The organism is Amycolatopsis nivea (assembly GCF_004522235.1).
Taxonomy (GTDB): domain Bacteria; phylum Actinomycetota; class Actinomycetes; order Mycobacteriales; family Pseudonocardiaceae; genus Amycolatopsis; species Amycolatopsis nivea.
This window is the reverse complement of sequence record NZ_SDLT01000039.1, coordinates 1-103,360: the sequence shown is the minus strand read 5'-3', so window position 1 is coordinate 103,360 and position 103,360 is coordinate 1. Positions and strand designations below refer to the sequence as shown.

Below are 103,360 nucleotides of genomic sequence, written 5' to 3'. Positions count from 1 at the left end.
AACAGAGACTCGGTGGATCCAGGTCTGATTCCCTCAAGGAGCCCTTCACGGACGTCAGGAGGAGCGGAGAAGCAGCGCGTACCGGATCAGGTCGCGCCGCGGGTCCAGTTCACCGCCGAGCCGAAGGGCCCCTGCATCGGCGGACCGGGTGTCAGGCCGGAAATCCCCTTGCCCACCGCCAAAGTCTCGGCTTCCTGGAACAGCGGGATCACGACGTTTTGGGACCACAGCTGCGGTTCCAGCGTCTTGAGCGAGTCGGCGATCGTCGCCGAACCAGTCAGGGCGGAGTCGATCGTCGCCTGCAGGCTCTGGTCGCACATTCCCGCGGGATTCGCCGGGATCACGGGCTTCGTCTTGTCCACCGGCGCGGGTTCCGGGGCGCAGCCGTAGCTGGAGGCCAGCACCGTCGCCGGGTCGCCGCCGACGGGTTGGCCCACGACGGCGATGTCGACGCCGACGGTGCTGTTCGAGTCCGGGCTCGCCTGCTGTTTCCCGTTCACCACCGGCATTGCCAGCAGGGACGAATACAGATCACGCGGTTGCGGTTTGATCTGGTTGACCTCGATGCCGCCCGCGACCAGCTCCGACGCCAGTTCCTTCGCGATCGACGCGTACGGTTCCTGTTCGCCGGGCGACGCGAGCACGATCGACAGCGTCTTGTTTCCCTTGCGCCACACGCCGGCTTCCTTCTTGTACCCGGCGGCGGTGAAGTACTGCTCGGCCTTGGTCGCGTCCGGTGCGGCGGGCGGGCCGGCCGGAATGGTGGGGGCGTATCCATTCGCTGAAGGCGGGAGTACCTGGGCGTCCGCTTTGAGCGTCGCGGACGGGCCGCCCTTCGCCCCGGTCGTGATCAGCTTTCCGCGGTCCACCAGCGCGGCGATGCCCGCGCGGACTTGGGGGTCGGACAGCGTCGCGCTCACCGGGCGCAGCAGCACCGACGCGGTCAGCGGACGCGGCACCGTGTGCAGTTTGACCGCCGAGCCCAGGTCGTTCAGCAGCTGCAGGCCGGTGGAATCGGTGCGGGTCAAGGAGAACTGGTCGTTGCCGCTGCGCAGCGCGGTCGCGATGCCGGACGCGTCGGAGCGGCGCAGGATCAGGGTGTCGACCGCGGCCGGCTTTTCCCAGTACCGGTCGTTGCGCTGGAGGGTCGCTTCGCCGCGAGCGGTGTCGATCGTTTTGATCGCGAACGGTCCGGCTACCGCGGGGAAGCTCGTCGCGAGGGCGTTCGTCCAGCCGCCGGGCGAGTCCTTGAGCAGGTGCTGCGGCAGCAGGTTGTCGAACAGCGTCTGCCAGGCCGGATACGGCTTGCTGAAGGTGACCTCGACGCCCTTGCCGCCGTCGCGGGATTCGATGTCCGAGATCAGCCGGTACCCGGCCGGGTCGATCACGCCGGGGTTCGTCTTCATCGCGTTGGCGAGATAGATGAAGTCCTCGGTGGCGATCGGGGCGCCGTCGGACCACGAGGCGTCCGGGCGGATCACGTACTTGACCGTGAACGGCACCTGCGAGACGACCTCGGCGGAGACCATCAGCGTCTTGTCGAGCGTGCGCGTGCCGTCGTCGGACTGGCGGAACACCGAGGGCAGCAGCAGCTGCGACAGCGCGGTGGTGATCGTCGACGAGTCCGCGATGCTGTGCGGGTTGTAGCCGCCGACCACGTCGTCCACGCCGACCACGATCTGCGACAACGACGCCGCGCTGGTCGTGCTCGACGGCGGGGCCGACGTGACCACCGGGGGCGGCGGGGTGTTCGAACACGCGGCGAGCAGTACTCCCGCCAGCGCCAAGACCGGCGCAAGCCGGCGTCCGAATCGCACGCTCGTCCTCCTGAAAGTTCCCGCCGCGCTCCGTGGTCCGAGCGGACATGCTGCCACGCCAGGGCGGGGGCCGGCATCGAGATTCCCACATCGGCCGCCTCTCCGTGACACCGGAGTGGATACCGCCATAAGAGTGGACGCACGAACCGCTGCCGGGGTTCACGCGAAAGGGCGCCTCCCGGGAACGGGAGGCGCCCTTTTTCACCTGCGAGAGGTTCAGCTGTTGTTGTCGCGGCTCTTGGCCCGCGAGCGCTCCTTGGCGCGGGTGTTGATGTCGAGCGTGACCTTGCGGACCCGCACGACCTCCGGCGCGACCTCGACGCATTCGTCGCTCGCGCAGAACTCCAGCGCCTCTTCGAGGCTGAGCTTGCGCGGGCGGGCCAGCGTCTCCATCACGTCGGCCGAGGACTGCCGCATGTTGGTGAGCTTCTTTTCCTTGGTGATGTTGATGTCGAGGTCCTCGAACCGCGGGTTCTCGCCCACGACCATGCCCTCGTACACCTCCGCGCCGGGCTCGACGAAGAACGTGCCGCGGTCGGCGAGCTGGATCATCGCGTACGCGGTGATCGGGCCGGACCGGTCGGCGACCAAGGAGCCGCTGTGCCGGGTGCGGATCTCGCCCGCCCACGGGAAGTAGCCCTCGAACACGTGGTTCGCGATGCCGGTGCCGCGGGTTTCGGTGAGGAAGTCGGTGCGGAAGCCGATGAGGCCGCGCGACGGGAGCACGTAGACCAGCTTGATCCGGCCGGTGCCGTTGCCGCTCATGTCCTCCATGCGGCCCTTGCGGGACGCGAGCAGCTGCGTGATCGCGCCGAGGTGCTCCTCGGGCGAGTCGATGTACAGGCGCTCGAACGGCTCGTGCAGCTTGCCGTCGATCGTGCGCAGGACCACCTGCGGCTTGCCGACGGTGAGCTCGAAGCCCTCGCGGCGCATCTGCTCGACCAGGATGGCCAGCGCCAGCTCGCCGCGGCCCTGCACCTCCCAGGTGTCCGGGCGCTCGGTGGGCAGGACGCGGATCGAGACGTTGCCGATCAGTTCCTGGTCGAGGCGGGCCTTGACCAGCCGCGCGGTGACCTTGTCGCCGCCGTTGCGCCCGGCCAGCGGCGAGGTGTTGACGCCGATGGTCATCGAGATGGCGGGCTCGTCGACGGTGATCCGGGGCAGCGCGACGGGGTTCTCCGCGTCGGCGAGGGTGTCGCCGATGGTGATGTCCGGGATGCCCGCGATCGCGACCAGTTCGCCGGCGCTGGCCTCGGACGCCGGGACGCGGGTGAGCGCCTCGGTGACGAGCAGCTCGGAGATCCGGACGTTCTGCACGGTGCCGTCCTCGCGCATCCAGGCCACGGTCTGGCCCTTGCGCAGCTTGCCGGCGTGGATGCGGATCAGCGCGATGCGGCCGAGGAAGTTCGACGCGTCGAGGTTCGTGACCAGCGCCTGAAGCGGGGCATCCAGGTCCGCGGCCGGGGCCGGGACGTGCTGGAGCAGGGTCTCGAACAGCGGGTCGAGGTTCTCGCTGTCGGGAAGGCCGCCGTCCTCGGGCTGCTCGAGCGACGCCTTTCCGGCGCGCGCGGAGGCGTAGACGACCGGGAGGTCGAGGATCGCGTCGAGGTCGGCGTCCTCGATGTCGCCGGCCAGGTCGAGCAGCAGGTCGTGGGTCTCCTCGACGACCTCGGAGATCCGCGCGTCCGGCCGGTCGACCTTGTTGACCAGCAGGATCACCGGCAGCTTCGCCTCGAGCGTCTTGCGCAGCACGAAGCGGGTCTGCGGGAGCGGGCCCTCGCTCGCGTCGACCAGCAGCACGACGCCGTCGACCATGGAGAGGCCGCGCTCGACCTCGCCGCCGAAGTCGGCGTGGCCCGGGGTGTCGATCACGTTGATGGTGACCGTGCCCTCGGGGGTCTGGCGGTGGATCGAGGTGTTCTTCGCGAGAATGGTGATGCCCTTTTCCCGCTCGAGCTCACCGGAGTCCATCACGCGGTCGACCAGCTCGGCGCGTTCGGCGAAGGCGCCGGACTGGCGGAGCATGGCGTCGACCAGGGTCGTCTTGCCGTGGTCGACGTGGGCGACGATCGCGACGTTGCGCAGGTCGGGCCGGGTCTTGCCGGACGCGCGGCCGGTTTCGACCGCGGTGGCGCTGGCTGCGGGCACGCGAAGACTCCTGAACTTCGAAGAATAAAGGCGGGTGGCACCGCGCGGCGGACGGGATGACGGGCACCGGACACAGCGACCGGCTCTCGCTGACCGGCTTTGGCCACACGCGGACTTCAATCAGGATACCTGTTGGGTTGGTGTGAGGAGCGCCACGCCCTATGATCGGTTAGGCTCACCTAACCTGATGGGTGTTCTTGACGGCCGGTTTGAGGAGTGCGCGGTGGGGAAAAAGGGCGCGGACGATCCTCGGGCTGTGGTGCGGAAGTTGATGAAGGCCGGGAAGGTCAAGAAGAAGTGCTGCCGGTCTAAGGATCGGTGTAAGAAGTGTCCGGTTTTGGCGTTGAAGAAGGCTCAGAAGCAGGTGGCTAAGGCTGCTTGATCCCGGTTGGTCTTCGGCTCGTCGCCTGGCGGCGACGTTGCTCTTGGGTNCGTCGCCTGGCGGCGACGTTGCTCTTGGGTAGTGCGGTGGGGCACCCCGAAGCTTGATTGTGCTGACGGTCTGGGGTGGCTTGTCAAGGCGGGAAAGATGCCTTGACAAGCCACCCCAGACCGCAGGAGAGCTTCGTATCGGGGTGCGGGGGAGGGCTGGGTGCACCGACAGTTGAGTGCACCGGCGGCGGCTTCGTCCGCGGCGGGGCTTGCGCCCCAATGTGGCATTGGGTGCATGCGACGCACCCAATGTGGCGTTCGGTGCATGTGACGCAACCAATGTGGCATTGGGGCGCTTCCCGAGCAGGCACCGGACGGGCGCGGGGTCGGCGAGCGGGTCGTGAGGGGAACCCTCACGGAATCAGATTCCCTCAGGGTGGCCCTCACGTACGCCAAACAGCCGTGAAGGGCTCCTTCAGGGAATCTAAGTCCCTCAAGGAGCCCCTCACGGACCAGCCGCGGGGCGCGACGGGAATTAGCGGCTGTGAGGGTGGCCCTCACGGAATTCGCTAGTTCTTGTCCAAGAGTTCGTTCACCAGGTTCAGTTCGGGGGCCGTCCTGGTGGGCTGGAAGTGGATGATTTCGTAGGTGGCCAGCTGGCCGATCGCGAAGGGGTCGGTGGCCAGGATCGCGTCCAGCTGTGCGCGTTCCATGGGGCGGGTGATCAGCACGCCGCCGGTGCGGGGGCGTTGGCCTCCGGAGGCCAGGAAGTGGCCGTCTTCGTACTGCTTCGTGAGCCACTCGTTGTGCGCTGGCAGGGCGCGGTCGATTTCCTCTAGCGGAACGATGTACGTGAGCACGACGACGAACATGGTTCGAACCGTAGTCCGGTGCTAGGCTCGTCGCATGCGTTTCCAGAGCACTCAGTGGTGGCCGCCCGTTGGCGGCCCTGAAGCTCTGCGCTGAAAAACCAGCGAAGGCCGCCCCGGTGGGCGGCTTTTTTTGTGCCTGCTCCCGGGGGCGAACATCCAAGGGAGAGGGAAAATCCAATGGTCCAGTTGTCCGGCATCACTCCGTCCGGTCACGTTCAGCTCGGCAACCACCTCGGCGCGTTGCGGCGGTGGGCTGCGGAAGGCGGGCCGGACGATCTGTATTTCGTGTCTGACCTGCATGCGATGACTACCGCGCACAATCCGGCGAAGTTGCGGTCGTTGGCGACGGAGCAGCTTGCCGTGCTGGTGGCTGCGGGAATCGCGCCGGAGCGGGTGTTCGTGCAGTCCGATCTTGCCCGGGAGCTCGGGGCGCTGACGTGGGTGCTGGAGTGCACTTGCTCGTACGGCGAGGCGGCGCGGATGATCCAGTTCAAGGAGAAATCCAAGGGGCAGGCCGGAGTGCGGCTCAGTTTGCTGACTTATCCGGTGCTGATGGCGGCCGACATCCTGTTGCAGGGGGCGGATGAAGTGCCGGTCGGCGAGGATCAGCGGCAGCATGTCGAGTTGGCTCGCACGCTTGCCCGGCGGTTCAACTCCACCTACGGCGAGGTGTTCGTCATTCCGGAGGCGACGTTGCCGCCTGCCGGGGCTCGGGTGAAGGACCTCGCTGAGCCGACGCGGAAGATGTCGAAGTCCGCGCAGGATTCCGCCGGGGTGGTGTTCGTGCTGGACGAGCCGGATCAGGTGCGGCGCAAGATTCGCAAGGCGCGCACCGACGGTGATTCGGTGCCGGTTTACGACCCGGAGAATCGGCCGGGGATCTCGAACCTGCTCGAGATCCTGGCTGCGTGCGGGGGCGGTGATCCGGCCGAGCTAGCCGAGAAGTATCCGTCGTACGGCGTGCTCAAGGACGCTGTCGCGGACGCGGTGATCGAGGAATTGCGTCCGGTGCGGGAGGGCACGCGCGCGTTGCTGGACGACGTCGCCGAGCTGGAGCGGGTGCGCAAGGCGGGGGCGGAGCGGGCGATCGATCGCAGTTCGCACCGGGTGTCGGCGGCGCTGCGGATGGTCGGGGCTGCTTGAAGGGCCTCGTGAGTGCTGGTTCTACTGAGAGCCAGCACTCACGAGAGCGCTCAGCGCGGGCAGCAGGTCCCGGTCCGCGGGGAGCCAGTCCAGTTCGTTCAGTTCGTCGTGTCCGACCCAGCGCAGTGCGGTGTGTTCGACCGCGCGCGGCTCGTCGCCAGGGGACAGCAGCGCGGCGGAGTACACGCGCAGCACTTTTCCGCCTGGCAGCGGGATTTCCGGGCCGACCCGGTCGCCGACAGTGACCACCACGTCCAGTTCCTCATGGCATTCCCTGGCCAGCGCGAAGGCCTCGGTCTCGCCCTCCTCGACGCGCCCGCCCGGCAGTTCCCACTGGCCGGCGTGATGCGGCGGCCAAGCCCGTTGCTGGGCAAGAAGCTTGCCGTCGCGCACCAGTGCCGCCCCGACGATGACCGCGTCCATGCGCTCAGTCTCCCCCACCGGATTCACCGGTCCGCGCCCGCCCGCCAGGTGACCTCGAACCGCGCGCCGCCGTCCGGCGATTCGCCGACCCGTACGTTGCCGCCGCGACGGCGCACGGTTTCGGCGACCATCGCCAGGCCCAAGCCGGTTCCGCCGGACGAGCGCGCCCGGTCGTCCGACACCCGGTAGAACCGGTCGAACACCTTGCTCCGGTGCTCGGGCGCGATGCCCGGACCGTCGTCGTCCACCACGACCCGCACCTTCGAGCGCGAGGCCAGCACGGACACCACGATCTGCCCGGACGCGTACCGGCAAGCGTTGCGCAGCAGGTTGTCCAGCACCAGCTCGACCTCCTGGTGCGCCGCCGACGCCCAGGCCTGCGCCACCGCGCTGCTCACCCGCGTGTCGGGCGCCCCGGACGGCAACCGGCGCACCGCCGCGCGGACCTCGGACACCACCTCGACCGGTTCCGCGGGCGGCACCTCGCCAGCGTCGGAACGAGCCAGTGCGAGCAGGCCGTCGAGCAGGCCGGACAGCCGTTCCGACTCCTCGAGGATGTCCGAGAGCGTCTCCTGCGACAGTTCCGGATCAGGATTCGTCACCGCCACCTCGGCCTGCACCCGGATCGACGCGACCGGTGACCGCAGCTCGTGCGCCGCGTCGCCGGTGAATCGACGCAGCCGCTGGCTGACCTCCTCCTGGCGTTCGAGCAGCGCGTTGAATTCCTCGGCCAGCGCGCGCATTTCGTCGTGCGACGTCGGCAGCGGCAGCCGCGAACCCGGCGGCAGCGCACGCACCAGACCGCGCATCCGCGCCACCGGCCGCAGCGCGAGCCGCACGACCAGCCAGGTCGCCAGCGCTGCCACCAGCGCACCGACCAGCGCGACCACGACCAGCCACAACCCGCCGTAATGCACCGCGGCGGCGAACCCGACCAGCCCGGCCCCGGCGACGACCAGCCGCTGGCTGCCGTTCGGCGCGCTGACCACCTGGCCGCGCCAGCGCGATCCGTCCGACTGCACCGGCAACCCCGCCTTGAGCTGCGAGACCTCCTGGCCGGTCAGCTTCGGCCGCGCCTGGCCGTCCACCGGATTCCCGGCGATGTCCAGCACCCGCACCGTCACCGGGTCCGCCGCGGCGAGCGGCGTCCCGGCGGAAACCGCACTGGTCGCCGGGACGAGCGCGGCCGACAGCTCCTCGTCGACCGAATCCGTGAGCAGCGGGTCGAGCTTGTTCGCCGCCAGCGCGGCGAGGCCCAGCAGGCAGCCGAGGGTGATCGCCGCGGCCAGCACGGTGATCCGGACCTGCAGCGACCGGCGGCCCCACCACGACGACGGCGAGCCGGTCACCTGACCTCGTCAAGCTGGTCGTCGGAGGCGAGATAGCCGTGCCCGCGCACCGTCCGCAGGATCGAACCCGCGCCGACCGCGTCGAGCTTGCGCCGCACGTAACCCACATACACCTCAACGAGATTCCGCGTGACGGCCTGCTCCTCGCCCCACACCGCGCGCAGCAGCTCGTCCTTCGTCACGACCGTCCCCGCGCGCCCGACGAGCACCTCCAGCAAGCCGAATTCGCGCGGGCTCAACGGCACGTCCTGACCGTTCCAATGCACCTGCCGCAGCGCCCGGTCGACCTCCAGCGCGCCGAGTTTCAGCGCGCCGCGCGACGCGTCCGGCCCGGCACGACGCAGCACTGCCCGCACCTGCGCGACCAGCACGACGAACGAAAACGGCTTCACGAGGTAGCCGTCCGCGCCGAGGTCGAGGCCGTCGGCCTGGTCGATCTCGCCGTCTTTCGCGGACACGAGCAGCACCGGCGTGGTCACGTTCTCCGCGCGCAGCCGTTCCAGCACGCGGTAGCCGGACAAGCCGGGCAGCATGATGTCCAGCAGCACTACGTCGAACGAACCGGTGCGCGCGAGCTGCAGCCCGGTCGGCCCGTCCGCGGCGGTGACCACGTCCATGTCCTCCGCGCGCAGGCCGCGCTGCAGCGCCTTGCGCACACCAGGTTCGTCGTCGACCACCAGCACCCGAGGTTTCACGATCCTCATCATGGCCGGTTTGTGCAGTTGACGCGCGTACTCTCAGTGCCATCTCAGCTGAACGGGCCGAACATTCAGGGGTATCTCAGCCTCGGCAGTGGAACGTCTGCACCGGGAGCCGGGCCCGCCAAAGCCCGGGAACACAGGGAGAGACGAGATGGATCCGAAGAAGAAGGCCATCACCGCGGCCGTCGTCGGCACCGCGCTCGGCGTGGGCGGACTGGTCGTGGTGGCGATGCCTGCCTCGGCGGGGGACGCGCCGAAGCTGCCTCAGGTCAGCGCGGAGGAACTGGTCCAGTCGGTGGTCGCCGCGAAGCCCGCGCCGTTCGACGGCACGGTGACGGTGAGCAACGACCTCGGCCTGCCGAAAATGGCGACCGGCGCGGTCCCGGGGGCGAGCGCGCTCGGCATCGACTCGGCGCAGGTGTTCAGCGACGGCGCGGGCAAGACGAAGGTGTCGCTGACCAAGGGGCAGACGCAGGAGACGATCGTCCACAACGGCAACACCGTGTGGGACTACGACTCCAAGACCAACAGCGCGACCAAGACCACCATCCCGGCGGACGTCGCGACCAAGCACCAGCCGGTCGAGGGCCAGTCCCCCGACCCGGCTACCGCGGCCAAGCAGCTGCTGGCCAAGGTGCGCGAGAGCAGCAACGTCGCGGTCGACGGCACGGCCACGGTCGCCGACCGGCCGGCGTACGAGCTGGTCCTCACGCCGAAGCCGACCGAACGCACGCTGCTGCGCGAGATCCGCGTCGCGGTCGACTCGCAGACCCGGATGCCGCTGCGGCTTTCGGTGCTGAGCAACGGAACCACCGCCCCGGCGCTGGAGCTGGCGTTCAGCAAGATCGAGTTCGCCGGACAGCCGGCCGACCTGTTCGCCTTCACCCCGCCCAAGGGCGCGAAGGTGACCGAGAAGCAGGCCAAGATCGACGAGCGCGACAAGGCGCTGGCGAACGAGGCCAAGCAGGACACCAAGCTCGTCGGCGACGGCTGGGACACCGTCGTCACCGGCAAGGTGCCCGCGGACCTGATGCAGGCGAAGCAGCAGGCGCAGGGCCAGGAAAAGGGTCCTGACGTGCAGAAGATGCTGAGCCGGTTCGCCAAGCGGGTCAACGGCCCGTGGGGCAGCGGCTACCTCTTCACCACGAAGGTGGGCGGCGCGGTCCTGACCGACGACGGCCGGTTCGCCGCCGGCGCGGTCCCGGAGCAGGTCCTCTACGAAGCGCTGGGCGCCAAGTGACCAGCACCGCGGTCGAAACCGGGGCGGGCGTCTCCGAGGAGGCGCCCGCCCCGGCGGTCCCGCTGGCCGCGCGCACCCGAGGGGTGCGCAAGGTCTACCGCGGCACAGTCGCGGTGGACCACGTGGACCTGGACGTTCCCGAGGGCGCCGTGCTCGGCATGCTCGGACCCAACGGTTCGGGCAAGACGACCACGATCCGGATGCTGCTCGGGCTCGTCCGCCCGACCGCCGGCGAGGTCGAACTGCTCGGCCGGAAGATGCCGGAGGAATCCGCGCACGCTCTGCCGGACGTCGGCGCGCTGGTCGAGGGGCCGGGCTTCCACCCGTTCCTGTCCGGACGCGACAACCTGCTGCGGTTCGCCGCGGCCGAACCGCGGCTGGCGTCGTCCGCGATCCCCGGCGCGGTCGACGCCGCGCTGGACCGGGTCGGGCTCTCCGCCGCCGCGCGCCGCCGCTACAAGGGCTATTCGCTCGGCATGAAGCAGCGGCTCGGGTTGGCCAGCGCGTTGCTGGTGCCGCGCCGGATGGTCGTGCTCGACGAACCCACCAACGGGCTGGATCCGGCGGGTACCAGGGAGATCCGCCGTATCATCGCCGATCTGCACGCCGACGGCGTGACCGTGGTGGTGTCCTCGCATCTGCTGGCCGAAGTGGAAGCGACCTGTACGCACGTGGCGGTGCTGCAGTCCGGCACGGTGGTCGCCCAGGGCGAACTGGCCGATCTGCTGGAGTCCGGGAACGCCGCGCTGCTGGTGCGCACCCCGGACGCCGAGCACGCGGTGGAAACGTTGCGGGAGAACCGGATCGGGGCCCGGCTGACCCCGGACGGCGTCCGCGTCGACCTCACCGCGACGGCCGCGCCGCGAGTGCTGCAGGTGCTCGTGCAAGCGGGGGTCGAGGTGCACGAGGCGACCCGGGCGCGGACCGGGCTGGAAGACCTGTTCGCGCGGCTGACCGAAGGGGAATCGGCGGCTGGCGACGAATCCGAGGGGGACGCATGACTACCGCTGCGGTCGCCGTTCCGGTGAGCCGGACCGGGCACGACACGGTGCCGTTGTTCCGGCTGTTCGCCGCGGAACTGCGCTGGATCTTCCGCAGGCCGCGCACGCTCGCCGTGCTGGGGCTGCTGGCGCTGGTGCCGATCGTCGTCGGGATCGGCCTCACGCTGGTCGGCGAGAGCTCCGGGAGCGACGCGCCGGACGACAGCGGCGGCGCGCTGCTGGCGTCCGCGGTGAACAACGCGTTCGTGCTGCCGATCGCCGCGATGGTCCTGACGCTCACGCTGCTGCTGCCGCTCGCCTCCGCGATGGCCGGTGCGGACGCGATCGCCGGCGAGGCCGCGCACGGCACGCTGCGCGGCTGGCTCATCGCGCCGGTGAGCCGGGGACGGCTGCTGGCGGTCAAGGCGTTCGGCGTGGCGACGGTGTCCGTGGTCGCGGTGCTCTCGATGTGCGTGACCGGTGTGATCACCGGGTTGATCATCAACGGCACGGATTCGCTGTTCACGCTGTCGGGCACGACCCTGTCGCTCGGCGAGGCGCTGCTGCGGATCCTGCTCGTCGGCGGCTGGATCGTGCTGCAGCTGTGGGCGGTCGGCGCGGTCGCGCTGGCGGTGTCGAGCTGGACCGAGCACCCGATGCTCGTGGTCGCCTCGGTGCTGGCCATGAACATCGTCTTCACCATCCTCGGCTTCCTCAGCTCGCTGAAGTGGCTGCACCCGTTCCTGCTCACCAAGGACTGGACGATCGCCCCGGCGGCGGTGCTCCAGGATCCGATGATGCTGACGACGTTCGGCGAGGGCGCGGTCCGCGCGGCCTGCTACATCGTGGTCGGCCTGTCGCTGGCCTACGGACGCCTCGTCACCCGAGACGGCTGACCTGGGGGTTCAGCCCACCACGGCGATCCCGTCCGGATCCGGTTCGAGCCGGACGGGATCGCCCGCCCGGAAATCCGCCCCGGCCGGCGCGATCGCGTCCACAGTGGACTCTCCGCACCGGACGACGAGCCGCAGATGCTCGCGTCGGTGCACCGCGGCGGTCACTTCGCCGGGCACCCCTTCGGCGGACACTTTCAAGCCGTGCGGGCGCAGTCCGAGCCTCACCGGGCCGTCGTCCACTCCGGAGAGTTCGACGGCGCCCAGTTCGGTCCGCACCACGCCGTCGGCCGCTTCGCCGTCCAGGAACGTCGTGACGCCGAGGAAGCGCGCCACGTCGTCGTCCACCGGCTTGTTCCACACCGACCGGACCGCGCCCTCCTGCCGGATTTCCCCGGCGTCGAGCACCGCCACACGATCGGCGAGCGTGAACGCTTCCTCCTGATCGTGCGTCACCAGCAGCGCGGTGATCTTGCTGCGCCGCAACAGATCCGCCAGGTCGATCGCCAGTTGCTCGCGGAGGCCAGCGTCCAATCCGGACAGCGGCTCGTCCAGCAGCAGCAAGCGCGGTTCCGGAGCCAGCGCACGAGCCAACGCGACCCGCTGCGCCTGCCCACCGGACAACTCGGTCACCCGTCGCCGTTCGTAACCTTCCAGGCCGACAAGCTTGAGCAGTTCCTCGACGCGTGCCGCGTGCCGTTCACGGGGCACGCCGTGCATCCGCAGGCCGAACGCGATGTTCGCGGCGACGTCTCGGTGCGGAAACAGCTGTCCGTCCTGGAACACCAGACCGAATTCGCGCTTGTGCACCGGCACCGCGGCGAGATCGGTACCGTCCCACGACACCGAACCGGACGACACCGGCTCCAACCCGGTGATCGCGCGCAGCAGCGTCGACTTGCCCGAACCGGACGGTCCGAGCAATGCGAGCACCTCGCCGTCGGCGATGTCCAGCTTCGCGTCGCGGACCGCGGCGAACGATCCATAGTGGACAGTCAGATCCCGTACCGTTAACGCCATCAGAACTCCCCGACTGTGCTGCGGCCGCGGACCGAGCCGAACCGGTCGATCAACGCCACCGCCACCACAGTCACCACCATGAGCAGGGCGCACGAGGCGTACGCCATCTGGTTGTTCAGCTCCCCCGGCCTGCTGATCAGCGTCGCGACGGCCACCGGCAGCGTCGGCGCGTCCGGCCGGGCGAGGAAGCTGGTCGCGCCGAACTCGCCGAGCGCGACGACGTACCCGAAGCCCGCCGCGGCCACCACCGACCGCGCGACCAGCGGAAAGTCGATCTCCCGCCACACCCGGAACGGACTCGCACCGAGCGTCGCGGCGGCCTGGCGCAACCGGACGTCGACCGCGCGCAGCACCGGCAGGATCATTCGCACCACCAGTGGCATGATCACCAGCGCTTGCGCGAACGGCACGAGCAGCGGCGACGTGCGCAGGTCGCCGGGCAGTGCGTCGAGCGTCACGAGGTAGCCGAAGCCGACGGTCACCGCGGACACGCCCAACGGAAGCATCAACGCGACGTCCATGGTCTCGCCCATCCCGCGCGCGAGCCCGCCAGGCGAACGCCGAAGCGCCACCAGCACGACGCTGGCGACCAGTCCGACGGCCATCGCCAGCAGCGTCGCGTCGGTGGCCGCAGCAAGCGAATTCTGCGCCGCGATCCAGCCGGAGACCTGCAAGGCGTCGTTCTGCCCGACGGTGTTCAGCGCCCGGTATCCGGCGAGGCTCCATCCGTCCGAGCCGGACGCTGACTCGACGAGCAGCGAGACGATCGGCGTCAGCAGCAGCCCGAGCACCACGACCGCGGCACCGACCGTCCACCACTCCCCGCCGCGCGGCCGACGTGCGGTGACCTGCGCGGACCGCAGCTTCACCGCGTTCTCCCGCTTCCGGCGCGCCATCGCCCCGAGCACCAGCGCGGCGACCACGGCGGCGAACTGGATCAGTGACAACGCTGCCGCGCCGGAGAGGTCGAGCAGATCGACCGTCCGGAGGTAGATCTCGGTCTCCAGCGTCCGGTAACTCCCGCCGCCGAGGATCAGCACCACGCCGAAACTGGTGGCGCAGAACAGAAACACCACCGCAGCGGCGGACGCGACGGCCGGGCCGAGCGCGGGCAGCGTCACCGACCGGAATGCCCGCCACGGCGAAGCTCCGAGCGCTCGCGCGGCTTCGGTCGCTCGCGGATCGAGGTGCGCCCACAGCCCGGCGACCGTCCGCGCGACGACGGCGACGTTGAAGAAGGCGTTGGCCAGGACGAGCGGCAGCACGCCGCCGTCCGGCCAGATCGCCCGGAAAGCCAGGCCGACGACGACCGTCGGCAGCACGAACGGGACCAGCACGATCGTGCGCGCGAGTCCGACCCCGGGCAGCCGCACCCGCGCCAGGAGGTACGCCACCGGCAGCCCGGCGAGCACCGCGACCACGGTCGACGCGGCCGCGCTGGCCAGCGTGAACCCGGCGAGCCGCCACGTCTGCGGGTCGCCGAGCACCGTGTCGACGCCGCCCGCGGAAAACCCCCGGCCGACGATCGCCACGACCGGCCAGGCGAAGAACACCACCAGGAACGCGACCGGCAGCAGACCGAGCAGCGTGAGCCCGACAGTGCGCGCGGGGATCACGCGCCCATGAGCGAGCGCCATTCCCCGATCCACTTCTCCCGGCCAGCCTGCACCTTGTCCGCGGGCATCGTGGCCGGCGCCTGCGGCAGCGGAGCCGCGGTGGCCCAGCCCGCCGGCAGTTCGACGCCCTGGCGCGCCGGGTAGACGTACATGTTCGCCGCGACCGTCGTCTGGAACTGCTGCGACAAGAGGAAGTCGACGACCTTCTGCGCCTGCGGGATCTGCTTGCCGTTGGTGAGCACGCCCGCGTACTCGACCTGGCGGAAGCACGTGTCGAGCAGCGCCTTGGTGCGCGGCTTGCCGTCCTCGCCGAACTCAGCGGCGGGCGAAGAGGCATAGGACACGACGATCGGCCGCGGGCCCTTGCCCGACGAGCCGGAGAAGTCCTTGGTGTAGGCCTCCTCCCAACCGCTGACGGTCTTGAGGCCGTTGTCCTTCAGCTTCTGCCAGTAGCCCTGCCAGCCGTTCTCGCCGTACTTCGCGACCGTGCCGAGCAGGAAGGCCAGCCCCGGCGACGCGGTGGCCGGGCTCTCCGCGACGGTCAGGTCCTTGTACTTGGGGTCGGCGAGGTCGTCGTAGCTCTTCGGCTCCGGGAGGCCCTTGCTCGCGAAGTACGCCGGGTCGATGTTCACGCAGACGTCGCCGAGGTCGACCGCCGCCAGCCGGTGCTGCGGGTCGACGGAGTAGCGCTGCGGGCCGCGGTCGGCCTCCGGGCTGGTGTAGGGCTGGAAGACGCCCTCGCTGAGCGCGCGGGAGGCGAAGGTGTTGTCGACGCCGTACGCGACGTCGCCGATCGGGTTGCCCTTGGTGAGCACGAGCTTGTTGGTGAGCGCGCCGGCGTCGCCGGACTTGAGGATCTTGAGCTTGATCCCGGACTGGCGCTGGAAGGCGTCGAGCACGTCCTGCGGGGCGGCGAACGAATCGTGCGTGACCAGCGTGACGGTCGGCGTCTGCTGGTCCTGGCTCGCGGACGACCCGCCCGAGTCGCCGCTGGACAGCGAGCAGGCGCTGGCGAGCATCGAGACCCCGGCGAGGCCTGCCACCGTGCGGACGGTCCGCGACATCATTCTTCCCCTCCTGCACTGCGCCGGATGAGGGAGAGCGATACGGCCTCCCTACGCCGGCATGATCCGGATCCAGGTGCGAACGGTCGCGGGTTGACGGCCCGCCTCTCAGCCCGGCGTACCGGACTCCCGTGGCAATGCCGCAGCGTAGCCGACACCATGGAGTGATGACGCAGCTATTGAACGACTCAGCGGTGGAAGAGGCCCTCGGCACCGTCCCGGAGTGGCAACGCGAGGACGCCGTCATCGTGCGGACGGTCGAACTCCCGTCCTTCCCGGCGGCGATCGAGGTGGTGGACCGAGTGGCCGAACTCGCCGAGGAAGCCGACCACCATCCGGACATCGACATCCGCTGGCGCACCCTGACCTTCCGCCTCAGCACCCACTACCTCGGCGGCCTGACCGAACGCGATTTCGCGCTGGCCCGCCAGATCGACGAGGTACTGGCGGCCCGCTGACCAGGTGTGATGTCGGCAACCCTGGCAACATGAACGGCCCCTTCGCGCGTCTTCCGGACAGACGCGACGGAAGGAGGCCTCATGGTCCAGGCACTCGTAGTGGGAATGGGTTCGTTCGGCCTGATGGTGGCCGCCGCGGGAGGCGTGCTGTGGCACACCGCGCGCAACCGACGTGACCTTGATCACAAGCGGTAACAGTGAGCTAGATCAAGGCGCTATCCCAGCGGAATCATCGGCACTCGCCCCGCTAGGACTCGCCATGAACAGCACATCCGCCCAGCTCACCGCCGCACAGCGCACGTGGGTCGCGGTGTTCTCGACCGCTGTCGTCCTCCTGTCGATGGTGGTGCTCGGCCTGCTCGGCTGAGCCCCGTCCGGTTCACGGCAGCGGGAACATCCGGATGAACCAGAACCTGGCGATTCCGATGCGCCCGACCACGACCGAAGCGCAGACGGCGTAGAGAACGATCCGCACCGGGGCATCTTTGCCGGGTGACCGGGGCGAGTAGGACGTTCGCCGAAATCGCCCCGGCGAGGGTCAGGCGGTCGAGACGATCCGGAACCGCTCCCGGTACTCGCTGGGCGTCGTGTTCAGCGTCCGCCGGAAAGACCGGTTCAACGTCGACACCGTGCCGAACCCGCACGTCCCGGCGATCCGCGACAACGTCTCGTCGGTCGTCTCCAGGCGATGCCGCGCGGCCTCGACCCTGGCGTGCTCGACGTAGGCGGCAGGGGTCATCCCCAGCTCCGCCTTGAACACGCGCGTGATCTGGCGGTCCGTCACATGCGCGTGCGCGGCGAGGTCGGACACCGTCAGCGGATCGGCGAGGTGGGCCGCGATGTACTGCCGCAGCTCGTCGACCCGCCGGGTCGCGGACGCGGGTTCCAGCGACACGCTGAACTGGCTCTGCCCGCCGGGCCGGCGCAGGAACATCACCAGCTGACGAGCCACCCGCGAGGCTGATTCCGGCCCGAAATCGTCGGCTACCAGCGCCAGCGCGAGATCGAGGCAGGCGCTCAGCCCGGCACCCGTCCACACGGACCCGTCGCGGATGAAGATCGGGTCCGCGTCGACCGTCACCTCGGGATGCTCCGCGGCCAGCTGCCGGGCCGTCGACCAGTGCGTAGTGGCGCGTTTGCCGTCGAGCAGCCCCGCCGCCGCCAGGATGTGCGCGCCGACGCAGACGGACGCCACCCGGCGCGTCCGCCCAGCCAGTCTGCGCACCTGCTCGACCACGGCCGGGTCGCATTGAGCGACGACCTCGCCTTTGCCGCCCGTCGTCACGGCACCGGGCACGATCAACGTGTCGATCGCCTTTCTCCCCAGCTCAGCGAACGTCACGTCGGGCAAGACGCGCACTCCCGCCGAGGTAGTCACCGGGTCCAGCGTCTCGGCGGCGAGCACCACCTCGTAGCCCGTCGGACGGTCCATTTCCCGCTGCAGCAAGGAAAACACCTCAGCGGGACCGGTCACGTCGAGCAGGTCGATCCGGTCGAACAGAACGACGACCACCAGTCTCTTCATTCGCGCCCCCATGTCGGTTTCTGCGCTTTGCATGTCATTGCCGACATCCGAAGCCGAGTCTAGCGTCGGTCGTGCGGAACGGAAACGAGAGGAAACCCCACCATGGCAAGGAAAACGCTGCGGGAGCTGAACGGTCTCGACCAGACCCCGGCAACGCTGGCCGACGCGACGCTGATCCTGGTCGACTACCAGAACACCTACACCCGCGGCGTGATGGAGCTGGAAGGCTGGCGTCCGGCGCTGACCGCGGCTCGGCAGTTGCTCGCCAAAGCCCGCGCCGCCCGCGCGAAGGTGATCCACGTCGTCCACGACAGCGGCGAGGGCACGCCGTACGACGTCCGAGCCGAGATCGGCAGCATCCACTCGGACGTCGCCCCGGTCGAAGGCGAACCGGTCGTCGTCAAGGGCGCGCCGAACTCCTTCGTGAACACCGACCTGGGTTCGCTGGTTGACGAAGCCGGGCACAAGAACGTGGTGATCGCCGGGTTCATGACCAACATGTGCGTCACGTTCACCACCGAAGGCGCGTTCCTGCGCGGCAACCATCCGACCGTCGTCGCCGACGCCTGCGCCACCCGTCCGTTGCCGACTCCTGCTGGGGAAGTCAGCGCGGATCAGCTGCACAACAGCGCTTTGGCGACCATCGGGGATCTTTACGGCGTTGTCGTGCCGAGTGTTGCCGAGCTGAACTGAACCTCGGCCTGGTTTCGGTCTCGGTCTCGGCGGGTCTTCTCCTGCCGAGACCGGTTCGTCAGAAGTCGATGAACCCCGCGACCACCTCCCGCACGATCCCATCGGATCCCCGAGTGCCGTAGAAGTAGACCGACCCGTAGCCCCAGAGATACTCCTCGACGACGTCCTTGAGCTCACCCTCGACCGGCCAGCCTTCTTCGTTGACCTGGAAGAGAAACTGATGCCCGTCGGCACGTACGGCGTCGGCGTAGCTCGGCTCGTCTTGAATCAGCACCGGCTCGTCCCCGAACTGGACGAGCGCGATCGAGTCTTCCTCATCAGGCATCTCGGAGAGCGCCGCCGAGCGAAGCCCGGGCCACCCCAGCTCGGCCCGCTCCCCGCGCGGCGAGGGCGGGTGCACCAGCGCACGCATCGCCATGTCCGGGTACTGGATGTCGCCGATGTCGAATCCGTTGCGCAGCACCACGGAAACCTCGTAGCCGAGCGCCCAGGGAGCCGCGGGAACAGTCAGCAGATAGCGGTGGGTCGCTAAGAGCGGATGCGCCTCGATCGCAACGGGCGGCGCACCACCAAGACGGCCTCCGTCTGCGCGATCCGGCAAGGACGGGGTGAAGAGCACGGGCATAGGCCGATCCTACGAACCAGGACCGACAATTTCGCGCCCGTGCTCAGCCGCGAACCAGGTCAGACGTTGAAGCGGAACTCCACGACGTCGCCGTCCGCCATCACGTAATCCTTGCCCTCCATGCGGACCTTGCCCGCCGAACGCGCGGCCGCCATCGAGCCCGCTTCGACGAGGTCCTCGAACGACACGACCTCCGCCTTGATGAAGCCGCGCTCGAAGTCCGTGTGGATGACGCCGGCGGCCTGCGGGGCGGTCGCGCCCTGCGGGATCGTCCAGGCGCGGGATTCCTTCGGACCGGCCGTGAGGTACGTCTGCAGGCCGAGCGTGTGGAAGCCCGCGCGAGCGAGCGCGTTCAGGCCTGGCTCCAGCTGGCCGACGGACTCCAGCAGCTCGCGCACGGACTCCTCGTCGTCCAGCTCCAGCAGCTCGGCCTCGACCTTCGCGTCCAGGAACACCGCGTCCGCCGGGGCGACGAGCTTCGCCAGCTCCTCGCGGCGCGCCTCGTCGGTGAGCACGGCTTCGTCGGCGTTGAAGACGTACAGGAATGGCTTCGTGGTGAGCAGGCTCAGCTCGCGCAGCGCCTCGCCGTCGACGTCCTTCTGCGCCTGGAACAGCGTGCGCCCGGAATCGAGGATTTCCTTGGCCTTCTGGGCGTTTTCGAGCGCCGGCCGCGCTTCCTTCTTGGTGCGCGCTTCCTTCTCCAGCCGCGGCAGCGCCTTCTCGAGCGTCTGCAGGTCGGCGAGGATCAGCTCGGTGTTGATCGTCTCGATGTCGGACATCGGGTCGATCCGGCCGTCGACGTGCACCACGTCCGGGTCGTCGAACACGCGGATGACCTGGCAGATCGCGTTGGCCTCGCGGATGTTCGCGAGGAACTTGTTGCCGAGCCCCGCGCCCTCGGACGCGCCCTTCACGATGCCCGCGATGTCCACAAAGGACACCACGGCGGGCACGATCTTCTCCGACGAGAAGATCCCGGCCAGCTTGTCCAGCCGCGGGTCCGGCAGCGGCACGACGCCGACGTTGGGCTCGATCGTGGCGAACGGGTAGTTCGCGGCGAGCACGTCGTTGCGCGTCAGCGCGTTGAACAGGGTGGACTTGCCGACGTTGGGCAGGCCGACGATACCGAGGGTGAGACTCACGGCCGGTAAGTCTACGTGCTGCGCGCGGACCGTCGCCGACCCGGTAACGTCGTGTCGGTTTTCCGCCAGTCAGGGCTCTCACCTGCTGGCATCATCGACCGCATGGCTACCTCGACCATTCCGATCTGGCGCGACACCGAGCGCTGCTACCGCGCGGTGACCGCCCGCGACCAGCGGTTCGATGGCCAGTTCATCATGGCGGTGCGCACCACGGGCATCTACTGCCGCCCGTCCTGCCCGGCGCTCACGCCGAAGGCGCAAAACGTCCGCTTTTACCCGACTTCGGCCGCCGCACAAGCCGGTGGTTTCCGCGCTTGCCGCCGCTGCCTGCCGGACGCGGTCCCCGGTTCGCCGGACTGGAACGTACGCGCCGACCTGGCCGCCCGCGCGATGCGGCTGATCTCGGACGGCCTGGTCGAGCGCGAAGGCGTGCCCGGCTTGGCCCGTCAACTCGGCTACTCGGAACGCCAGCTCGGACGGGTGCTGACCGCCGAACTGGGCGCGGGCCCGATCCGCCTAGCCCGAGCTCATCGAGCCCACTCGGCGCGCTTGTTGATCGAGATGTCGCAGCTGCCGCTCACCGACGTCGCGTTCGCGGCCGGGTTCTCCAGCATCCGGCAGTTCAACGAAACAATCCGCGAGGTGTTCGCGACAACCCCGTCGCAGCTGCGCGCGGCTTCGCTCCGCCGCGGAAACCGCAACGAACCCAGCGGCGCGACGCGGCTCAGCCTTCGCCTGCCGTTCCGCGCCCCGTTCGACGCCGCGGGCGTGCTGGGCTACCACGCCTCGCGGGCGCTGCCAGGCATCGAAGCCGTCTCCGAGGACGGTTACGGCCGCACCTTGCGCCTCCCGCACGGCCCGGCGTCAGTGTGGGTCAGCCCGCGCGCTGGCTATGTGCAGTGCGACCTAGCGCTCTCGGACCTGCGCGACCTGAGCAGCGCCGTCAGCCGCGTACGACGCCTGCTGGACCTGGACGCCGACCCGGAAGCCGTCTCGCGCGTGCTCTCCGCCGACGAGGCCTTGGCCCCGCTGGTCGCCGCCGTTCCAGGCATCCGCGTGCCAGGCGCCGTCGACGGCCCGGAAGTCCTGCTCCGCACCCTGCTCGGCGAAGACGTGACCGACGTTGTCGCCCTCGGCGAGCCCGTCCCGCCCGCCGACCCGCCCATGGACACCCTGACGACCCTTTTCCCGACCCCGTCCGCCATCGCCGAGGCCGATGTGAAACCGCTGGTCAAGAAGGTCGCCGCGACAATCGTCGCCGGTGAACTGGACCTGCACGTAGGCCGGGACGCCGACGAACTCCGCGCCGAAATGCTCGCGACCGGCGTCGATCCCGCCACCGCCGACTACGTCGTGATGCGCCTGCTCGGCGCCCCCGACGTCCTGTTGACCGCCGACCCAGCCGTCCGCCACGGCGCGGCCGAGCTGGGCATCGACCTGGCGACGTCCGCACGCGGCTGGCAGCCGTGGAGCTCGTACGCCAGCCGGTATCTCAGTTCCGTGACCGTTTAAGGAGACTTTCCTCGTGCCCACCGCCTTCTGGTCCACTTTGGACACCCGCATCGGCCCGTTCACCGCAGTAGTGACCGGCGACGGCGCCGTCCTGGCCTCCGGCTGGACCGCCGACGTCGCCGAGTTGACGCCCCTCATCTCGCCGTCCCTGACCCCGGCGACCCTGACCGAACGCCGCGACCTTGGCCCGGTGACGACCGCAATCCGCCGCTACCACGGCGGCGACCTCGACGCCGTCGCCGACATCGAGGTACGCCAACGCTCCGGCCCGTTCCGCGAGCACGCGTGGGAGATGCTGCGCAAGGTCCCAGCAGGCAGCCCAGTGAGCTACGCGGAGTACGCCGCCCTATCCGGCAACCCCTCCGCGGTCCGCGCCGCAGCAACCGCCTGCGCCCGCAACGCGGCGGCCCTGTTCGTACCTTGCCACCGCGTCGTGCGGACCGGCGGAGCGATCGGCAACTTCCGCTGGGGCGTGCCGGCTAAGCGGTGGCTGTTGCACCACGAAGAGGCCGCCTGACGGCCCGCGCGGGTTGGCTCGGTCGGGTCGAGTTCGCTGAGCCGCGTTCGCTGGTCGGCTGAGCCCAGTTCGCCGGGCCGAGTTCGGTGGCCAGCTGAGCCGGGTTGGCTGGGTCGGCCGCTCGGCTGGGTTCGCTGCTCAGCCGGACTGGATTGGCGCGGTTGGATCGAGTTCTCCGGTCAACTGGGCCGGGTGCGCGCCGGGCCAGGCCCGCTGGTCGGCCGGGCCGGGTTCGCCGGGCCAGGTTCGCCGGTCGACCGGGCCGCGCTCGCTCGTCGGCTGGGCTGGAGTGGCTCGGTCGGATCGAGTTCGCCGATCAGCTGCGCCGGGTTCGCCGGGCCAGGCCGCTCGGCCGGGTTAGCCGACGCGGCGAGCGTGGTCGAGGCACCGGGCCTGCTCTCGTCAAGCCATCTGCAACTCCACCCTCGACCCGGCGCGGGACTTCCGCACCCGCAGCCGCGTGGGGATGCGCTGGCGGAGTTCCTCGACGTGCGACACCAGGCCCACCACGCGTCCGCCGGCGCGGAGTTCGTCGAGGATGTTCATCACCACGTCCAGGGTTTCGGCGTCCAGGGTGCCGAAACCCTCGTCCACGAAGAGAGTGTCGAGCAGCGCACCGCCGGTTTCGCCTGCCACCACATCGGCCAGCCCCAGCGCGAGCGACAACGACGCGAGGAACGACTCGCCGCCCGACAGGGTTTTCGCTGGGCGCACGGCACCGGAGTAGTCGTCCAGCACGTCGAGGCCGAGGCCGCCCCTCGTGCCGCGCGCGCCGGCCGCGTCCGAGTGCACGAACGAGTAGCGGCCCTGGCTCATGGTCCGCAACCGCGCGGTCGCCGCGAGCGCGACCTCTTCCAGCCGAGCAGCCAGGACATACGAGCGCAGCGACATCTTCCGCGCGTTCTGCCCTCGTCCGTTGACCACTTCGGACAGTGCGCGGAGTTCGGCGTATTCCTCCTCCAACGGCTCCAGCTCCGACAGCGCCTTGCTCAACCTTCCGGCCAGCTTCACCAGTTCGCGATGCTGCGCCGAAACCGCTTGTTGCGCGGCAAAAGCGGTATCCGCCCGAGCCCGCGTCTCCTTCGCCCGCTCCGCCAGCAGCGCAACTTCTACCGCGTCGTCCGGTGAGATCCCGAACAGTTCCGGCTGCGCGAGCATCTCCCGCGCACCGGCGGCAGTCGCTTCCGCCTCGGCGAGACCCTGTTCGAGCTTCGTGATCTGCTCGTCGGTCCGGACGGCGGCGCGCATTTCCTCCAGGGTTGCGAACCCCTTGGCATGCAACGAGATCTCCACCAAATCCCGTTGCTCCGCGAGCCGAGCCTCCGCCCCCGACACCGCGGTGTGCGCCTCCGCCGCCAAGTCGAGCGCGCCGGCGAACGTGAGCAGGTGCTGCCGCCGGGCGGGAACGTCCGGGAACTCTCCCCGGCCCGCGACCAGCCGCTGCTCGCGTTCAGCCATCCGTTCGTCCAACGCCCGGATCTCGCCGTTCGCCTCGGTGACCGTCTGTTCGGCGAGGTGCCGCTGTTCGGCCAACTGCTCGGCACCGCGCTCGAGTTCAGCGACCTTCGCGTTCAACTGAGCCTTGCGCTGCGCCTTTCCGGAGAGTTCCGCGACGACCGTCCTGGCTTCGGTCAGCGCGGTCGCGACCTCCTCCGCAGTGCGTCCGTCCAGACGTTCTCGCAGGAAGACAACTCGTGCCTTGGCCTCTTCCAACGCGGACACCACTCGCTGGCGCAACGCCGACGCCTTCTGCTCGGCTTCTTCCGCGGCACGTTCTTCGGCCGCGTCCACCAATGGCGCGTCGTGGTTCGCCGGTGCCGGATGGTCGGCCGACCCGCACACCGGGCACGCCGTTCCCTCGGCCAAGCCCGCAGCCAACTCTGCTGCCATGCCGTCGAGACGGCGTTCGCGGAGATCCAGCCGACGTTGCCGAGCCGCCTGGTGCTCGTCGACCACTTCGCGCAGTTTCGCTTCGCCGCGCTCGACTCTGGCTTCAGCTGGCGGCAACTCCTCGGCCGCGCGAGTGAGTACCGTCAGCTCTTCGACGCGGGATTTCGCGCCGTCCAGCTTCGCCGCCGCTTCCCCGGCTACCGTCGCTTCAGTGCGCGCAGCAGCGATCCGACCGGGCAGCTCGGCCAACCGCTCCGCAAGCCCTGCAACTTGCTCGGCGGCTTTCTCCGCGGCTTTCTGTCGTTCCGCACGACGTTGCTCGTCGCTCTTCTGCTGGTTGGCTTCCGCGGCCAACTCGGCGAGAGCGCCCGCCTCCTCGCGAACCGAGCCCGCGCGCTCGCGCAGGTCCGCGACCGCGAGCCCGACCACATCGAAACCGAGGTCGGCGAGATCTCGGATCCGATCGGCCACCAGTACCTGTGCGTCGCCGAGCTCGGCCGTGCGCCGGTCCATCAGCTCGGCCTCGGGAACCACCGCGGCAGCGCGCCGGGCCGCTGCGATTTCTTCCGTCCACTCAGCACGTTCGGTCGCCTGCTCGGCGATCTGAGTCAGCCGGGTGTGTGCGGTGCGCACCCGGCGGATCTTTTCCGCGTCCTCTTCGGCCTCGCGCAGCGCGACCTCAGCGGACTTCGCTGCCGAACGTGCTTGCGCTGCCTCGGTTTCCGCCGCCTCGGCCCGGGCGGCGATCTCGGTCAGCACCGCCTCGACCCACTCCGGCTGCTTTTCCTCCGGCGGCTCCTGCTGCGCTTCCTGGGCGTAACGGGCGAGCAGCTCGCGGACCTCCTGCTGCCGCTTTTCCAGCGCACGGCCGCGTTCCGCGCGAAGGTCCGCGAACCAGCGTTCGACGTCGGAGAACCGCTCGGTGCCGAAAAGCCGCTCCAGCAGCTTCTCGCGCTCCGTGGTGTCACTGCGGAGGAACTTCGCGAATTCTCCTTGCGGCAGCAGCACAACCTGGAAGAACTGCGGTGCAGTCATGCCCAGCAGCCGCTCGACGGTGCGCGCCACCTCGTCGATGCGGATGCTCCCGTCCGGCGGCAGCCCGGCGGGCGGTTCGCCGACCCAGGTCAGCGAAACCCGGGCCTGCTGCGTGGTGAATCCGTCGCCGCGTTTCTTCGGCCGCTGGTACTCCGGGCTGCGCACGATCCGCAACCGCTGACCCTGCACGGTCAGCTCCAGCACGACCTCGGTCTGCCGATCCGGTTCGGCGAGATCGCATCGCAACCGCTTGACGTCGCCGCGCGCGCCCGGCACCACGCCGAACAACGCGAACGCGATCGCGTCGAGCAGCGTGGTCTTGCCCGCTCCGGTGTCGCCGTGGAGAAGGAAGAGACCGTCGGCGCCAAGGGCATCGAAGTCCACCACCTCCCGCCCCGAGTAGGGGCCGAAAGCTTCCACCTCCAGCAGATGCAGTCTCACAGCTTCTCCACCGCCGCCCGGTTCGCTGCTTCGAGCGCCAGGTGCACGAGCCGCTCCTCGCGTTCGGTCGGCGGAGCACCCCGGCAATCGTCGAGGAAGCTGCGCGCGATCTCGATGTCGCTGCGCCCGCGCACCGCCTCGGCGTACTTCAGTTCGGTGCCGGCGACCCCGCCGTCGGGCCGCCAATCCATGTGCACTGCATACGGAAAACGGTCCTGCAGCAACCGCATCGCATCGATCGGGCGCACTCGGTCGGTGACCGTGATCGAGAGGAAATGCTCGCGCCATTGCTCGTGTTCCGGGTCATCGAGCAAAGCGGCGAGTTCACCGGAGAGCGTCGCGAGCGGGCGCGGCACCGGCAGCTCGTGCCTGCGGACCTCGGCCAGGCCGGTGGCGTCGAGATCCACGAACCATACCGATTTCCGTTGCCGCGCTTCGGAAAACGAGTACGCCAGCGGACTTCCGGAGTACCGGAGGTGTTCCGCGAGCGTCTGCGGTCCGTGCAGGTGCCCTAGCGCGACGTAGTCCACGCCGTCGAACACCGAGCCGGGAACCTGCTCGACTCCGCCCACCGCGATGGTTCGTTCCGATTCACTGGCCTCGCCGCCGGTGACGAAAGCGTGTGCCAGCACTACGGACCGAGTCTCCGGACGACTGGCCAGGTCGTCCCGCACACGCCGCATCGCCTCGCCGAGCACGCCGGTGTGGCCGCGCGCCTCCGGCACGCCCAAGGCGTGCCGCGACGGCTCGGGTTCGAGATACGGGATGCCGTAGAACGCGACAGCGCCGTGTTCGTCGTGCAGCACAACGGGTTCCGCGATGCCTTCGACGGTCGCGCGGACGTGCAGCCCGCCCGCCGCCGCGAATTCGGCGAACGCGCCCAGCCGCGCGGCCGAATCGTGGTTGCCAGGCGTGACCACGAGTTCCGCGCCGGCCCGGCGAATACGGGTCATCGCGGCCGTGGCGACGCGGACAGCTTCGGCGGACGGCACCGCTCGGTCGTAGATGTCACCGGCCACCACCACGACGTCGACCGACTCGCGGTCGACGAGTTCGGCGATGTGCGTGAGGGCGGCCTCCTGTTCGGTAAGCAGATCGGCACCGTGGAACGTGCGGCCGACGTGCCAATCAGAGGTATGGAGGACTCTCACGGCGACCACGTTAGGAGCAGACCCCGACGAAATCGGGGAGGCACGCCGGTACCCCACTCGAACGTGTGTACGAAGCCGATCAGGTCCGCCGCGGACACGCCCAGCCTCGAATCTGGAAAGTCGCAGGTCAGCTACGCAGCGCGACCGCGGGTGCCGGTTTTTGTCGGTGGGGTCCGCCATGATGTCTCGCGTCCGGACACCCGCCGGACCCGACGGAGAGGAGGACCGGGTGGAGACGGTGATCACCACCGCGGCCGTCGTGCTCGCGCTGCTCCTGTGCGTCGCGGTAGTCGCGCTGTGGCGGCTGTACAACGACGGAATGCGCCGCGCCGACGCGGCCGCGCGGCTAGTGGCGGCCGAGCGTGCGAAAGGCGACCAGCAGCAGCTCGCGCTGCGCCGGTACGAGGTGGCGTTCGCGTCGATCCACGGCCGCGGCGAACTCGGCGAACAGGTGCTCGTGGAAACCGCGCGCGCACTCGGACTGCGGGAGGGACTGCACTTCACCCTGCAGACCGATTTGGGCGGCGGCGGAAGCGCGAAGCCCGACCTGGTGCTGAATGTCGGCGGCGGCCGAGCGGTACCGGTCGACGCGAAAGCGAGCATGGCCATCTGGGCGGAGGCAGTCGAGACCGACGACCCGGAAGAACGGCTCGACGCGCTGCGCGTCCACGTCCGGCAGCTGCGCTCCCGCGCGGCGGAGCTGGCGGGCAAGGGCTACCAGCGCTGGGCGGACGCGATTTACGGCACCATCATGTTCGTCCCGTCCGACGCGGCCGTCGTCGCCGCCCTCGACACCGATCCCGAACTGCTGCGCTGGCTGATCGACCGCCGCGTCTTCCTGTGCGGCCCCACGGGATTCGGGGTGCTCGCGTCGGCAGCGCTGTTCGCCGCCAGCGACCGAGCGCTCGTCGAGGACGTCGAGCAAGTGCGCGCGGGCGCCGCCGCCGCACACCGAGCCGCGGGCAATGCGGTGGAGGCGCTGAATCTGTCCTCTACGCATCTGCAGCGCTTCGTCTCGGCCCGCCGCCGGGAACTCGAGGCACTGGAGTCGTTCCGCGCGACCGTCGCGCCGCTCACCGACGCGTCGGGCAGTCCGTCGCCGGTGCCGCAGCTTCGGAAGGGAGACGAGGTGGCAGCTGGTTGAGGTCACGGCGCGATGGCCGCGGGCTCGACAGTCGCGATCGGATGATCGAGGGTGTGCTCCTACGGGGCGGGCTCCGCAACGGGGCTTCCTGACGTCAGATGACGGCCGTGGGCTGATGCTCTCGCACGTGGAGCGTGGTTAACGTTGGGCAGGGCGAGGTTGCGGTTGCCTGGTCTGGCGCGACGATCTGCGCGGGCTTGGCAGGCGCGACCGTGGCGACACGGTTCGGCGGCATGCGTCCGGGACACGGATCCGGTGGCACGTCCCGACGAGCCGAGCCCATGCAGCGCGATCTGGCGGCATGGCCGCTGGCGGCGCGATCTGGCCGAGTAAGCCACGGCAGTGCACTTTGGCGGGCGTGGGTCAGGTGGCGCGATCCGGCAGAGCGTGCCTCGGCGGGCGATTTGGCTCGGCATCGTCCAGCGGGAGTGCGCCTCGTCGAGGGAGCAACTGCGCGGCCTGGCGTGGTGCGGCTCGGCCCCTGGCGCTCTTCGCAGGAGGAGCGTGGTCTCGCTCGGGCGGTGGCGCGGCAGGCGTCCGAGGAGAGCCCAGCGACGTCCCGGTGAGCGGTAGGCCGGAGGTCACGCGTCGGCGGCCAACACGGTGACGCGGCCCAAGCGGTCATCGTCCGCAGCGCCGACCGTCGACCGCTTGCGGCTGAGTGCAGCGAGCGGACACCAAGGTCCGGATTGCCCGGAACGAACGGCGAAGTCCAGGTTGGACACTGCCGCCGGGGCGAGCGAAAGGGCACGGTTCCGACGTCGCGCGGGCAGGATCCGGACGCTCAGGCGGCTCACGGGAACGTCAATTCCCGGTCAAGTTCCAGAACGGCGAATGTTCCGGAACAGGACCGGTGGCGCCGCCGTCGCGGTCGTCGGCTGGTGGCATAGCCTGGGGTCAGCGCAGGGCCGGGAAACGGGCAGCCGGACCATACCGTCGGTATCACCGCTGGTCAGAGGTCTGGTCCACTGGTTCCTCGTTCGGCGGAGCGGTGCGGGAAGGCCGTACCGCGGGTACCGCTCGACCGTACGAAATGTCATGCGGTCGAGTGGCTGCTTCGTGCTGTCCTCGGCAGTGCCAACAAGATCGTGACAAGTACGGGCTACGGTGTGCCTCGTGACCGCGATACGCGATCGCCAGAGCGATCCCGATGCCGATGACGCCCCCGTGCCGTGGGACGAGCGTCTCGTCGTCGGCACGAGGCGCGGCCTGCCCTGGTGGGCGGCTGTGCTCGTGGGCTTCGGCTTGGCAGTGCTCGGCGCCATCATCGACGAGAAGTCCACCGGCAGCCTCGGTTTTGTTTTCAAGGCGGGCTACTTCCTCGGGGCCGTGATCGCGGTCGGCGCGGTGCAAAGACGCGGACTGTTCGGTCCGATGGTGCAGCCGCCGCTGGTGCTCGCCGTCACCGTGCCGGGTGTGGTGCTGCTGACCGGCGGGGGTCCGGAAGCCAGCGACACCCTGTCGAAGCTGCTCAACATCGGGACGCCGCTGATCAAGGGCTTCCCGACGATGGCGGTCACCACCGGTGTCACGCTGCTGTTCGGCTTCTTCCGCATCTACCGCGAACGCGACCCGGACGCACCGGTCAAGATCAAGGACGGCAAAGTCCCGCGCGGTCGGGACGAGGACGACGACAAATCCGCCAGCCGTCCGCGCTCGCGGCCGCCTGCCGGCCGCGCTGGGCAGTCCGGTCAGACGCCGCCTCCGGGCAACCGTCGCCGTCCGCCGCGGGATCTCGACGCTCCCCCGCCGCGACGGCCGCGTCCGCCTGGCGAGCCGGGTGCCCGACCGCGTCGTGAGCCGATGGACCCGAACGCTCCGCGCGGTAGTCGCAAGCCGCCGCCGGAAGGGCGTCGGCCCCGGCCGCCGGAGGGCGATCCGCGCCGTCGTGATCCGCGGGGTGACGCTCCGCCGCCGCGCCGTCGGCCGCGCGGGGACGAGCCGCCTCCCGGGCGTCCGCGTCCGCCGCGCAGGGAACCACCGCGCCGCCAACGTCCTTGGGAAGACGAGGGCTGACCGAGCGCGCAGGCCACGCCGGAACCGGGCGAACCGACGAAGGCTGACCGAGCACGCAAGTCACGCCGAAACTGGGCGACCCTACGAAAGCTGGCTGAGCACGCACGTCACGCTGGGACTAGACCACCCGACAAGAGCCGACCGGGCACGCAAGTCACGCTGGAGCCGGGCCACCCACAGAGGACTGACCGGGCGCAGGGCAGGTCGAAACCAGACCCCCCGACAAACCTGACCGAGCACGCAAGTCAGGCCGGAGCTGGACCACCCGACGCGGGCCGACCGGGCGCGCAAGCCACACAGGAACCGGACCATCCGCCGAAGGCTGGGCACCCAACTCACGTCGGAAGCTGGCAGCACAAGGCAAACGAGAAAGGCCGCCGATCCCCACACCGGGATCGGCGGCCTTTTCGTTGCGGCTAAAGGAATTCTCTCGCCCCGGGTCGTGACTCAGCACGAACTACTGCACGGCTCAGCGGCCAAATCGACCGGAGCCGGCTCGCACGACTTCGCGGCGAAAGCTTCAGCGGCGCGCCAAACGCTCCGCCCACCGCAGCACCGAACGGAAACCTCAGGACTCCGACTTAACAGCCTTCCGAAGCTCCTTAGGCAACGCAAAAGCGATCTTCTCGTTCGCCGTAGTCACCTCGTCAACCTGCCCGTACCCGCGCTCGGCCAGCCACTTCAGCAGGTCCATCACCAGCACGTCCGGCACCGAGGCCCCGGACGTGACCCCGACCGTCGAGACGCCCTCGAGCCACGCCTCGTCGACCTCCGAAGCGAAGTCGATCAGGTGCGAGGCCGACGCGCCAGCCTTCAAAGCGACCTCGACCAGCCGCTTCGAGTTGGAGGAGTTCTTCGAGCCCACGACCAGCACCAGGTCGCATTCCGGGGCCATCGCCTTGACCGCGACCTGGCGGTTGGTGGTGGCGTAACAGATGTCGTCGCTGGGCGGGTCGGCCAAGGTCGGGAAGCGGTCGCGGAGCTGGTCGACGCGTTCCATCGTCTCGTCCACCGACAGGGTGGTCTGCGACAGCCAGATCACCTTCGACGGATCGCGCACATCAACCTTGTCGACGTCCTCGGGCTTGTCGACCAGCTGCACCTTGTCCGGTGCCTCGCCGGCCGTGCCTTCGACCTCCTCGTGGCCCTCGTGGCCGATAAGAAGAATGTCGTAGTCGTCCTTGGCGAAGCGGTTGACCTCTTTGTGCACCTTGGTGACCAGCGGGCAGGTCGCGTCGATGGTGCGCAGGTTCCGTTCCTCGGCCTCGGCGTGCACCGCGGGCGAGACGCCGTGTGCGGAGAACACCACGAGCGCGCCCTCGGGCACCTCGGACGTCTCGTCGACGAAAATCACGCCGCGTTCGCGCAGAGTTTCGACGACGTGCCGGTTGTGCACGATTTCCTTGCGCACGTACACCGGCGGCCCGTACAGCTCGAGCGCCTTCTCGACGGCGACGACCGCGCGGTCAACACCGGCGCAGTACCCGCGCGGCTTCGCGAGCAGCACGCGTTTGGCGGCGCCGGACCGGGAGATCGTCGGGGTACCGGCGGGTTCGGTTCCGGGACTCGCAGAAGTCATGCCTCCAGGGTACGGGCAGTGCCGATCCGGGGTTGAAGTCCTCGTTCGGATGATGGCGGCGGCCATTCAGGCTGTGCCGGGCGTCACGTCCGGTGCCCCTGGCCACCCGTTCGGTTGGGCAGAACAGCCCTGATGCGGCACGCTGGACCCATGAAGCCACTCCCGCTCCCCCTCCGGGTCGCCGCGGGCCTCGCCGTCACCACCGCCGAGCGGGTTCGTGAGCTCCCGAAGCAGCTCACCGGCCTGCCGGTCACCGTCGTGAGCCAGGTGCTGCAGCTGTCCATGCGCGTCCAGCAGCAGGTCACCGAGCTGGCCATCAAGGGCGACGACGCGCTGTCGATGCTGCGTCCGGTCGAGGACACGCCCAGCTGGGCCACGTTCGACGAGGACGCCGAGCCCGAGTTCGCCCCGTCCCGGCCCACGCTCGTGCCGGTCGACGACCTGCCCGAGCCGCGTACCAACGGCCATCGCGCGCAGCCGCCGGATCTCGCCGCGGAAACCATCGACGATCCGTGGGTGGAGGAGACCCGCGCGCTCGCCGAGGAACACTCCGAGGGCGAGAACGACAGCTCCTCCGGCCCGGCCGGGCTGGGCAATTACGACGAGCTGACCCTCCCGCAGCTGCGCGCTCGGCTGCGCCGGTTGACCGTGCCCCAGCTGGAAGAGCTGCTGGAGTACGAGAAGTCCCACGCCGACCGGGCGTCGTTCGTCGGCATGCTCGCGCGGCGGATCGGCAACGCACGCAAGGCCGAGGAACAGCCGGGCGACCCCGCGGAAGGCCAGTGAGCAACGACCCCGCCACCAGCGCGGAGAATCCGTGGCCGGTCCGCACTGTCGCGCGCAAGATCGGCGACTGGGTCCACCGGCTCGGCGACGTCTGGGTCGAAGGCCAGGTCACGCAGATGAACGCGCGGCCCGGCACGCAGACCGCGTTCCTGACCCTGCGCGACCCGTCCGCGGACGTCTCGATGTCCGTCACCTGTCCGATGTGGCTGGTGCGCGAACTGCCGACGCCGCTGCGCGAAGGCGACCGCGTGGTCATCCACGCCAAGCCGTCGTTCTTTTTCGGCCGAGGCACGCTGAGCCTGCGCGCGGACCAGATCCGCGCGGTCGGCATCGGCGAACTGCTCGCGCGGATCGAACGGCTGCGCAAGCTGCTGGCCGCCGAGGGCATGTTCGCCCGCGAACGGAAGCGGCCGATTCCCTTTCTGCCCAAGGGAATCGGGCTGATCACCGGACGCGCGTCGGCGGCTGAGCGGGACGTGCTGGCGAACGCGCAGGCACGCTGGCCGCACGTGTTGTTCAAGGTGCTGAACACCGCCGTCCAGGGTTCGCAGGCGGTGCCGCAGATCCTCCGCGCACTGTCCATATTGGACAAAGACCCGGACGTCGACGTGATCGTCATCGCCCGCGGCGGCGGCAGCGTCGAGGATCTGCTGCCGTTCTCCGACGAGGCGCTGTGCCGGGCGGTCGCGGCCGCGGGCACGCCGATCGTCAGCGCGATCGGGCACGAGCCGGACACTCCCCTGCTCGACTATGTCGCCGACCTGCGCTGTTCCACTCCGACCGACGCGAGCAAGCGCATCGTGCCGGACGTCCGCGAGGAAACCGCGCGGGTCCGGCAGATGCGCGACCGCGGCCGGCGCGCGCTGCACGGCTGGGTCGACCGGGAGACGCGGCTGCTGACCCAGCTGCGCAGCCGTCCGTCGCTGGCCGATCCGCTGGGTCCGATCGAACGCCGCCTCAGCGACCTCGAGATGCACCGCGAACGCGGCCGGCGCGCGATGCTCAGCCTGCTCGCCAAGGACCAGGCGGAGGTCGCGAACGCACGGGGCAAGCTGGCCGCGCTCGGCCCGGCGGCCACGATGGAACGCGGGTACGCCGTCGTCCAGTTCACGGATTCCGCAGGCAACCTCCACGTGCTCCGCTCCGTCTCCCAGATCGAGGACGGAGCGCAGCTGCGCGTACGGGTCGCCGACGGGGCGGTCCACGCGGTGGCCGAGTCCGTCGAGCCGACGACACCCGCACCGGAAGGAGACCGGCCGTGATGCACCGGGCCCCGGCGTTCCTCCCGCTCACGGTGGACGCCGCCGCCCGGCTCGACGCCGGTCTCCTGCTGCGGCAGGCCCTGGTCACCGACCGGGCCGCCGACGAATGCTGGACCGCCCTGCTCGCCGGCTGCGGCACCGCGGCTCGGCGCGGGCTGGCCCCGCAGCTCAGGCGGCTGTCCGAGGCAACGTCCGAGCACGTCGGCGTCCGGTGGTGGTTCGCCGAAGGGACCGGCCATCGGCGACGCGTGGCGAGCGCGCAGGAGAACCTCGAGGACGCCATCGCGGACGGTGACGGGCAGGAGTTCGCGCTGGCCTTCGTCGGATACGACCACGCGATGGCCAGCGCGGTGGTCGCGGGCCCGCAGCGGGCGCATTTCCCGCGATAGCGGCATACAGCAGGCTCAAATCGTAGATCACCCGCTGTAACGACCGGGATGATCAACACGTCTATTCGCTCATTCACGACGAAGAGAGCGAGACAGGACGATGACAGCCGACCCGGACCCAAACGCACAGCTGATCGCGAACCCGCCAAGACCGAGCCGCACCAAACTCTTCCTCTGGGTCGGCGGAGTGGTCGTCTTCGCTGGCGCACTCGCCGCTGCCTTGATCGCCGTCTTCGGATCGAGTGCTGGGCCGCTCACCGGCTCGCTGTCCCTCCGCTGCGATATGCAATGCACCAAATCGGCCGCCGACGGATACGACGGTTACCGCGACATCAGCGAGGGCGCACAAGTCACGCTCGTAGACGAGACTGGCCGGGTAGTCGCTACCACAACCTTGCACCGCAGCGGCGGCGCGACCGACATCGTCGACGGCGTCTGGGTACGGACCTTCACTTTCGAATTCACCGACGTTCCCAGCGCCGAGCGCTACGGCGTGCATATCGGCAACGACCATCGCGGCACTATGTGGAAGGACGCGGACGACGCCGAGCGTAACGGCTGGCAGCTGGACCTGGGAGACTGACCGAGCCTCCCCGGCAGCAGCGCCGAGCGCGGTAGTCTGCGCCGACAGCCCCGTGCACCACAAGGTCGGAGAACGTGAGCGAAGCAGACACCGCCGGACTCGGTTACGAGCAGGCCCGCGATCAGCTCGTCGAAGTGGTGAAGGAACTCGAGGCAGGCGGGCTTTCGCTGGAGCAGTCGCTCGAGCTCTGGGAGAAGGGCGAGCGGCTCGCCAAAGTGTGCGAACGGCATCTGGAAGGCGCCCGCGAGCGGATCGAGGCCGCGCTGGCCTCGGTGGAGACCGACGACGACACAGAGTGACGTGCACCATGCGTTGCTGAATCGGTCAGGTGGTCTAGGGATCTGACAGACTGGGCACCCGCTGACGAACCGTGTTCCGGGAGGCCACCATGACCACCGCCAGTGACCGCAGCCGACGCGAAGCGCCTGATCGCAACCTCGCCATGGAACTGGTGAGGGTGACCGAGGCAGCCGCGATGGCGGCCGGCCGCTGGGTCGGCCGAGGCGACAAGATCGGCGGCGACGGGGCTGCCGTCGACGCGATGCGCCAGCTCGTCTCCACCGTCTCGATGCGCGGCGTCGTCGTCATCGGCGAGGGCGAGAAGGACGAAGCGCCGATGCTGTTCAACGGCGAAGAAGTCGGCAACGGCGACGGCCCGGACTGCGACGTTGCGGTCGACCCGGTCGACGGCACCACGCTCATGGCGAAGGGCATGCCGAACGCGCTGGCCGTGCTCGCCGTCGCCGAACGCGGGGCGATGTTCGACCCGTCCGCGGTGTTCTACATGGAGAAGCTGGCCGTCGGCCCGGACGCGGCGGGCAAGGTGGACATTTCCGCCCCGGTCGCGGAGAACATCCGGCGCGTGGCGAAGGCGAAGAACTCCAGCGTCAGCGACGTGACGGTCTGCATCCTCGACCGGCCGCGGCACGAACAGCTGGTCAAAGAGGTCCGCGAGGCGGGTGCCCGGATCCGGTTCATCTCGGACGGCGACGTCGCGGGCGCCATCGCCGCGGCCCGGCCGACCACCGGCGTCGACATGCTGCTCGGCATCGGCGGCACTCCCGAGGGCATCATCGCCGCGTGCGCGATGAAGTGCCTCGGCGGAGAACTGCAGGGCCGGCTGTGGCCGAAGGACGACGCGGAGCGCGAGAAGGCGCTCGCCGCCGGTCACGACCTTGACCGGATCCTGCTCAACGACGACCTGGTCACCGGCGACAACGTGTTCTTCTGCGCGACCGGCGTCACCGACGGCGACCTGCTGCGCGGCGTCCACTACCGGGCGGGCGGCGCGACGACGCAGTCGATCGTCATGCGGTCCAAGTCCGGGACGGTCAGAATGATCGACGGCTACCACCGGCTCGAGAAGCTGCGGGCGTACTCGTCCGTCAACTTCGACGGCAACCTCGAACTCGACGAGGGCGCGGTGCCTCCGCTTCCCTGATCTGCCAAGGAGTTTCCCGGTGTCGAAACGGCTGTTCGCGCTGGTGCTGACTGTCCTCACCGGAGTCGTGCTCAGCGCGGGCAGCGCGTTCGCCGGGCCCTCGATCGTCGGCGGAACCGACGCGGACCAGCCTTACCCGTTCGCGGTGTCCCTGCACACCTCGGGCGGCGCGCTGTTCTGCGGCGGCGCGCTGATCACGCCGACCTGGGTGGTCACCGCGGCGCACTGCCTGTCCGCGAAAGACCCGGCGACGATCGGATTGCGCGTCGGCAGCAACGACGCGGACGAGGGCGGGGAAGCTCCGAAAGCGGCGGAATTCGTGCTGCACCCGCATTTCAACGCCGAAACGCAAACCGGCGACGTCGGCCTGATCCGGCTGGCCGCCCCGGTGAAGGCCGCGCCGATCGCGATCGGCGGTTCGGCTTCGCCCGGCACGGCGGTCCGGGTGATCGGCTGGGGCCAGACGTGCGCGACGCCGAATTGCGGCCCGGTGTCGAAGACACTGCGCCAGCTGGACACGCACCTGGTGGAGGGCGCGAAATGCACGGCGGCGTTCGACGGAACCTCCGAACTGTGCACGGAAAGCCCCGGCGGATCCGGCTCGTGCTACGGCGATTCCGGCGGCCCGGAACTGATCCGCGACGGCGACCGGTGGACGCTGGCCGGGATGGTCAGCCGCCCGGGAAACCGCTCGTCGACGTGCGGATCGGCACCGTCGATCGCGACCTCGGCGGTGGCGTATCAGCCGTGGATCGCGGAGAAAACCGGCTGAGTCACTCGACGTTGCTCGAATGCCCCGGGAACAAATGCGCCTCGGGATTCAGTGCCACCGCGATGTTGTTCACCGCCGTCGCCGCCTCGCCGAATCCGGTCGCGATCAGCTTCACCTTCCCCGGATACGCCGCCACATCTCCCGCGGCATAAACGCGCGGCCGGGCCGTCGCCATCGTTGAATCCACCGAAATCGCGCGGTGATCGATTTCCAAGCCCCAGCTTTCGATCGGCCCCAAATCCGCGGTAAAGCCCAACGCCGCAACCACCGCGTCCGCGCGCAGCTGCTCGTCCGCGCCGCCCTTCACCGTCACGTCGACCGCCGTCAGCGAACCGTCCGGGGCTTCGACAAACCGGGCCACCTCGGCGTCCGTGACCAGCCGCACGCCCAGCTCCTGCACTTGCCGCACGATCGACTCCGCGGCCCGGAACTTCGCGCGGCGGTGCACGAGGGTCACGCTCGCCGCGACCGGGTGCAGCGCCAGGCACCAGTCGAACGCCGAATCCCCGCCGCCGACCACGACGACGTGCTGGCCCGCGTGAGCCGCCAGCGATGGGACGAAATGGACCATCCCGCGGCCGAGCCAGCCGTCTCCGGCGGGCAGCGGACGGGGCGTGAACTCGCCGATGCCCGCGGTGATCAGGACCGCGCCCGCGCGCAGCACATCGCCGCCGTCGAGGGTCAGTTCGAGACCGCCGTCGACGCTCTCCAGCTTCTCCGCCTTGCGGCCGAGCAGGTAATCCGGCTTCCACGGCGCGGCCTGGTCCACCAGGCCCTGCACGAGATCACGGCCGCGGATCGCGGGGAACCCGCCGACGTCGTAGATCATCTTCTCCGGATACATCGCGGTGACCTGCCCGCCCGGTTCGGGCAGCGAATCGACGACGGCCATCGACAGGCCGCGGAATCCCGCGTAGTAGGCGGCGAAGAGGCCGGTGGGTCCGGCTCCGATGACGACGAGGTCGTAATCCATGAGGCTCGCTCCATGCCAGTGGTGGGTGGCGGTGATCGAGAACACATCGAGAGTAGCCAGTGTGGCAATGCCACTCCGTTGAGGGCGGAGGTGGGGCGGGTGCGGGTTACCGAGGTGGGCGACAACACCCGGCCGGTTGCGCGAAACGGGGCCAGAATCGGGGGTATGGCTGAACAGGAATACCGGATCGAACACGACACGATGGGTGAGGTCCGCGTCCCGGTCGACGCGCTTTACCGCGCGCAGACGCAGCGTGCCGTCGAGAACTTCCCCATCTCCGGCCGCGGTCTCGAGCGCGCCCAGATCCGCGCGCTGGGCCTGTTGAAGGCCGCCGCCGCCCGCGTGAACGCGCGGCTCGGCGTCCTGGACGCCGACGTCGCCGACGCGATCGCGAAGGCCGCCGACGAGGTCGCCGAGGGCCGCCACGACGAGCACTTCCCCATCGACGTCTTCCAGACCGGCTCGGGCACCTCGTCCAACATGAACGCGAACGAGGTCATCGCGACGCTGGCCAGTCGCGCGCTCGGCCGCGACGTGCACCCGAACGACCACGTCAACGCCTCGCAGTCGTCCAACGACACCTTCCCGACGACGATCCACGTCGCCGCCACCGAGGCCGTCCTCACCGACGTCGTCCCGGCGCTGGAGCACCTCGCCGGCGCGATCGAGGCGCGCGCCGAGGAGTGGCAGGACGTCGTCAAGTCCGGGCGCACGCACCTGATGGACGCCGTGCCGATCACGCTCGGCCAGGAGGCGGGCGCGTGGGCCGCGCAGATCCGCTTCGGCATCGAACGGCTGCAGTCCGGTCTGCCGAGGCTGGGCGAACTGCCGATCGGCGGCACCGCGGTCGGTTCCGGCCTGAACGCGCCCGACGGCTTCGGCGCGGCGGTGTCGGCTGAGCTGGCGCAGATCACCGGGTTGCCGCTCACCGAGGCACGCAACCACTTCGAGGCGCAGGCGACGCAGGACAGCGTGGTCGAGACTTCCGGGCACCTGCGCACGGTCGCGGTGTCGCTGAACAAGATCGCGAACGACCTGCGCTGGCTGGGTTCCGGCCCGCGCACCGGCTTGGCCGAACTGGCGTTGCCCGACCTGCAGCCGGGTTCGTCGATCATGCCGGGCAAGGTCAACCCGGTCATCCCGGAGGCGACGCTGCAGGTCGTCGCGCAGGTCGTCGGCAACGACGCGGCGGTCGCGTTCGCCGGCGCGGCGGGCAACTTCCAGCTCAACGTGAACCTGCCGGTCATCGCGCGCAACGTGCTCGAATCGGCGCGGCTGCTCGCGGCCGTTTCGCGGCTGCTGGCGGACAAGGTGTTCGCCGGGGTCACCGCGAACGTCGAGCGCGCGCGGCAGTACGCCGAGGGGTCGCCGTCGATCGTCACGCCGCTCAACAAGTACATCGGCTACGAGGAAGCGGCCGCGGTGGCGAAGCAGGCGCTCAAGGAACTCAAGACGATCCGCGAGGTCGTGCTGGAGCGCGGGTACGTCCGCGACGGCAAGCTCACTGAGGCACAGCTGGACGAGGCACTCGATGTGCTGCGGATGGCGCGTGGCGGCAAGTAGCGGTCAGCCGATCGTAGCGGCTCGCTCGGACAATTCCGGGCGAGCCGCTTCGCGTTTCCGCAGTCCACATGCGACTCCCGCGGCGACCAGGATGACCCCGGCCAGGTCCTTGAGCTCGAACTGTTGCGCCCCGGTCAGCACCGCCACGGCCAGCCCGGACACCGGCATCAGCCCGATCAGCACGCCCGCCCGGTCCGCGCCCAATTCGACGACGCAGCTGTACCAGAGCACGAAAGCCACCGCGGTCACCACGACGGCCAGCAGCAGCAACGCGACGAGTTCACGCCCGTTCGGCCACCGCCAGGCTCCGGCCGGATCGACCACCGTACCGACCACGGAACCGCTTGCCGCAGCGGTGAAACAGCCCCACGTCGAGGTCGCCAACGGCCCGAGCCGACGCAGCAATCCCACCGCGAGCAGGGTGAACGACGCTTCGCACAGCATCGCCAGCGCGGCCAGCAACAGCCCTGGCGCGGAAGCGGATCCGCCACCGGACAGCACCACGATGCCGAGCCCGGCCAGTACCGACCCGACGACCGGCGCGGCGGACGGACGGCGACCGTCCAGCATCGGCGCGATCAACGCGAGCACGAGCGGGCTGGCCCCGAGAAACGCCGCCACCGCGCTGGGTTCCGCGTAGCGCTGCGCCAGCAGCAGACAGGCCTGGAACCCGATCATCCCGGTCGCGGCGAGGCCGAGCAGAGTCGGCAGATCGCCCAGTTTCGGCCGCGGCAGCGGACTGCGCGTGACCTTCGCCCAGCCCAGCAGCAGAAGCCCGCCCAGCGCGTACCGCAACGCCTGCCCGGTGATCACCGGATACCCGTCCAGCATGCCGGTGACCGGCACCGATCCGCCGACCAGCACCGCGCCGGCCACCCCTGAAAGCACCATCGACCGTTTCACGCCGCTCAGTCTTCAGCGGAGAGTGGTCTATTCAGAAGGACCACTCAATACTGGCCTAACTGGACCACTTGGCCGTACTGTCGTGGCCGTGGAGACCATCCGGGAGTTGCTCCTGCCCGCCGCCACCGGAGGACGCCGGGGCCGCGCCGTCGAGGCCGCGTTGCGCGACGCGATCCGCACCGGGCGGCTGGCGGTCGGCACCCGGCTGCCGTCGAGCCGCGATCTCGCGCGCCAGCTCGGGGTCGCGCGCGGCACCGTCACCGCGTTGTACGAGCAGCTCACCGCCGAGGGTTATCTGCTGAGCAAGCACGGGTCGGGCACTCGCGTCGCACCGATCGACGATCCCGCGCCGAATCCTCGGGTCAGCGCAGCGAAAACGCCGACCTGGGAGTTCGACCTGCGTCCGGGCCTGCCCGCCTTGTCGGCGTTCCCGCGGGCGGAATGGCTTGCCGCCGAACGAGAAGCCCTGAACGCGACGCCAGATCTCGGTCTCGGCTACCCCGATCCGACCGGACACCCCGCGTTGCGCGCGGAACTGGCCGCCTACCTCGGCCGCGTCCGGGCGTTGCCGACGAATCCGGATGACATCGTGATCACCAGCGGAGCCGCGGAAGCGTTGTCGTTGCTGGCCGACGCCTTGCCAGACCAGCGCATCGCCGTCGAAGACCCGAGCCACCACGGCCAAGCGAATCTCCTGCGCGACCACGGGCTGGCCCCGGTCGGAATCCCGGTCGACGACAAGGGCATCGACGTCGACGCACTGTCCACTTCAGACTGCTCCGTCGTGTTGCTCACCGCCGCACACCAGTTCCCGCTCGGCGTCGCGTTGCATCCGGAACGCCGTCGGCAACTGCTTGCCTGGGCAGCGGAAACCGGCGGGCTCATCCTCGAGGACGACTACGACGCCGAACATCGCTACGACCGTCCCGCGCTGGGCGCGATGCGCGCGCTCGCACCGGATCACGTCGCGTACATCGGCAGCGTCAGCAAAGTTCTTGCGCCAGCGTTGCGGATCGGCTGGCTCATTCCGCCGCGACGGCTGCGCGACGCCGTAGCGCGGGTCAAGGAAATGCACGACCTCGGCTGCCCGCCGCTCCCGCAAGCCGCGCTCGCGCATCTGATCGCCACCGGCGGTTACGACCGGCATCTGCGCCGCACTCGACGGCTGTACCGCGCTCGTCGCGACGCGCTGATCGAAGCCCTGACCCAGCGCCTTCCGCAGTGGCAGCCGGTCGGAATCGCCGCCGGACTGCACCTCGTCGTCCGGCTGCCCGACGGTACCGATGACGTGCGGCTGCAGGAAAAACTCGCCGCGGCAGGCGTGCACGCCCCGGCTTTGTCGACTTATTCCCATACCTCAGCCGGATATCCGGGCCTCGTGCTCGGGTACGCCGCGCTCCCGCCGGACCGGCTCCGCGCCGCTGTCGAGCGGATCGCGTCGGCCGGTTGAACCGCTGGTGAACACCTGGTGCACCGGGGAGGGGTCCCGTTGCTGACGCTTAGGGTTGACCTTCTCGGGAGCAGGCAAGGGGGAGGCGACCGTGGGCTTCGGGGAAATAGTGCGAACACTCGCCGACGTGCTCACGTCCAGCCGCGGCATCGTGCCCATCGCCGTCGTCGCGGGCGCGACCATCCTCGCCCCGGTCATCGACCGCTACGTGATCCGCCGCAGGCGCGTGATCTACCGGGAGCTCTACAACTCCAAGATCGGCCTCAACCCGGTGACGCTCAGCGACTCGGACAACGGTGCGGTGCAAGCGGATCCGGAACTTGTGCGCACCGTGCAGCTGCTGGAACCGCTCAGCGTGGTCGTGATCCGCATCCGCAACACCGGCAGCTTCGACATCGCTCCGGACGACTGGGAACACCCACTGCAGTTCACCTTCGGCAGGCGGGTGGTGTGGGACGCGCGCGTATCCGATGCCAAAGACGGGTTGCGTGAGGTGGTACGGAACGGGCTTGAATTCTTCACTCATGATCAGCCTACGCCGGAAAACGGAACCGCGCGACTGTCCGGCGTGCGAGCGTTGCTGCCGCAGCGGCTGACCGCGCTGCTGCGGCAAGCCGACGCACCGGCAGCGGCGGCACCGCAATGGCACGGTGTCCGTCTCGAACAACTTTCCTTGAAGCGGCGGGAAAAGTTCAAACTCGTCGTCGTGCTGCGCGAGCCGGACGACTGGCGCGGCGGGCCGTTGTCCAAGGAACTGGACGTCACCGGAAGGCTCAGCGGCGGGCGGATCAAAGACGAACGCAAACAGCGCTGGCTGTCGTGGCCGGTGGTCACGGGAGCGATCGGGGTGCTGCTGACCGGGGCGTTGCTGAGCATGCTCCTCGTCGCCGTGTCGCGTGGGTCCGAACCCGGCTGCGGCAACGGATCCCTCGCGGTGCACGGATCCAGCGCGTTCGCGCCCATCATGAACAGCGTCGCGACCGAGTACCAGAAGCTGTGTCCTGGCGCGACGATCACGACGCAAGCGGACGGAAGCGTGTCCGCGGTGCGCGAACTGGGACCGTTGCCCGCGGAACAAAAGGACAGCATGGCAGTGCTTTCCGACGGCAAGGCTTCCGACGCCGGGCCGGATCTGGTTACACAACCGGTCGCAGTGCTCGTGTACAGCCTGGTGGTGAACAGCGCCGTCGGCGTCGACCGGCTGAGCAATGAGCAGGTGCGCGGCATCTTCAACGGGAAGTACACCAACTGGGCGCAACTGCGCGAGGGTCCAGCGGTCCCGATCCGGGTTGTCGGACGCGGGCAGGAATCGGGTACGCGCAAGACTTTCGAGCAGAAAGTGCTGGGCGCGGCCGAGCCGGGGCTGTCGTCGGACGACTGCCGGACGCCGACCCGCGACCCGCACGCCACCGTGGTGCGCTGCGAACGCGGCAAGACCGACGAGCTGCTGCGCGCGGTCGGCGACACCCCCGGTGCCATCGGCTACGCGGACGTGCCCGCGGCCAAGATCGCCGCGGCGGGCGGCCGCGTCGCGATGGCGAAACTCGACGACCGCTACCCCGACGTGACCAGCATCGACGCCGGCTATCGCTTCTGGACGGTCGAGTATCTCTACACCAAGGGCGTGCCGGAGAACGATTCGCTGCTGAAGCAGTTCCTCGACTACCTGCGCAGCAGCACGGCGCGGGCGGAACTGCAGGACGCAGGGTACACGCCATGTGTGACAAAACGGGGGCTGCTGGACCAGTACTGCACTCGTCCGGATGCCTGACCAGCTCTTTTTCACCCGGCCGAGGCTGGAGCGGGAGTTTTTGTCGGTGGCGGGGGCGATGATGGCCGGGTGTTGTTCACCGACCTCGTCACCGCCTCCGCCGAACTGGCGGCCACGCGGTCACGGAAAACGAAAATCGCCGTGCTGGCCGCCGTGCTGCGCGCGGCCGAACCCGGCGAACTGCCCGCGGTAATCGCGTATCTCACCGGGCAGACCGCCCAGGACCGGCTCGGCGCCGGCTGGCGCACGCTCGCCGACCTCGCCGTCGAACCCGCGGCCGCGCCTGCCGTCTCGGTGGCGGAGGTCGACGTCGCGCTCACCGAGGTTGCGGCCGCGGCGGGCGCGGGTTCGGTGAAGCGCCGGGCGGAGGTGCTCGCCGCGCTGTTCTCCCGGCTGACCAGGGCCGAGCAGGAGTTCGTGTTCCGGCTCGTCACCGGGGAGCTACGGCAGGGCGCGCTGGAAGGCGTGATGGTCGACGCGGTCGCGGCGGCGGCCGAGGTGGAGGTCGACCAGGTGCGGCGCGCGTTCATGCTGTCCGGGCGGCTGCCGGTCACCGGACAGGCGGCGCTCACCGGGGGCGCGGCGGCGCTCGCGGAATTCGGGCTGGAGCTGGGCCGTCCGGTGCGGCCGATGCTCGCGTCGCCGGCGGAATCGCTGGAGGAAGCCGTGACGGAGCACGGGAACGCGATCGTCGAGTACAAAATGGACGGTGCGCGGATCCAAGTGCACCGGCGCGGCGCGGAAGTGCACGTGTACACGCGCACGCTGCGGGAAATCACCGGCAGCGTAGCCGAATTGGTCGAGCTGGTGCGGGCGCTCCCGTGCGAATCGGTGGTGCTGGACGGCGAGACCCTCGCGCTCACCGACGACGGGCGGCCGCGGCCGTTCCAGGAAACGATGAGCCGGTTCGGCAGCACGCGGGACGAACAGGTGCGGGCGTTGCTGCTGCGGCCGTACTTCTTCGACTGCTTGCATCTGGACGGGGTCGATCTGCTCGACGCGCCGTTGTCCGAACGGAACGAGGCACTGCGCCGGGTGGCGGGTGAGCACGTGATCCCCGGCTCGGTCCGGCCGGATTCGCCGGCGGCGGTGCTCGACGCGGCGATGGACGCCGGGCACGAGGGCGTGATGGTGAAGGACCTCGATTCGATCTACGCGGCCGGACGGCGCGGGCGCGCGTGGCTGAAAGTGAAACCGGTGCACACCATCGACCTGGTGGTGCTGGCGGCGGAATGGGGCCACGGGCGGCGCACCGGCAAACTGTCGAACCTGCACCTCGGCGCGCGCGATCCGGACGGCGGGCCGCCGATCATGGTGGGCAAGACGTTCAAGGGCCTTACCGACGAGCTGCTGGCCTGGCAGACCGAGCGGTTCCAGGAGATCGAGACGCACCGGGACCGGTGGACCGTCCACGTGCGGCCGGAGACGGTGGTCGAGATCGAGCTGGACGGGGCGCAGGTCAGCACGCGGTATCCGGGCGGGCTGGCGCTGCGGTTCGCGCGGGTGGTGCGGTACCGGCCGGACAAGGATCCCGGCGAGGCCGACACCATCGACACCGTCCGCGGGCTGCTGCGCGGCAGCCGTCCGGCGACGGACGCCAGCCAGGCGGAGCAGTCCGGTTCCGAGGAGGCATCCGGATGATGATCGCCGCGCCTGCCCTCCGGATGAGAGGGCACATTACGGACATCGGGCAGCTTTCCCCGCTGTGCTCAGGAAAACGCCCGACGAAAGTCGATGTCGCACCCGTGGCCGCGTACCCGAGAGTGGGAGCACTGGCCTGCGTCGATAGGAGAAAAGCATGACGTTCCGGGTGAAATCAGCCGTCCGGGGACTCGGGCGGCCGATGACCCTGCTGGCGGGCGTGGCGCTCGCCGCCACCGTGGTGGCGGCACCGGCCAGTGCCGCGCCGGCGCCGCCGCAGCAGCCGCCGCGACACCACTTCTCGGCTGCCGCGCAGTCGTTCGTCGGCGCGACCACGGTGCGCGAGCGGGTGGCACGGCTCAACGCGGCGATGGCCAAGCTGCCGAAGGAAAGCGGCGCGTACAACGCCACGAAGCTGTGGAACCAGGGCATCACCGGCGCCGGGTCCACCGTAGCCACGCTCGTGTCGTTCGGCGACGACAAGGTCAAGCAGGTGCTGGACGAGTACTCCCGGCAGCACGGTCTGCCGCCGGCGAACGTCGAGGTGCTGCAGCCGTCCGGTGCGGTGCCCGCGTGCACCGATCCCGGGGTGGACACCGCCACCTGCCAGTCGTGGGGCGGGGAAACCGATCTCGACGTCACGATGATGCACGCGATGGCTCCGGGCGCGAAGATCGTCGTCGCCGCCACCCCGGTCGCCGAGACGCAGGGCTTCGCCGGCCTGCCGGAAATGATGCACGCGGTCGACTACATGACCGAGCACCGCATCGCCGACGTGGTTTCGATGAGCTTCGGCACCACCGAGGAGAACTTCCCGTCGTTCGAGTCGATCAAGACCCTCGACCCGGCGCTGGAACGGGCGAGCAAGGCGGGCGTCACGCTGGTGGCGTCGTCGGGCGACGACGGCCCGACCGGGGCGTACCTGCAAGGTCCCGGCCGGTATCCGTACCGCGTGGCGAGCTGGCCAGCCAGCGACCCGAACGTCACCGCGCTCGGCGGCACCCAGCTGCACCTCGACGCGAACGGCGTCCGCACCCAGCCCGACGACCTGGTCAACGCCGCGGACAACGGGTTCAGCGAGGGCGCGGGCCTGTCGAAGGCGTACGCGCGGCCGTCCTGGCAGAACCGCGTCAAGAAGGTCACCGGCAGCACGATGCGGTCGTACCCGGACATCAGCATGGAAGGCGTCCAGGGCACGTCGCAGTCGGCGCCGCTGTTCGCCGGCGTGCTGGCGTTGGCCGTGCAGGCCAACCACGGGCGGCTGGGCCAGATCAACCCGGCGCTGTACTCGAAGCTGGGCCCGAAGGGCACCGCGGCCGGGATCGTCGACGTCACCAAGGGCGACAACAGCCAGTGGGACGTCGAAGGCTTCAAGGCCGGTCCGGGCTACGACATCGCGAGCGGCTGGGGCACGATCGACGCGTCGGTCTTCGTGCCCGCTTTGGTGAAGGCGGTGCGGTGATGCGGTAGTCCCCGCGCCGCGGGCGGGCATCCGGGCAGGTTCACCCGGCCCCGGCTCGACCGAACATGGTCGGGCCGGGCCGGGCGGACCCGCTCCGGAGCCGTACTGTCAGCGGTATGTCGTCGAAAGCGTTGGCCCGGCTGTGGTTCGGGGTGACCGCGGTCGTCGTGGTGGCCGCGCTCGTGATCCAGATCGTCGCGCTGGTGCCGCCGCAGGGACGGTACGTCAGCTTCGGCGGACGAGTCGCGAACCTGTTCACCTATTTCACGATCATCTCGAACGTCCTCGTCCTCGTCACCAGCGCGGCTTTCGCCCGCGGACGCGGCACCTCGCCGCTGATGCGCGTGCTGTGGCTCGACGCGCTGGTCGGGATCGTGGTCACCGGGGTCGTGTACCAGGTCGCGCTCGCCGGGCTGTACCAGCTGCACGGGCTCGGCCTGGCCGCGGACATCCTGCTGCACCGCGTCAGCCCGGTGCTGTGCGTACTCGGCTGGCTGCTCTTCGCTCCGCGGGTGCTGGCATGGCGCACCGTCTGGTGGTCGCTCGCCTATCCCTTGGTGTGGCTGGCTTTCACGCTCGTCCGCGGTGCGATCGACGGCTACTACCCGTACCCGTTCGTCAACGCTGACAACCTCGGCTACGGGCAGGTCGCGCTGAACTGCCTGCTCATCGGCGTCTTCTTCATCGCACTCGCCAGCGGTGCCCGGGCCGCCGACCCGCGGCTCAGGCGCGGACCCGCCGAAACGCGTTCAGCGGATCGCTGAGCCCGGCCTGGGCGAACGCGCGCAACGCGCCGCGCTTCAGGTCCACCGGTTTGCCCGCGGCGACGCGGTGCATCTGCTGGGTGTGCCACTGGATCTCGAGCAGGCTGTCGGCGAGCCGGATTCCCGTGCGCGGGCAACGGCGTTCGGCCCGCACGTCCTCGCCCGCGAGCAACCGGCCCGGCAACCCGGGGTCCACAGTGAACGGACGGCCGATCCCGATCACGTCCAGCGCACCGGATTCCAGCGCCTCCGCCATGCCCGCCGCCGTGGTGAACCCGCCGGTGACCATCAGCGCGACGTCGCTGATCTGACGGGCTTTCGCCGCGTAGTCCAGGAAATACGCTTCCCGCCGCTGCGTGCTCGCCCGGCCGGACCCCATCATCACGGCCCGCTCGTAGGTGCCGCCGGAAATCTCCAACAGATCGATCCCGGCCTCGCCCAGCGCCCGGACCACCTGCAACGACTCGTCCTCGTCGAAGCCGCCGCGCTGGAAGTCAGCGCTGTTGAGCTTCACCGAAACCGGCACGCGATCCCCCACCGCGTCCCGGACCGCGCGCACCACCTCAAGCAGGAACCGGCTGCGGTCGCGCCCCCATTCGTCGTCACGACGGTTCACCAACGGCGACAGGAACTGCGAAATCAGGTACCCGTGCGCGCCGTGGATCTGGATCCCGGCGAACCCGGCGTCGACGAACGTCCGCGCCGACACCGCGAACCTCGCCACCACCGCTTCGATCTCGTCCCCGGTCAACGCCCGCGGCGCGGCGAACGCCGTCCGCACTCCTCGGTCGCCGAACGGCACCGCCGACGGCGCGACCGGCTGGCGAGACAAATACCGCGGACTCTGCCGTCCGGGATGGTTGAGCTGCACCCACAACTGTGCGTCCGTGCCGTCGACGGCCCGCGCCCACGACCGGTACGCCGCCGGGTCGGGCTCGGCGGGCACCGCGACGTTGCGCGGTTCGCCGAGCGCGGTGGGATCGACCATCACATTGCCGGTCACCAGCAGACCCGCGCCCCCACGCGCCCAGGTCCGGTACAGCTGCGCGAGCTCGGCAGAAGGCGCGTTGCGACGGTCGCCAAGCTGCTCGCTGAGCGCCGACTTCGCGATCCGATGCGGCAGCACGGCCCCGCAGTGCAGTTTGAGCGGTTCGGCGAGCAGATCCCGGGGGTCGGTCATGAGCAGTCCCGTCGTCGCGGCTAACTTACCGCGAGTAAGGATACTCGAAAGTAGGTACCGGCGGTATGCCTCGCGGGCCACTAGGGTCTGCGGCATGACGGCCATAGTGCAGAACCTGGTCACGTCGGGCGTGTTCGAGCTCGACGGCGGCAGCTGGGACGTGGACAACAACGTCTGGATAGTCGGCGACGGCTCCGAGGTGATCGTGATCGACGCCGCGCACGACGCGGACGCCATCGCGGACGTAGTCGGAGAACGCACAGTCCGCGCGATTGTCTGCACCCACGCGCACAACGACCACGTCAACGCCGCCCCCGCGCTGGCCGACCGCACCGGCGCCCCGATCCTGCTGCACCCGGCCGACCGCGTCGTCTGGGACCTGACCCACCCGGACCGCGCCCCCGACGATGACCTGGCCGACGGACAGGTCATCACCGTCGCGGGCACCGACCTCACCGTGCTGCACACGCCGGGCCACGCCCCCGGCGCGATCTGCCTGCACAGCCCCGACCTGGAAGTCCTCTTCACCGGAGACACCCTGTTCAACGGCGGCCCCGGCGCGACCGGCCGCTCGTACTCCGACTACCCGACCATCGTGAAGTCCATCCGAGACCGCCTCTTCCCCCTCCCCGACGCGACGATCGTCCGCACCGGCCACGGCGAAGCGACGACCATCGGCAAGGAAAAAGCGGGATCGGCCGACTGGCCCGCCGCCTGACCACCCTTTCTCGCCGGGCGGGGCGGCATGTCTGTCGCCCTGCCCGGCGAGTTACGAGATCGGCTGGCGGAAGCGTTTGCGTTCAGCCTGAACGCCAGCCTGCCTGTCCTCGATCTGAGCGCAGTTGCCGCCTCACAGACCGCATCCGCCGAACTGCCCGGCTCACGACCGGCCGCTGCCTGCTACTTGATCAGCCCGCATCGCCGCTCGATCCGCGCCACGTAGCCGCCCGACCTCGACCGGCAGCCGCGCTGAGCCGCACAGAAGTCCGCGCGACCGCCCGACCTGCAGTCGCGCGGAACCGCACCAAAGCCCGCCGCACAATCCGAGCGCCCAGGCAACGCAGCGAGACCCCCAGCGCAGGCAAAACCCAACCCGCTCAGCCCCGAAGCAACCCCGTCTACGGAGCCAGCCGAGGAACCTCCGGCTCCACCCGAGCCCGCTCCCGCGCCTCCGCCGCAAGCGCTTGCGCCCACCTCTGCAGCCCAGCCACGTCGATCCCGTGCGGCGGTACCTCGGCAAACGGCGCGATGTTCTCCGCACCCCGCTCCAGCAGCGCGACCGCCCCGTTCCCGTTCCCCCGCAACGCGTGTGTCAGCCCCACCGCCAGCTGGGCCAGGCCGCGCCACAGTTCGCGTTCCGGGCCGTCCGTCGTCTTCCACGCGTCCTCGAAGACCTCGTGGGCGTGGAACGGGCGGCCGGCGTCCAGCAGGTCCTGTGCCTCCGCCAGGGTCTCCTCCGGGGTTCGCTGCACGCCTTCCGGCTGGCGCGGCACGCCGTCGGAGCCGTACGGCAACGGGCGGCCGAGGCCATCACGAGGGCGGGCGTTGCGGGCGCGCCCCTGGTCGTCGCGATCACGGCTGTCCACCTCTCCATTGTCCCACGGGCCACGCCGGGTTAGCGTCCCGCGCGCAAGCCACGTAGCCTGGTGACTCGTGCGCTTTCTGGATGGGCACGTGCCCGCTCACGACCTGACCTACGACGACGTGTTCCTGCTGCCGAACCGTTCGGACGTGGAATCCCGCTTCGGCGTCGACTTGTCCACTGTGGACGGCACTGGCGCGACGATCCCCTTGGTGGTGGCCAACATGACGGCCGTCGCCGGGCGGCGGATGGCCGAGACCGTCGCTCGCCGCGGCGGGCTCGTCGTGCTTCCGCAGGACGTCGACACGGCCGCGGTGGCCGAAATCGTCTCCTGGGTGAAGTCCCGACACGCCGTCTGGGACACGCCGCTGGTCCTCACCGGCGGCGACGCGGTGGCCGATGCCCTCAACCTCGTGCACAAACGAGCACACGGCGCGGTCGTCATCGTCGACGGCGACGGCAAGCCGGTCGGAGTCGTGGACGAGGCCGCCTGCGCCGGTGTCGACCGCTTCGCGCGGCTGGCCGACGTCGCCGAGCCCGCTGTCGTCGCCGTGCCGCTGGACACGCCGCCGCGCGAGGTTTTCGAACTCCTCCACAGCCACGGCGGACGGCTCGCCCTCGGTCTCGACGCCGAGGGTCGCCTCGCCGGTGTCCTGACCGCGGTGGGCGCGCTGCGTTCGGAGATCTACACCCCGGCCGCCGACGCTGACGGGAAGCTGCGCGTCGCCGCCGCGGTCGGCGTGAACGGCGACGTCGCGGCGAAGGCCGAAGCGGTGCTGGCCGCGGGCGTCGACACGCTGGTCGTCGACACCGCGCACGGGCACCAGGAAAAGATGATCGCCGCGCTCAAGGCGGTTCGTTCGGTGTCGCCGAAGGTGCCGGTCGTGGCGGGCAACGTCGTGACCGCCGAAGGCACCCGCGACCTCATCCACGCGGGCGCGGACGTCATCAAGGTCGGCGTCGGCCCCGGCGCGATGTGCACCACGCGGATGATGACCGGCGTCGGCCGCCCGCAGTTCTCGGCGGTCGCGGAATGCGCCGCCGCCGCGCGTGAGCTGGGCAAACACGTCTGGGCCGACGGCGGCGTGCGACACCCGCGCGACGTCGCGCTGGCACTGGCCGCGGGCGCGTCGGCGGCGATGGTCGGCTCGTGGTTCGCCGGCACCCACGAATCCCCCGGCGACCTCCGCTACGACGAGCAGGGCCGTCCGTACAAGGAGTCGTTCGGGATGGCGTCGAAGCGTGCCGTCGGAGCCCGGACGCGCACGGACAACGTCTTCGACCGCGCGCGCAAGGCGCTGTTCGAGGAGGGCATCTCCACGTCGCGGATGGCGCTGGACCCGAACCGGCCCGGCGTCGAAGACCTGATCGACTCGATCTGCTCGGGCGTCCGCTCGTCCTGCACGTACGCTGGCGCGCGCACGATCGAGGAGTTCCACGAGCGCGCGGTGCTGGGCGTGCAGTCGGCGGCCGGTTTCGCCGAGGGACGCCCGCTGCCTTCCGGCTGGTAAGCAGTCCTGGAAAAGGCCCCTCGAGGAACGTCCTCGAGGGGCCTTTTCCGGTCCTAGGTCAGCCGTGGTCCTCCAGCATCTCGGTCACCAGCGCCGCGATCGGCGAGCGTTCCGAGCGGGTCAGGGTCACGTGCGCGAACAGCGGGTGCCCCTTCAGCTTCTCAATCACCGCCGAGACGCCGTCGTGCCTGCCGACGCGCAGGTTGTCCCGCTGGGCGACGTCGTGCGTGAGCACCACCCGCGACGCCGAACCGAGCCGAGACAGTACGGTCAGCAGCACGTTGCGCTCCAGCGACTGCGCCTCGTCCACGATCACGAACGTGTCGTGCAGCGAGCGGCCCCGGATGTGCGTCAGCGGCAGCACCTCGAGCATGCCGCGGTCGAAGACCTCGTCCAGCACGTCCTGGCTGACCAGCGCGCCGAGCGTGTCGAACACCGCCTGCGCCCACGGCTGCATTTTTTCGCTCTCGGACCCGGGCAGATAGCCGAGATCCTGGCCGCCGACCGCGTAGACCGGGCGGAACACCACGACCTTGCGGTGCTGCTGGCGTTCCATCACCGCTTCCAGGCCCGCGCACAGCGCCAGCGCCGACTTGCCGGTGCCCGCGCGCCCGCCGAGCGAGACGATGCCGACGTCGGAGTCCAGCAGCAGGTCGAGCGCCACGCGCTGCTCAGCCGAGCGGCCGTGCAGGCCGAACGCCTCGCGGTCGCCGCGCACCAGCCGCACCCGCTTGTCCGCCGTGACCCGGCCGAGCGCGCTCGAACTGCCCGCGAGCAGCCGCAACCCGGTGTGGCACGGCAGTTCGCCCACCTCGCCGAGACCGAACTCCGCCGGATCCGCCGAACCGCCCGAGAAGAGCGCGTCGATCAGCTCCTGCGGCGCGTCCACGTCCGCCATGCCCGTCCAGCCCGACGGCGTGACCTCCTGCGCCCGGTACTCGTCCGCGGTGAGCCCGACCGCGCCCGCTTTGACCCGCAGCGGGATGTCCTTCGTCACCAGGACGACCGCCGGCTGCTCCGTCGCGAGGTTGAGCGCGCACGCGAGGATGCGGTGGTCGTTCGAATCGGTGCGGAAGCCCACCGGGAGGACGGACGGATCGGTGTGGTTCAGCTCCACCTGCAGGGTGCCGCCCTGGTCGCCGATCGGGATCGGGGCGTCGAGCCTGCCGTGCTTGAGCCGGAGGTCGTCCAGCAGCCGGAGGGATTCCCTGGCGAACCAGCCGAGCTCGGAGTGGTGGCGCTTGGCCTCCAGTTCGCTGATGACGACCAGCGGGAGCACCACCGCGTGTTCGGCGAACCGGGTGACCGCCCACGGGTCGGAGAGCAGCACCGACGTGTCGAGCACATAAGTGATGCGTGGGGATTCGGGCGAGATCGAGGCTTTCTCCGGCGCTTGAGCACCGGTCGAAGAACGGCCTGAGGCCTTGCGGGGTGAACGCTGCGCAGTCACGACGGCATCTCCCTCGAGGGCGTGTGCACCCCACGCCCGCACTCGCTGGGCCGGGCACCTCCCTGGCTGGGTCCGCACTCCCTGACGCTGGCTGCGTCAGGCGGCACGGCCACGAGGGCCGGGTGCCGGCCCCCTCGTGCATCTCGTGGGCGGCTGAGCCGCCCCCTCGATCAACGCCACGACCAGGGCCTCCCGCGAGAATCCGCACGGAACGCGAACTCTCTATTCCGGAAGGTACCTACGTCCGCCCCGTCGTGCAGGCAGCCACACAGGTGATTCGCCGATTCGTCATCCCACCGTCGGTCGCCCGAAACAGAGTGTCCACAGTGCTCACTCAGCGTCACGGGGTCCGGCGATCAGGCGGTCGCACAGATGGATGATCATGGAAAATTAATCACCGAGTGCAGGCAATTCCCAGGTAAAGGGCCTTGTACCACGGGGAAGACCGGAATGCATTTCGCGTCCTGGACACTGAACCGTACCGAGTGAACTGGGCCTTCCAGCGCTCACACAATGGGCGTACGCACCATTCGCTAGAGGCCATTCGGGGGTAATTTCCTTACTGCGGGACACACCACCGGAACACTCCGGTGCCCCGAATCCCAGTATCTCTACCTAGGAGTGTGCGAAGTGCTGAAGAAGGCTGGAATTGTCGCCGGTGCGGCCGCGGGCCTGATGATGATCGGCGGGACGGCGTTCGCCTCCCCGGCCGCCACCCAGGGCGCTCCGGACCCGACGTTCGGCGACGCCTACGCCACCTTCATCGAGGGCGGCGGCGCGCTGGGCTACGGTGCCGCTTCGCTGGTCGCGGGTGCCTACACCGGCATCGCGCTGACCCCGGCGCTGGTGGCCCACTCGATGGAGCACCACCACGGCTGAGCCGTCTTGCGCGAAGGCCCCGGAGCCCGGCTCCGGGGCCTTCGCGGCGTTAGCGGCCGGGTCGACCGGCCCGGCTGGGTGGGTCCGCCGGGCCGGTTCGCCGCGTCAGGCCCCGAACCGGCGGTGCCGCCAGGCGTAGTCGCGCATCGCGCGGAGAAAGTCGACCCGCCGGAATGCCGGCCAGTAAGCCTCGGTGAACCAGAATTCCGAATGCGCGGACTGCCAGAGCAGAAATCCGGAAAGCCGCTGTTCACCGGATGTTCGGATAATCAGATCCGGATCCGGTTGGCCTGACGTGTACAGATGTTCCGAGATGTGGTCGACGTCGAGGATTTTCGCGAGTTCGCGAATCGAAGTACCCTCGTCGGCGTGCTGCAGGAGAAGCTTGCGGACCGCGTCGGCGATCTCCTGCCGCCCCCCGTAGCCGACCGCGATGTTCACCTCCATGCCCGAGTGGTTCTCGGTCCGCGCCACGGCTGCGGTGAGCTTCTGCGCCACCTCGAGCGGCAGCAGATCCAGCGCGCCGACGATGCGCAGCCGCCACGGCGCCTCGGCCCCGGCGAGCTCGTCGGTGACGTCGGTGATGATTTTCAGCAGCGGCGTGAGCTCGTCCGGATCGCGGTTGAGGTTGTCGGTGGAGAGCAGCCACATCGTCACGACCTCGACCTCGGCCTCCTGGCACCAGCTGAGGAAGTCGGCGATCTTCTTGGCCCCGGCGCGGTGCCCGTCGGCCACGTCGGTGAACCCGGCCTCGCGAGCCCAGCGGCGATTGCCGTCGAGCATGATCGCGATATGCCGCGGATGACGGCCCGCCGACTGCTGGATCAGACGGCGGCTGTAGATGCTGTAGACAACGTCGGACATGAAGGACCGGAGGCTCACGTCGCCCGAGCGTACGCACCCCTGGAGCAAGGGTGTGACGCGCCACGGGGGCTGGCGAAAAACCTACGGTCCCGTAGCCTTGGCGAGGTGAGCGTGACGATCGAGCCCCCGCCCGTGCCCGAGGACACCCGGCCTCGGCTGCGCGGCCACATCCACTTCTGGTCGTTCTTCGGCGCCGTCGCCGCGGCCGCCACGCTGATCAGCCTCGCCGCGTCGACGGTCTCGCCGGTCGCCGCACTGGCGACGTCCGTGTACGGCCTCACCGTGCTGGGCGTTTTCGGCGTGAGCGCGCTGTATCACCGCAGGCTGTGGAGCCCGCGCGCGTACAAGTGGATGAAGCGCGCCGACCACTCGATGATCTTCCTGTTCATCGCCGGCACGTACACGCCGTTCACCCTGCTGGCCATGTCGAAGCCAACGGGATACATCGTCCTGGGCATCGTCTGGGGCGGCGCGATCCTGGGTGTGGCGATGAAGATGCTGTGGCCGCACGCACCGCGCTGGCTCGGGGTGCCGATCTACATCGCGCTCGGGTGGGTCGCGGTGTTCGTGCTGCCGGAGCTGCTGAGCCATGCCGGAGTTGCGGCTTTGGTGCTGCTTTGCGTGGGTGGGCTATTTTACACCGTGGGGGCGGTTTTTTACGCGGTGAAGTGGCCGAATCATTGGCCGGAGACGTTCGGGTACCACGAGTTCTTCCACGCGTGCACGGTGTTGGCTGCGGTGTCTCATTACATCGCGATCTGGTTGGCGATGTACTCGTAGCTCGGCTCCGGGCGAGTCCGGCGATTGCCCTTCCCAGCCCCGACAAGCTTCTCGCCGCATGGTGGACAGATCGGGCAACGGCAGCGACAGTGGAACTCAGTTCACCACTGCCGGGAGGACTGAGAGCCGATGACCAGCGACATCCCCTTGTTGCAGTTCAAGAGCCATATCGCGGGCAAGAACGCCACGGTGCAGATCTTCTCCGACCGCGTCGAATGGGAGCGTCCCCGCGGCGTCAGCGGCGGCAAGCTCACCGCCGGCCTTCTCACCTCAGGCGTGTCCCTGCTCGCGACCGGTGTCCGCTCTGGCCGGGCCGGCACCGAGATGATCCCGATCAAGAACATCTCGAGTGTCACGACGAAACGCGATGGCTTGCGTTTCACCGCAGTCCAAGTAGTCACCAGCGGGAACACGATCGATTTCCGGGTCGGCCACAACGAGGCCAGGCCGATCAAGGACCTTCTCACCGAATTGGTCCTCGGCAGCCATCCCAGTCAGCAGGCGTCAGCGGCAAGCGAATCAGCTCTCGCGAGCCCGGCACCGGAACCGCCTCCCGCGCCGGCATCCGCGACCAGCAGCCTCGCTGCTGATCTTGAAAAGCTCGCGGAGCTCCGCGAGCGCGGAATCCTTACCGACGAGGAATTCGCCACGCAGAAGGCCCGCTTGCTCGGCATGTAGGCCCTCCGCGTTCGAATCGACGACGGGCTCAGCCCTTCAGCATCGGGGCCGCCAAGAACTGTTCCGGAACCGCGAACCCGTCCACCAACGTCCGCGCATGCGGCCGCAAAGACCCGCACAGTGCGTTAACCGCCGCAGTCACCGCCTTGGACCGGGTTGCCGAGATCCGGCCGTGCTCCAGGAACCAAGCGCGGTCCGCTTCGATCGTCGACAGGGCGTACAGGTCGCACACTCGATCCAACAGCGCCGCAGCGTCCGGGTCGCTACAGCTCGCCACTGCGCGCGCGAAGGCGTCGAGGATCAAGCGGTCCACGTGTACGCGGCCAGCGAGCAGCACATGGTCCTGTACGGAGTTGAAGACGCCGAAGGGATCCGAAGCAGCTCCACGGAGACGGTTGGCCACACCGCTCAGCACATGCTCTTCACGGTCCTCGAAGAGACGCTGTTGCCACTCGCGGTCGAAGAGCACCGAAGCGTCGTCTGACTCGGTCAGGCGTTCCAGGAACTTCCACGCGGCCGAGCGTTCCTTCACGGTATCCACCAGCTGTTCAGCGACAAAGCGAGCAGTCGCGAGCGGGCTGAGGTCCTCGAAGTGTTCCTTGTACTGCGTCAGCAAGCCCTTCGCCACCAGCTGCAACAACACAGTGTTGTCGCCTTCGAAGGTGGTGAAGACGTCCGTGTCGGCTTTCAGACCGGCAAGCAGGTTCTCGGACAGGTATCCGCTGCCGCCGCAGGCTTCGCGGGCGGTTTGGATCGCTGCGGTTGCATGCCAGGTGTTGAGAGCCTTCAAACCGGCTGCGCGGGATTCCAGTTCGCGCTGTTCTTCTTCCGGCGCGTCGGACGCGATGTCGTGCAGGGCGGCGACCAGTTCCTCTTGTGCGAAGTGCAGAGCGTAGGTCTTCGCCAAGGCTGGCAGGAGTTTTCGTTGGTGCCCCAGGTAATCGAGGATGACCACCTCGTCACCTTCCGGACGCTGGAACTGCCGCCGCTGGTCGCCGTAGCGCACTGCCAGCGTCAGGGCTCGTTGGGTGGCGCATCCTGCGCTGCCGCCGACGCTCACGCGGCCGCGGATGAGCGTGCCCAGCATCGTGAAGAAGCGGCGGCCGTCGCTTTCGATCGGGCTCGTGTAGGTGCCGTCCTCGGCTACGTCGCCGAAGCGGTTCAGCAGCGCTTCCCGCGGCACGCGGACGTGGTCGAAGGTCAACCGTCCGTTGTCGACGCCGTTCAGACCGGCTTTTATGCCGCAGTCCGCGATGGTGACGCCAGAAGCCGGAGCACCGGAATCATCGCGGATCGGGACCAGGAAGGCATGTACGCCACGGGATTCGCCGCCGGTGATCAGTTGGGCGAAGACCACCGCGAGTTGGCCGTCACGGGCGGCATTGCCGATGTATTCCTTGGTGGCGCCGGGATCTGGGCTGTGCACGACGAATTCCTGCGTCGCAGGGTCGTAGGTCGCGGTGGTGTGCAGGTGCTGAACGTCCGAACCGTGCCCATGCTCAGTCATCGCGAAGCAGCCAAGCAGGTCCAGGTTCATGATGCGGCGCAGGTACTTCTCGTGGTGCCTCGCGGTGCCGAGCAACTGCACCGCACCGCCGAACAGGCCCCATTGGACCCCGGCCTTGACCATCAGCGACAGGTCGCCGTAGCCGAGCATCTCGAACGACATCACCGACCCGCCGACGTCGCTCAGCCCGCCGTACGCGGCGTCGAAGCCGAGCGCGGGACGGTCGGTTTCGGCGAGTTTCCGCAGCTGGTCCAGCACCTGGACGCGGTGCGCCTCGACGTCGAGACCGATCGTGTCCCGGAACTTCTCCGTGCTCATCTGCGCGCGCACGTCGCGCTTCAACCCGGCCCAGCGTCCGTCGAGGACTGCGGTCAGCGCGTCCGGGTCCACTTTCTCGGGCACAGCAGGGACGTCCACGGTTCCTCCGATGCAGCAGGGTGCCACCAGCCTGCCGCAGCGGAGGATCTTCCGCAGCTCAGCCCAAATCGGGCCCCTTCGACCGCAGGTCGTCGACCTTGGTCATCGCCTCGCGCAGTTCGGTCAGCCACGTGTCCGCGTGCTCGCCGACCAGCCGCACCGCCCAGGCCAGCGCCTCGGACCGCGACCGCGCGACGCCGGCGTCCACGAGCGTGTCGAGGACCAGCCGTTCGGGCTGCCGCAGCCGGGTCATCACCGGCACCGACAGCGTCGTGAAGTGCACCGTCGTGCCGCCCAGCTTCGCGCCCCACGCCACTTTGCGCTGGTAGCGGTGCTCAGCCTGCCGCGCGATCTCGATCCGCTCGTCGCGGGTTTCCTCGCGGAACCGGCTGATCCGCCCGTCCTCGGCGGCCGCGCGGGCCGCGTCGTCGGCGTATTCGCCGGTCAGCGCGGGCAGCTCGCCGACGATCAGGATCTCTTCCCGGTCCACGGTGATTTCCGGGTCGCCGGTGAACCAGCCGTCCGGGAGCCGTCCGCCGAACCACGCCGCCGCGTCGTCCGCCGACGGCGCCTCGGCCTGCTGCCAGCCCCGGCCTTTCCAACCTCGCCCCATGACGTCCACCATCCTTGATTACATGATTACGTCACTACTGAAGCTACGCTGATTCCACCGTGGCAGGTAGCGCGTTCACCAGGGGCGGAATTCGTCAGAGCTGGGCGATGAGCTGGTCCGCCGCGGTCACCGGGCGCTCGCAGACGTAGCCGCGGCAGACGTACGCCGCCGCCTCGCCGTCGACCAGCGGCCGGTCGGCCAGCAGCGGGACACCGGACGCGTCCGGCTCGCCGCCGAGCACGATGCCGCCGCCGTGGATGTGCTGCGCGGCGGCGGTCACCAGCTCCGCGCGGTCCGCGCCGACGACCGCGACCTGCACCGGTCCGGACTGCGCCGCCTCCGCCACGGACAGCCAGTGCCCAGCGAACCGCGGCACCCGCGCGGCGAGCAGACCGACGCGACGCAACGCGAGTTCAGCAGCGTCGCGGTAGCGCGCAGCCTGGTCGGCCCCGGCCAGCGCGGACGCGGTGAGCAGTGCGCCAGCCAGCGCCGAAGCGCCGGACGGGCTCGCGTTGTCCGTCGGATCAGACGGGCGCTGCACCAGGATTTCGGCGTCGTCGGCGGTGTCGTGATACGCACCGGGCGCGGAATCCGACGCGAAGTGCGCCAGTGCGACGTCCAGCAGCCGGGTCGCTTCGGTGAGCCAGCGCGGTTCGCCAGTGGCCTGGTGGAGGGCGAGAAGACCGTCAGCGAGGCAGGCGTAGTCCTCCAGCACGCCGACCGGCGTCCCGACCGCGCCGTCCCGCGAGCTGCGGCGGAGTCGTCCGTCCACGACGTGCAGGTCCAGCAGCAGAGACGCCGCGCCACGAGCGAGTTCGATCCACTGTGGACGCTCCAGTGCGACGCCCGCTTCGGCCAGCGCGGAAATCGCGAGGCCGTTCCAGGCCGCGACGACCTTGTCGTCCCGCCCCGGTTGTGGACGCTCCGCGCGCGCTTCGAGCAATGCCTGCCGGACGCGCTCGAAGCGGTCGAAATCATCCGGATCTGTCCGCAGCTGAAGGGTCGACGCACCTTCTTCAAAGGTGCCCTCTTCGGTGACGCTGAACAGTTCGGCCGCCCACGGGCCGTCCTCGCCGAGGACGTCGTTGAGCTGCGCGGGCGTCCACACGTACGTCAATCCCTCGACGCCTTCAGTGTCCGCGTCGAGCGAAGCCGCGAAACCTCCTTGCGGCGTAAGCAGATCGTGCTCGAGGAACCGGACGATCCCTTCCGTCACCCGCAGCGCCGACGCCGACCCACGACGCGCGAGATGCGCGTACACTCGGAGCAGCAACGCGTTGTCATACAACATTTTCTCGAAGTGGGGAACGATCCACTCCGCGTCCACGGAGTAGCGCGCGAACCCGCCGCCCAGCTGGTCGTGAATGCCGCCGCGAGCCATCGCGTCCGCAGCGGACTCGGCGAGCGCGTGCGCCTGCACCGAACCCGTGCGTTCGTGGTGGCGCACCAGGAACTCCAGCACCATGGACGGCGGAAACTTCGGCGCACCACCGAAACCGCCGTGCACGGGGTCTGCCTCCTGCGCGAGTTTCGTCACGGCTTCCGCCAAAGCGTCGGCGTCGACGGCGGCCTCCTTCAGCGGACCGCTCTGCTCGGCAAGGTGCCCGACGATCTGTTTCGCACCCTCGCGCAGGTCGTCCGGCCGCTCCTCCCACGCCTCCGCGACCGCCACGAGCAGCTGCGTGAACGACGGAATCCCGGGGCGCGGCGCTGGCGGATAGTAAGTGCCGCAATGGAATGGCTCGCCCTCGGGCGTGAGGAAGCAGGTCATCGGCCAGCCGCCCTGCCCGGTCATGGCCTGCGTGGCGGCCATGTAGACGGCGTCGATGTCCGGCCGCTCCTCGCGGTCGACCTTGATGTTCACGAAATGCGCGTTCATCAGGGTCGCGGTGCCCTCGTGCTCGAAGGACTCGTGCGCCATGACGTGACACCAATGGCAGGCGGCGTACCCGACGGACAACAGAATCGGCACCCCGCGCCGGCGCGCCTCGGCCAGCGCTTCCGGCCCCCATTCCCACCAATCGACCGGGTTGTCGGCGTGCTGGCGCAAGTACGGGCTCGTGGAAGCGGCGAGACGATTCACGATTCCCATCATCCCTCAGACCCCCGGAAGGAGTTTACAGCACCCAGGTTATGCGGCCCTGATTCGCTAGATCGGATTTCATGTTGCAGCTAAAGCTCGAAGTCGCCGGGACAGACGTCGCCAACTCTAGATGGTTGGCGACGACCGGTCCGCGCATCCACTCGCCGACGGCTAAAAATTGGCATTTCGGATGGCACTCCCTACATGTTGATCCACCGATTGTGTGGCGAGATCGTGCGACGCTTCGGGTTTCGATGGTAGGCCGACGATGGGTCCTCGCGCACGCTGTCGATGCCGGGCATCCTCGACACGGGGCCCCAGGCGGTCCACAGACCCCTCAGACTGATGAGCGCAGGAAGCTCGTCGACCAGAGCGGCGCGGGTGAACGGCAGAAGCATGGCCAGGTCGTCCCGAACGTGGTCGAGGATGCTCAAAACAATTTCGAGAGGGCGTCGCCGCTGGTGAATCGATATGGTGTGCCGTAGCGCAAGGCACGTGTGCTCTAAACGCAAGCGGACGAGCAATAGGTGCTCCGCCTGCCAGATCGGCGGCAGACCGTCGATAGCGCCGAGAGCGCAGTCAGCAGCAATCCACGCGACGGCCTGGATGGCGGTGTCCTCCGGCTCGTGTCGCAGTCGCGCGTTCAGGTTCGCTGGGAGGAACGTCGACAGCGGCATGGAGTCGAAGTGCTCGCGCGCGTGGAGCCAGACAGGATGGGTGGCGTCCAGGGCCGAGGCGTCAACCTCGATGACGGCCTCGGACGATCCTGAGATGAGGTAGGCGAACGACTTCACATGGACGAGTAACTGTCGAGCGTGCACGAGCGCCTGCAGGGCCGGGTTTATGTCCTCGATGTCGAGGCGTTCGATCCGAGCCTCGAGACGCAGCGCGTTGAACGTGAAGGTATCGATGAGCAGGCCGTTGGTGCCGAACATAGCTTCGACACGACGCCACTCGGCCATCCGTCCCGGTTGCCCTGCAGCCGGGAACATGGCACCGGGCACGGCAGCGAGCGCGCGCCAGTGGACGAACGCCGCCTCGCACCCGAGCGTGAAGGACATGCAGTCCGTAGTCGCGATATTCACGCGCTCGAAGGTGACCTCGACGCCTTCAACAACGAAGATGCCGCGGAGTCCGTCCCACTCAAGCGCCTCGTGCGCCTGGCCGTTGCGCACCTCCGGAAGGAGCTTGGGAATCAGCGCAGCGCTCAGCCATCGGTCCGTTGCGAACCCGTCTTTGAGCGATCCAACCATCGGCGGCGGGCTCCATGAACCCGCAGCGAGACAGCGCATCGCCCACCCGTACTGACGCACGGGGCCTTCGACGAGCCTGCGGTAGACGTCAGCGAGAGCGTGGGCGGCCAACTCGGTGTCCGTCGTCGATCGGAGCACGCGTGTGGAGGACTGGATAATTCGTCGGCTCTGGCGCAAGGCCTCCTCACGGTCCGCCAGATGAGCGAGCACAGCGCTCAAGACGTCTCTGCGGGGGTCACCGGATGCAGCGTCTGAGCCCTCGCTGGCTACAGCGTGTGTTTCTGCGTCTGACTCCTCGCTGCTGGTCGAGTCGTGCTCGGTCACGGCACCGGCGACACGCTCGGCGTTCTCGAGTCGGAGGACCGTCGATCTGAGCGTCTGCCATGCGAGTACAGCATCCGGTGCCTGCACGATCCAGCCAGTGACGAGGATCATGGCGAGCATGTCGTCGGTGGGCGCGAGACCGAACGCCTGCATGTGGGTCAGCAAGTAGGCAAGGAGGAACGAGTTTGCATACTTGTGCGCCTCAAGGACGCGGGAGGCACTGAAGGTCCCGTCCCCGTCGACCGGGACCGTCCTCATGCCAAACGCGACTGCTAGGGCAGTGCCGCGATCAGGGACTGCGATCGTGGGAACGGGCGGGACCAGTGCGGCCAGATCCACGGTGACGCAAGGCGGCTTGTTGCCGGCCTCGATAGCGTCGAGGGCGGCGTCGATGACGCGGTCGACCGCAGCGAGAAGACCTGACCGGAGGATGTCGGCCTTCGTCGCGGTCGCCGAGTCGCCCTCGGAAGAATCAGGCGCGAGAGTCAGCGACCCGGCAGGCTGATCCACTGCGCTCTGGTTTCGGTCGACCGACTCCCTGTCTCCAGGCCCGGGAAGATCGCGCAGATCGAACGGTGCCAGTGCTATGAGCATGGCGACGATGTCGCGGCGGGCTGCCTCCAGACGGGCGAGGCTGGTTTTTAGCCCTAGGTAGGTCCAGGTCTCATACGAGTCGGGAGAAGCGGCCGTTTCGACGCGCTTCAACATGGCGGGTAGCGCAGCCAGGCGCGCGGCCCACGACTCACGGATCAGCGGCACCGACCGAGTGGAATCGGCGATCTCCGGGAAGGCGAGGGAGCGTGCTCTGAGATCGGCGGTCAGCCGATGGCGTGCGTCAGCCGGTAGTCCCACCGGACGCTGGTTCATTACCCGAATCTACCAACATGGCCGCGCCAGCGTCTGCCGTTTCCTCCAATCTGCTCCTTTCTCCACGTCGATGCGTGTCGCGAAAGAGGCGGCCAGGGTGGATTGCAAAGTCGAACTGCGCGACACGGAAAAATGATCGGACGAAACCCGCTTAATCGCAGTAGGCGAACTCCGCACACTGGTCACTGATAGCGGCGATCGGTCGGCAGCGCGCTCGCCCGTCGCAGTCACCAACAGCCACGTGCCAGTCGGCCAGCTGCATGCCGGTCGGCGCGGACAGGCTCGACGTCAAGGACGTTTTTGTCCTTCCACGTGGGTGACGAGGTGTTTGTGCACCGCCTGCGGGAGCAGCCGCGGATTCACGCGGTCAGCATGGGCAAGATCGAGCCGAGACTGGACGACACGCGTAGCAAACAGTGGACGCCTAACGCCCGCCTGCAGTTCGACCGGGCGATGACCTCCGGCAAAGGGAAGACCGTCCAGTTCGACGTTCCGCCGACAAATGCGTTAGAAAGCCAGCACACGCATGCCGCTGTCGCGCATTACTTTATCCCGGTCGTCTCAGCGGATCCAGTCGCGCACACCTCTCCCCGGACGAGCCGAGCCCGAGCAGGACCCGGCCAGGTACGGCGGCGGCTTCTTCAAGCCCCAGCTGATGCCTGTGGACACCGAGCAGGACAGCGGGGCAACGACTTGATGGCCGACCACTTCTGCTCCGCATTCGGTATCGGGCAGAACGCCATCCGGATCAACCTGCTGAACACCCGTCCTCCGACGAATCCGTCGCACAGGACATCCGCGACCAGCCCGCCGCGTACACCATCAGCAGCCAGGAAAGGCCTGCTCCCGCAATGCACCGCGACCGGCAGCAACGTGCGCGCCTAGTCACGGATGCCAGGATGCCGCCCGAACACGGCCAGCCACTGCACCGTGATCCACCCCTGTTCCTCTCGCTTGCAGAGCGTGCCGGATTCTCGACGTAGGCCCGCACTGGCGCAGTACACCCTCTACGACGACATCACCATGTGCCCGCCGTCCGGGCACTTCCAGCTGCCTGGCCGGCAGTGGATGAACTCCGGCCGGGAAAACATCTGCCGCCGGAGAGTCTTTACGACGAGCAACTGACTGAACGGCATCAGGTCCGTCTCAGTATCAAGGGAGTGAAGCGCCCCTGTCGACAGGGTGCGACATTTGGGTGACTCTGATAGCTGGCAGCAGGACAATCCCCCTGCTCAGACCAACATTCCTCCAACTCCGCCGCGGTTTGGTGTTCACAAAGGCAGACAGGCTTAATCGGGAACGCTAAAGTAGTTACCCGGTGTCAGAGCGTGACCTCACGACTGGGCCCAGCGGACCCGGGACGATCTACGCAGGGGAGGCGTACATCGTGACCGACAATCAGCAGGCCGCCCTGCCTTCAGTTCGAAGGTACGGCGGAGCTTCGATCGAGACGCTAGCCGTCGCCCCGTTGCTCGGCGACGGCTACTCGTATGACAAAGCGACGCTTCACGAAATCGCCACCGAGTTCGAAAATCTCGCCGACGCATACAAGATGGATCAGCTTTCCATTGACATAATATCTCGCACTCAGCCGCCGGGACTGGATCGCTCCAGCGATGAGAACGCGACCACTTTCGGCAGATCCGGAATTGCGCTGCTGAATTCGCTGCGCCAGTGTGAAAAGTACTGCCGCGACCAGGCGGCGAAGTACCGTGCGGCACTCGACCGGTACGGAGTCACCGAAGATGCGCATTCAACAGATCTTCATCGCACCGGCGGCAGCCTGTGAAACGGGGCGTACTGGTTGGCTGCATAGCCATGCTCGTTCTCGTAAGCTGTTCCGATACCATCGACGGACGGCCTGCACAGCCGACATCGCAATCGCCAAGAGGGGACACCACGACAGGTCAGGTGCCCGGCCCTGGCGTTCCGAAAGTGCTGACGCCCGTCGATGTCAGCCGGTTTAAGCAAAACCCCTGCAATGCACTGACTTCCACCCAGATTTCGGATCTTCTCGGCCCTCATGCCCGGGTTAAGCCCGACCTGAAGTCGCCCGCTGGACCCTCCTGCGGCTGGCTTTCCCTCGCCACGATTCAAGTGGCCGTCCCGAACGTAGACGACCTTGGTCTGACCTCGATCTATCGATCGCGAGGGGGCATCTACCCCTTCTTTCTTCCGCTCGCCCCAGTCAATGGCCTCCCAGCAGTCGCCTATGGCCAGGACGATTCACGTGCCAGCAGGGGCGAATGCGACGTCGCGGTTGGTGTCAGCGATCGCGAAACCATCGAAGTTTCCGTTAGGCAATCCCCAGAAAACAAAGGCAAGGAAGACCCCTGTGAATCCGCACGAAAAGTCGCGGAAAAGATACTTGGCAATCTTCCGGGAGCACGGTGATGACGAGCGAGTCTTTGAGTCCTGCGGAGATCTTTAACAAGGTTACTGGCGGGCAAGGAGCGGAATCACTCGGAGAGACCGATCGGGTCGCACTTCAGCTCAGCGAGCGATTGCTGGACCGGATCGACCGCATCGCCCAGCTCTCAGCAAAGGTGCGCGCCGGCTGGCAGGGAGCATCCGCCGAAGAAGCGGCCAATTCCACGACCCCGCTCATGGCCGCAACTGCGGATCACAGTACGAGCCTGGTGTCGCTCCACGCCGCGGCGAACGATCAGATATCAGCCTTCCAACTGGTTAAGAACACAGTAAAACCAATTGGGGATCGGCCGAAACTCACACCGCAGGACGTATACGACTTGATCCACGGGAACAGCAGCTACTTCCGTAAGCTGGACCAGTGGCAAGCCGATGCCCAGCACAACGTCGATGCCTACGCTGGCTATAACTCGGCCACCGAAACGAACACTGCCGCGATTCCCGCACTGTACGCGGAGCTGGCCGGCACGGATTTCCCTCCTATCAGCGTCGCCGGAGCCACCGGATCGCAGAAGCACCCGGCCCCGGGTCCCGTCAGTGGCAAGCCACCCACTGGTCACGGGCCCGAAGCGCCCGTGACAGAAGCGGGAAAACCCGTTCCTGGATCAACTGCGCCAGTTCAGGAGGAACGGGAAGCCTGGCCCGGGAACGGCAGCCACACCCCGTGGGTCCGCCACGGCAACGGCGAAACTCGGTCGACGGAGCCCCAGCCGTCGCCAGCCTCAGGCGCCTCGCCACCGAACCCGACTCGCATCAGTTCGCACGAGCCGAGCTTGGCACCGCTGCCGACACCACCCGGTTATCGATTCGGGCCATCGGGTCAGCCGGTCGCTGCCAACGGTCCCAGCGGGTTCGTTCCGCTCGGATACTCGCCCGGAGGTCCTCCGGAAGGCAACAGCGGTTCCCGAAGCAATACCGGCAGTGAGCCTGGCCCACGCGGCCGCTTCGGCGCTGGCAATGGTGCCGGCGCAGCCGTCGAACCGGTCCCCGGCCGCAGCGCCGCTGGAACACCCGGTGCCACAGGCAAAGCCAGCAGCGTGCTCAGCGGTGGAATACCCGGTAAGGCTGGCGAGAAGGAGGAAGACAAGGCGAAAAGAGCCCCCGCCTACCTCCACGAGACCGATCCCAACGAGCTGTTCGGCGGGAGCGACCTGAAGCCGGTGCCGCCGGTGATCGGCGCAGATCAGCCGCCTCACTAGCAGCTCGGGGGGAAGGGAGCCAGCGGTGCGCACGACCGATCTGTCTCTGGACGCCCTCCTTAGCGCGCTCAAGGAAGCTGGGTTCGCGGAGCCGCATCCGGTGTTCTCGGACCGGATCCGATTCGTCCCGGACGACAAGCCTCTCGACGGTGCCGTCCATGCCGAGCTGAGCCACTTGGGCCTGCTCGACCACGAACGGTTCACTGACGAGTTCGAGGACGTGCTCTATGCGTTGGCCCGCGCCGATACGGAGTACGTGGCCCACGTCGACAACCAGGGCACCCGTTACGGGGTCCTGGTCGCGGTCCGGGGACGAACCGGCGTGAAGGTGCTGTGCTCCGGCGATCGGGTGCGGCTGAAGGTGCTGGACGGAACCCGTACTCCGGCCGGTGCGCTGGTCGCGAGCCTGCCGCGGTACCGGCCGGCCCGGCTGAGCGCGTTCTCCCTGCCCCAGGAGGACTTCCAGGCGGACCTCACCGACGATCGCAGCCCGGCCGCCCGCGCAGTCGACGCCCTGTTCCAGCAGACCTGGTTCGGCGTCGGCGAGATAACCGTGGTCGTGCGCGAACCAGGGCGCGCGGAAGCCGGGCCGCTGAGCTACCTCGACCTCACCGACGGGCGCGTCGCGTTCGAGGTGTCCGGGCCCGAAGGAAACCGGTACATCACGGTGCTGCCCGGCGAGGACAGCCTGCTCACGGACAAGATCGCAGCCCTCCGCGACGGGCTGACCAGCTAGTTCAACCCGTCACGGGAGGTCAGTCGCTCTTCTTGGCCGCCGCCGCGTCCGGCTTCTTCTCCGCAGCCGCAGCCGCGGCCGGTGCCTCATCTGCCTCGGCGGAAGGCTCGGCCTCAGCCGAACCATCCTCGGAAGCGGTCTCCGAACCGGCCTCTTCCTTGTCGAAGCTCTGCGGCACCTTCTTCAGGTGCTTGCTCATCGAGCGGACCAGGAAGACGACCGCGACCAGGAACAGGATCAGCACCAGCAGGCCGACCGGCGAGGACTTGCCGAAGTCCTCGCCCTGGCCGCCGTTGTCCCCGCTGTCCGGCTGCTGGGCCAGCACCAGCGCCGACGCGGTGAGCGGGACGACCGCGACGGCCGGCACACCGAAACTCATGGGCTCACCTTCTCCTTGATGCCTGCGAACAGATCGTCCTCCGGCAGCGTGCTGTCCACCAGGGAGCGGTTCAGCTCGTACTCCTCAGTGGGCCACACCTCGCGCTGGATCTCCAGCGGAACGGCGAACCAGCGGCTGGTCGGGTCGATCTGCGTGGCGTGCGCCTTCAGCGCCTCGTCGCGCACCTCGAAGTATTCCCCGCACTCGATCCGGGTCGTCACCCGCTCCATGATGTCGGCACGGTTCGGGTCCCAGGACTTGAGCCACTCCTCGTACGGCGACTCCAGCCCGGCCTCCTTGAGCGCGGTGTCGAACGCCACCATCCTGGCCTTGGAGAACCCGTGCATGTAGTACAGCTTGAGCGGCTGCCACGGCTCGCCCGCCTCCGGGAACCGCTCCGGGTCGCCCGCCGCGTCGAAGGCCGCCATCGACACCTCGTGCGTGCGGATGTGGTCCGGGTGCGGGTACCCGCCGTTCTCGTCGTAGGTCGTGATGACGTGCGGGCGGAACTCGCGGATCACGCGCACCAGGGCCTCGGTGGACTCCTCCAGCGGGATCACCGCGAACGAGCCCTCCGGCACCGGCGGAAGCGGGTCGCCCTCGGGCAGCCCGGAGTCAATGAATCCCAGCCAGCGGTGGCTCACGCCGAGGATCTTCGCCGCGCGCGCCATCTCTTCGCGGCGGATCTCGGTCATGTTCGCGAGCACGTCCGGCCGGTCCATGGCCGGGTTGAGAATGCTGCCCGCCTCGCCTCCGGTGCAGGTCACGACCATGACCTCGTGCCCGTCGGCGACGTATTTGGCCATCGTGGCGGCGCCCTTGCTCGACTCGTCGTCGGGATGGGCGTGCACCGCCATCAGGCGCAGTCGCTGCTTGCGGTCTTCTGTTGTCAGCTCGTCGGCTCCCACCATGGTCCGAACGGCCCTTTCCTGTCCTGTTATTCCGTGACACCTGGTTGCGCCGCGGTAAACCGCCCCGGCTCCGCGCCGCCGGAACGGGTCGCGGATAATCGACCAGGGTGGTGCCCCGGACCGGCCGCACTGCCTATTGTCCCCAGGGGTACGACAAGTTTGACCGGAGGCCCGGATTTGCAGAGCGGGGAGACCGTGACCGCCGAGGGTGGTGCCGTGCCGGCGCGGCCCGCGGACCGGTACGGCACCGCGGGCAAGGGCATGCCGTCGAAACGCTGGCGGAGGTGGCTTTACGTGGCCATCGCGCTGGTCGTGAGCGGCGCGATCGGCTTCGTCTACTACCTCAACCTCGGCACGACTCCGATCGAAGCGGAGCGCATCGGCTTCGAGGAGCGGCCGGGCGACGCGATGCAGGTCACCATCAACGTCACTCGGGACGACGACAGCAAGCCCGGCGTGTGTGTCGTCCGGGTGCGCGACAAGTCCGGCGCCGAAAGCGGCCGCCGGGAGGTGCTGGTTCCCGCCGGGGCCGGCCACAGCAGGGTGAACACAGTGGTGAAGAGCATCGGGACCCCGGTGACCGCCGACGTGTTCGGCTGCTCGTATTCCATACCACGCTATCTGTCAACCCCGTAGCGGCCAACGGAGTGAAATGCGCGGCGAGCGTCCGCGCGGCGTGAAATGGACCGGCGTCGACCTGTCCTGCCGTGATACGCTCGTACACCAGCACGGCCCCCGACGGGCCGTGTTTTTCCTTTATCTCAGCCGCGTGCGTACGCGGTGGCCGGCTTGTACACCCAAGCCTGGCAGGCCCTACGAGGAGATGGTGACCGTGAGCGACACCAAGGTGACCTGGCTGACCCAGGATGCCTACGACAGGCTCAAGCACGAGCTCGACGAAATGATCGAGAATCGTCCGGTCATCGCCGCCCGCATCAACGACAGCCGCGAAGAGGGCGACCTCAAGGAGAACGGCGGCTACCACGCGGCCCGCGAAGAGCAGGGCCAGGCCGAAGCCCGGATCCGGCACCTCCAGGAGCTGCTGCGCAACGCGAAGGTCGGCGAGGCTCCGGACGACGACGGCACGGCGGGCCCCGGCAAGGTGCTCACCGTCAAGTACGACGGGGACGACGAGGAGGAGAAGTTCCTGCTCGCCACCCGGGAAGAGGGCGCGGAGGGCGCGCTCGACGTGTACTCCCCCGAGTCGCCGCTCGGCAAGGCGCTGCTCGGCGCCAAGGAGGGCGAGTCCCGCGAGTACGAGCTGCCCAACGGCAAGACCATGAAGGTCACCCTGGTCAAGGCGGTGCCCTACAGCGAGTCCTGACTCGTTTCCGCCGAACGCGCGCCCGCCCGGTTTTCCGTGGCCCGGCGCGCGTTCGGCGGTCTAGCGTGTCTTCCAGCACAACCACTGGAGGACACCGATGAGCACCCGACCGCTCTGCCTGACCTGCGGGATGCAGTACGCCGCCCCGCGCGCGGACTGCCCGATCTGCGAGGACGAGCGCCAATACGTGCCGCCGGGCGGGCAGAAGTGGACCGACCTGGCCACGCTCCGCGCAGACGGCAGCCTCAAGCCACGAGTCGAGGAGCAAGGACCGGGACTCATCGGCGTCGGTTCGGATCCGAAGTTCGCGATCGGCCAGCGCGCGCTGCTGGTCCGCGCGGACAACGGCAACCTCCTCTGGGACTGCTCCGCCTACCTCGACGACGCACTGATCGGCAAGATCACCGAACTCGGCGGCATCACCGGCATCGCGATCAGCCATCCGCACTACTACACGACGATGGTCGAATGGGCGCACGCCTTCGACGTCCCGGTCTACCTGCACGAGAACGACCAGCAGTGGATCGGCCGTCCGGACCCGTCGATCCAGCTGTGGACCGGCACGACGCTCGATGTCTCTCCAGATCTCCAGCTGATCAACCTCGGCGTGCATTTCGCCGGCGGCACGGTGCTGCACTGGCCGGACGGCGAGGAAGGCCGCGGCGCGCTGCTGACCGGCGACATCGTGCAGGTCATCCCGGACCGTACGCACGTCGGTTTCATGTACAGCTACCCGAACCTCATCCCGGAGCGGCCGAGCGTCGTACGGCACGCCGCGGAACTGTTGGAGCCGTACGCGTTCGACGCCATCTACGGCGCTTGGTGGGACGCAATCGTGCGTACGGACGGCCATAACGTCGTACAGCGCTCCGCGAAGCGCTACCTCACGTACGTGTCCTAGCCGTTCGTTCGAGCAACGGCCGCACTCGCGGCGGCACTGGTGTCGACAACGCGATCGAAGTCGACGTACGCAGAACATCGGGCACGCCAACCACTTCGTCGATGACGCGTTGCAGATCGTCGTTGTCGCGCGCGACAAGGCGTACGAAGAGGTCGCCTTGTCCGGTGGTGGCGTGCACTTCGCACACTTCGTCGATCGCAGCCAGTGCCTCCGCGACACCGGCGCGTTTGCCCTGCGCGATTTCCAGCACGGCGAACGCGGTGAGGCTGTACCCCATCGCGGCCAGATCGAGTTCGGGCGGGAAGCCGCCGAGGATGCCGCGTTCGGTGAGCCGGTCCAGCCGGGCCTGCACGGTGCCGCGCGCGACGCCGAGCCGGCGCGCGCATTCGAGCACGCCGAGCCGCGGCGAGTCGGTGAGCAACAGCAGCAGTCGCGCGTCGAGCGAGTCAAGCACCGGTTTTCTCCCTGCGCAGGTTGTCCAAGATGACCGAGCTGCTCCAGGATAAGCTGAGCACATTGTCCAGCTGAAACGGAAACCGTTGCGCAGCTTGCCGGGCGCGACTCATGCTCAGTGCATGACCTCCACGATGGATCCGCACGGCGCACTCGACGACGTCAGCTATGACCAGCTCCGCCAGCTCGTCGGACTGGTGGACCACGACGCCTCGACCGACCCGTTCCCGGTCAAGGCCCTCGACGCGGTGGTGTTCATCGCGGGCAACGCGACCCAGACCGCGTGGTTCTACCAGGTCGCGTTCGGCATGCAGCTGGTCGCGTACTCGGGCCCCGAAACGGGACAGCTCGACCACAAGGCCTTCGTGCTCAAGTCCGGCTCCGGGCGCTTCGTGATCACCGGCGGCGTGAAGCCGGACTCCCCGCTGCTCGACCACCACCGCCGCCACGGCGACGGCGTGATCGACCTCGCGCTGGAGACCACCGACGTCGACAAGTGCATCGAGCACGCCCGCAAGGAGGGCGCGACGATCCTCGAGGAGCCGCACGACGTCTCCGACGAGCACGGCACGATCCGCCGCGCGGCCATCGCGACCTACGGCGAGACCCGGCACACGCTCATCGACCGGTCCCGCTACAACGGCGTCTACCTGCCCGGCTACGAGCCGCGCGAGGGCACCGTGAAGCGGCCCGAGGGCGCGCCGAAGCGGCTGTTCCAGGCGGTCGACCACTGCGTCGGCAACGTCGAACTCGGCAAGATGGACTACTGGGTCGACTGGTACCACCGCGTCATGGGCTTCGTGAACATGGCGGAGTTCGTCGGCGACGACATCGCCACCGACTACTCGGCGCTGATGAGCAAGGTGGTGTCGAACGGCAACCACCGGGTCAAGTTCCCGCTCAACGAGCCCGCGATCGCGAAGAAGAAGTCGCAGATCGACGAGTACCTCGAGTTCTACGAGGGCGCGGGCTGCCAGCACATCGCGTTGGCCACCAACGACATCATCGCCACCATCACCGCGATGCGCGAGGCGGGCGTCGAATTCCTCGACACCCCGGACTCGTACTACGACGACCCCGAGCTGCGCGCCCGGATCGGCAAGGTGCGCGTGCCGATCGAAACGCTGAAGGAGCACCGGATCCTGGTCGACCGCGACGAGGACGGCTACCTGCTGCAGGTCTTCACCAAGCCGATCGGCGACCGGCCCACCGTGTTCTACGAGCTCATCGAGCGGCACGGTTCGCTCGGCTTCGGCAAGGGCAACTTCAAGGCCCTGTTCGAGGCCATCGAGCGGGAGCAGGAGCGCCGCGGCAACCTCTGATCCGCTCGCTCCCCTTCCCCGGCCCGTCCGCGAACCTCGCGGGCGGGCCGTTTTATTTAACAGCGCGCAACCGGAAGTTCGCGTACAGTAGTCGACATCACATACTAAACCGCGCCGCGCGGACAATTCGGAACCGCGCGGAACCGACGGGGCCGCGCGACCGTCATTCTGGAGAAGTCACCGTGGAGAGAGGGGCCCGATGCCGGACAGCGTCGACGCCAGCGAGCAGATGATCGAGGGCTGGACCAAGCAACTCCAGCAGACTGCTGCCCGCTACCAGGCGATGGCCGAGCGCATGCAGGGCCAAACCGTCACCGAACGGTCGAAGGATGGTGCGGTCGAGGTCACCGTGGATGCCAAGGGGCTGCTGAAGAACCTGGTGCTCGCGGACTCCGCGGCGGGCAAGAAGATGGCCGACGTCTCCGCCGAGGTGATGCGGCTCGTGCAGCGCGCGCAGGCCCGGATTCCCGAACTGCTGCAGCAGGCCGCGGCCGAGACCGTCGGCGGCGACGAGACCGCGGAAACCCTGGTGGCCGACGCGCAGCGGACGTTCCCCGCGCCGCCGGTCGAGGAGCAGGCCGAGTCCGCGTCCGACCGCGTGCGCCGGTTCCTGCCCGAGGACGCCGAAGAAACCGGTGCCCCCGCACCGCCGCCGGCGCGTCCGGCAGGCCCGCCGACACCACCGCCACCGCCTCAGCAGCAACGTCGCCGCCGGAGCTCGTCGGACGATGACGACGACTTCGGCGGATCGATCCTGTCCTGACTTCAAGCCGTTCCAGGGGGAAGAAAAACCATGGCACCCAGGGGTTATGAGATCGGCGGCGATCTCGAGGCGCACGCCCGTCAGCTCGACGGGATCGCCGACGGGCTGAAGCAGGCTGTCGACGCCGCGAACCAGGTCAGCATGCCGACCGACGCGTACGGCATTCTCTGCCAGCCGTTCCGGATGATGCTCGACCCGGTCGAGAACTACGGGATCAACGCGCTGGAGAACACCGTCACGGCGATGGACGCCCAGGCGCAGAAGGTGCGCGACGCGGCGAAGGCGTACGACAGCTACGAAAGCGAAGCCGCCGGTTCGATGAAGGCGAGCGACTGATGCCCGAAGGAAATCCGCTGGTCGCAGAGTCCAAAAAGGACGGCGACGGGCCGGGGCCGTTCACCGAGGGCAACGGCGACTACGGCTACGCCACCGGCATCAACATCGCCGAATCGGCCACCGACGCGTTCAAGGGGATCGCGGACGGCGACTGGGTTTCCGGCGGCCTCGGCGTCGCGAGCCTCGCCGGCGAGATCGCGGGCGCGGCGATCGACCCGTTCGGCTACCTGATGTCGTCGGTGGCGTCGTTCCTGATGGAGCACGTGCAGCCGCTGAAGGACATGCTGGACTCGGTCGCGGGCAACCCGCCGGTGATCCAGTCCTATGCCGACACCTGGGGCAACGTCGCGAAGGCGTTGCAGGAACGGCAGAAAGACCTCGAGAACGCGGTCAAGACCGGCACCGCGGAGTGGAAGGGCGACGGCGCGGACGCGTACCGGAAGTCCGCGGCGGAAGCGGCCGAGGCGATCGGCGGCGCGGCGACGGTCGCGAGCGCGATCGGCACCGTCACGATGATCATGGGCCAGGTCGTCGCTTTCGTGCGCGGCCTGGTGCGCCAGCTCATCGCGGACCTGGTGGGCAAGCTGATCTCCTGGGTCATGGAGGAGGTGTTCTCGCTCGGGTTCGGGACGCCGCTGGTGGTCGCGCAGGCGGTCACGGCGATCTCCAAGTGGGGCGAGAAGATCAGCGAGCTGCTGACGAAGCTGTGCGAGACGATGCGCCGGGTCTCGCCGCTGCTCGGCAAGCTCGCCGAGGTTTTCACGAAGATCATCAAGGTGCTGGGCAAGCTGGCCGGCAAGGTCACCGGCCTCGACGTGATCAGCACGAAGAACATCAAGGCGGGCGGCTTCTTCCACCGCGGCGGCTCCGGCGGCGGTACGGGCGGTTCCGGCGGCGGGCCCCACACCGGATCCGGCGACGGGGACGCGGATCCCGGTTCGCCGTCCGGTTCGCGTCGCTCCAACGGGTCGGACGGTGCGGACGGCGACAGTCCGAACAGCGGCCACAACAGTTCAGATGATGCTGACGGCTCCGATGCGCCCGGCGATCGCTCGGGGGATTCCGGCAGCCCCAACGGGTCCGACAGTCCCAGCAGCGACAGCCCGTCGGCTGACAGTTCGCCTTCGTCGTCACCGGATGGCACTGGACCGTCCACAATCGACACTGTGACGTCGTCGCCCCGGCGCGGTTCCGACAGCCCGGTCGGGAGCCACACCGACTCCAGCCCGTCGACGTTCGCCGGTGATTCGAGCCCGACGTCCGGGGTCGGAAACAGTGCCCCGGACAGTTCTTACTCGCCGCAAAGCTCTTCGCACAGCGACGGCCCGTCCTCGGTCAGCGCTCCGCCCAGCCATTCCAGCGGGGCACCGCATTCCGGCGGTTCCTCGTCGTCGGGCGGCGGCACGCATTCCGGCGGCAGCGAGCCGAGCCCGCATCATTCGAGCAGCAACGATTCGACGTCGGCGAGCGGGTACGCCCCGCCTCGCGCGGACGCTCCTTCCCCGCAAGCCGCTCCCCCGCAGCACATCCGCTCGAACGACGGCGGCGGTTCGGCACCGAACCAGAGCCCGGCGGGCGGCGGAATCCCGCAGCAGGGTGGCGGCGGCAGCCCGACCAGCGCCCCGGCCAGTGGCGGCAGTCCGTCGCCTCGGCCCACCGGCAGCGGCTGGACTGGGACGCCGGGGTCGCGGGCTCCTGACGTCGCGCCGAACCGGGTTCCGGACAGCGGTCCTTCCGGCCGGCGGCCGAGCGGCGGCCCGAGCCCGGCGGACAGCGGCGGGCCGAGCCGCACTCCGGATCGTTCCGGGCCCGCGCCGCAGCGGCCTAGCGACGGCGGTTCCTCGGCCCCGGCGCAGCGAACCGGCGATGGCGGGTCCGGTCGCCCGTCGGACGGTGGCTCCACGCCGCGCACCGGCGACGGCGGCTCCAGTCGGCCTTCAGATGGCGGCTCCACGCCGCGCTCTGGCGACTCCTCCGGCGGTGGCGGATCTTCGCCGCAGCGTCCGGCGGATTCGTCGAGCGGTCCGCAGCGTCCCGGCGACGGCGGCGACGTCGGACAGCCCAAACGGCCTGGTACGGATCCGGGTCTCGGCCGTTCGGAGCCCGCTCCGACGTCCGGCGGCGGATCGCCCTCGTCGGCGAACCGCGGGTCCGGCGACGGTTCCGCACCCCCGGCTGCGGCGGCTGTCGCGACCGGTCCCGGCGGTGCCCAGCGCGGCACGGAGGCAGGCGGCACACGGCGTCCCGACGGCTCCCCCGAACCCGTCGCACGCAGCGGCGCTCGCACTGACGCGCCGCCCGCCAAGCCCGGCGAAGCCAACAGTCCACAACGGACTGGGAAACCGAACGCCGACGAGCCAGGAAAGCCGAAGGACGGCGGCAAACCCGAGAACACCGCCCCGGACAAGAAGCACGACGACGGGAAAGGCAAGCCGGGCAACGACAAGTCCGACCACAAACCGGATCACGACGCGCCCGAGCGCAAGCCGGACCACGCCGGCCCGGAGCCCAAGCACCAGGACCCGAAGCACCACGACGGGGACGGGTCGAACCACCACGACAACCCCGACCACGACGGCACCCCGCCGCACCACGACGAGCCGCTGTCGCCGGACGAGGTCAACCACCGGCACGCCGAAGACACCCCGGCGGGCAGCTCGTACCACCGCGGCGACCCGGAACTCGGCGACCTGCCGCACCGCGTCCAGCCGGACCCGGACGGGCGCTACACGGTGGACGTGCACGTCACAGCGGACGGCCACGCCCGCATCGGCGACCGGCTGTACACGCCGGAAGAGTTCGCGGACATCCTGCGGCGCAACGGGAACTACGACGGCAGGCCGATCCGGCTGATCGGCTGCGACGCGGGGTCGAACGACTTCGCGCACCGGCTGTCGCGCGACCTCGACACCGAAGTGATGGCCCCGAGCAAGCCTGCGTGGACCGATTCGAACGGCCGGGTCTTCTCGTCCAACTACGAAATCGGGCCGGACGGACGGATGCGGCCGCGGATCCCGCCGGACGGCGAATGGTCGGTGCACCGTCCGGACGGCACGTCGCACCACGTCGGCGACGACGGTTTCGCCCCGGACGGCAAACACCACGACCCGCACGACATCGACGCCGACAGCGCCGTCGACCGCGGACAGCCGCCGTTCAACCAGGAACAGCGGGACCAGGACGTGCGCGACCTCCGCCAGGAGAACCGCGACCGCCGCGCCGAGGGTCTCGACGACGTGCGAGAGCTGAACGGGAACCGCAACCCGCTCACCGACGACGTGCGCCGCCCGCACGAACGGGCCCTCACCACGGCGAGGTACCGCGACGCGAACGGCGACACGGTCGATCTCTACAGCTTCAGCGGGAAGTCCCACGACTGGGCGCCGGCGAAGGATGGTCCCGAGTGGCCGAAGTCCGAGCGGCTGTTCGGCACCAAGGACGCCGGTCCGTACCGGCCCGAACTCGGCATGCCCGACCCCGACGGCAAGTTCGGCCGCACCCACGACTCGGAACCGAAGCTGCTCGAAGAAATGGTGCGGCACAATTTCGCCGCCCGTTCCGGACTCGACCGCGACGAAATCGACGACATCGTCAAGAAGCAAATCGAGAAATCCCGGCGCGAGGAAGCGGCGTACCTCAAAGCCAACAACGAAAACATGTACCGCGAAGGGCTTCGCGGCGACACCGCGCGGGCCCGGGACCGAATGGACGGCGCACTCGAGGAAATCAACCGCCGCGGTGCGGAACGCGCGCACCAGAACGGGCAGACCTACACGCCGGTGACGCGCGAAGACATGAGCGGCGACCTGCGGATGGTGGTGGACCTGCCGTCGACCAAGCGGGACATGATTCCGAACGAGTACCAGATCTGCGACTCCTGTACCGATGTTATCCTGCAGTACAAGCAGCTTTTCCCGAATGTCCGGGTCGAGGTCGTCAACCTCGCCGGTGAAAGGTTGATGTGATGACGGCGTCTCCGGGCGACGGCGCGGAACTGGTTCGCGCGATCTTCGCCGGTGCGGTCGAAGCCGGTTTGCGCGCGGAATCGGTGCGCGGAGCATCCGATGCCGAGATCGACGCGATGGCGCAAGACCAGCGCGCCCGGGCCGTGCCCGCCGCGGCGAGGGAAGTGCTGCGCCTCATCGGCACGACGCACGGACTGTGGCTGCCGGGCAGTTCGCTGGGCGTGGCCGCGGTGCGCGGCGAGGCCAAGAACCACGCCGTCGCCACCGCGAACGCGCAGAACGCCGAACTGTCCGATGTGGACGGCGCGCTGGTGCTGGCCGCGCACGGCGGGTACACCTACCACGTGGTCGACGGCGCCGACGCCGATCAGGACGACCCGCGGGTCTGGCTGCTCACCGAAGACGAGCCCGCGCGCGTCGCTTGGACTTCGGTCAGCGCGTGGTTCAAGGCCATCACTCCGGACGTCGAGCGGTATCGCGAGCGCCTGGAGGTCATGCGCGAGACCGGGTCCGATTTCCTGCCGCCGTGGGCGCAGGACATCGTCGTCGGCGGATGACCGTGCCGCTCGCGGACCAGGGCGGGACTGCCGTTGCCCGGCATTCCGTCGGCGTCGACGTCGCGTGGAAGCAGGTCGAGAAGCTGTCGCCGCAGGTGGCTTTCTACTTCGACTACCTCGCGCAGGACACCGGCGTGCTGGCGAACATCGTGCGCCGGGAACTGATGCTCGGGCAGTACCGGAGCGTCGTCGACCCGGACACCGAGGACCCGGACACCTGGGGCGATCTCGAGCTCGCCGCTCAGGCCGCAGCCGCTGCGTTCACCGCGGCGTGCGCGCCAGAGGGGCAAGAGGTCGAGGCAGTAATCGGCAGGCCGCGGCGCTTCGCCGCCACCGGCCCCACGTCGCACACCGGCCCGGCGGCTTGGCTCACCGCGGCTTGGCTCGCCGTGATTCAGCGCGATGACGTGCTGATCCAGCAGCTGGCCGCGGTACCGCTGGACGTGCTGCGCGCGTCGGGCATCGAGTACGACGCATACCTGTACCCGTGGGTCGAGACGCTGCAGACGTTCCTCGCGCACCGCGAGGTCACTCCGGAGATGTTCCTGCCCGCGATGGACGGCACCGACCCGGACACCGCGCGGTTCACGCCTGCCGAGGTAATGCTGCAGCTCGTGTACCCGCCGATCCGGATGTTCTACTACGTGCTGCGCCGGGACTCGAAGAAGTTCGCCGAGGCGTTCGTCTCCGCGCTGGAGCGGCATCGCGAGTACTGGACCGCCGAGGACCGCGCCACCGATCCGGACGGCTTCCTTGCCCTGGCCCCGCTGGCGGTCGCGGTGCTCGCCCGTTCGGTCGGGATGACCTTCGACGTGCAGTCCGGTTACACGCCGGCCACCCTGCTCGCGGGCCTTCGCCCGTCGCGGAACGGTTGATCGAAATGAAGCGTTCGCCCGGTGAGGAGCCGCTGAACCCATGACCCGGCCACCGGTGCCGCTCACTGCTGCCCAGCAGCAGGAGCTCGTCCAGCAAATCGGCCAGGCGGCCGCGTCCGCGTTGCCCGCGGGCTGGCAACAGTTGCAGGTCGTCTGCCGCGCCGCGGGACGGCATGTCGAAGTCGACGTCGCCGCGCTCGCCCCGGACAACCGGACCTACCCGGTCCAGCCGCATCCGGAGCTGCCGCGCCTGTTCGGCGTGCTGCGCACCGGGATGTACCAGCCGGCCCGCGGCACGTGGCTGACCGCGACCTTGGTGTTTTCGCCGCAGCAGCCGCCCTTCACGGACTACCAGCCGGACGTCGAACCGCGCTGGCGGCAGCTGCCTCCGCCGATCGGCTTCCAGGACGAGCTGCGGTTTTTCCCGCGCGAGGACCGCTTCGTGCCGCCGTGGTTGCGACAGCGAGCTGGCGCGACTCCGCCCGCTGCTGCTCCCGGACAGCCGGTTCCGCCGCCCGTCCCTGGCGCGGGTCCCGCGGTGCCGCCGCCGTTGCCGGGTGCCGAGAATCCGCCTGCTGCTCCCCCCGCACAGGCCACTGAGCAACCGATTCCCGCGCTCCCCGTGGACGCGCCCGCCTCGCCTCCGCCGTTGCCGGGCACCGAAAATCCGCCTGCTGCTCCTCCCGCACAGGCCGCCGAGCAACCGATTCCCGCACTTCCCGTGGACGCGCCCACCTCGCCTCCGCCGCTGCCGGACACCGAAAACCCACCCGCCACTCCTCCCGCACAGACCACTGAACAACCGATTCCCGCGCTCCCCGTGGACGAGCCCAGCTCACCTCCGCCGGTGCCCGCCACTCCGCCGCCGCTGCCCGACCTGGAGCAGGCCGCGTCGGCGTCGGCTGGTGATGAGGCGCAGTCCGAGCCAAGCGAGGTCGCGGCGGCGACTACTGCTTCCGCAGAAGCACAACAGACCGAGGCGGAAACCGTTGCGCCCGAAGAGGATTCAGCGAGTCCGGCAGTCGAGCTGCGTACGCCGCGGGTCTACGACGGGCTCGACGAGGCGGGGAATCCGGTCGTCGAGAGGGAAGCGCTGTCGGTGGAGGAGCGCGAGCGAGTTCTCACTTATCTCGACAGCGCGCCGGTCATCCTGGCGTCGCGCAGCAAGGACACCGATGCCTTCGATCGGACGCGCACGGACGCTGTTCCGCTGAACTTCCGGACCGACGGCAGCTGGGTGTGGCCCGGCGCGGTCGCCTATTACCTGCGCGAGCACGGGATTTCGCCGGATCCGGAACTGCTCGGGCACATCCGGGCCGCCGGATACGCCGCACCGGAGGTGGACGAAGCGACGCAGGAACGGATGCTCGCGGCGCTGACCACCATGCCCGCCGAGGAAAGCCGCCCCAGCGAACCGGCTCCGAGGGATCCAGAGCAGTTGCTGGGCGAGATCTCGACGGCCCTCGTCACCGCCGCTCCGCAGGGATGGCAGCAGATCGTCTTCGACTTCATGACGCTGGGCAGGCACGCGAACCTCGCCTGCGGCGCCCGGATGGCGGACGGGAGCACGCAACAGGTGCCCGTCGCGCGAGAGCTGTCGAAGCCGTTGGCTGAACTGCGGCGCGCGAAGTACGTCCAAGGACGGGGCACCTGGTACACGCTCTCGCTAGTCATCGACTCGCCGTCGAACTACCAGGCCAGCTTCGACGAGGACGACGAACCGGCCTTCCACACGCCGCCCCGGCCCGAGGATTACGCGCTGGACCAGGAACTTTACCCACGCGAAGAGGACTATCTCCCGCTGTGGTTCAGCGCCCGGCTGCCGGAAAGTCCACAGTAGACTCGTCAGCTGACGATCGTGAACCCCGCGTCGGCGAGGGCGGCCTCGACGTCCTTGCAGTGTTCCGGGCCGCGGGTTTCGAGGGCGAGGGCGACGTCGACCTCGCCGAGGGCAAGGCTGCCGGAGATGCGGGAGTGCTCGACGTCGAGGACGTTCGCGCCGAGGTCCTTCACGCAGGACAGCACCGAAACCAGTGAGCCCGGCCGGTCCGGCACGCGCAGGTGCAGCTTCAGGTAGCGCCCGCCCGCGGTCATGCCGTGCTGGATGATCTGCTGCAGCAGCACGGGATCCACGTTGCCGCCGGAGAGAATCGCCACCACCGGCGTCTCGAAAGCGCCGGGATGCTGCAAAAGCGCGGCCATGGAAGCGGCGCCGGCCGGTTCCACGACGAGTTTCCGCCGCTCCAGGCACAGCAGTACCGCGCGGGACAAGGATTCCTCGCTGACCGTCACGACGTCGTCGACCAATGACTCGACGTGCGCGTAGCTGACCTTGCCCGGCTCGCCGACCGCGATCCCGTCCGCCATCGTGTGCACCTCGCGCAGCCGGACCGGCGCGCCCGCCGTCAGCGAGGACGGATACGCCGCGGCGTCCTCGGCCTGCACGCCGATCACCCGGATCTCCGGATGCAGCGCCTTGACCGCCGCCGCGACCCCGCCGACCAGCCCGCCGCCGCCGGTCGGGACGAGGATCGTTTTCGCGCCCGGGACCTGCTCGAGGATCTCCAGTCCAACGGTGCCTTGGCCGGCGATGACGTCGGCGTGGTCGAACGGGTGGATGAAGACCGCACCGGTGCGTTCCGAGAACGCGATGGCCTCGGCGAGGGTTTCGTCGACGACCGCGCCGTGAAGGTGGACCTCCGCACCGTAACCGCGGGTCGCGGCGAGTTTCGGCAGCGGAGCGCGCAGCGGCATGAAGACGGTCGAGGAAATGCCGAGCAGCGAAGAGGCCAGCGCGACCCCCTGCGCGTGGTTGCCGGCACTGGCCGCGACGACGCCGCGCGCGCGTTCCTCGGCGGTCAGGCCGTGAATGCGGGTGTAGGCGCCGCGGATCTTGAAGGAACCGGTGCGCTGCAGGTTCTCGCACTTGAGATACACCGGGCCGCCGTGCAGCCGGCGCAGGTCGCGGGCGTGCTCCATCGGCGTGACGCGGGTGATGCCCTCGAGAAGCTTGCGAGCTTCCTGGATGCGCTCGACGCTGACCAGTTCCATGGCGCCGATGATGCCACCGACGGACGGCCGGGGTGCGCCGCCCGCCGGACCGGTACCCTGATTACGGCAGCCACACATGATCAGGGAGTGCGACCATGGCACGCGCGCAGCACGGGACCACCTCCCGGGCCAAGTCCCGCACCGGTCTGCTGCCGCTCGCCGCGGGCATCCTGTCCGCCGTGGCCCTCACCGGAGCCGCCTTCGCGACCGTCGAAGCGGCCGGCTGCGGAGGCCCCGCCCAGTACATCCGGCACGACAACCACGTCGAACTGGTCGGCGGCTGCGTCAACGGCACCGACCTCCCGGCCACGACCGGGACCCGGCAGGCCAATGCGCTGCCGGAGAACAGCAAGCCCTGATCGACTGACTGGGTTGCGGCTGGGCTGCGGCAGGGCCTGAGCTTGGGCGGCATGGGTTTCGCCGGGTTCGCTGCGCGAGGCTGGCGAGGCTGGCGAGGCTGGCGAGGCTGGCGAGGCTGGGAAATGGTCCGCCGGAGTGGCGGATTATGCGTGATTCGACGCGGCTTGACCAAGCCAAGCGAGGCAGCCCAGGGCCACGCAGCAGGCGACTTCGACGAAGGCGGCCACGCGTTGGCTCTGAAAGGGGCTCGCACCCCGGCAGTGATGGCAGAAGTCAGATCTGTGCCGCCGGGCAAGCCCTGACCACCTGGCTCGGCCGAACTCCGGCTGAGTTGAGCCGCTCGGGTTGGGGTGGCACGGGTTTCTCTGGGTTCGCCAGGCGAGACGGGGAAATGGCTCGCCGAACGGCAATGGTTTCCCCCGGGTTCGCCAGCCGGGGGCAGGTGTTCGCTGGGGGCGATAGTGCCCCCGGTTCGCCAACCGTGACGGGGACGCAGCCTGCCAGACGGCGACAGTTCCCCGAGTCCGCCAGCCGAGACGGGGACGCGGCTCGCCAGACGGCGACAGTTCCCCGAGTCCGCCAGCCGAGACGGGGACGCGGCTCGCCAGACGGCGACAGTTCCCCGAGTCCGCCAGCCGAGACGGGGACGCGGCTCGCCAGACGGCGACAGTTCCCCGAGTCCGCCAGCCGAGACGGGGACACAGTTCGCCGAGCGGTGATAGTTTCGCCGGGTTCGTCAGCCGAGGCGCGGAAGCGCTCGCCAGGCGGCGATAGCTCCCCCGGGCTCGTCAGCCGAGGCGGGTGTTCGTCGGGTGGCAGATTATGCGGGATTAGATGCACCGGCCAGCTTGCGAGCAAGCGAAACGCAGCGGCTTCAGCGCCCGTCGCACCACACGTTCGCGCCCCGAGGCAAGGCGGTCGCGACGACCCGCCGATTCAGCCCAGAGGCCGGACTCGGCAACCACGCAGCGACCGGCCGAGACACAAACCCATGGGACACAGGGCAAGAACGGGGCACCGGAAACCAGTGCCCCGTCAAGCCGAGATCAGCCCAGCGCCTGCGTAAGGTCCGCCACCAGGTCGCGTCCGTCCTCGATGCCCACCGACAACCGGATCAGGTCTTCCGGGACTTCCAGCGTCGAGCCTGCCGTCGAGGCGTGTGTCATCTTGCCCGGGTGTTCGATCAGGCTCTCGATGCCGCCGAGTGACTCCGCGAGCACGAACAGCTTCGTGCGCGACGCGACTTCCAGCGCCGCTGCCTCGCCGCCCGCTACGCGGAACGACACCATTCCTCCGAAGCGGCGCATCTGCTTCGCGGCTACCTCGTGGCCGGGGTGTTCCGGCAGGCCGGGGTAGTAGACCTTGGTGACCTTCGGGTGCTTCGCCAGGGTGCGGGCGACCAGATCGGCGTTGTCGCTGTGCCGTTCCATCCGCAGGGCCAGCGTCTTGAGACCGCGCAGGGTCAGCCACGCGTCGAACGGGCCGGGGACGGCGCCCGCGGCGTTGCGCAGGTAGAAGAGTTGCTCGCGCAGTTCGTCCTCGTTCGTGACGACCGCGCCGCCGACTACGTCGGAGTGGCCGCCGAGGTACTTCGTGGTGGAGTGCACCACGATGTCCGCGCCTAGGGCCAGCGGGGTTTGCAGGTACGGCGTGGCGAAGGTGTTGTCCACGACCAGGCGCGCGCCCGCGTCGTGCGCCGCGCCGGCCAGTGCGGCGATGTCGGCGACGCCCAGCAGCGGGTTGGTCGGCGACTCGCACCAGATCAGCTTGGTTTCCGGGCGCATCGCGGCCCGTACGTCGTCGATGCGGCTCAGGTCGGCGACCGTGTGCTCGACGCCCCACAGGCTGAGCACCTTGTCGATCAGCCGGAACGTGCCGCCGTACGCGTCGTTGCCCAGGACCAGGTGGTCGCCGGGGCGCAGGACCGTGCGCAGCACCGCGTCGGACGCGGCCATTCCGGACGCGAACGCCAGCGTGTGCCGGGCACCCTCGAGCGAGGCGAGGGCTTCCTCCAGCGCGGTCCGCGTGGGGTTCGCGGTGCGCGAGTACTCGTAGCCGCCCTCGCGGGTGCCGCCCACGCCGTCCTGCGCGTACGTGGACGTTTGGTAAATCGGCACGATGACGGCACCCGTGCGGGGATCGGGCTGCTGCCCGGCGTGGATCGCGCGTGTTTCAAAACCCAGGACGGAGTAGTCGTCGGCCATGGTTCCCAGGGTACGGGGCACCCCCGACAATCCCATCAGCTGGGAGGCAACTCACCATGCGGGAGAGGCTGCCGGTACAAACCCGCACCGGCAGCCCCGCGGTCACCAGCCCTGCGGAGCCGGGTAGCCGCCCTGGGCCGGTGCGTCCGGGCGGTAGTTGACCCATTCCGCGGTCGGCTTCACGATCGCCAGCACCAGGGTCGCGACCGGCGGGATCAGCCCGATCAGGGCGCCGCCGATGCCCGCGCCCAGCACCTGGGCGCTGCCCTTGTATCCAGCGGTCGCGACGCCGGCGAGAACGACGCTCAAGATCGTGTACGCGATCACCAGCCCGCAGCCGATGATCGTGCACAGCCGGGCGGCCGGCTTGTGCAGGAACAGGCCGATGCCGCCGAAGAACAGCAGGCCGACGAGCACCGCGTTCACCACGATCGACGCGTACAGCTGCCACAGCGTGATGTGGATGGCAGACAGCGCCACCACGGCGAGGATGATCGAGATGATCGCGAAAATGCCGCCGATGATCGCGAGGATCCCGGCGATGATCGCGGTCGCGCCGTTCGGCTTCTGCTGGTAGACGCCAGGTCCGCCCGGGTACCCCGGATACGGCTGACCCGCGGCGGGCGGGGCGAACGGCTGCTGCGGGGCGCCCGGGTACGGCTGGGCCGGCGTCGGCTGGCTCGCCGGGTACGGCTGCCCGGGGAACGGGCCGCTCTGCGGGTTCTGCGGCTGGCCCTGCGGGTTCTGGGGGTAGGTCACGGGGAGTCCTCGGTGCATCTGGTCCCGCCGGGCGGCGGGCGGAGTGCTTGTATCGTGCCAGCTCCGTCCCGTTTTCGGGGAGGATTTACCACTGTCGCGAGGGTGACGAAGCAGGCACCACGGGTGCGCGGTAGCGCAGGTAGCCGAAGGTCCGCGGCAGTCCGGCCAGCACGAGCACCAGCAGCACCGCCGCCGCCAGCGTGACGCGGTCCAGCGCGGCGAAATTCTCGAACCGCAGCAGGGTCCGGAAGTACTGGGCGTACCCCGGGGAACCGCTCAGCGCGGGTTCCAGCAGCAGCGCGCCGAGTGCGAGCAACGCGCCCGCGATCAGCAGCACCGCACCGGCTGTCGCGCGGAAAAAGGTCGCGATCGCGCCGATCAGCAAGACCAGCGAAGCGGCGAGGTACGCGCCGAGATCGGCGAGGGTCAGCGGCGAGAGATCGCCGAGGCTGAATCCGGACGGAATGTCGAGGAACAGTCTTGCCGGGAGGTAGCCTGCCGTCGCGGCGGCGACGAGACCGAACAGCCCGGCCGCGATCGCGGTGCTCCCCTTCGGGCGGCGCGGAACCGGTTCCGCGAGGGAGGATTCCCGTTCCCGCTGCCGTGCCGGAAGTGCGTGCAGGCCGCTCACGGCAGGTCCCCCTCGGGCTGGGAAGGCGATTCGGACGGCGCCCACCCTAGCCCGGAAACGCACCGTTGGGGACCGGCGCGAGCGCATGTGCGCCGCAATTCCCCCGGCTGCCGGAATCGTCGGGAAAAGGCCACCAGCTCCGCGCGAACCCCGCGAAAAACGGACTGGAAACGACGAAGGGCGCCGCCGTCAGGAGACGGAGGCGCCCTTCGCGGAGATTCAGCGAGTCACCACTGCTGCGGCGGCTGCTGGCCCGGCTGGCCGTAGCCCGGAGGGGGCTGCTGCCCGCCCGGCGGCGGGTACTGGCCCGGCTGTCCGAAACCGCCCGGCTGCTGCGGCGGCTGGCCGTAGCCCGGCTGCTGGCCCGGCTGGCCGTAACCGGGAGGCGGCTGCTGCCCGAAGCCCGGCTGCGGGTTCGCGCCGCTGCCCGGGTTCGGACCGCCCGGCTGCGGGAAGCCCCCGCTGTTCGGGTTCGGACCACCAGGCGGCGGGAAACCGCCGGACTGCGGCTGGCCGAAGCCCTGCGGAGCGCCGCCGCCGAAACCGCCCGGCTGCTGCGGTCCGCCAGGACCGCCCTGGCCGCCTGAGGACGAACCGAGGCCGACGTACTGCGAGGTCGCCGGGATGATCGCGACCACGCCGATGATCAGGATGATGATGCCCAGGATCAGCGTCAGCATGCCGCCGCCGCTCGTGGCGCTGGAGCTCGCGCCGCCGTACTTGTCGGCGAAGGAGCTGCTGACCGAGGTCCCGGACTTCGCCAGGATCGAGAACAGCAGCAACAGCACGCCGCCGACGAGCACCCCGATCGGGGCGAGCTTGCGCATCACGGCCGCACGCGAGGCGAGAGCCAGCGCGACGCCGCCAGCCAGCGCGATCACCGCGCCGACCAGGATCATGATCACGTAGAACAGCAGCGTGCCCGGCGAGGCGAGACCGGCCTCGTCGAACAGCTTCTGGTACCGGCTCGAGCTCTCGTACAGCTTCGAGTAGTCGCTGGTGTCGCTCATGTAGCTGAACGACACGATCAGCGCGATCAGGCCGAGCACCGCGGTGACGCCGCCGGCGATGTAGCCGTACAGCGCGTTCCCGCCGCCCGCCGACGGCGCGGCGGACGCGCCGAACGGGGCGGGCTGGCCGAAGCCCGGCTGACCCGGCTGCCCGGGCTGGCCGAACGCACCCTGCGGCGGGGCGCCGAAGCCGCCCTGGTCGAACCCGCCCGGCTGGCCGAAGCCCTGCGGCGGCTGACCAGGCTGACCAGGCTGGCCCGGCTGCCCGGGCTGACCCGGCTGGCCGAAGCCCTGCGGGGCGCCGAACCCGGCGACCGCGGCCGGGTTGTCCGCCGCGCTCGGCGGCGGGGCGTACGGGATGTTCTGCGGCTGCTGGCTCGGCGGCACCAGCTGCGTCGACTCGGCGTTGCCTTCGGCGCTCACGGGGTTGACCACCTGCGTGGCGTTCGAGTCAGCCGGCTGTCCCGGCTGCACGACCTGCGTCGGTTCCGGGGTGTCGCCGAAGGTGCCGCCGCCCTGAGCGGGCTGCTGCGGCTGGCCCGGCTGGACCACCTGGGTCGGCTCCGACGCGCCGAAGGGACTGTCCTGCTGCGGTGTAGGACCACTCGACGGGCCCTGCGGCGGCTGCTGGCCGCCGTCCCAGGGCTGGTTCGGTGGCTGCGGAGCACTCATGTGGGTCTTGAACCCCCTTGACGAGGACGCGAAAAAGTTCTATTCGGCCGTAACGCTATCGGATGCCCGGCCAGGACGCGCGCAGACGCCCCGGCCGGCGTCGGTGAGCTTGTGCCTATCTGCCCGCGAGGAACGCGAGCAGATCGTGCCTGGTGACGACGCCCGCCGGCTTGCCGTCGATCAGCACCAGCGCGCCGTCGGCCCCTTCGAGCGCCTTCATCGCGGCGCTCACCTGCTCGCCCGCCCCGATCGTGGGCAGCGGCGGCGACATGTGCGTCTCCAGCCGGTCGGCCATGTGGGCCTTGCCGGTGAACAGCGCGTCGAGCAGGTCTCGCTCGTTGACCGCGCCGACCACCTCGGCGGCCATCACCGGCGGTTCGGCGCTGACCACGGGCATCTGGCTCACGCCGAATTCCGCCAGGATGGCGACCGCTTCGGCGACCGTCTCGTTCGGGTGCGAGTGCACGAGGCTGGGCAGCGCGCCGGACTTGCGGGTGAGCACGTCGCCGACGGTCGCGCCGGAGGAATCCGGCGGGAGGAAGCCGTAGGAGGACATCCAGGCGTCGTTGAACACCTTGGTGAGGTAGCCGCGGCCGCCGTCGGGCAGCAGCACGACCACGACGTCGTCCTCGGTCAGCCCCTCGGCCAGCTTCAGCGCGGCGGCAACGGCCATCCCGCACGAACCGCCGACGAGCAGGCCTTCCTCGGTCGCGAGCCGGCGCGTGATCTCGAACGAGTGCGCGTCGCTGATCGGGATGATCTGGTCGGCGACGTTCCGGTCGTAGGTCTCCGGCCAGAAGTCCTCGCCGACGCCCTCGACCAGGTACGGCCGTCCGGTGCCGCCGGAGTACACCGAGCCCTCGGGATCAGCCCCGACGACCTGGACGCGGCCGTCGCTGACCTCCTTCAGGTACTTGCCGGTGCCGGAGATCGTGCCGCCGGTGCCGACGCCCGCGACGAAGTGGGTGATCTTGCCGTCGGTCTGCCGCCAGAGCTCCGGGCCGGTGGAGTGGTAGTGGCTGGCCGGGTTCTCCGGGTTGGCGTACTGGTTGGGCTTCCAGGCGCCCTCGATCTCGCGCACGAGCCGGTCGGACACGTTGTAGTACGAGTCGGGGTGCTCGGGCGCGACCGCGGTGGGGCACACGACGACGCGCGCGCCGTACGCGCGCAGCACGTTGCGCTTGTCCTCGCTCACCTTGTCCGGGCAGACGAACACGCACTGGTAGCCCTTGCGCTGGGCGACCATGGCCAGCCCGACCCCGGTGTTGCCCGAGGTGGGCTCCACGATCGTGCCGCCTGGGCGCAGTTCTCCGGAGGCCTCGGCGGCCTCGATCATCCGCAGCGCGATCCGGTCCTTCACGCTGCCGCCCGGGTTGACGTACTCGACCTTGGCGAGCACGAGCGGCTTGAGCCCCCGCGTAAGCGAATTCAGCTTGACCAGCGGGGTGTTGCCCACGAGGTCCACGATGTGTTCTGCGTACTCCACGGCGACCAGCCTAAACAGCCGGGCCCCGGACCGGCCAGCGCGGGATCGGCGGGCGGTCTCCGGGTGCGCGTCGGGGCCACGGGCGGCGCCAGGCGAGGTCGGGCCTCCCCGGCGCGGACCTCAGGCAGCCACCAAGCCGCGCGTCGACACCGGGGCGGGCCCGAGGGCCGCCGCACGCCGATCCGTGATCCCGTCCCGGAGATCCGTCCCGGCCCGCAATGCCGCGCAGTAACGCTTGAGGGCCATCATGACCGGTTCACCTCCTAATCAGGGATCCTCTTCTCCTTGTTGACTCTTCACGAATCCTAGTGGTTCCGCGGTTATTTCGAAACACCCGATGGAACCAGCCGGAGCCAGCCGTCGTCGCCGGGTTCTTCGGTCCAGCCGGGCGGCCAGGTCCGTTTGTGGCCGGGCTTCGCGAGCGCGCCGGCCAGCCCGGCTTCCGAGTGCGTCCCGAATTCCGCGTGCTTCTCGAACTTCGCGCCGCGGAATACGTCGTCTCCGCCGCCGAGGACGGTGCCGCGGAAGTCCGCGCGTTCGCGGAACACCGCTTCGTGGAAATCGGCTTTGCTGCGGAATTCGGTGCCGCGGAAGGTCGCGAATTCCTCGAATTTGGTCTGGTAGCACACGATGGAACGGATTCTGCAGTGTGTGAGCGTCAGCGCGACGAGCCTGGCCCCGGAGAAGTCGAGGTCGATGTCCGGCCAGTACGACCCGTTCGGCTCCTCGCCGCCGCCCGGACGCAGGTGCAGCATCAGGATCCGCTGCGCGGCCTTGCGGACCTGCACCTCTTCGTCCGTGCCGTCCAGCGGCATCCGCAGGTACGCGCAGAGCACGTTGACGATGGTCTGCCGCTGGTCAGCGTGGCTTTGCGCGAGGCGTTCGAGCGCGTACAGCCCGGCCAGCCGGACCGGGGCCTTGTCGCTGCCGAGCTGGTCGGCGGCCTTGCCGTACATGTCGGTGATCCGGCGCTCGGTCGCGTCGTGGTCCTTCTGTTCCAGGTCCAGTTCGGCGGACCGCTGCCGCCGCGCGGCGAGCAGGAGCGCGGCCGCGCCGCCGGTCCCGACGACGATGCTCGAGGCCGTGCGCAGCGCGTCGAGCCGCGACGAATCGGCCGGGGTGCCGCCGCCGAGCAGCCACAGCAGCAACGCCGCCGCGACGGCCGCGAGCAGCACGATGCCCGTCCCCCACCACGCGATCGTGCGGGTGGACAACACCCGGTTGCGCTCGGTCACGGCGGAAATCCTCCCACGGGAGCAAGGTGGTGCATGTCGCCTTCGGCTTTCGGACGGACGCCGGACGCGGCAAGATGGTGAGCAACCGCTTAGTGCCGCCGACCCGAGGATGTGTCAGTCATGCCCGAAGCCGTCATCGTCTCCACCGCCCGTTCCCCGATCGGCCGCGCCGGGAAGGGCTCGCTGGTGGGGATGCGCCCCGACGACCTTGCCGTGCAGATGGTGCGCGCGGCGCTGGACAAGGTGCCCCAGCTCGACCCCGCCGACATCGACGACCTGATGCTCGGCTGCGGCCTGCCCGGCGGCGAGTCCGGCTTCAACATGGGCCGCGCGGTGGCCGTCGAGCTCGGCTACGACCACCTGCCTGGCTGCACGATCACCCGGTACTGCTCCTCGAGCTTGCAGACCACCCGGATGGCGCTGCACGCGATCAAGGCGGGCGAGGGCGACGTCTTCATCTCGGCGGGCGTCGAGGCCGTGTCCCGGTTCGCGAAGGGCAGCTCCGACTCCTGGCCGGACACGCACAACCCGCTGTTCGCCGACGCCGAGGCGCGCACCCAGGCCACCGCCGAGTCCGGCGCGGACAGCTGGCAGGACCCGCGCGAGAACGGGCAACTCCCCGACGTCTACATCGCGATGGGCCAGACCGCGGAGAACCTCGCGCGGCTCAAGGGCGTCACCCGCGAGGAGATGGACGAGTTCGGCGTGCGGTCGCAGAACCTCGCCGAGAAGGCCATCGCGGACGGCTTCTGGGCCAAGGACATCACGCCGGTCACGCTGCCGGACGGCACGGTCGTGTCGAAGGACGACGGGCCGCGCGCGGGCGTCACGCTCGAGGGCGTGTCCGGGCTGAAGCCGGTCTTCCGCCCCGACGGCCGGATCACCGCGGGCAACTGCTGCCCGCTCAACGACGGCGCGGCTGCTGTCGTGATCATGTCCGACACGAAGGCGCGCGAACTGGGCCTGACGCCGCTGGCGCGCGTCGTGTCCACCGGCGTCACCGGCCTGTCGCCGGAGATCATGGGCTACGGCCCGGTCGAGGCGTCGAAGCAGGCGCTGTCCCGCGCCGGTCTGTCCATTTCGGACATCGACCTGGTCGAGATCAACGAGGCGTTCGCCGCGCAGGTCATCCCGTCCTACCGCGACCTTGGCATCGACCTCGACCGGCTGAACGTCAACGGCGGCGCGATCGCGGTCGGCCACCCGTTCGGCATGACCGGCGCGCGGATCACCTCGACGCTGATCAACTCCCTGCAGCACCACGACAAGCAGTTCGGCCTCGAGACGATGTGCGTCGGTGGCGGGCAGGGCATGGCGATGGTGCTGGAGCGGCTTTCCTGAGCCCAGCAACGCAAAAAAGGGCCGTCCGCGGAGGTTCGCGGACGGCCCTTTTCGATGTGCGGGTCAGTGCATCAGCACCGGCGGAGCGACGTCGTCGGAGCCCGTCGCCTCGGGCACCACGCGCTTCTTCGGCAGGAAGAACGCGGGCACCAGGCACAGCGCCAGCAGGATCGTGCCCCACAGGAACGTCGTCGCGAACGACTCGCCCGCGAGACCGGCCGCGGCGTCGTGCGTGGCCGGGTTCATCGTCGCCGCGGTGGCGACCAGCTGGCCCTGGCTCGTCGGCACGCCGAACTTCCCGGCGAGCAGCGCCGCCAGGATGATCGACATCACCGCGGACCCGATCGCGCCCGCGGTCTGCTGAAGGATGTTCGTCGCGGTCGAGGCCTTCGCCATGTCCTTGGACTGCAACGTCTGCAGCGCGGCCGAGGTGATCGGCATCATCGTGCAGCCCATGCCGATGCCCATCACGAACAGCGCGGCCAGCAGCTGCCAGTACGGGGTGGTCGCGGTGACCTGCGTGAACACCACCATGCCCAGTGCGATGAAGACCAGGCCGGGCACCACGATCCGGCGCGGGGCGATCTTGTCCGCCAGCCGTCCGGTGATCGGCATCGCCAGCATCGCGCCAAGGCCCTGCGGGGCCAGCAGAAGACCCGCGTGCAGCGCGCTCTCCCCGCGCACCAGCACGAAATACGTGGGCAGCAACAGCATCGCGCCGAAGAACCCGACGCAGAACACCGCCATCGTGATCATCGCGACCGAGAACGACCGGTTGCGGAACAGCTTCAGGTCGATCAGCGGATGCTCCATGGTCCGCGCCCGCAGCACGAACGCGACCAGCAGCACGATCCCGGCCAGCGCGGGCAGCCACACCTCGAGCGCGCCGACGGTGCCGGTGGACGGAATCCGCGAAACACCGAAGATCAGCGCGGCCAGGCCCGGCGACACCATCAGCATGCCGAGGAAGTCGAACCGGTTGCCCGGCTCCGGGTTGTCCTTCGGGAGCAGCCGGAGCGCGAGCACGAAGGCGATCAGTCCGATCGGGACGTTGATGTAGAAGATCCAGCGCCAGCTCACCGAGTCGACCAGCCAGCCGCCGAGAATCGGGCCGCAGATCGGGCCGAGGAGCATCGGCACGCCCAGCACGGCCATGACCCGGCCGATCCGCTGCGGACCGGCCGCGCGGGTCAGGATCGTCATGCCCGCGGGCATCAGCATGCCGCCGCCGAGGCCCTGCACGACTCGGAACGCGATCAGCGATTCGACGTTCCAGGCGAGCCCGGCCAGCATCGAGCCGATCAGGAAGGTGCCGATCGCGAGCAGGTACAGCCGCTTCGTGCCGAACCGGTCGGACGCCCATCCGGTGACCGGGATGACCGTCGCCAGCGCCAGCATGTAGCCGGTGGCGACCCACTGGATGGTGTCGAAGGACGTGGCGAACTGGATGGTGAGCTTCTGGAGCGCGACGTTGACCACGGTGGTGTCGAGGATCGCCATGATGGCGCCGAGCACCACCACGGAAGCGACCTTCAGCACTCCCCGGTCGAGTTTGTCACCGGCATCCGGCGCGGCCGGAGTCGCGGGTGCGGACATGCGGAACCCCATCTGTTAGTGGTGATGCGCAAGCCCGCGACGCGACAATACGACGGCGGTTCCCCCTTGCGCGCGCTCCAGACTAGCCGAGCGGCAAGCGGACACGCAGTCTTTTTCGCTGCCGGGCGAAATGCGTGGGGACTTTTCGCGCAGTCGCGATGACCTGCGAAAAGTCCCCGATCGGCTCAGCAGATACTGTCCGTGCGCACAGGGTTGCCCAAACCGAACAACGGCCGCAGTTTCAGCCCGATCCAGGTGCCGAAAAGCGCGAACGCGCCCCACAGCCAGCCGTGCAGACTGCCGACGGAGATTCCGCCGAGGTACGCGCCGATATTGCAGCCGTTCGCCAGTCGCGCGCCGATGCCCATGAGGATTCCGCCGAGGATCGCGGCGACCGCGGTGCGCCACGGGATCGAGCTGTGGATCTTCCACGCGCCCGCGGCCGCGGCGGCGACGAACGCGCCGATCATGATGCCGATGTCGGTGAGGCTTGTCTTGTCCTGCCAGATCGGCTTGGACAGGGACGTCGCGTTCGCCTTCAGCTGCCAGAACTCCCACTGCTCCGGGTGCAGTCCGAACACCTGGAGAATTTTCGCGCCCCACAGGCTGAACGCGCTCGTGACGCCCCAGATGCCGCCGGAAACCAGGTACACCGCGCCGGCCAGCACGCCGAGCACGACCGCGCCGGCGAGGATCGGCCAGGAGCCGCGGAAGATCCGGGCGAACCCGCGCGCGGTCGGCACAGTGTCGACCGGCGGCGGCACGCGACGCTTCTGCACCACCCGGGTCGCGAGGACGATCGCGGCGAGCACCGCGATCGTGATCGCCCACGAACCGAACCAGCCGACGTGGTCCGACAGCAGGAACCCGGACACCTGCGGCCAGCCGGTGAACAGCGGATAGCCCCAGGTGTAGAGGACCGAACCGGTGATGAAACCGCCGAGGGTCAGCACGATCGTCGACTGCCCGGCGCCGACCGCGAACAGCGTCCCGGACGCGCACGCGCCGCCGAGTTGCATGCCGATCGCGAACAACGTGGCCCCGACGAACAACGCGAGCCCGATCGGCCCGACGTTCGTCACCGGCACCGGTTTGCTGCCGAAGAGGCCCGCGCCGGTGCCGCAGATGAGTGCGATGAGCGTCGCGGCGGTGCCGAGCAGGAGGGTGTGCGCACGGAGGCCCTGGCCGTTGCCGACGGCGATCAGCTGCCGCCACGCGGACGTGAACCCGAAGCGGGAGTGGAAAAGCGCGAGGCCGAGCGCCAGCCCCAGCACGAGCAGGACCCCGAACTTCGCGCCGTGCGCGGCCCAGACGTAGGCGGTCAGCCCGACCGCGAGCACCGCGGCGACGGCCAGCGGGACGACCTTGACCGGCTCCTCCGGTTTAGGCGCCGGAGCCGCGCACGAAGTGGGGAAGTCGAGAAGTTTTCGCTCGTCGACAGGGGAATCGGTGGTCGCCACCACGTCTCCTGAGGGGGTCGGGGATGAACGGGGCCCGCCCGGCGGCGGGCGGCGATCCACGTTAGGTCCCGGTGAGCCCCGGACGCAGCCTGTCTCACGGAGTGCGACGAACGGCCGAAACCGGGCGTCCGGACGGCCCCTTTGTACCGCCCGTCAGCTCTTGATGCAGATGGCTTCCTCCGGGTCGGAGTACCAGCGGACAGTGGTCGAACCACTGCCCTCGCACGCCGAACGATCCTTCGCGCCGGGCACGAGCTTGACGATCTCCGCGTTCTTCTGCGGATCGGTGCACGGCACCTTCTGGTACGTCGTGCTGGCGGTCTGGAGCCCGGCGAGGCAATCCCCTTGCTGCACGTTGGGGATGAGGCAGAGCACGCGGTGGTTCTTGCCGCCGGTGGTGTAGCGGTAATAGTCGCCGCGCGGGCAGGTGCCGCTCCGGTTGGCGCGCGCGACCGCGACCTTGACGTTCGCTCCCGGATCGGCGCAGTCGACGGTTTTCGTCGTCGTGGTCGAGCCGGACTTCTCGATGTGCATGCAGTCGCTGGCGTGGGTGTTGCTGGTCGAGTTGCCGAACTTGAGGAAGCCGATGACGACCCCCGCCGCCACGATCACCACCGCTACGGCGACCAGCACCACGGTCCTGGTCGGGAAGTTTCGCTTCGGGCTCTGCTGGGGCGGCATCCCGCCCGGACCGTAGTGCTGCTGGAACGGCGACTGGCCCTGCTGTCCGTAGCCCTGCTGTCCGTAGCCCTGCTGTCCGTAGCCCTGCTGTCCGTAGCCCTGTTGTCCGTAGCCCTGCTGCGGTCCGTGCCCGTGCGGGGGAACGCTCACGTGATGCCTCGCAAACCCGAAAGAAAGATTCCGACCGGGCACATCCAACACGACGGCCTCGGGAGCGCGCAGAACTTCCCGGCAGAAAAACAGAAAAGGCGCTCCGCGTAACGCGGAGCGCCCCTTCCCGGGAAACCTGTGCGACGGCTAGTCGCGCAGGTAAGACAGCAAACGCAGGATCTCGAGGTACAGCCACACCAGCGTGGTCATCAGGCCGAACGCGGCGTACCAGGCCCACTTCGACGGCATGCCGGCGCGGATCATCTTGTCGGCCTGGTCGAAGTCGAGCAGGAAGCTGAACGCGGCGATGCCGATGACCACCAGGCTGAAGACGATGGCGAGCGGGCTGCCGTCGCGCAGCGGGTTGAAGCCGAAGAACAGCGCGGTGACCAGGTTGACCAGCATCAGGATGGCGACGCCGGCGACCGCGCCGACGATCCACTTGGTCAGCTTCGGCGTGACCTTCACCGCGCCGGTCTTGTAGACGACCAGCATCGCGACGAACACGCCCGCGGTGCCGATGAGCGCCTGCAGGGCGATGCCCGGCAGGAACACCTCGAACAACCCGCTGAGCGCACCGAGGAACAGGCCCTCGGCGCCGGAGTAGACGAGCGTGAGCGGACCGCTCGGCTTCTGCTTGAAGATGATCACCAGCGACACGACGAGGCCCACCACGAGCCCGCCGATCAGCGCGCCGAGGAGCGGGCCGCTCGGCGAAAGCCTGCCGAGGGAGTCGCGCACGAGCTGGGACTGCGCCCAGATCGCCGTGAGCACGCCGACGACGAGCGCGACGCCGAGCGACATGCCGGTCTTGATGACGACGTCGTCGACCGTCATCGGACGGTCGGCGGAGGCGGTGCCCATCTGGCCAGGGCCGTAACCCGGGACGCCGCCTTGGCCCTGCGGCTGGCCGTAGGGCTGGTCGAAGCCGACGTTCGGCCCGTACTGCCCGGTCGCGGCCGCGCCGCGCGGGAGATTGCGGAACGCCGGGTTGCTGCTGGAACGCACCTGTCCTCCTGGACTTTATGGCACCTTGCATCGGGTTCAACGACCGCGGCGGCTCGCTGGTTCCCGTTCGGGTAAAGCAGATTTTACTCATCACCCGCACGGGTGGGGCCACCCCCGTTACGGCCACCGTAGGCGATGAAGGTCACGACCGTTCACCGCAGGTCACCCGATGGTCTCTAGACAACTCCCCCGCTGACCCGCGAACCTTCACATCGCGTGTCCGGGAAGTGACCGAACGCGTGTCGGGGAGTTGTTCGATCAGGTGAACTGCGAGGACGCCGTTCAGGCGTCGGCAGGCACGTCGAAGGAGCCAACACACCATGGGGTGGATCTCACGCCCGCGCGCTCGCTGGCGCGCGGCCACCGGGCTGGTCGCGACCGCACTGCTCGGCGCACTCTCCGTAACCGCGCTGGGGGCGACCCCGGCCTCGGCAGCCGCCGTCACCGGCCACGGCCGAAACATCGAGCACAAAGAGTCAGACGGCGTCACATACAAGGACTGGCTCGGCTCCTACAAGGTGGGCGGCAAGGACGTGTTCTGCGTCAGCTTCCACCTGAAGGCTCCGGACAGCGACGAGGAGTACCAACCAGGTCAAGATCTGCTGACGAAGTGGGGCAAGCCGCTGGCACCCGACATCGCAGGCAACATCTCCTACCTGCTGTTGCGTTACGGCAACACCTCCGATGACGACGAGGCAGCCGCGCTCGCCCATCTGCTGCACTCGTGGACCGCCAAAACGCAGACGCCCGGCGACACGGACTTCGGCACGCCCCCGAACAAGGCGGCCTATCCCGAGGACAAATACTTCAAGCTCCTCACCCCGGAAGCCGCCAAGGACGTGGCCAAGATGAAGGCCGAGGCCGAGGCGAACCGCGGCCCGTGGACCGCGTCGGTCACCGCGCCGAAGGGCGATCAGCACCTCGGCCAGCCCGCGACCTGGACGGTCACGGTGAAGAATTCCAAGGGCAAGGGCATCCCGGACGTTCCGGTGAAGCTGACCGCCACCGACGGAACCATCGGCCAAGCGGACAAGCAGGCAGACACGGAGAAGGCGTCCGATTCTTCGGCGGGCAACTCCGCTCCGCAGGCCGCGCAGAAAGACACGACGCTGAAGACCGATGCGAACGGCACGGTCACGGTGAAGGTCACGCCGGCCGGCGACCAGCCGAAGCTCGTCGCCTCGTTGTCCGCGCCCGCGGACAAGCCGACTGTGCAGAACCCGGTCAACACCAAGGACGGGATCCAGAGCGTCGTCGGCACCGGCGGAGAAAAGCAACTGACCGCCCAAGGCGTCGTCGCGGTAGCGAAGCCGGGCAAGGTGCAGGTCACCAAGACCGACGCCAAGACCGGCAAGGGCATCGGCGGCGCGACGCTGCGGGTCACCGGCAAGGACCGCAAGACCGCGGCCACCAGTCAGGACGGCAAGCCGCTGACCGGGCCCGACGGACAGCCCGCCGTGGTCACCACCAGTGGCGAGAACGGCACCGCGACTGTCGAGAATCTGCTGGCCCCGCAGGAGGTCTGCGTGGTCGAGGTGAACGCGCCGCCTGGCTACACCAACGCGTTCGACCCGAACAATCCGCCCGCCGCGTGCGGATCGCTGACGCCGGGCGGCACACTCGCGCTGACTGTGGCCAACACGCCGAACGAAGTGCCGCACGCGATTCCCGCCGGCGACCTGCCGGTGACGATGGCCAAGGGCACCGTCGAGACGAGCTTCTCCACCGCTGGCATCGCGGGTCTCGCCGCGCTGGTGCTCGTCGGTTCGGGTCTGGTCGGGTTCGCCGCTCGGCGGTCGGCGCGGCGGTAAGCGAAAGCAGCAAAGGCAGATGAGCGGAAAAGGACGGCTGGTCGGCGGGTTCGTGCTCGGCGCGGCAAGCGTGCTGGCAGTGGAACTCGCGACGGTCGTGATCAGTTCGCCGCCGACGACGGTGGTGGCCGGGAGCGCGTCCCCGGTCGCCGCCGCCGTTCCGGCCGCTTCGCCGCAGCAGCTGGCTCCCGCGCCGCCGCCGTCGAGCAGTTCAGCGGCGCCGCCGCCCAGCAGTTCGGCGGCCGCTCCGCCCGCGGCGCCCGCGGAGCATCGGCAAGCTCCGGAACCGGGGCCGCAGGCGCCGGGCACGATCCGGCTGCCCGGCGGCGGGACCGCGGCGATGGTGCGGCAGGACCTCGGGCCGGGCAACACGCTTCCGGTGCCGTCGGACATCGGCCAGGCGGCCTGGTGGGGCGCGGACCTGGAAGCGGTCAGCGGCGCGAGCGTGTTCGCGGGCCACGTGAACTGGCGCGGCGCGACCGGGCCGTTCTCGGAACTGTGGAGCGAGCGCATCGGCGGCGTGGTGACGATCGTGGACCGCGCGGGCAAGACGAGCCGGTACCGGATTTCGCAGCTGGTCACCGTGCACAAGAACGATCTGCCGAGCCGCGCCGACGATCTTTTCGGGCAGGCCGGTCCGCATCGGGTCGTCCTGGTGACCTGCGGCGGGCGCTGGATCGGCGGGAGCGACGGGTACGAGGAGAACCGCGTCGTGATCGCGGACCCGGAGTGAGGGGTCCCCTCGCGACCCGCTGAACCCGCGCGAGGGGTCCATTCGCGCAGCTTCTGCACGGCCTCTCGTTCGCGGAAATCCGCTGCCACCTGCGGGACCCCGTGCCGACGCTAAGTTACTTGCGAGTAACCTCACCCTGCCGCGTTGTGGTCAGGGCGGCGTCCATGCAGCAGAATGCCCATGGGTCCAGGCGGCGGCACGGCGGAGGGTGATGGAGATGGCGACGTTCTTGGTGACAGGCGCGACCGGGTTGATCGGGCGCCAGGTCACCCGGCAGCTGCTCACCCGGCCGGACGTGGAACGGGTCGCGCTGGTGGTGCGCGCGTCGTCGCGGGGGAAGCTGGCCGCGCTCGTCGACGCGTGGCCGCATCCGGACCGCGTCACGCTCGTGACCGGCGACCTCGGCGAACCGCTGATGGGAGTGTCCGAGGCGGACCGGGAGACGCTGCGCGGCGTCGACCACGTCATCCACCTCGCCGCGCTCTACGACATCACCGCCGACGACGAAACCAGCATCCGGGCCAATGTGGACGGTACGCAGAACGTCATCGACCTCGCCGCGGACCTGAACGCCGGGTGCCTGCACCACGTCTCGTCGGTCGCCGTCGCGGGCGACCACGAAGGACTGTTCACCGAGGACATGTTCGACGTGGGACAGCGGCTGATCACGCCGTACCACCGCACCAAATTCGAAGCCGAGAAGCTCGTCCGGGACCAGCACGAGGTGCCGTGGCGGGTGTACCGGCCCGCGGTCGTGGTCGGCGATTCGCAGACCGGCGAGATGGACAAGATCGACGGCCCGTACTACCTCTTCCCCGCGATCAGCAGGCTCGCCGGGCTGCCCGACGTCCCGTCCGCCGGACCGGATCTGGGCGACACCAACGTGGTTCCGGTCGACTACGTCGCGAAGGCCCTGCTGGAGCTGGTCACCACACCGGGTCTCGACGGCCGCGCCTTCCATCTCGTGAACCCCGAACCGCAGCCGGTGGTGTCGGTCTACAACGCGTTCGCCCGCGCCGCCGGGGCACCGACCATCACCGTGCAGCTCGGCGACAGGGTGTCGAAGGGAATCGTCGGGCTGGTCAAGCTCAGCGAGCACATTCCCGGGTTCACCATCGCCCGCGACGCGGTGCTGGAGCGGCTCGGCATTCCGCCGGTGCTGCTGGAAACGATGGCTTTCCCGTCGGTGTTCGCGTCCGCGGAGACGCGGAAGGCGCTGGCCGGAAGCGGCGTCGAGGTGCCCCGGCTCGAGGAATACGCCCCCACGCTGTGGCGCTACTGGCGCGAACACCTCGACCCGTTCCGCGCACGCAAGCACGGTCCGCGCGGCGAACTGGACGGCCGCCGGGTGATCATCACCGGCGCGTCGTCGGGCATCGGCCGGGCGACCGCGCTGAAGGTCGCCGCGGCGGGCGGGGTGCCGCTGCTGGTCGCGCGGCGGCAGCACGAACTGGAAGAAGTGCGCGACGAGATCATCGCGGCGGGCGGCACCGCGTCGGTGTACCCGGCCGACCTCACCGACGAGGATTCGGTGCGCAAGGCCGTGGACGCGATGCTGTCCGAACACGGCCGGATCGACATGCTCGTGAACAACGCCGGCCGCTCGATCCGGCGCTCGATCAAGCTGTCGTACGACCGGATGCACGACTACGAGCGCGCGATGGCGATCAACTACTTCGGCGCGGTGCGGCTGATCCTGGCGGTCCTCCCGCACATGTCGGAGCGGAAATTCGGGCACATCGTGAACGTGTCCTCGATCGGCGTGCAGGGAATCGCGCCGCGGTTTTCCGCCTATGCCGCGTCGAAGGCCGCGCTGGACTACTTCTCCCGGATCGCGGCGACCGAAACGCACGGCGACGGGATCACCTTCACCACCATCCACATGCCGCTCGTGCGCACGCCCATGATCCGGCCGACGAAGATCTACGACGCGTTCCCCACGAAATCGCCGGAGCAGGCGGCGGACATGGTGCTGAAGGCGCTGATCCAGCGGCCGAAGCACATCGGCACCCCGGCGGGCCAGGCGATCGGGCTGACCTACACGCTCGCGCCGGGGCTGACCGACGCGATCGCGTACCAGGGTTTCCGGATCTTCCCGGACTCCGCGGCGGCGGGCGGCAGCGGGAAACTGAAGATCGGGCGGGGCGAGAAACACCTGTCCCGTGCGGCGATGGCGCTGGCCCGGCTGTCCCGCGGCTTCCACTGGTAGTGACGGCTTCGCGCGGCGGGTGAGGCCGTTCAGGCGAGATCGACACGAAGAATCGACCCGGGGCGGTGATTCGCCACTCCTGGCGGCACGCACGCCAGGTGCGCGGGTACGGTCGTGGGCATGGTTCCCGAGCGAGACAACGGCCTCCTCCCGCTGCGGCGCGAGTACACCGAAGCCTGGCGCGGCTTCGACCGCACCGAGGTGCGGCAGTACCTCGACCACCTCGAAAGCCAGCTGCACCGGCTGATCACCGACCGCGACGCGGCGGCCGCCCAGGTCGCCACGCTGTCGCGCGAACTCGAGACGACGCGCGGCGAGGTGTCGAAGCTGCAGTCGCGGGTCGAGGAACTGATGAAGCCGCCGGAGCGGCTCGAGGACCTGGACGAGCGGATGCAGCGCACCGTCACGCTCGCGAACGCGCGAGCCGAGGAGATCACCAAGCGCGCGCAGGTGGCGGCGGAGAAGCACTGGGCGTCGTCCACCGAGGCGTCCACGAAGCTGCGCGAGCGGTACCACCGCCTGGTCGAGGAGCTGGACAAGCAGGCCGAAGCGCTGCACTCGGAGCACGAGGCCGCGCTGAAGGAAACCCGCGCCGAAGTGCAGCGGCTGACGGTCGAGGCGGCGCAGCGCCGGGAACTCCTCGACAACGAAGCCGAGCGCAAGCGCCGCAAGATCGAGCGTGATTTCGACGCGAAGATCACCGCCGAGCGCACGGCGCACGAAAAGATGATCGCCGACCAGCGCACGGCCAGCAAGAACCAGGCCGAGCGCCGCATCGCGGAAGCCACCGCGGAGGCGACCCGCCGCGTCGAGGAGGCGACGGCGGAGGCCAAGCGCCGTCTCGACGAGGCGACCACGCAGGCGGCCCAGCGCACCACCGCGGCGACGCGCAAGGTCGAGCGGCTCGCCGAGATCCGCGAACAGGCCCGCAAGAACCTGGCGCTGGCGGACGAGGTCCTCGGCCGCAGCGAAGGCTTGCTGACGGCACTCCCGTCGGAATCGGTCCTGCCCGCCGCGTCAAAACTGGTCGGCGGCGACGACCCGGCGAAGCCAGACCCCTCGCCGGCCCCGGTCGAGCCGAAGCCCGCACCGTCGCCGAAGCCGAAGGGCGAGAACGGTTCTGCTGCCAAGAGCGCGACCGGGAACGGCTCGTCCGCGAAGGGCGGGGCGACGGAAAGCTCCGCGGGGAACGGCGCGAAGAACGGCAACGGTTCGACGGCGAACGGCGCGAAGTCCCAGCCGCAGACGGCGGGCAAGCCCAGCAGCTGACCCACGGCATCCAGCGAGCCCGTCGGACCGGCCATGGTTCGGCGGGCTCACTGCGCTAAGCCCCAGCCACGAACGGCGGGTAAGCCAGCAACTCAGCCGCTGCACGCGGTGAGCCGTCGGACCGGACACGGTTCGACGGGAACCAACGCCAAGTCCCAGCCCTGGACGGCAGGCAAGCCCAGCAGCTAAGCCACGGCACGCAGCGAGCCCGCCGACCCCGCCCCCCGGTTCGGCGGGCTCCCTCGTTTCTGTGGCCAAGTCCGTGAAGGGCTCCTTGAGGGAATCTGATTCCCGCAAGGAGCCCTTCACGACATCCGGGCATCATGCCGCGACCGCTGGAGGTCCGCCCAGGTCGCGGATGCGGCCGGGTCAGCCGTCCGTGAGGGCCACCCTGAGAGGGTGTTGTGAAACCTGGTTTTGGTGCGGTGT

The 103,360-nt window shown here is 69.2% G+C and carries 90 protein-coding genes and 1 riboswitch; of the genes, 51 read left to right on the top strand and 39 right to left on the bottom strand.

Annotated features, from left to right (window positions below):
- Nucleotides 1-86 precede the first annotated feature (86 nt).
- Nucleotides 87-1,817 carry an ABC transporter family substrate-binding protein gene (locus EIZ44_RS35025; RefSeq protein ID WP_134733455.1) on the bottom strand — a complete coding sequence of 577 codons (1,731 nt, stop codon included), beginning with the start codon at nt 1,815-1,817 and terminating at the stop codon, nt 87-89.
- 216 nt (nt 1,818-2,033) lie between these two features.
- A complete protein-coding gene (gene typA / locus EIZ44_RS35020; protein ID WP_037816632.1) occupies nt 2,034-3,965 on the bottom strand; it encodes a translational GTPase TypA in 1,932 nt (643 codons plus the stop codon).
- Between the two features lie 187 nt (nt 3,966-4,152).
- Here typA and EIZ44_RS35015 point away from each other — a divergent pair, with 187 nt between their 5' ends.
- Nucleotides 4,153-4,347, top strand: a complete 195-nt coding sequence (locus EIZ44_RS35015; protein ID WP_134733453.1) for a hypothetical protein — start codon at nt 4,153-4,155, stop codon at nt 4,345-4,347.
- Between the two features lie 559 nt (nt 4,348-4,906).
- Here EIZ44_RS35015 and EIZ44_RS35010 read toward each other — a convergent pair.
- Nucleotides 4,907-5,209: a YciI family protein gene (locus tag EIZ44_RS35010; RefSeq protein WP_043828161.1), complete on the bottom strand. Its 303-nt coding sequence runs from the start codon at nt 5,207-5,209 to the stop codon at nt 4,907-4,909.
- Between the two features lie 177 nt (nt 5,210-5,386).
- Here EIZ44_RS35010 and trpS point away from each other — a divergent pair, with 177 nt between their 5' ends.
- On the top strand, nt 5,387-6,352 hold the full coding sequence (trpS, locus tag EIZ44_RS35005; RefSeq protein WP_037816636.1) for a tryptophan--tRNA ligase: 966 nt from the start codon (nt 5,387-5,389) through the stop codon (nt 6,350-6,352).
- Nucleotides 6,353-6,373: 21 nt separating this feature from the next.
- Here the strand turns inward: trpS and EIZ44_RS35000 are convergent, their stop codons facing one another.
- The 3 genes from EIZ44_RS35000 to EIZ44_RS34990 are packed head-to-tail and all read right to left on the bottom strand — an operon-like array spanning nt 6,374 to nt 8,831.
- A complete protein-coding gene (locus tag EIZ44_RS35000; RefSeq protein WP_037816638.1) occupies nt 6,374-6,775 on the bottom strand; it encodes a (deoxy)nucleoside triphosphate pyrophosphohydrolase in 402 nt (133 codons plus the stop codon).
- Nucleotides 6,776-6,798: 23 nt separating this feature from the next.
- Nucleotides 6,799-8,124 carry a sensor histidine kinase gene (locus EIZ44_RS34995; protein ID WP_037816639.1) on the bottom strand — a complete coding sequence of 442 codons (1,326 nt, stop codon included), beginning with the start codon at nt 8,122-8,124 and terminating at the stop codon, nt 6,799-6,801.
- Nucleotides 8,121-8,831 carry a response regulator transcription factor gene (locus EIZ44_RS34990; protein ID WP_037816645.1) on the bottom strand — a complete coding sequence of 237 codons (711 nt, stop codon included), beginning with the start codon at nt 8,829-8,831 and terminating at the stop codon, nt 8,121-8,123. Before EIZ44_RS34990 ends, EIZ44_RS34995 begins: the two co-directional genes overlap by 4 nt.
- 145 nt (nt 8,832-8,976) lie before the next feature.
- Between EIZ44_RS34990 and EIZ44_RS34985 the strand changes: the two genes are divergently transcribed.
- Genes EIZ44_RS34985 through EIZ44_RS34975 form a run of 3 tightly spaced genes read left to right on the top strand, consistent with a single transcriptional unit; the run spans nt 8,977 to nt 11,941 of the window.
- The gene (locus EIZ44_RS34985) at nt 8,977-10,065 is read left to right on the top strand and encodes a LolA family protein (RefSeq protein ID WP_134733451.1); all 1,089 of its coding nucleotides are present in this window, start codon (nt 8,977-8,979) and stop codon (nt 10,063-10,065) included.
- A complete protein-coding gene (locus EIZ44_RS34980; RefSeq protein ID WP_134733450.1) occupies nt 10,062-11,066 on the top strand; it encodes an ABC transporter ATP-binding protein in 1,005 nt (334 codons plus the stop codon). Before EIZ44_RS34985 ends, EIZ44_RS34980 begins: the two co-directional genes overlap by 4 nt.
- Nucleotides 11,063-11,941, top strand: coding sequence for an ABC transporter permease (locus tag EIZ44_RS34975; protein WP_134667009.1), 879 nt, complete (start codon nt 11,063-11,065; stop codon nt 11,939-11,941). Before EIZ44_RS34980 ends, EIZ44_RS34975 begins: the two co-directional genes overlap by 4 nt.
- Nucleotides 11,942-11,950: 9 nt before the next feature.
- On the opposite strand, the gene EIZ44_RS34970 is transcribed toward EIZ44_RS34975, so the two are convergent.
- The 3 genes from EIZ44_RS34970 to EIZ44_RS34960 are packed head-to-tail and all read right to left on the bottom strand — an operon-like array spanning nt 11,951 to nt 15,638.
- Nucleotides 11,951-12,958 carry an ABC transporter ATP-binding protein gene (locus tag EIZ44_RS34970; protein WP_134733448.1) on the bottom strand — a complete coding sequence of 336 codons (1,008 nt, stop codon included), beginning with the start codon at nt 12,956-12,958 and terminating at the stop codon, nt 11,951-11,953.
- A complete protein-coding gene (locus tag EIZ44_RS34965) occupies nt 12,958-14,595 on the bottom strand; it encodes an ABC transporter permease (protein WP_240691503.1) in 1,638 nt (545 codons plus the stop codon). Before EIZ44_RS34965 ends, EIZ44_RS34970 begins: the two co-directional genes overlap by 1 nt.
- The gene (locus tag EIZ44_RS34960; protein WP_134733464.1) at nt 14,571-15,638 is read right to left on the bottom strand and encodes a thiamine ABC transporter substrate-binding protein; all 1,068 of its coding nucleotides are present in this window, start codon (nt 15,636-15,638) and stop codon (nt 14,571-14,573) included. Before EIZ44_RS34960 ends, EIZ44_RS34965 begins: the two co-directional genes overlap by 25 nt.
- A 31-nt stretch (nt 15,639-15,669) precedes the next feature.
- Nucleotides 15,670-15,781: riboswitch (TPP riboswitch) on the bottom strand.
- A gap of 24 nt (nt 15,782-15,805) precedes the next feature.
- On the opposite strand from EIZ44_RS34960, the gene EIZ44_RS34955 reads away from it, so the two are divergent.
- Entirely contained in the window at nt 15,806-16,096 is a 291-nt protein-coding gene (locus EIZ44_RS34955) for a 4a-hydroxytetrahydrobiopterin dehydratase (RefSeq protein WP_037816653.1), read from the top strand.
- A gap of 538 nt (nt 16,097-16,634) precedes the next feature.
- Here the strand turns inward: EIZ44_RS34955 and EIZ44_RS34950 are convergent.
- Entirely contained in the window at nt 16,635-17,621 is a 987-nt protein-coding gene (locus EIZ44_RS34950) for a GlxA family transcriptional regulator (protein ID WP_205673403.1), read from the bottom strand.
- A 102-nt stretch (nt 17,622-17,723) separates the two neighbouring features.
- Between EIZ44_RS34950 and EIZ44_RS34945 the strand changes: the two genes are divergently transcribed.
- Entirely contained in the window at nt 17,724-18,314 is a 591-nt protein-coding gene (locus EIZ44_RS34945; protein ID WP_134733444.1) for an isochorismatase family protein, read from the top strand.
- 58 nt (nt 18,315-18,372) lie between these two features.
- Here EIZ44_RS34945 and EIZ44_RS34940 read toward each other — a convergent pair whose 3' ends face one another.
- Both EIZ44_RS34940 and ychF read right to left on the bottom strand, forming a co-directional pair.
- Nucleotides 18,373-18,939 carry a hypothetical protein gene (locus tag EIZ44_RS34940; RefSeq protein WP_134733442.1) on the bottom strand — a complete coding sequence of 189 codons (567 nt, stop codon included), beginning with the start codon at nt 18,937-18,939 and terminating at the stop codon, nt 18,373-18,375.
- 59 nt (nt 18,940-18,998) lie between these two features.
- The gene (gene ychF, locus EIZ44_RS34935; protein ID WP_134733440.1) at nt 18,999-20,081 is read right to left on the bottom strand and encodes a redox-regulated ATPase YchF; all 1,083 of its coding nucleotides are present in this window, start codon (nt 20,079-20,081) and stop codon (nt 18,999-19,001) included.
- Nucleotides 20,082-20,183: 102 nt separating this feature from the next.
- On the opposite strand from ychF, the gene EIZ44_RS34930 reads away from it, so the two are divergent.
- Together EIZ44_RS34930 and EIZ44_RS34925 are read left to right on the top strand one after the other, a co-directional pair.
- Nucleotides 20,184-21,593: a DNA-3-methyladenine glycosylase 2 family protein gene (locus EIZ44_RS34930; RefSeq protein WP_134733438.1), complete on the top strand. Its 1,410-nt coding sequence runs from the start codon at nt 20,184-20,186 to the stop codon at nt 21,591-21,593.
- Between the two features lie 13 nt (nt 21,594-21,606).
- Nucleotides 21,607-22,110 carry a methylated-DNA--[protein]-cysteine S-methyltransferase gene (locus EIZ44_RS34925; protein ID WP_134667025.1) on the top strand — a complete coding sequence of 168 codons (504 nt, stop codon included), beginning with the start codon at nt 21,607-21,609 and terminating at the stop codon, nt 22,108-22,110.
- A gap of 402 nt (nt 22,111-22,512) precedes the next feature.
- On the opposite strand, the gene EIZ44_RS34920 is transcribed toward EIZ44_RS34925, so the two are convergent.
- Both EIZ44_RS34920 and EIZ44_RS34915 read right to left on the bottom strand, forming a co-directional pair.
- Entirely contained in the window at nt 22,513-25,476 is a 2,964-nt protein-coding gene (locus EIZ44_RS34920) for an AAA family ATPase (protein WP_134733436.1), read from the bottom strand.
- Entirely contained in the window at nt 25,473-26,627 is a 1,155-nt protein-coding gene (locus tag EIZ44_RS34915) for an exonuclease SbcCD subunit D (protein WP_037816865.1), read from the bottom strand. The genes EIZ44_RS34920 and EIZ44_RS34915 overlap by 4 nt, the downstream gene beginning before the upstream one ends.
- A 229-nt stretch (nt 26,628-26,856) precedes the next feature.
- Between EIZ44_RS34915 and rmuC the strand changes: the two genes are divergently transcribed.
- Together rmuC and EIZ44_RS34905 are read left to right on the top strand one after the other, a co-directional pair.
- Nucleotides 26,857-27,771, top strand: a complete 915-nt coding sequence (gene rmuC, locus EIZ44_RS34910; protein ID WP_134733434.1) for a DNA recombination protein RmuC — start codon at nt 26,857-26,859, stop codon at nt 27,769-27,771.
- 1,116 nt (nt 27,772-28,887) lie between these two features.
- Nucleotides 28,888-29,787, top strand: a complete 900-nt coding sequence (locus EIZ44_RS34905) for a DUF6542 domain-containing protein (protein ID WP_167754367.1) — start codon at nt 28,888-28,890, stop codon at nt 29,785-29,787.
- A 568-nt stretch (nt 29,788-30,355) separates the two neighbouring features.
- Here EIZ44_RS34905 and EIZ44_RS34900 read toward each other — a convergent pair.
- Nucleotides 30,356-31,366: a 4-hydroxy-3-methylbut-2-enyl diphosphate reductase gene (locus EIZ44_RS34900; RefSeq protein WP_043828136.1), complete on the bottom strand. Its 1,011-nt coding sequence runs from the start codon at nt 31,364-31,366 to the stop codon at nt 30,356-30,358.
- A gap of 150 nt (nt 31,367-31,516) precedes the next feature.
- Between EIZ44_RS34900 and EIZ44_RS34895 the strand changes: the two genes are divergently transcribed.
- From EIZ44_RS34895 to EIZ44_RS34865, 7 genes are all read left to right on the top strand, one after another.
- Entirely contained in the window at nt 31,517-32,152 is a 636-nt protein-coding gene (locus EIZ44_RS34895) for a lipid droplet-associated protein (protein WP_037816679.1), read from the top strand.
- The gene (gene xseA / locus EIZ44_RS34890; RefSeq protein ID WP_134667033.1) at nt 32,149-33,414 is read left to right on the top strand and encodes an exodeoxyribonuclease VII large subunit; all 1,266 of its coding nucleotides are present in this window, start codon (nt 32,149-32,151) and stop codon (nt 33,412-33,414) included. The genes EIZ44_RS34895 and xseA overlap by 4 nt, the downstream gene beginning before the upstream one ends.
- Nucleotides 33,414-33,803 carry a hypothetical protein gene (locus EIZ44_RS34885; RefSeq protein WP_134733462.1) on the top strand — a complete coding sequence of 130 codons (390 nt, stop codon included), beginning with the start codon at nt 33,414-33,416 and terminating at the stop codon, nt 33,801-33,803. The genes xseA and EIZ44_RS34885 overlap by 1 nt, the downstream gene beginning before the upstream one ends.
- Before the next feature lie 100 nt (nt 33,804-33,903).
- Nucleotides 33,904-34,386 (top strand): hypothetical protein, encoded by a 483-nt coding sequence (locus EIZ44_RS34880; RefSeq protein WP_134733430.1) that lies wholly within the window; start codon nt 33,904-33,906, stop codon nt 34,384-34,386.
- 74 nt (nt 34,387-34,460) lie between these two features.
- Nucleotides 34,461-34,685 carry an exodeoxyribonuclease VII small subunit gene (locus EIZ44_RS34875; protein WP_037367840.1) on the top strand — a complete coding sequence of 75 codons (225 nt, stop codon included), beginning with the start codon at nt 34,461-34,463 and terminating at the stop codon, nt 34,683-34,685.
- 89 nt (nt 34,686-34,774) lie between these two features.
- Nucleotides 34,775-35,827, top strand: a complete 1,053-nt coding sequence (glpX, locus tag EIZ44_RS34870; protein WP_037816866.1) for a class II fructose-bisphosphatase — start codon at nt 34,775-34,777, stop codon at nt 35,825-35,827.
- Between the two features lie 19 nt (nt 35,828-35,846).
- Entirely contained in the window at nt 35,847-36,599 is a 753-nt protein-coding gene (locus tag EIZ44_RS34865) for a S1 family peptidase (protein ID WP_134733428.1), read from the top strand.
- Nucleotide 36,600: 1 nt separating this feature from the next.
- Here the strand turns inward: EIZ44_RS34865 and EIZ44_RS34860 are convergent, their stop codons facing one another.
- Nucleotides 36,601-37,572, bottom strand: coding sequence for an NAD(P)/FAD-dependent oxidoreductase (locus tag EIZ44_RS34860; protein WP_134733426.1), 972 nt, complete (start codon nt 37,570-37,572; stop codon nt 36,601-36,603).
- 165 nt (nt 37,573-37,737) lie between these two features.
- Between EIZ44_RS34860 and EIZ44_RS34855 the strand changes: the two genes are divergently transcribed.
- Nucleotides 37,738-39,135 carry a class II fumarate hydratase gene (locus tag EIZ44_RS34855; RefSeq protein ID WP_134667039.1) on the top strand — a complete coding sequence of 466 codons (1,398 nt, stop codon included), beginning with the start codon at nt 37,738-37,740 and terminating at the stop codon, nt 39,133-39,135.
- Between the two features lie 3 nt (nt 39,136-39,138).
- Here EIZ44_RS34855 and EIZ44_RS34850 read toward each other — a convergent pair whose 3' ends face one another.
- Nucleotides 39,139-40,038: a DMT family transporter gene (locus tag EIZ44_RS34850; RefSeq protein WP_240691502.1), complete on the bottom strand. Its 900-nt coding sequence runs from the start codon at nt 40,036-40,038 to the stop codon at nt 39,139-39,141.
- A gap of 88 nt (nt 40,039-40,126) precedes the next feature.
- Between EIZ44_RS34850 and pdxR the strand changes: the two genes are divergently transcribed.
- From pdxR to EIZ44_RS34825, 5 genes are all read left to right on the top strand, one after another.
- Nucleotides 40,127-41,488 carry a MocR-like pyridoxine biosynthesis transcription factor PdxR gene (pdxR, locus tag EIZ44_RS34845; protein ID WP_134733424.1) on the top strand — a complete coding sequence of 454 codons (1,362 nt, stop codon included), beginning with the start codon at nt 40,127-40,129 and terminating at the stop codon, nt 41,486-41,488.
- Nucleotides 41,489-41,615: 127 nt separating this feature from the next.
- Nucleotides 41,616-43,259, top strand: a complete 1,644-nt coding sequence (locus EIZ44_RS34840) for a PstS family phosphate ABC transporter substrate-binding protein (protein ID WP_240691501.1) — start codon at nt 41,616-41,618, stop codon at nt 43,257-43,259.
- A gap of 69 nt (nt 43,260-43,328) precedes the next feature.
- On the top strand, nt 43,329-44,900 hold the full coding sequence (locus EIZ44_RS34835) for an ATP-dependent DNA ligase (protein WP_134733420.1): 1,572 nt from the start codon (nt 43,329-43,331) through the stop codon (nt 44,898-44,900).
- A gap of 157 nt (nt 44,901-45,057) precedes the next feature.
- Complete coding sequence (locus tag EIZ44_RS34830; protein ID WP_240691500.1) at nt 45,058-46,362, top strand: S53 family peptidase; 1,305 nt, start codon at nt 45,058-45,060, stop codon at nt 46,360-46,362.
- A gap of 116 nt (nt 46,363-46,478) precedes the next feature.
- Complete coding sequence (locus EIZ44_RS34825) at nt 46,479-47,126, top strand: Pr6Pr family membrane protein (protein WP_134667047.1); 648 nt, start codon at nt 46,479-46,481, stop codon at nt 47,124-47,126.
- Here the strand turns inward: EIZ44_RS34825 and EIZ44_RS34820 are convergent.
- The gene (locus EIZ44_RS34820) at nt 47,086-48,306 is read right to left on the bottom strand and encodes an NADH:flavin oxidoreductase/NADH oxidase family protein (protein WP_134667049.1); all 1,221 of its coding nucleotides are present in this window, start codon (nt 48,304-48,306) and stop codon (nt 47,086-47,088) included. The two genes, EIZ44_RS34825 and EIZ44_RS34820, sit on opposite strands and share 41 nt — an antisense overlap.
- A gap of 94 nt (nt 48,307-48,400) precedes the next feature.
- On the opposite strand from EIZ44_RS34820, the gene EIZ44_RS34815 reads away from it, so the two are divergent.
- Together EIZ44_RS34815 and EIZ44_RS34810 are read left to right on the top strand one after the other, a co-directional pair.
- Nucleotides 48,401-49,024 carry an MBL fold metallo-hydrolase gene (locus EIZ44_RS34815; RefSeq protein ID WP_134667051.1) on the top strand — a complete coding sequence of 208 codons (624 nt, stop codon included), beginning with the start codon at nt 48,401-48,403 and terminating at the stop codon, nt 49,022-49,024.
- 27 nt (nt 49,025-49,051) lie between these two features.
- A complete protein-coding gene (locus EIZ44_RS34810) occupies nt 49,052-49,249 on the top strand; it encodes a hypothetical protein (RefSeq protein ID WP_134733418.1) in 198 nt (65 codons plus the stop codon).
- Between the two features lie 175 nt (nt 49,250-49,424).
- On the opposite strand, the gene EIZ44_RS34805 is transcribed toward EIZ44_RS34810, so the two are convergent.
- Complete coding sequence (locus tag EIZ44_RS34805; protein ID WP_043828116.1) at nt 49,425-49,892, bottom strand: DUF309 domain-containing protein; 468 nt, start codon at nt 49,890-49,892, stop codon at nt 49,425-49,427.
- Nucleotides 49,893-49,959: 67 nt separating this feature from the next.
- On the opposite strand from EIZ44_RS34805, the gene guaB1 reads away from it, so the two are divergent.
- Nucleotides 49,960-51,399 carry a GMP reductase gene (gene guaB1, locus EIZ44_RS34800; RefSeq protein WP_037816703.1) on the top strand — a complete coding sequence of 480 codons (1,440 nt, stop codon included), beginning with the start codon at nt 49,960-49,962 and terminating at the stop codon, nt 51,397-51,399.
- A 58-nt stretch (nt 51,400-51,457) separates the two neighbouring features.
- Here the strand turns inward: guaB1 and phoH2 are convergent, their stop codons facing one another.
- Nucleotides 51,458-52,744, bottom strand: coding sequence for an RNA 5'-3' helicase PhoH2 (gene phoH2, locus EIZ44_RS34795; protein ID WP_107051135.1), 1,287 nt, complete (start codon nt 52,742-52,744; stop codon nt 51,458-51,460).
- A 735-nt stretch (nt 52,745-53,479) separates the two neighbouring features.
- Between phoH2 and EIZ44_RS34790 the strand changes: the two genes are divergently transcribed.
- The gene (locus EIZ44_RS34790) at nt 53,480-53,728 is read left to right on the top strand and encodes a hypothetical protein (protein WP_037367894.1); all 249 of its coding nucleotides are present in this window, start codon (nt 53,480-53,482) and stop codon (nt 53,726-53,728) included.
- A 105-nt stretch (nt 53,729-53,833) separates the two neighbouring features.
- Here the strand turns inward: EIZ44_RS34790 and EIZ44_RS34785 are convergent, their stop codons facing one another.
- Nucleotides 53,834-54,592 (bottom strand): isoprenyl transferase, encoded by a 759-nt coding sequence (locus EIZ44_RS34785; RefSeq protein WP_037816707.1) that lies wholly within the window; start codon nt 54,590-54,592, stop codon nt 53,834-53,836.
- Between the two features lie 105 nt (nt 54,593-54,697).
- Here EIZ44_RS34785 and trhA point away from each other — a divergent pair, with 105 nt between their 5' ends.
- On the top strand, nt 54,698-55,372 hold the full coding sequence (gene trhA, locus EIZ44_RS34780; protein WP_199817900.1) for a PAQR family membrane homeostasis protein TrhA: 675 nt from the start codon (nt 54,698-54,700) through the stop codon (nt 55,370-55,372).
- Nucleotides 55,373-55,501: 129 nt separating this feature from the next.
- Nucleotides 55,502-56,050 (top strand): SHOCT domain-containing protein, encoded by a 549-nt coding sequence (locus tag EIZ44_RS34775; RefSeq protein ID WP_134733416.1) that lies wholly within the window; start codon nt 55,502-55,504, stop codon nt 56,048-56,050.
- A gap of 28 nt (nt 56,051-56,078) precedes the next feature.
- On the opposite strand, the gene EIZ44_RS34770 is transcribed toward EIZ44_RS34775, so the two are convergent.
- The 4 genes from EIZ44_RS34770 to EIZ44_RS34755 all read right to left on the bottom strand — a co-directional run bounded on the left by EIZ44_RS34770 (nt 56,079) and on the right by EIZ44_RS34755 (nt 63,114).
- On the bottom strand, nt 56,079-57,974 hold the full coding sequence (locus EIZ44_RS34770) for an acyl-CoA dehydrogenase family protein (protein WP_134733414.1): 1,896 nt from the start codon (nt 57,972-57,974) through the stop codon (nt 56,079-56,081).
- A 58-nt stretch (nt 57,975-58,032) separates the two neighbouring features.
- Complete coding sequence (gene abmR, locus EIZ44_RS34765) at nt 58,033-58,587, bottom strand: ATP-binding transcription factor AbmR (RefSeq protein WP_037816711.1); 555 nt, start codon at nt 58,585-58,587, stop codon at nt 58,033-58,035.
- A gap of 94 nt (nt 58,588-58,681) precedes the next feature.
- Nucleotides 58,682-60,670, bottom strand: coding sequence for a thioredoxin domain-containing protein (locus EIZ44_RS34760; protein WP_167754366.1), 1,989 nt, complete (start codon nt 60,668-60,670; stop codon nt 58,682-58,684).
- A gap of 200 nt (nt 60,671-60,870) precedes the next feature.
- Nucleotides 60,871-63,114, bottom strand: coding sequence for a hypothetical protein (locus EIZ44_RS34755; protein WP_134667061.1), 2,244 nt, complete (start codon nt 63,112-63,114; stop codon nt 60,871-60,873).
- 312 nt (nt 63,115-63,426) lie between these two features.
- Between EIZ44_RS34755 and EIZ44_RS34750 the strand changes: the two genes are divergently transcribed.
- From EIZ44_RS34750 to EIZ44_RS34730, 5 genes are all read left to right on the top strand, one after another.
- Nucleotides 63,427-63,999 (top strand): hypothetical protein, encoded by a 573-nt coding sequence (locus EIZ44_RS34750; RefSeq protein ID WP_134667063.1) that lies wholly within the window; start codon nt 63,427-63,429, stop codon nt 63,997-63,999.
- A 502-nt stretch (nt 64,000-64,501) separates the two neighbouring features.
- Nucleotides 64,502-64,903, top strand: a complete 402-nt coding sequence (locus tag EIZ44_RS34745; RefSeq protein WP_134667065.1) for a hypothetical protein — start codon at nt 64,502-64,504, stop codon at nt 64,901-64,903.
- A gap of 29 nt (nt 64,904-64,932) precedes the next feature.
- Nucleotides 64,933-65,508 carry a DUF3558 domain-containing protein gene (locus tag EIZ44_RS34740; protein WP_205670147.1) on the top strand — a complete coding sequence of 192 codons (576 nt, stop codon included), beginning with the start codon at nt 64,933-64,935 and terminating at the stop codon, nt 65,506-65,508.
- Entirely contained in the window at nt 65,508-66,743 is a 1,236-nt protein-coding gene (locus EIZ44_RS34735) for a hypothetical protein (protein ID WP_134667067.1), read from the top strand. The genes EIZ44_RS34740 and EIZ44_RS34735 overlap by 1 nt, the downstream gene beginning before the upstream one ends.
- Before the next feature lie 25 nt (nt 66,744-66,768).
- Nucleotides 66,769-67,479 carry an ESX secretion-associated protein EspG gene (locus EIZ44_RS34730; RefSeq protein ID WP_134733413.1) on the top strand — a complete coding sequence of 237 codons (711 nt, stop codon included), beginning with the start codon at nt 66,769-66,771 and terminating at the stop codon, nt 67,477-67,479.
- A 19-nt stretch (nt 67,480-67,498) separates the two neighbouring features.
- Here EIZ44_RS34730 and EIZ44_RS34725 read toward each other — a convergent pair whose 3' ends face one another.
- Together EIZ44_RS34725 and mca are read right to left on the bottom strand one after the other, a co-directional pair.
- Entirely contained in the window at nt 67,499-67,858 is a 360-nt protein-coding gene (locus EIZ44_RS34725; RefSeq protein WP_134667071.1) for a hypothetical protein, read from the bottom strand.
- Nucleotides 67,855-68,769, bottom strand: a complete 915-nt coding sequence (gene mca / locus EIZ44_RS34720) for a mycothiol conjugate amidase Mca (protein ID WP_037816719.1) — start codon at nt 68,767-68,769, stop codon at nt 67,855-67,857. The genes EIZ44_RS34725 and mca overlap by 4 nt, the downstream gene beginning before the upstream one ends.
- A gap of 261 nt (nt 68,770-69,030) precedes the next feature.
- Between mca and EIZ44_RS34715 the strand changes: the two genes are divergently transcribed.
- The 3 genes from EIZ44_RS34715 (at nt 69,031) to EIZ44_RS34705 (ending at nt 70,994) form a co-directional block, all read left to right on the top strand.
- Nucleotides 69,031-69,405: a DUF4307 domain-containing protein gene (locus EIZ44_RS34715; protein WP_205670152.1), complete on the top strand. Its 375-nt coding sequence runs from the start codon at nt 69,031-69,033 to the stop codon at nt 69,403-69,405.
- 187 nt (nt 69,406-69,592) lie between these two features.
- Complete coding sequence (gene greA, locus EIZ44_RS34710) at nt 69,593-70,093, top strand: transcription elongation factor GreA (protein WP_037816721.1); 501 nt, start codon at nt 69,593-69,595, stop codon at nt 70,091-70,093.
- Nucleotides 70,094-70,190: 97 nt separating this feature from the next.
- The gene (locus EIZ44_RS34705) at nt 70,191-70,994 is read left to right on the top strand and encodes an MBL fold metallo-hydrolase (protein ID WP_134733411.1); all 804 of its coding nucleotides are present in this window, start codon (nt 70,191-70,193) and stop codon (nt 70,992-70,994) included.
- On the opposite strand, the gene EIZ44_RS34700 is transcribed toward EIZ44_RS34705, so the two are convergent.
- A complete protein-coding gene (locus EIZ44_RS34700; RefSeq protein WP_009083170.1) occupies nt 70,978-71,448 on the bottom strand; it encodes an Lrp/AsnC family transcriptional regulator in 471 nt (156 codons plus the stop codon). The two genes, EIZ44_RS34705 and EIZ44_RS34700, sit on opposite strands and share 17 nt — an antisense overlap.
- 121 nt (nt 71,449-71,569) lie before the next feature.
- Between EIZ44_RS34700 and hppD the strand changes: the two genes are divergently transcribed.
- The 7 genes from hppD to EIZ44_RS46110 all read left to right on the top strand — a co-directional run bounded on the left by hppD (nt 71,570) and on the right by EIZ44_RS46110 (nt 81,105).
- Entirely contained in the window at nt 71,570-72,769 is a 1,200-nt protein-coding gene (gene hppD, locus EIZ44_RS34695; protein ID WP_037816724.1) for a 4-hydroxyphenylpyruvate dioxygenase, read from the top strand.
- A 199-nt stretch (nt 72,770-72,968) separates the two neighbouring features.
- A complete protein-coding gene (locus EIZ44_RS34690) occupies nt 72,969-73,532 on the top strand; it encodes a YbaB/EbfC family nucleoid-associated protein (protein WP_134667077.1) in 564 nt (187 codons plus the stop codon).
- Nucleotides 73,533-73,562: 30 nt separating this feature from the next.
- Nucleotides 73,563-73,868 carry a type VII secretion target gene (locus EIZ44_RS34685; protein ID WP_037816726.1) on the top strand — a complete coding sequence of 102 codons (306 nt, stop codon included), beginning with the start codon at nt 73,563-73,565 and terminating at the stop codon, nt 73,866-73,868.
- Nucleotides 73,868-77,833 (top strand): DUF8616 domain-containing protein, encoded by a 3,966-nt coding sequence (locus tag EIZ44_RS34680; RefSeq protein WP_134733409.1) that lies wholly within the window; start codon nt 73,868-73,870, stop codon nt 77,831-77,833. The genes EIZ44_RS34685 and EIZ44_RS34680 overlap by 1 nt, the downstream gene beginning before the upstream one ends.
- Nucleotides 77,833-78,390, top strand: a complete 558-nt coding sequence (locus EIZ44_RS34675; RefSeq protein ID WP_037816728.1) for a hypothetical protein — start codon at nt 77,833-77,835, stop codon at nt 78,388-78,390. The genes EIZ44_RS34680 and EIZ44_RS34675 overlap by 1 nt, the downstream gene beginning before the upstream one ends.
- Entirely contained in the window at nt 78,360-79,265 is a 906-nt protein-coding gene (locus EIZ44_RS34670) for an immunity 49 family protein (protein ID WP_240691499.1), read from the top strand. The genes EIZ44_RS34675 and EIZ44_RS34670 overlap by 31 nt, the downstream gene beginning before the upstream one ends.
- 40 nt (nt 79,266-79,305) lie before the next feature.
- Nucleotides 79,306-81,105: a hypothetical protein gene (locus tag EIZ44_RS46110; RefSeq protein WP_134733405.1), complete on the top strand. Its 1,800-nt coding sequence runs from the start codon at nt 79,306-79,308 to the stop codon at nt 81,103-81,105.
- Nucleotides 81,106-81,110: 5 nt separating this feature from the next.
- Here the strand turns inward: EIZ44_RS46110 and ilvA are convergent, their stop codons facing one another.
- Nucleotides 81,111-82,316, bottom strand: a complete 1,206-nt coding sequence (gene ilvA, locus EIZ44_RS34660) for a threonine ammonia-lyase (protein ID WP_134733403.1) — start codon at nt 82,314-82,316, stop codon at nt 81,111-81,113.
- Nucleotides 82,317-82,411: 95 nt separating this feature from the next.
- Between ilvA and EIZ44_RS34655 the strand changes: the two genes are divergently transcribed.
- The gene (locus EIZ44_RS34655; RefSeq protein ID WP_043828078.1) at nt 82,412-82,675 is read left to right on the top strand and encodes a hypothetical protein; all 264 of its coding nucleotides are present in this window, start codon (nt 82,412-82,414) and stop codon (nt 82,673-82,675) included.
- Nucleotides 82,676-83,722: 1,047 nt separating this feature from the next.
- On the opposite strand, the gene EIZ44_RS34650 is transcribed toward EIZ44_RS34655, so the two are convergent.
- The 6 genes from EIZ44_RS34650 to EIZ44_RS34625 form a co-directional block, all read right to left on the bottom strand.
- Nucleotides 83,723-84,880, bottom strand: a complete 1,158-nt coding sequence (locus tag EIZ44_RS34650) for a cystathionine gamma-synthase (RefSeq protein ID WP_043828077.1) — start codon at nt 84,878-84,880, stop codon at nt 83,723-83,725.
- A gap of 102 nt (nt 84,881-84,982) precedes the next feature.
- Nucleotides 84,983-85,639, bottom strand: coding sequence for a hypothetical protein (locus tag EIZ44_RS34645; RefSeq protein ID WP_134733401.1), 657 nt, complete (start codon nt 85,637-85,639; stop codon nt 84,983-84,985).
- An 85-nt stretch (nt 85,640-85,724) separates the two neighbouring features.
- Nucleotides 85,725-86,270 carry a hypothetical protein gene (locus EIZ44_RS34640; RefSeq protein WP_235146593.1) on the bottom strand — a complete coding sequence of 182 codons (546 nt, stop codon included), beginning with the start codon at nt 86,268-86,270 and terminating at the stop codon, nt 85,725-85,727.
- Nucleotides 86,271-86,497: 227 nt separating this feature from the next.
- On the bottom strand, nt 86,498-87,952 hold the full coding sequence (locus EIZ44_RS34635; protein WP_134733399.1) for a hypothetical protein: 1,455 nt from the start codon (nt 87,950-87,952) through the stop codon (nt 86,498-86,500).
- A 115-nt stretch (nt 87,953-88,067) separates the two neighbouring features.
- A complete protein-coding gene (locus EIZ44_RS34630) occupies nt 88,068-89,438 on the bottom strand; it encodes a cystathionine beta-synthase (protein WP_037816738.1) in 1,371 nt (456 codons plus the stop codon).
- A gap of 320 nt (nt 89,439-89,758) precedes the next feature.
- A complete protein-coding gene (locus EIZ44_RS34625) occupies nt 89,759-90,673 on the bottom strand; it encodes a pentapeptide repeat-containing protein (protein WP_134733398.1) in 915 nt (304 codons plus the stop codon).
- A gap of 120 nt (nt 90,674-90,793) precedes the next feature.
- Here EIZ44_RS34625 and EIZ44_RS34620 point away from each other — a divergent pair, with 120 nt between their 5' ends.
- Complete coding sequence (locus EIZ44_RS34620; RefSeq protein WP_037816740.1) at nt 90,794-92,014, top strand: acetyl-CoA C-acetyltransferase; 1,221 nt, start codon at nt 90,794-90,796, stop codon at nt 92,012-92,014.
- A gap of 63 nt (nt 92,015-92,077) precedes the next feature.
- Here EIZ44_RS34620 and EIZ44_RS34615 read toward each other — a convergent pair whose 3' ends face one another.
- The 4 genes from EIZ44_RS34615 to EIZ44_RS34600 all read right to left on the bottom strand — a co-directional run bounded on the left by EIZ44_RS34615 (nt 92,078) and on the right by EIZ44_RS34600 (nt 96,909).
- Nucleotides 92,078-93,610, bottom strand: coding sequence for a DHA2 family efflux MFS transporter permease subunit (locus EIZ44_RS34615; RefSeq protein WP_134733396.1), 1,533 nt, complete (start codon nt 93,608-93,610; stop codon nt 92,078-92,080).
- A gap of 185 nt (nt 93,611-93,795) precedes the next feature.
- Nucleotides 93,796-95,073 carry a YeeE/YedE family protein gene (locus EIZ44_RS34610; RefSeq protein WP_370318197.1) on the bottom strand — a complete coding sequence of 426 codons (1,278 nt, stop codon included), beginning with the start codon at nt 95,071-95,073 and terminating at the stop codon, nt 93,796-93,798.
- Nucleotides 95,074-95,223: 150 nt separating this feature from the next.
- The gene (locus EIZ44_RS34605) at nt 95,224-95,901 is read right to left on the bottom strand and encodes an LppU/SCO3897 family protein (RefSeq protein WP_205673401.1); all 678 of its coding nucleotides are present in this window, start codon (nt 95,899-95,901) and stop codon (nt 95,224-95,226) included.
- Between the two features lie 147 nt (nt 95,902-96,048).
- Nucleotides 96,049-96,909: a Bax inhibitor-1/YccA family protein gene (locus EIZ44_RS34600; protein ID WP_037816748.1), complete on the bottom strand. Its 861-nt coding sequence runs from the start codon at nt 96,907-96,909 to the stop codon at nt 96,049-96,051.
- Between the two features lie 320 nt (nt 96,910-97,229).
- On the opposite strand from EIZ44_RS34600, the gene EIZ44_RS34595 reads away from it, so the two are divergent.
- From EIZ44_RS34595 to EIZ44_RS34580, 4 genes are all read left to right on the top strand, one after another.
- A complete protein-coding gene (locus EIZ44_RS34595) occupies nt 97,230-98,720 on the top strand; it encodes an MSCRAMM family protein (protein ID WP_134667098.1) in 1,491 nt (496 codons plus the stop codon).
- 19 nt (nt 98,721-98,739) lie between these two features.
- Complete coding sequence (locus EIZ44_RS34590; protein ID WP_037816753.1) at nt 98,740-99,453, top strand: class F sortase; 714 nt, start codon at nt 98,740-98,742, stop codon at nt 99,451-99,453.
- A gap of 217 nt (nt 99,454-99,670) precedes the next feature.
- Nucleotides 99,671-101,662 carry an SDR family oxidoreductase gene (locus tag EIZ44_RS34585; RefSeq protein ID WP_134667101.1) on the top strand — a complete coding sequence of 664 codons (1,992 nt, stop codon included), beginning with the start codon at nt 99,671-99,673 and terminating at the stop codon, nt 101,660-101,662.
- A gap of 120 nt (nt 101,663-101,782) precedes the next feature.
- On the top strand, nt 101,783-102,931 hold the full coding sequence (locus tag EIZ44_RS34580; RefSeq protein WP_240691498.1) for a coiled-coil domain-containing protein: 1,149 nt from the start codon (nt 101,783-101,785) through the stop codon (nt 102,929-102,931).
- Nucleotides 102,932-103,360 lie beyond the last annotated feature (429 nt).

What these genes read in the sequence shown, in the direction of transcription:
- EIZ44_RS34895 (WP_037816679.1), top strand. Translation starts at nt 31,517, where the DNA reads ATGAAGCCACTCCCGCTCCCCCTCCGGGTCGCCGCGGGCCTCGCCGTC.
- EIZ44_RS34990 (WP_037816645.1), bottom strand. Translation starts at nt 8,831, where the DNA reads ATGATGAGGATCGTGAAACCTCGGGTGCTGGTGGTCGACGACGAACCT.
- EIZ44_RS34855 (WP_134667039.1), top strand. Translation starts at nt 37,738, where the DNA reads ATGGCTGAACAGGAATACCGGATCGAACACGACACGATGGGTGAGGTC.
- EIZ44_RS46110 (WP_134733405.1), top strand. Translation starts at nt 79,306, where the DNA reads ATGACCCGGCCACCGGTGCCGCTCACTGCTGCCCAGCAGCAGGAGCTC.
- EIZ44_RS34675 (WP_037816728.1), top strand. Translation starts at nt 77,833, where the DNA reads ATGACGGCGTCTCCGGGCGACGGCGCGGAACTGGTTCGCGCGATCTTC.
- EIZ44_RS34950 (WP_205673403.1), bottom strand. Translation starts at nt 17,621, where the DNA reads ATGAAGAGACTGGTGGTCGTCGTTCTGTTCGACCGGATCGACCTGCTC.
- EIZ44_RS34860 (WP_134733426.1), bottom strand. Translation starts at nt 37,572, where the DNA reads ATGGATTACGACCTCGTCGTCATCGGAGCCGGACCCACCGGCCTCTTC.
- trpS (WP_037816636.1), top strand. Translation starts at nt 5,387, where the DNA reads ATGGTCCAGTTGTCCGGCATCACTCCGTCCGGTCACGTTCAGCTCGGC.
- EIZ44_RS34810 (WP_134733418.1), top strand. Translation starts at nt 49,052, where the DNA reads ATGTCTGTCGCCCTGCCCGGCGAGTTACGAGATCGGCTGGCGGAAGCG.
- EIZ44_RS34940 (WP_134733442.1), bottom strand. Translation starts at nt 18,939, where the DNA reads ATGCCCGTGCTCTTCACCCCGTCCTTGCCGGATCGCGCAGACGGAGGC.
- EIZ44_RS34655 (WP_043828078.1), top strand. Translation starts at nt 82,412, where the DNA reads ATGGCACGCGCGCAGCACGGGACCACCTCCCGGGCCAAGTCCCGCACC.
- EIZ44_RS34985 (WP_134733451.1), top strand. Translation starts at nt 8,977, where the DNA reads ATGGATCCGAAGAAGAAGGCCATCACCGCGGCCGTCGTCGGCACCGCG.
- ilvA (WP_134733403.1), bottom strand. Translation starts at nt 82,316, where the DNA reads ATGGAACTGGTCAGCGTCGAGCGCATCCAGGAAGCTCGCAAGCTTCTC.
- EIZ44_RS34650 (WP_043828077.1), bottom strand. Translation starts at nt 84,880, where the DNA reads ATGGCCGACGACTACTCCGTCCTGGGTTTTGAAACACGCGCGATCCAC.
- EIZ44_RS34785 (WP_037816707.1), bottom strand. Translation starts at nt 54,592, where the DNA reads ATGTCCGACGTTGTCTACAGCATCTACAGCCGCCGTCTGATCCAGCAG.
- EIZ44_RS35010 (WP_043828161.1), bottom strand. Translation starts at nt 5,209, where the DNA reads ATGTTCGTCGTCGTGCTCACGTACATCGTTCCGCTAGAGGAAATCGAC.
- EIZ44_RS34685 (WP_037816726.1), top strand. Translation starts at nt 73,563, where the DNA reads ATGGCACCCAGGGGTTATGAGATCGGCGGCGATCTCGAGGCGCACGCC.
- EIZ44_RS34945 (WP_134733444.1), top strand. Translation starts at nt 17,724, where the DNA reads ATGGCAAGGAAAACGCTGCGGGAGCTGAACGGTCTCGACCAGACCCCG.
- EIZ44_RS34930 (WP_134733438.1), top strand. Translation starts at nt 20,184, where the DNA reads ATGGCTACCTCGACCATTCCGATCTGGCGCGACACCGAGCGCTGCTAC.
- EIZ44_RS34590 (WP_037816753.1), top strand. Translation starts at nt 98,740, where the DNA reads ATGAGCGGAAAAGGACGGCTGGTCGGCGGGTTCGTGCTCGGCGCGGCA.
- EIZ44_RS34830 (WP_240691500.1), top strand. Translation starts at nt 45,058, where the DNA reads ATGACGTTCCGGGTGAAATCAGCCGTCCGGGGACTCGGGCGGCCGATG.
- EIZ44_RS34595 (WP_134667098.1), top strand. Translation starts at nt 97,230, where the DNA reads ATGGGGTGGATCTCACGCCCGCGCGCTCGCTGGCGCGCGGCCACCGGG.
- EIZ44_RS34705 (WP_134733411.1), top strand. Translation starts at nt 70,191, where the DNA reads ATGAGCACCCGACCGCTCTGCCTGACCTGCGGGATGCAGTACGCCGCC.
- glpX (WP_037816866.1), top strand. Translation starts at nt 34,775, where the DNA reads ATGACCACCGCCAGTGACCGCAGCCGACGCGAAGCGCCTGATCGCAAC.
- EIZ44_RS34735 (WP_134667067.1), top strand. Translation starts at nt 65,508, where the DNA reads ATGACGAGCGAGTCTTTGAGTCCTGCGGAGATCTTTAACAAGGTTACT.
- EIZ44_RS34820 (WP_134667049.1), bottom strand. Translation starts at nt 48,306, where the DNA reads ATGACCGACCCCCGGGATCTGCTCGCCGAACCGCTCAAACTGCACTGC.
- mca (WP_037816719.1), bottom strand. Translation starts at nt 68,769, where the DNA reads ATGGTGGGAGCCGACGAGCTGACAACAGAAGACCGCAAGCAGCGACTG.
- EIZ44_RS34960 (WP_134733464.1), bottom strand. Translation starts at nt 15,638, where the DNA reads ATGTCGCGGACCGTCCGCACGGTGGCAGGCCTCGCCGGGGTCTCGATG.
- EIZ44_RS35000 (WP_037816638.1), bottom strand. Translation starts at nt 6,775, where the DNA reads ATGGACGCGGTCATCGTCGGGGCGGCACTGGTGCGCGACGGCAAGCTT.
- EIZ44_RS34900 (WP_043828136.1), bottom strand. Translation starts at nt 31,366, where the DNA reads ATGACTTCTGCGAGTCCCGGAACCGAACCCGCCGGTACCCCGACGATC.
- EIZ44_RS34725 (WP_134667071.1), bottom strand. Translation starts at nt 67,858, where the DNA reads ATGAGTTTCGGTGTGCCGGCCGTCGCGGTCGTCCCGCTCACCGCGTCG.
- EIZ44_RS34825 (WP_134667047.1), top strand. Translation starts at nt 46,479, where the DNA reads ATGTCGTCGAAAGCGTTGGCCCGGCTGTGGTTCGGGGTGACCGCGGTC.
- EIZ44_RS34775 (WP_134733416.1), top strand. Translation starts at nt 55,502, where the DNA reads ATGACCAGCGACATCCCCTTGTTGCAGTTCAAGAGCCATATCGCGGGC.
- EIZ44_RS34680 (WP_134733409.1), top strand. Translation starts at nt 73,868, where the DNA reads ATGCCCGAAGGAAATCCGCTGGTCGCAGAGTCCAAAAAGGACGGCGAC.
- EIZ44_RS34975 (WP_134667009.1), top strand. Translation starts at nt 11,063, where the DNA reads ATGACTACCGCTGCGGTCGCCGTTCCGGTGAGCCGGACCGGGCACGAC.
- greA (WP_037816721.1), top strand. Translation starts at nt 69,593, where the DNA reads ATGGTGACCGTGAGCGACACCAAGGTGACCTGGCTGACCCAGGATGCC.
- EIZ44_RS34755 (WP_134667061.1), bottom strand. Translation starts at nt 63,114, where the DNA reads ATGAACCAGCGTCCGGTGGGACTACCGGCTGACGCACGCCATCGGCTG.
- EIZ44_RS34970 (WP_134733448.1), bottom strand. Translation starts at nt 12,958, where the DNA reads ATGGCGTTAACGGTACGGGATCTGACTGTCCACTATGGATCGTTCGCC.
- EIZ44_RS34955 (WP_037816653.1), top strand. Translation starts at nt 15,806, where the DNA reads ATGACGCAGCTATTGAACGACTCAGCGGTGGAAGAGGCCCTCGGCACC.
- EIZ44_RS34690 (WP_134667077.1), top strand. Translation starts at nt 72,969, where the DNA reads ATGCCGGACAGCGTCGACGCCAGCGAGCAGATGATCGAGGGCTGGACC.
- hppD (WP_037816724.1), top strand. Translation starts at nt 71,570, where the DNA reads ATGACCTCCACGATGGATCCGCACGGCGCACTCGACGACGTCAGCTAT.
- EIZ44_RS34885 (WP_134733462.1), top strand. Translation starts at nt 33,414, where the DNA reads ATGCACCGGGCCCCGGCGTTCCTCCCGCTCACGGTGGACGCCGCCGCC.
- abmR (WP_037816711.1), bottom strand. Translation starts at nt 58,587, where the DNA reads ATGGGGCGAGGTTGGAAAGGCCGGGGCTGGCAGCAGGCCGAGGCGCCG.
- EIZ44_RS34635 (WP_134733399.1), bottom strand. Translation starts at nt 87,952, where the DNA reads ATGAGTGCTCCGCAGCCACCGAACCAGCCCTGGGACGGCGGCCAGCAG.
- EIZ44_RS34620 (WP_037816740.1), top strand. Translation starts at nt 90,794, where the DNA reads ATGCCCGAAGCCGTCATCGTCTCCACCGCCCGTTCCCCGATCGGCCGC.
- EIZ44_RS35015 (WP_134733453.1), top strand. Translation starts at nt 4,153, where the DNA reads ATGGGTGTTCTTGACGGCCGGTTTGAGGAGTGCGCGGTGGGGAAAAAG.
- EIZ44_RS34815 (WP_134667051.1), top strand. Translation starts at nt 48,401, where the DNA reads ATGACGGCCATAGTGCAGAACCTGGTCACGTCGGGCGTGTTCGAGCTC.
- EIZ44_RS34740 (WP_205670147.1), top strand. Translation starts at nt 64,933, where the DNA reads ATGCTCGTTCTCGTAAGCTGTTCCGATACCATCGACGGACGGCCTGCA.
- EIZ44_RS34715 (WP_205670152.1), top strand. Translation starts at nt 69,031, where the DNA reads ATGCCGTCGAAACGCTGGCGGAGGTGGCTTTACGTGGCCATCGCGCTG.
- EIZ44_RS34585 (WP_134667101.1), top strand. Translation starts at nt 99,671, where the DNA reads ATGGCGACGTTCTTGGTGACAGGCGCGACCGGGTTGATCGGGCGCCAG.
- EIZ44_RS34880 (WP_134733430.1), top strand. Translation starts at nt 33,904, where the DNA reads ATGACAGCCGACCCGGACCCAAACGCACAGCTGATCGCGAACCCGCCA.
- EIZ44_RS34965 (WP_240691503.1), bottom strand. Translation starts at nt 14,595, where the DNA reads ATGGCGCTCGCTCATGGGCGCGTGATCCCCGCGCGCACTGTCGGGCTC.
- EIZ44_RS34580 (WP_240691498.1), top strand. Translation starts at nt 101,783, where the DNA reads ATGGTTCCCGAGCGAGACAACGGCCTCCTCCCGCTGCGGCGCGAGTAC.
- EIZ44_RS34615 (WP_134733396.1), bottom strand. Translation starts at nt 93,610, where the DNA reads ATGTCCGCACCCGCGACTCCGGCCGCGCCGGATGCCGGTGACAAACTC.